This window comes from Bacillus sp. FSL R5-0512 (genome assembly GCF_038593295.1).
Taxonomy (GTDB): Bacteria; Bacillota; Bacilli; order Bacillales; family Bacillaceae; genus Bacillus; species Bacillus safensis.
This window is the reverse complement of sequence record NZ_CP151982.1, coordinates 402,370-517,712: the sequence shown is the minus strand read 5'-3', so window position 1 is coordinate 517,712 and position 115,343 is coordinate 402,370. Positions and strand designations below refer to the sequence as shown.

Sequence of the window (115,343 nt, the reverse complement as noted above, 5' to 3'; positions counted from 1 at the left end):
ATCAAGGTCGCGCCAATAACAACAGCAAGCACCTGCAAAATAAACACGACGTTCGTGGAATAAGCAAAATAGTTCGCGACTGTGTCTTGTCCGCCAAAGCTTGATATGACTCGTTTTAAGGTTAGAGCCATGGCCAGTTGAAATACAACGATCAATAAAAGAGCAATGAGTGTGATCTTTTTCTTCATGATTTTCTTATGCTCATTCTTGATGAGGTTAAGCATCTGTCGTCCCGCCTTCCGTCCATTTCATAAATGCCTCTTCAATTGACTGCTTTTGAGGCATCATTTCAAGTACATCAAACCCCGCCAGCACAAGCTGTTTGTTCAGCTCTGGCACACGTTCTTTGTTCAGTTGAAGCAGTACACGCGCTCCATTTCGTTCATATGTATAGTCGTGTGCGTCAAGCCATGAGACCGCCTTTTCTACTGGCTGAATATTCATCAGCACCTGCTCTTTTCCCTCCATATCCCGGAGATGAGTACTAGCTTTGATCTGTCCCTTTTGAATGATAATCATGCGGTCACATAGCTCCTCTACCTCATGCAATAAATGCGTCGCAAATAACACCGAGGTTCCTTCTTCCTTTACAAGCATTTGTAAGTGCTCCCGGAATTCCTTCATTCCTGCAGGGTCCAGTCCATTTGTCGGTTCGTCTAAAATGAGCAGGTTCGGACGATGCAAAATAGCTTGTGCAATCCCAAGCCTTTGTTTCATCCCTAGTGAATACGTCTTGACCTTCTGATGAATGGCATCCTCCAGACGAACTCTTTCCACCACTTCCTGAATGCGTTCCTCCGTCACGCCATCGTGCATCGCTGCATACATTTCAAGGTTTTCAAAGCCTGTTAAATACGAATAAAATTCTGGGTTTTCTATGATCGCACCAACAGATGACATCGCTTTAAGAAAATCCTCATCTTGTGAATATCCATTGATCATGATGTTGCCATTGTTTTTTTTCATCAAGCCAACGATCAATCGAATCAAAGTTGTTTTTCCAGACCCATTGGGACCAAGTAATCCGACAATTTCTCCTTGCCCAATGTCTATAGAAATATCCTGCAAGATCATTTTTCGGCCAATTAGTTTATCGACTTTCTCTACTTTTAAAACAGCAGACTGCAAAGTGGTTCCTCCTTCTGATGTAAAGCCTGTGGCGGCAGTTATGACCGCTCATCCTGTAAAAAGTATATCACGCGAGACAAATCAATCCATGAAAAAAAGGACTGATCCAGTCAGCCCTTCTTGCTTATTACAGTGATAAGTTAGGTGTCGGTGCTTCTTTCTCGTGCTTCTTTTCAGTTTCAGAAACAATCACCGCACATGCTGCGTCACCTGTAATATTAACTACGGTTCTTGCCATATCTAATAAGCGGTCTATGCCAAGGATCAGCGCTATTCCCTCAACAGGAAGATTCACGGAATTTAACACCATGGCCAGCATGATGAGCCCTACCCCTGGGACACCCGCTGTACCGATACTTGCTAAAACAGCTGTTAAGACAACCGTCAGCATTTGAACAAGCGTCAGTTCAACCCCATACACTTGAGCGATAAAAATGGTCGCAACACCTTGCATAATGGCTGTGCCATCCATATTAATGGTTGCACCCAGCGGCTGCACAAAGCTTGAAATCGGCTCTGGCACCTTTAAACGCTTTTGCGCTGTTTCCATTGATACCGGCAGCACTGCGTTACTGCTTGATGTACTAAATGCAACAACCATCGCTGGGGAAAATCCCTTAAAGAATGCCATTGGATTTCGTTTAGCTAAGATAGCAATGGTTGATCCATATGTCAGGAAGAAATGCAGGATAAGCGCAATTAACACGACCGAGAAGTAAAGTCCCATCGCTTTCATGGCATCCAGCCCCTGACTGCCGATTGCCGTTGCAATCAAACCGAATGTCCCGTACGGTGCAAATTTCATCACAACACCGACAAGATACATCATTAATTCATTTCCTTGTTCAAACAGTTTCAGCAAGCCTTCCGTTTTTTTACCAAGCATGGCTATGCCAAGACCTAAAAATACACAGAAGACGATAATTTGAAGCATGTCTCCTTCAACTAACGATTGGACTGGATTGGTTGGAATGATGTTGAGTAGTGTGTCTGCCATTGATGGGGCTTCCTCTGCGGAATAATCAGCCGCTTTTGTATCAAAATTGCCGAAGGCTCCCGGCTTGATCAATAAGGCTAATGAGATGCCAATGATGATGGCAAAAGTCGTAGTGAGCAGGAAATAAGTAATGGTTTTTGCGCCGATTCTGCCTAGCTTCTTCGGATCACCAAGGCCTGCTACACCGAGCGTGATCGAAAAGAATACAATGGGCACAACCAGCATTTTAATCAGGTTTAAGAAGATTTGACCTAGTGGTGTAAATAAATAAGGGTCTAACACTTTGAATACATCTGGAGCAAAAAGGTTGAGCAGCAATCCTGTGATTGCACCTACAAACAAGGCAATAATAATTTTCGTCGCCAGCTTCAATAAAATCTCCCCTTCCTCGTCAAAAAGCCCACGAGAGAGTCTTCTCGTGGGCCTGCGTGTCCATACATGTACCACTGTCTACTCTCTTCACGCTGATGAGGTTAGCTGACGGGTTAGGACGAAGAGATGTCCTTTTTTCTCAGATAAGAAAAATTCACCCCAAAAACATGGGTCCCCCATTCCTTTAGAAGGATTAAGCGTGTGGTAATATGATATTTTCATACCATTTATACCTTATTTTTAGAAAATTGTAAACAGGTTCATATGAACTTTTTAATTACTTTCTTCCCTATTTGTCACTTCAAGAATATCTAAAATAAACACAAAGATTGGGATACCGATAATAAGTCCCCAAATGCCAATATAGTGTTCAGAGAAGATCAGCACAATAAACGTGAAGAAAATAGGGAGCTCTGTTTTAGCTGACATGAGCTTCGGATTCAAGAAGTATGCTTCAATGGCATGGATAATGACAATCACCAGCACAATATACAGGACATACATTCCGCCTCCGAGTGTATACGCAATGATGCTGAGTGGAATAAGAGAGATCACTACACCCGCTACTGGGATTAAGCCTAGCAAAAAGACCATGACCGCTAATCCAAATAACTGCGGGAAACCCATAATGCCTAACGCGATGGTCGTTAGCACACAATTAACGGTTGCAATAATAAACTGAGCTTCAAGTACTTTTCCAAACGTTCGGGAAAATTTACGTCCAAAGAAGGCAATTTCATGATAGAACACGGAGATTTTACTCGTTTTGAACTTGTTCATGAATTGAATGAGGCGTTCTTTTTCGAACAGGAAGAACATGCTTAATATTAAGGACATAATGACCTGGATACTGAATGTGCTGAAATCGGTTATGTATGTATAGAGGAAATTAAACCCTTTCTCAAAGAAAGCTGATATTTTGAAATCTCCGAATACGTTCGTGATGACGTCAAAGAAGGGTAAATCTTGTGGATGATCTGCAATTTTCTTTCCTAAATGAAATAGCTGCTCTACCTGTTTGGCGATGATTGGCACAAAAACGAATCCGCCAAATGTCAATCCGCCAGCCAGAAGAATATACAAAATGGTAATGACCGATTTCTGTCCTATTTTCAGGAAGCGATTTAAAAAGCCTCTAATGACCTCTTCCAACCGATTCATCAAAAAGGTGAAAATGAAGGTCAAAAGAATTAAATTCATCATTCCTCTTAATAGATATAATGCTGTGGCTAATACTACAAATACTGAAAACCGCTTAACACCGGGTTTTTCGAACAATTTTAAAAATGCCGTCATTACGTTACACACCTGCCAGGACTAAAGTCTATTTTTCATCGTATCTGATATACATTATATCGGATCTTTCTGTAAATTATATAATAAAAGGTCAAAGAGGTCTTACGATTTGTATTAATTTTATTGTTTTTTCTTTTTTACACAAAAAAACCGAACCCATGTAGAACATAAGGTTTCGGTTTTTGGTTGTTTTTATACTAAACAGCCTGCTTCATATTCCGCATTTCCTGAAGTGCTGTTTTGCTCTTCGCTTCGTCAAATTCACCTTCACTCTTCGCGACAACAATTGTTGCGATTCCATTTCCAATGAGGTTTGTAATCGCTCTTCCTTCACTCATGAAGCGATCAACCCCAAGCAGCAGTGCTAGACCCTCTAACGGAATGACCTGTAGTGCCGCAAGAGTAGATGCAAGCACGATAAATCCGCTTCCTGTCACCCCAGCTGCTCCCTTTGATGTAAGCATCAGAACAAGGATAATAGTGATCTGCTGACCGATCGACAAGTCTACACCAAACACTTGTGCCAAGAAGACGACGGCCATTGATAAATAGATTGAAGTTCCGTCTAGGTTAAAGGAATAACCTGTTGGAATGACAAGACCAACAACAGACTTAGAGCACCCGTAGCGTTCCATTTTATCCATCATTCTTGGCAGCACGGATTCTGAAGAACTTGTGCCAAGAACAATCAAAATTTCATCCTTGATAAACCTTAAATAACCTAGAAGACTGAAGCCATACATTTTACAAATGATGTTCAGCACAACGAAGATGAACAGGAACATCGTCATATAAACGGAGAGCATCAGACTCGCCAGCGGTCTAATTGATGCTAAACCAAAGTGTCCGATCGTATAAGCCATTGCCCCAAACGCACCGAGCGGCGCAGCACGCATGATATATCCAATGATTTTAAAGAAAACAAGTGACAGCTTATCAAGCCATTCGATGATGCCTTTCCCCTTCTCGCCAAGAGCAGCGAGCGCAACACCGAATAAAATAGAGAAGAATAAGACCTGTAAAATATCACCCTTTGCGAAAGCATCAACCATGTTAGATGGCACGATGTGTGTAACAAATTCCATCCAGTCGATACCCTGTCCGCCATTTTGGGTATATTGTGAGACATCCCCTTTTTCAAGCTTGCTATAGTCAAGACCTGCACCTGGCTTCATGATATTCACAACAAAAAGACCGATGACCAGAGCAAGTGTCGTGACGACTTCAAAATAAATAAATGCTTTTCCCCCAACTTTTCCAACCTTTTTCATATCCCCCATCTTGGCAATACCAAGAACAATGGTTAAGAAAATAATTGGTGCAATGACCATTTTAACGGCATTGATAAAGGTGTCACCAAGCGGCTTCATTTCTTTTCCGACGTTTGGCCAAACCATCCCGACAATGATCCCGATGATGACAGCTGCAATCACCTGAAATGTCAGGTTCTTCAAAAGCCTTTTCATAAAAAATCAACTCCCTCACCCTTTGATGTAAACGCTTAACTGTTATCTGTAGATAAATGATAGCGATTTCACCAAAGGCTGTGAAGCTTATGGACATATCGTACATTTTGGTCTTTTTGGTCTCTTAGTCAGAATGTACGATATATTTATTCACAGGCCGTCCAATCCCCCCATATTGCATATCTAATTTCAGCTCGCCTTCTTTGACGAGGAAGTCTAAATACCGGCGTGCCGTGACACGGGCTATGCCAAGTGCATTAGCAACTTCCTCTGCAGACTGGGCGCCTTCCTGCAAGCCCATATAAGCTTTAATTTCGTTCATCGTATGCACATTCAGCCCTTTAGGAAGCCAAGTATCTTCCTGCTTAACAGCAGGCTTTCGTATGATATCATCGAGCATCTCCTGAGAAAATTCTGCTGCGGTTTGGATTTTTGATTTAAACGCCTTATAGCTTTCAAGTGATTCTTTCATTCGTTCAAATTTGAATGGTTTAATAATATAATCCCGCGCACCATTTTGAAGCATGATGCCGATGGTCTCTTTGTCCTTCGCTGCTGAAATGACAATCACATCCACTTTCATCTTCTGTTTTCTGATGTCTTGCAGCGTTTTGACGCCATCCTTTTTTGGCATATATACATCAAGTACCACGAGGTCTGGACGAATCTCTTTGATCAGCTGGATGCCCTGCTCCCCATTTCCAGCGACAGCTGCTACTTGAAAGCCAGGAACACTCATAATGAACTCTTTATTCACTTCTTGCACCATCGGGTCATCTTCAATTAACAGCACCTTAATCTGAGTCATCTGTCTCTCTCCTCTATGGTCATTGGGAATTCGATTGAGAAGGTGGTACCAATGCCGATGCTTGATGTGACCTCTACACTTCCCATCCCTTTGTCGATAATCGTTTTTACAATATACAGGCCATAGCCTGTTCCGCCCTCTTTGCCATGTGTGAAGCCTTTATCGAAAATAGAAGGAATCATTTCTTCTTCGATCCCGGAGCCATTGTCTTCAATTAAAATCGCGAGGACATCCTCCGTTTGATCGATACTAATGGAAATGACTTTTGTGTCTCTTTCTACAGTATCATACGAAGCAAAGGCGTTCTCAATGAGATTTCCGAGCAGCTTCGTCATATCATGCTGATCAAGCCGTTCAGGGAAATCACGCAGACAGCTATGTTCATCTACTTCGACCATGATGCCAAGCTCCTTGCCCCTTCTGATTTTGCTCATCAATAACCCTGAGACAGCATCATGCTCTATGACGCGGTGAAGAAAGTCCGTCACATGTTCCTGCTCCTCTGTCGTTTGAAAGGCCAGATCGAGCGCCTGATCGGCTTTACCCAGCTGAATCAGACCGGCAATCGTATGAAGCTTATTCATATGCTCATGGTTTTGCACCCGCAAACCGTCCACAAAGTTCTTAACCCCTGTGAGCTCCTCCGCCAATTTTGCCGCTTCCGTCCGGTCCTGAAAAATGGCAACTGCTCCGATGATCTTCTTTTTCATCACAATCGGAATCCGGCTGCTCATGATCCGCTTTCCGCTCATATGAATTTCTTCATTGTAGACGGGTTCTGCGCGATCGATAATTTCAGGAAGTCTTGTATCAGACAGCACATCCCAAATATTCCGGCCCACGACATCACCCGTCACGCCAAAAATCTGCTTCGCCTTCTCATTAAAAATGGTAATCATGTGCTGATTATCAATGGCGATAACCCCTTCATTAATAGAGTGAAAGGTTGCAGTGCGTTCCTCTAGCATTCTGACAATCTCATGCGGCTCCAGCTTAAACATTTGCTGTTTAATATGACGGGCGAGTAAAAATGAACCCACAAGCCCAAAGCTGAGCGTCAAGAGGAGGATCATGAGGATATCGCGCTTCATTTCTCCTAATATATCTGCCATACTTGGCAGAGTTCTTCCTACAAGCACAACCCCTGTTTGATTAAATTGATCATCCTTGACTGGATAAAAAGCTCTGATGGCTGTTCCAAGCTCTCCCTCTGCTTCTGAGAAATAAATATGCTCTGCAAAAGCCGGCTCTTCATCAGTTCCTTCTGAGCGCTGGCCAATCCTCGTTTTCACTGGATGCGTTAATCTCACATGATCCATATCCATCACGACAATGTAGTCAGCGTCTTGAATAATCCGAATCTCTTCGATCGCATGCTGTAATCGATCACGTTCCTTTGTCTGATCAGCTAACGCCTGCTTCACCTCATTCATTTCAGCCACAGTTCTCGCCGTGTTCATGAGTCTTTTTCGAAGCTCCCGTTCCTCTGTTTGCTGAATTCCCCCAACAAGGACAATTCCTCCGATTAAAAGGGCGAAAATGACAACGAAATATGTGAGGATGGTAAGCTTCCATCTAATAGATAATTGTTGTAATTTCAATCGATTTCTCATCATTTTTTCACCTGTATCTTTACGAATTCTTCCTCTGTCAAGTATGCTTGACATAAGGGGGATCTGACGCATGAAGAATTTACTCGCTTATACACTTTTGCTCATGATCGGTTTTGTAACCGCTTTATACTTTGGTTTTTATCATATGATGCCAAAATCAGCGACAACCTTTGATGATGAACAGACAGGACTGAAGGACCAGCTTGTGTTCAAATTCAGCCATGTCGTGGCAGACAATACACCCAAAGGACTTGCCGCAAAGAAATTTGCTGAGCTCGTGCACGAAAAATCCGATGGAAAGATCAGCATTCAAATTTTCTCCAACGGAAGCCTTTATTCTGATATTGAAGAAATTAATGCACTCAAAGAGAATCAAGTTCAATTTATCGCTCCGTCTACCTCGAAGCTCGGCATGCTGTCTCCTGAGTGGCTGGCACTTGATCTTCCCTTTGCTTTTTCAAATTACAGTGCGGTTCAAGAAGGCCTGCACGGTGCAATTGGACAAAGGTTGTTTGGCACGCTGCAAAAAGATGGATTAAAGGGAATGGCTTATTGGACAAATGGCTTTAAGCAAATTACCTCTAATAAAGGGCCCATCAAACAGCCGGCTGATTTAAAAAACCAGTCTCTCCGCATTATGCAAAGCGACATGATTGAAAAACAATTCAAACTCCTTGGCGCAAAGCCCTATCAGGAATCATTTAATTCAACGTTTCAGCTATTAGAAACCAAAAAAGTAGACGGTGAAGAAAATACCATTTCAAATATTTATTCAAAAAAATTCTATCATATACAAGACTATATGACGATCAGCAATCACGGGTATTTAGGCTATGTGGTCTTAACAGATCAATCCTTCTTTGACCGCCAGACACCCGAAACGAAACGAATTTTACTTGAAGCCATGGAAGAAACAACGGCTTGGAATGAAAAGCATGCAGAACAGATGAACAAAGATCAGCTGGAGGACATTAAACGTGAATCGCCGATTGCCATTCATGAATTGACGCCAGCAGAAAGACAAAAATGGATGAAAGCCCTTGATCCTTTGTATGATGAAGCCGAAAAAACGATCGGATCCACCCTCATCAAACAGATCCGCGAACTGCGTGCACGTTATGAACACTCACCTATTCATGCTTTTCAGGAAGAGGATGAGAGCAAATAAAAAATCCCTTTGATAAGGGATTTTTTTATGCGCCGGACTCACTCTGTTCTTGCTGCGTGAGCTCTTCTAATCTTGTTAAAATTCTTCGTTTTCGGTATTGCATCATGCCTGTTTCGGCAATTCCTTTTAATTGTGAGCGGTTCGAAACGGCACCAAACAAAATCCCAGCAATGGGCACAAGCTGAAACAGTTTCTTCCAGCCAAACGAATCCCGGTAATTATAGACGACCTCACGCCACCCTTGGATTTGAGAAATCATGTTTTCATGCTTCCCTTCGGATGCATGATAGCTTTTCAGCTCTTTTAGAATCGATTTCTTTCCAACGACATCAGCAGAGTTCAGCTGCAAGCATTTAATGATGAAGACCCGCTCCTCTTTGTTTTTAGGATCATAGCCATAGGTGACGGCAATATCCTGCAATGTTTTCAGAGAGAGGCCCAGTACCGCAGGAATATCAGCAGCTAGCGTAAACATTCCGCCGACACCAGTTGTCGCACCTTGTACCGTCGCGAGATTCGTTCTGTTTTTCCCCATATGTTCACTAATGGCATCCATCAATTCGATTGGGGCCTTTCCAATATCCTCTATACGCTGGATGGATTCGCCCTCACACTTCTTTTGAAATTGACGAATGATGCCTTTTTCCGACGTCAAATAGGCACCGCCAGACTGAATGTAATGACCCATTTCATCTAGCAGCACACCGATTTTTTCCTGAATAAAAGCAGGCGTCAGCTTGTCCAGCATTTGAAATGGAAGGCGGCTGAGTTTCTCCCAAAACCATACCTTTTGCTGGTCTTTCTCCCATTTTTCAATCTCCTTTAATTGTGCTTTTAGCCACTCTCTTTCCTCCATGCATATGCCTCCTTAGATGTCGCTGAAGTATTTGTCTGTTATTATACACAATCCTTGTCCATCATACGTATAGAACATTGAAGCGGTTCCGAAAGGTTTTAATTTTTTTCAAAACGGTTATTGCTTAATAAACAAACAAAAGAGGAGTGGTCAACATGTTAGGATTTCTAATTTCATTAGTTGTGGCGATTGTCATCGGTCTCATTGGGAGTGCACTCGCTGGGGGCAGTGTACCAGGAGGATGGATCGGTTCAATGATTGCCGGGTTTGTAGGCGCTTGGATTGGTCATGGATTACTTGGAACGTGGGGTCCTAGTCTGGCAGGCTTTGCGATCATTCCAGCAATCTTAGGAGCAGCGATCTTTGTCATTATTTTAAGCCTGATCTTCCGCAGTGTGGGATCAAGGGTATCTTAAAAAACAAATAACAGAGGAAGCAGTAGGGACACCGTCTAAGAGGCGGTGTTTTTTATGTTGCTCGTTGACAAGGTATCTATTTTTTTCACTTACATATGATAAACAAACCTATTAGTTCAGATAGTTGACTTTTCATGAATATGGGCATATGATGATGATTAAAAATTGCATCAAGGAAACTTTTTGTGCCCAAGCAAAACTTTGTAGAATCTAGGTGATGACATATGACAAACAAATACATCGAGGCACAGGCACACATGTCAGCGGCAGCTGAGCGTGCACTTGAAGGTAAGGTCAAAGGATTTAGAAGGCTTCTTCCTTTTCTAGGCCCTGCTTTTATCGCTGCCATTGCATATATTGACCCAGGAAATTTTGCCACCAACATTGCGGCTGGCTCTAAATATGGATATCTCCTTTTATGGGTCATTCTCATATCAAATCTCATGGCTTTGCTCATTCAATCATTGTCCGCAAAGCTTGGAATAGCGACAGGTAAAAACTTACCTGAAATCGCACGTGAAGAGTTTCCAAAACCCGTCTCCATCGGTTTATGGATTCAGGGCGAACTCGTCATTATTGCCACAGATTTAGCCGAGTTTATCGGGGCTGCACTTGGTTTATACTTGCTTTTTCGGATCCCGCTGCTTGAAGCATCCATTATTGCAGCTATCGGATCATTTGCGATTTTAGAATTGCAAAGACGGGGATATCGCGCATTAGAAGCCGGCATCACTGGCATGCTGTTCGTTGTCGTGATCGCTTTCGCTGTGCAAACCTTTGTCGCCAAGCCTGATATGGCAAGTGTCGCAGGCGGGCTTTTCATTCCAAAATTTGATGGCGCAGATAGTGTACTGCTTGCAGCTGGAATTTTAGGTGCCACTGTGATGCCGCACGCGATCTATTTACATTCAGCATTAACCCAAAGGAGAGTCGTCGGCAGAACGGAAAAGGAGAAAAAACAGATTTTCCGCTTTGAGTTTTTAGATATCCTTATTGCGATGCTAGTCGCTGGAGCCATCAATGCCAGTATGTTGATTGTGGCAGCCGCTTTATTTTATAAAAATGGTCTCTTTGTTGAAGATCTGGATGTTGCGTTCCAGCATTTTAGCACACTCGCAGGTCCTGTATCAGCTATCTTATTTGGTGTAGGACTGCTTGTAGCCGGACTATCAAGCTCTTCTGTCGGTACATTGTCAGGCGATATCATTATGCAGGGTTTTATTCAATACCGGATTCCGCTGTATGTCCGCCGGCTGATTACTATGATTCCCCCTATTGTGATCATTGCATCTGGGGTGAATCCGACATCTGCACTTGTGATGAGCCAGGTGGTCTTATCCTTTGGTATTGCCTTTGCTTTAATTCCGCTCATCTTATTTACAAGTAAAAAACGAATTATGGGCGAATTAACGAATGCCCGCTGGGTAACAGGAATATCTTGGGTGATAGCAGCTCTTGTTGTCGCACTCAATCTCTTTTTAATTGTGGATACGTTTATGTAAAAGACAGTAGTGATGCTGTCTTTTTCTTTTCATATGGTTATGGTAAAATTCCCCTGAGAGGATGTGGGCACATGTTTTTTTATCAGGATCAAGAGATAGCTATGCGGCTGCTTGAGCCAAGAGACGCAAGAAGTCTATATTTGCTCATCCAGCGGTCAAGAGAGCATTTACGTGAATGGATGCTTTGGGTGGATTCAACGAAAACAGAGGAAGACAGCATGGCGTTCATTCAAGGTGCAATGCAGCAAGCCTTGCAGAACAACGGTTTTCAAGCGGGCATCTGGTCACATGGAGAGCTTGTCGGGATCATCGGCACCCACCAAATTCATTGGATCGACAGGACTGTTTCAATTGGCTATTGGCTCGGAGAAGGCTATCAAGGAAAAGGCATCATGACAAGAGCGTGCAAAGCAGTCATTCATTATTTATTTGAAGATTGTGGACTGCACCGCATTGAAATCAGGGCTGCTGTCGATAACCTGAAGAGCAGACGCATCGCAGAGCGTTTATCCTTTTCGCTTGAAGGCATTTTGAGACAATGTGAATGGCTGGGCGACCGCTTTACGGATCATTGTGTATATGCCCTTTTGCAGCCTGAATATATGAAAGAAAAAACGCATTCTATGAATCAGCCCACGTAATTGTGTCGATTGCATGAATTATTTTACAAAGTGAAGCTTTGTAGTATCGGTTGCGATCAGCATCTGATAAAATAGAAGGAAAAATCGAGGTATGAAGTATGTCTCTTATTATTTTATTTTACTTATGGATTGTCCCTTTATTATTTGGCATTTTCTTCTCATTCTTAACAAAGAAAGCCACCTACAAACGCCGCTTTGTCCCATCATATAGCATGGCAGGACTCAGCATCGTTTTTCTCATTCTGGCACTTGTCTTTTCAGCCAGCCATTTTCTATTCATTTGCGGTATGTTCCTATTTGCCACAACCCTTGTCGGCACAGGCATTCCTTTATTTTTAGCCTTTACAAAAACACCATCATAAACAAAAACCACCTTTTCGCAATGGAAAGGTGGTTTCTTTTTTATTGATTTGGCATTCTGTAAGTCACAGTGGCATCTTGATTGGCTTCAATTACTTTCACAATGTCTTGAAGGATCTCTGCTGCACGATCGTTTGAGTCATACTTACCGAGCGTCTTGACCCAAGTATCGCTTCCTGCGATCATCCCTTCAATCTTTTTGCCGGCTACAGTGACTTCGTGGACATGAACGAAACTTTGCTGGTTTTGTGTGAAAATCCATAGCATGGTTTTAGCTCCTTTTTATTGGTTTATTTTAACATATTAATTTCTGACTGGAATGAAATGGCTTTTGCAGGTAAAAATCAAGGTGACTGTTTCATTCAGGTTTGTTGTATTTTTTAGCATCTTTTTAATTTACCGTCTATCATAATCGTAATTCCTTCTACGAGTTCACCAGTATTTTCATTTTCAAACTTCTCAGACAGGATGCTTATTTTATGGTCACTCATTGTTTTCTCCTCAATTGCTTTCTAACAAATCTACTTTATTTTTTATCATACCAATCTCTTTACCAGCAATGAATGAAAGAAAACGATGGACCATTAGTCCATCGTTCTATTAAACTCTCTAGTTATAAAATCAATTCCTTTTCATCTTCTAAAAACTCTTCTACAAGTTCTTTAATTGTATTTTGTGAATCGTGAGGGTAATAAAATGCGTCTGAAACTTTTCTAAAAAAATCATACATATTTTCGGGCGTATGAAAGATTGAAAAAATATTTTCAATTTCTTCAAATATGTTTTCATCAGTTGAATTAGTATAAACCTCTTTCATAGTGCTATATAGCCACTTATGATACTCTCTCTTCATGTCTTCCGATGATTTGTCAGAGACTATGCTCTCAAGTATATGATCTACTTTAACTTCTTCTTGTTCCCAAGCTAATTCAAGGATTAATTCATTGTTAACATTAGGGTTGTTTTCTAGATATTTAACAGCATAGTTTGTTACTTCTATTGCCGAAATTAAATTAAACTGTCTACCAACAAACAGTGTAGACCAGTTACAATCAAAACCATTTTTCGTGATTATATCCGTTTTATACAATTTTCTATTTCCCCCATTGATTTATTTTTCCTGTCACTTTGCCACCAGGTATAAAAGTTCTATGGGTTACTGTATTCGTTGTTGGATCTACCACCCATTCAAACACGCCATTCCTTATTTCTTTCGACTGTAACATTTCAGGGGCGTTGTTCTTTACTTTTACATATTTGGTTTCGTACTTAACCACCGAGCCCTCTATTTGATACAACGAATCCATATGGCCTTTTCTATTTGGTAAATCAAATCTCTTAGAATGAACTGCGTAGTTGTCAATTATATCATTAAAGCTATGATAAAAATCATCTTTTAATGCACTACCTACTCGTGGATTATCTAAAACTGGATGCTTAAGTTCTCTCGTACTCTTAATGCCCATCTTCCCATGAAACCCTTTTGCCCCGAACGGCAAAAGCATCCCCAGAGCCGCATTCATACTCGCTTCCTGCTGTTCTTTTGAGATCTTGTTTCCAAACATGTCTCGGCCTGTGATCGCTTCGCTGAAGCCGTTGGTGGCGGTGAGACCATATAAACCTTTTTGAGATGTTTTCAGAGCGTCAAAGGATTTTTGTGATGTCTTGTAAATATCGACTGCCCTGACTGCAGCTGATGTGGCTTGGGTGGTTTTATAGACAGCTTTTCCGCCTTTGAAAATGCGGCCTGCCCAGCCGACGATTGGAATGTAGCCGGCTGCTGCCATGCCGCCTGCCGCGACTCGCTGTCCTGCCGTGAGTTCCTCACCTGTGATTGGATCAACGCCTGTTGCGGCACGTTTTGCATCGTTCACGCCAGTCAGTTCATTCACGATGTTTCCACCATAATCGAGGGCTTTTTCATACCAAGGACGGTTGGCGAGTGCTTCTTGTTCCTTTGCGATCTTGCGGGCTTCTTCTTGTTCTTTTTTGATTTTCAGATATTCAGCAGTTTGCTTCTCAATATCGCTCTTTGCCTTGTAGATTTCGCTATTTTGATACGCTTTCTTGTCAAAATTCATAGGCGAAATCGCTTTTCCGTCATTTGTCGCATTCATCATTTCAGCATACAATGCCATTGTAGCTTGCTGTTCCGTCTCTGACAAAGCATATTCATCTTTTAAATTTTGATCAAGCTCTCTTAGTTCTTTGACCGTCTTTTTTCGTTCATCTTCTGCATCTTCTATTTTTTCATCAAAGGTTTGGCTATCAAATACTTCTAGGGAAATGAGGTCATCAATGTCTTGAAAAATGGTTTTGAGTGCCTTTTTTTGATCCTTTACAATGCTTTTGGCGTTTTTGATGCCCATATGTACTGCGTTGTCTAAAAAGTGTTCCTCTATAAAGGTATCGCCGCCAAAGCTCGTATCATCCAGTGTCCCAGAAACACCTTCATGAAAGGCTTTTTGTTTATCAATGAAGCTGATAAACATGTCTACATTTCCAGCGAGCTCTTTATAGAAACTTTTAATATTATCGGCACCTTTCCCAGTGAAATCATCACCGAGGTTGGCAACACCTTGTAATGCCTTTTTTAAATCTACCATTTGTTCGCGGAGTTCTTGATAGTGTTTTGCCCTTGTGTCCATGGCACTGGTTAGTGCTTTTGCATCAAGTATCTTGCCCAGAAGAAGTCACTCCCTCCATTATTGATCATAAAGTCTATTTTACCTTTCTCAGCGAATTGGAAAAATAGGCTTTAAGTTACAAAAATAATTTCCATATATTTTTAGAGGAAATAAAACAAGTGATAATTGAAATGTTTTTTCCTTTCATTAAAAAAAGTCAGTCCTCTTTTGAGAGGACCGACTACATTTTGTTTAGAAAAAGCGTTTTAAACTTTTCTTGAGTGGAGGGATATCCAGCTCGCCTTTTTCGAAGAATTTTTTCAGTAAGTATTTACTAAAACCAGCTGCTTGTGTGTACGTAATTTTCCCAGGTAACGGCGGTTCATTGGTGACAGCAACATCAATAATGACGGGTTTATCTGATTGAAGGGCTGCACTAAAGGCTGGAGCTAGTTCTTCATGTGATGACACGGAAATTCCTTTGCCGCCGCATGCTTCTGCGAACTTAGCAAAATCAATATCTTCCAGCTCTATACCATAATTGATGTTTCCTTTTACCTGTTGTTCATATTCGATCATTCCAAGGTTGTTGTTGTTTAAGATCACAACAACGATCGGCAGTTTATATTTTACCGCTGTCACAAAGTCTTGCATGACCATTGTGAAGCCACCATCGCCACAGACAGCAACCGCTTGACGATTCGGTTCATTTAACTTAGCAGAGATCGCTCCAGGCAAACCACAGCCCATTGTGGCAAGCCAGCTGGATATGATGAAATCCTGCTGTTTCATTTCAAAATGGCGTGCCATCCATACGGTCACATTCCCTACATCAACAGAAAGAATGGCGTCGTCTTCAACTGCTTCTTCTAGTCTAGCAATGACTTGCTGCGGTTTAAGCGGTGATGTGGCAACGGATTTTTCCTTATCCATTTCTTCTCGCCATTTCATCATATGCTCTGTACAAGCTTCAAGGAAACCACGCTGCTCTTTATATTCAATGTAGGAGGTCAGTTCCTGCAAACCACTCTTGCTGTCACTCACGATTCCTACGTCTACTGGATATCTTTTACCGATTTGATCTGGTTTAATATCCAGTTGAATGGCAGGTGTGTCCTCTGGTAAGTAGTCTCTATATGGAAAGGAAGTTCCAAGCATAATTAAGAGATCACACTCTTCCATTGCTTCATAAGCTGGCTTCGTTCCAATTTGACCTAGGTTTCCTAAAAAGTATGGATGCCTGTCTGGCACAACCCCTTTTGCAGGAAGTGTGATGACGATAGGTGCAGCAGCCTTTTCTGCAAATGAAAGAAGCTCTTCTTTTGCATTTCGTAATCCTTTACCTGCTAAGATGACCGGCTTCTTCGCATTGTTAATTAGCTCTGCTGCCTTTAGCAGTTGATCTTTCTTTGGCCGTACCTCTCCCTCAACATAAAGAGGAGATGTATAAACTGGCTTACGCTTAATTTTTTGAGAAAATAAGTCATCTGATACGGTGAGAACAGCCACCCCTTTATGGGTATAAGCTGCTTTAATGGCTTGATTCAATAAATCAGGCAAAGCTTCTGCTGTTTGTACCTGCTGATTAAAGACAGCGACGTCGTCAAACATCCGCTCTAATTTGATTTCTTGGAATGTGTCTCTTCCTACTTCATTCGACGCAACCTGCCCTGCAATTGCTAAAACGGGTGCGCCATCTGCTTTTGCATCGTATAGTCCATTTAATAAGTGGACAGCACCCGGTCCAGCGATGGATAAGCAGACACCGAGCTTACCTGTTAGTTTGGCATCAGCCGCCGCTGAGAGTGCCGCCACTTCTTCATGTCTCGTTTGTATAAATTGTATTTGGCTTGATTCATGCCTAAGCTCTTCAATCAATTCGTTTATGCTGTCGCCGGGCATTCCATAAATATGTTTTACGCCCCACTCTTCCAGTAGCGCTGTTACTTCTTTTCCTGCGGTTCTTTGCGGCATGTGAGAAAACTCCTTTTTTCTTACTCCATACCACCGCACCCTTTTGATCAAACGTTTCAACTTGCTGCTACTTTTTAAAATGATATGGAAGGGTGGCGACCACAATATCCCGTTTCCATAATAGACGGAACCTTAATAAAAAGGCAGATTGGTTATGCAAGATCGTATGCCATCTTTTTTTCGGGATAAATTGAGGCACGAGCACCATCACTTTATATTGATGCGCATTTGCTTTTGCCTCAACCGTTTCAAGAAATTTATCAAGCGGATGAATTAGACTTCGATAAGACGAATGCAATATCACAAGCCGCACACCGCTGTTCAGTTTTTCCCAATCCGCTTCAATTTTCTTATCTTTTTCTTTATCAAAGGATACATGAACTGCTATGACTTGATCTGATAAGGATTTTGCATATTGAACAGATTGCTCGACGACACGTGTTACACCGGCAATTGGCACGATGACCACATTTCCTTTAATCTCAACAGGCTCTGTTTCATTCATTAAACGCAGTTGTTCTCCAACAGACAGATAATGCTTTTTAATGGAATGAAAGATCAATAGCACAATAGGCATGAAAACAAATACTGGCCATACAAGATGGAACTTGGTCAAAATGAGAATCATGAGAACGGTGAAAGAAATCAGTGCTCCGACTATATTGATAGGCATTTTCGTTTTCCAGCCCTGCGGTTTTTCACGAATCCACTTCACACACATACCGGTCTGTGACAACGTAAATGGAATAAATACACCTACAGCATATAGCGGGATGAGGTGTTCCGTTTTCCCATCAAACAACCAAATGAGCAGCATGGAAGCTACACCTAAAAAGATAATGCCATTAGAATAACCAAGTCGATCCCCTCTTACTGTAAACATGCGCGGCATATATTTATCCTTTGCTAAGTTGACCGCCAATAAAGGAAAGGCTGAAAAGCCTGTGTTTGCCGCTAATATCAAGATTAAAGCTGTGACAGCTTGAATGACATAATAGAAAAATGTACGTCCAAATGTATCTGATGCAATTTGTGATACAACCGTTTCTTCTGGCTTTGGTGAAATGCCAAAACCAAACGCAAGCAATGTCACGCCAACAAATAATACGGCTAGTAATCCACCCATCATCAATAATGTTCTCGCTGCATTTTGTGCAGCTGGTTTTTTAAAGGATGGAATGGTATTTGAAATGGCTTCTACCCCAGTCAGTGCAGAACAGCCAGACGAAAATGCTTTTAATAAAAGAAACAATGTAATGCCAGGTACATGCGTGCCTATCGCTGTATGCTCAGGTGCTGGAGGAACGCCTCCTGTTAATAATTTAAAACCGCCGACTCCAATTAATATAAGGAGTGATATGACAAACAAGTATACGGGATAAGCCAAAATAGATGCCGATTCTGTCAATCCACGAAGGTTAAGCACCATGATCAAAATGACCAATACAATTGAAATCAGCACATGATATGGATATAGTGCCGGAAAAGCCGATGTGACGGCATCGGTACCCGCTGATATGCTCACTGCTACAGTCAAAATATAATCTACAAGCAATGATCCGCCAGCGACTAGTCCTGGCTTTTCACCTAAGTTTCTGCTAGAAACGACATAAGCCCCTCCGCCTTCTGGATAAGCATAAATAATCTGGCGGTAAGATAGAATTAACGCCATTAAAAGAATTAATACACAACCTGCAATCGGGAGTGAGTACCAAAATGCTGCTGCACTAACGACTGAAAGAACTATCAAGATTTGTTCTGTACCGTATGCAACGGATGACAATGCGTCTGATGACAATAATGCCAACGCTTTGATTTTTGATAGTTTTTGTTCTCCTGCTGCCTGTGATTTTAATGGTTTCCCAATTAAAATACGCTTCATCAAACTGTACATGTGATGCCCGCTCCTTTAGTGTCAAACGATTTAAGTTACAAAAGATGGATCGCCAAAAAGACACAGAGGCAATAGAATGCCCCTGCGTCTATTGTTTAGATCACAGGTTGGTCTTTGCTCTCTTTAACGCTTACGAGGTTAGCTGACGGATTCGGGCGCATGAGACTTTGCCCTACCTAAAAAGGATTCACCCCACGTGGTGTCCTGCACCACCAATGGTTCCCCCGCTCATCGAAATGATTCAGCGATTGGTCTTTTATAAAAGAGATCATACTCCCGTTTAACACCAAAGTAAAGACATTTTTTCAAGGTCTTTTGATCGTTTAATCAATCAGTCTTTTTGCGGTTTTTTCGCACGAAATAAATAATCATCACGACCACAAAAATAATCAGTGCAGCGATACATGCAAAGTAAATCCAAGAATCATTGATGCCTTGCTTTTCATCTTTTGGGAGATCATTTGTTGTGCTGCTGACCGTTTGATGATTAGAGAACATGTCTTTGTTTTTGCTCTCGATTGCAACTGTTGCCGTTTCCGTATTTGTTTGCAGGAAATGAATCACTTCATGTGAAAGATCAGCGTCAGCTGCATTCATTCCGGAAAAGACGGTCATTGTCTGTTCTTTATTCCATACAGATGGCTGCGTCCATACAATACGAGCAGTCGTTTCATTGATCATGCCAAAGGAGGATACATCATACTGATCCTTTTTCACTGGAACGATGAGATCGTCTGCCTTTTCTTTTAAAAAAGAGAACGTTTGAATGCCCCCGATGAAAATGAGAGAGTGATCTTTCAATTGATCATTTGTCACATTTGAAGCTTTGATCAAATGATATTGGGCAGCTTCCGGCTGACTAAATGATTCTGTCAGCATCGCCATTTGATTGATCGTTTCTTGCTTGATTTGATCTGGCATGATGATCAATGTTTTTCCTTGCTGCGTTTTTGAGGTGAAAGGAAGCGGCCATGCGGCTAAATCCGGTGTATCACTAGTCGTACCTTCTGGTATTTGAAGAGAGCTGTTCTTATCAATGTAAATCCAGCCTTCTTCATCCGTATGTCTGCAGGCTTCCATGTTTTTAAAGCCTGTAGTAACAAATTGCAAATCAATATATTCGTTCTTTTGGAGTACTTGTGAATCTACTGGAATTGACACATGATAGAATCCATTCTCATCTTTGTTTCCTAGTTTTGTTAACGGTACGTCGTGCGGTTCGTTATTGATCATGACTGTTAAGCGTTCCGCTTTGTTCGCTGTATCAGATTTTTTAAATGATAGATTTAGTTTAGCTCCTGATTTTTGATGAGCGATCAATGCCTTTGGATAATAGTAATGATCAGATGCCGTCTTTTTGGTTCCAACCGTGACATCATCACCACCAAAATCTTTTAAACGAATTTGATGAGATGGTTTTGATGTTTTAACAGTAACCTTTTGAAGGAGTAAATCTGTCCCAGTGAGCTGACCTGTCAGTTCTGGTTGAGTCAGGACATTGATTTTTTCAGCAATTGTTTTTGGCTGCTTAGCAGTGACAAATAAAATGGGCTGTTCTTTTTTCTTTCCTGTCAAGGTTCTCACCGCTAACGTGAGCTGATCGCTTGCTGTTTTCATCTTTGCAGCTTGCTCGATCGATTTCACTCGTCCATCCCAGTTTCCTTTTGCTCCCACAGCAATGGTTGGATGAGCGATTTGTTTGAGGTCCTTTTCTTGGACGAGTTTGAGGTCTGCTTGGCGGTCTTTGTTTTTCAACGTCCGGTATACTTTCATAGCCGCTTCTAATTCAGCTGCTTCCGGTGAATTTGGAATCACAATATCTGTTTGTTCTTTCTGATCACCTGTTTGAATGAAAAATGAAGGGAAGCTGTCTAACGTCACGTCTTTCGTTTGAGTTCCTTTGAAATCCAGCTCACTTTCAGGATATACTTTCAGCCAATTGGCAGGTGTCTCTTGGTTGATACACACACCTTCTTTTAACACGCCATAAAATGTGAGCTGAATTTGATGAGAACCTTTTTTCAATTGCGCTTTGTTCAATTTGATTTGAATTGATTTCTTTTGATTTTTCCCTGATACGGGAATGGTCTTTTCAATCTCTCCATCAATCATGACTGTGAACGAAGATGGCGAAATAAGTAATGGTGAAGCCTCTATATTTAATGTAAGGGTGCTAGACTCAACTTTTCCTCTCTCTATTTGATAGGAAAATTCAGTGCGGTCTTCTTGTCCATACAAGGTTACTACATCTTCTGATAATGCTTGCGTTTCCGTTTGACTTCCTTTAGATGAGCGAATCCAGTCATCTTTCACTTGTACTCGATTTGATTGCGCCATTGCTTGACCCGCCATGAAAAAAGGCTGAATGGCAAGGGATATCATCAATATAAAAATCATCCATTTTACCGATTTCAATTTGTCACCCGCTTTTCTTTTGTTGTTGATCGTAACGCTCAGTTTTGTACCATTTCACTTCTTGTTTGAATAAACGGCTCTTTGCCTCTACACATAAGGAGTACACGACTAGCGCAATCCATACTTGAGAATAAGTGAAGTACATGAGCGCCACAATGAGCATATTTTGTTTGGTGAGCTCTGTTTTCTCAATACTTAGTGTAATCATCACTTCTGTTAGAAAGAGGAAGAAGGCCAATCCCCACAGGATCAGCGCAACAGCCCCTACAGATAAGTGAAGGTCAACAAATAGGTTCACGATAAAGATGCCATTTGAGAGCAGGACACCGAAGAAAAATAAGAAATACGTAAAGAAGAAATAAAACAAATCAAAAATCATTCGTTTTCGTTTCAGCTTCATAAACTGTTTCAAAAATTTGAGGACAACATATTGATTGCCTCGAGCCCAGCGCGTTCTTTGCCGCCACCAGACCTTCCATGTCTCAGGCTCTTGTTCCCATGTAATCGCAGCTGGGAAAAATCGAATGACATAGCCAAGGTTATAGACACGGATCGTTAATTCGGTGTCTTCAGCCAACGCATGAACATCCCAGCCGCCAAGCTCTTCTAAAATGTGCCGGCGGATGGCGAAGTTGGTGCCCGGTATTGTCGCAATGCCAAACCACTTCCATCTTCCGCCTTGCGCCATCCATTGAAAGCAGATGGTCTCAATATTAATAAATTTGGTCAGCAGATTTTTGGCTGCATTGATGACCCTGAATTTCCCGACAACAGCGCCTGCCTTTGGGTCATTCAATAAACCAAGAACCAAATGATAGACGGCCTTTTGTTCAGGCATGTTATCTGCATCGTATACGCAGATGACTTCTCCTGTTGAAGCCTTTAAGCCTTCATTCAGTGCAGTTGATTTTCCCTTTCCTGCAAATGGCGGTTTCGTTTCAATCATATGGACATGATCATATTGCTCACTGAATGACTGCACGATGTCCCCTGTGCCATCGGAGGAATTGTCATTAATCACAATGATTTCAAGGAGATGTTTAGGATAGGATAGCTGGACCATTGCTTTTAGCGTTTGCCGAATGACAACTTCTTCATTATGAGCAGGAATCAGAATGCTGACGGTCGGCAGTTCTTTCCCTTGTTTCGTCCATTCAGGCAGCACTTTTTCGTAGGTCAGGTAGTGCTGAAAGCCGCCCTGCATGAGAAACATGTGGTATAGGAGCATGATCCAAATCAGTATTAATGAAAGATAAAATAAGACATCAGCCACCTAATTTTCTCTCCTTAAAAATACGTTTTTTCATTGTCAGTCTTAAATACAATGTGTAAAAAGCAAATGCCGCAATAAACAGCATCACCACGACGGTGAGAATTCGCAGCATATTTTCCATGCCGCTTCGTTTAACTGTTGTGGTTTCCGCTCTATTGGATTGTTCTACATGAATATGTCCATCCCCTGATGTTTTGATCTGTACATGTGGTGTTTGGACTGTCTGTTTTGTTTTCTTTAAATCCAGCCATTCACTAGAAGGAATTGCATCCATCTGCGTCATCAGATTCTGCAATCCAGCTATTCCGGATTCCACATCATAGGACAGCCCGATTGCGGCTGATTGAAGATGCTGGATGGATTGAATCTTTTGTTCTGTTAAAATATTTGAACCTTCTTCGTCAGACGCTGGCTCTACTGATTGCTGAGGATATAAAGTCATGCCATGAAGCATGTCGGGTTTCGTCACGAGCGGCGGAGCACCGGCTGTTTTCCAAGTATGATCCGACAGCTGTACCTGTCCAAACAGACTGGACACATGCCTTGATATCACTTCGTAGCCTTGTTGAGATATGGCATCATGCGGCACCTCGAATGCCAGTGGATAGAGACCTTGCTGCGCAAGAAACTCAATGCCTTTTGTCAGTTTTTCTTCTGTATAGATGGTTTCTTGCTGCTGATTCGATCTCGTATAAGTATGGAAGTCTTTTTCATTCGAAAAATGGCTTTCACGTTGCTTCTTCTCAGCTTTTTTAGGGTCATTTGACGTAATGGACTGATCATTCTTTGCATCCCAGAACTCAAAGTCCTGACCAGAATCCTCCGTGCGATACGTACGGCTAAATCCATGGAGAATGATGCTGGCTCCATCGCTTTGCAATTGTTTTAACACTTTTACAAGCTTCGGGCGGTCACTCAGTGTCACTTCATCGCCTGTTGTTCGATCCACCCAAACAGGGGTTACCGCTATTAGAAACGGAATATGCTGAGTGGATACGTATTGTCCAAGCTCAAGCAGCTTCTTTTCGTCAGTGACAGGACTGATGTTCCCAAGCCTTAAGTATTTTGTGGTCAGCTGATTAGAAGAAGGAAGGCGTTTTTCTAGCACTTCTGCAAGAAGCTCGCTGTGCTGCACGACATTTAGGATTCCAATATAGGCGGCACCTTCCTTTGTTTGAATCACAAATGGAAGATCAGCTTTATGTTTTTTCAAAAGAAATTCCCTTTGCAAGTCTGCCCCTTGAACCGTTAACGCACTGATCCTTTTCTCTAGCTGACGGTATGCTTTATCATCTGTATATTTGATTTGACTCGTGTGATCTTGTTTGTGAAAAGTAAGCGCGGAAAATGGGCGCAGCTGTTCCGCATTGTATCCAATGGCTATGATCTTCTGTGCTTCGTTCATTACACGAATGGTCTGTTTTGGTAAGGTTCTCTTTATTTCCCCTAGATAGATGACTTGCTGAAATTCGCTGATCTTCTTTTCAGCCAAATGTTCATCAGATACAATCGTCGTCTGTTTGGAAAAATGTCCGGCGAGTAGATCCAGCATATGCACTGCTGGAGTCGTTTCTCCTGATTCTGTTGAATAAACGATCAGGGTATCTGGCTTGGCAAGAGCGTCGGCTGAAGCCATGTATTGAAACGAAAGAATCAAAAAGAGAGCAATCATCAAACAGCATTTCATCAAAGAATTAAAGTTCATTCATCATCATCTCTTTTTCTAGTTCTTCTAAAAATTGTTCTGGCGTGCGATACTCCGAACTGCTTGTTAAATGACAGACATGAAATGTCAAGGTGACTTCACGGCCGTTTAACAGCACATGCTTTTTCAATTTATCCTTTAGCTTCTCAAGGACGACAGAGACATTTTCTTCTGGTGTGTGAGTAAGCAGCAGGCCTATTCGTTCTTCAGATAATCGAAATTTCTTATCGGTTTCTCTGACACTTTCGCGAATCTTGTTACTTAATTGCTGAAATAGGTGCTGCATTTCTTTTTCTCCATATAACGATTTGAATTCTGCTGCATAATGAATGTGAAGAAGGATAAAAACGAATGGCTGTTTGTAGCGTTCTGCCCGTTTCATTTCCTCAGACAATTCCAGCCTCATCCGTTCTGCATTGTCAAATCCAGTGGTCGAGTCAATCGCCACAAATTGTTTCATCGCCTGCTTTTGTTGTTCAATGGTTTGCCGCATCGTCTTAATCCGCTCATGCAAGCTTCCTGCTGAAATCGCGAAAAAGAGGAGGGCTGCGCCCCAAATCACCACATCTTGCAATGTTTGATTGGTAAAGAAGGGGGTTGTGTGGCCAAGCTCTGTAAAGAACATAGCACTTCCTATAAAGAACAACATCAGCAAAGTAAAAATTAATGCTGGTAAGATGCCAAATAAAATCCCGCATCCTAACACGACAAAAGTCAGTGTGATCATCAAAAAGCTCTCTGCATCATGTACGCCAAGGTAGCCCATAAACAAAATAAGACCTGCAAACGTGAGGAGCAGAGAATAATATAAACGATACGTATTACTGAATAACCGATTCATTAAAAAGCTCCCTTTCTGCAATGAGAGGCAATAAATTGTCAAATGAGTGTGTGTCTTTTTCGTTCATGTACCCTCCATAATAATCCTTGAGAGGATCTTGAATTTGTAATTCTTTCATGCGGTCATACACCTCTTTTGCGAATTCCGGTTCGTTTCGTTTAAGAGCATACAAGATGACCAGCGCATATACAGAAGGCGATTCATACGTCACTGCTGGCTGCAATGTGCTCAGTTTATATCTACCGTACAATTTTCCTTCTTTTGTAAAAGTCGTTTTAAGCCATTTCATGATCGCGGACGTATTCACCTTTGCACGATCGGCATGTAGAGCCGTATAGAGTTGATCAATCATATTGATTTCTCGATCAAATGAATAGGCTTTTTTCTTTATGTCATAGGATTTAGGAAAGAATCCTTTTTTTCTCGGTGCTTGTTTTAGAATGGCCAATTGGTTACTCGTCATTTGTTTCGTGAATATTTTGAGGGATTCCAATTCTTTGATTGCTTTTGGGTCTAAATATGAGAGTGTGATTGTGTGTGAAGTTCGATTTGTTGATGCATCATAATAATCGGACAAGATGCCTCTATACATATTTTTGTCTTTTAACGCTTGTGCGATTTCTTTTGCTGTTGTTTGATATGCTGCATTCTTCCATAAACGATCTGCCTTTTGAAGTGCCGCCACTACCCGTAAATCATCAACCAAGGCATTGGCTTTACTTTTTTGATCAGATTCGATTTGCCAGCTGAGAAGATGATGGTCTAGTAAAAATTCATCTTGCAGGACACCCAATTGTTGGTCAAACGAATTTTGGTCTTTTTTTCGAACAAGATAATCCATCCAAAGCCCCAGCGATTCGGATAAGTAGATGTGCTGCTCTGCAAATGAAGTGCGGATCAAGCCTTGATCTGTCATGAGGTGATGAGTAATAAAATATTCTCCCGGCAATACTGGCTGTGGTGATACTGGATAAGCTGATTCCGTCTGCTGCTTCCAGGTACATCCACCTAGTAGAATGACAATGAGTAAAACAATACCTATGCGATGTATGGGTGTATCCATTCGTGTCCCCTTTCAACTCCCGTTCTCTTAGCATTCCAACGATTTATTATAGATTGTTTCTGTTTAAATTTAAATAAATATTTTATACCAAATTACGAGTCTTTTCGCATAGATATTCCCATTTTCAGAAAAACAATATGTCGATATGCTTGATTACATTGGAAAACCCATGCGTTTCCGCATGGGTTTTTATAATACTATTGATCTAATTTTAATTTCTTTAATTGCTCAGCCAGTGCGTTATTGATTGGTTCTTCCACTTTCTTTTGTTTCTTCATATATTTAGACACATCGTGCTTACTGGCTTTCTTTTGATTGGATTGTGATTTGCGTTTTTCGAAAACAGACAGTTTTTCTCTATGGCCGCACACACAAGCAAAGATTTTGCCATCGCCTTCTCCGCGCAGCTCGAGCTTTTTATGACAGTTCGGGCAGCGTGCGTTTGTTTTCTTCGCCACATTTTTACGGTGGCCGCATTCTCGGTCTTGGCACACGAGCATTGTGCCATGTTTTCCGTTCACTTTCAGCATCAGTTTTCCGCAGTCCGGACAATGGGTGCCAGTGACATTGTCATGCTTAAAGGTTTGGTTCGTTTGTTTGATTTCAGATACGGCTTGTTTTGCATAGGACTTCATTTCACTCATGAATTGAGAAGCCTTCAGCTGTCCTTTTGCGATTTTAGAAAGCTTTTGTTCCCATTCCGCTGTTAACGCAGGAGATTTTAAGTCTTCAGGCACTAAGGAGAGCAGCTGCTTCCCTTTCGATGTGATGAAAATGTCTTTGCCCTTTTTCTCGATTAAGAAACTGTTAAACAGTTTTTCAATGATATCGGCTCTTGTGGCCACTGTCCCTAGTCCGCCTGTTTCACCAAGGGTTTTCACTAAATCCTTTTCCTGATTCTGCATAAATGCCGCTGGGTTCTCCATAGCAGATAGCAGGGTTGCTTCATTAAAACGAGCAGGAGGTTTCGTTTCTCCTTTTGTTTCTTTCAGCTGGCGTACTTCAAGTGATTGCCCTTCGGAAAGTACCGGCAGATGCTGATCTGCTTCGGCTGATTCCTCGTCTTCATAGGAATCATCGTACACAGCTTTCCAGCCGGCTGATTGCACAGTTTTTCCTTTTGCTGTGAATGTTTCACTGCCTATTTTGGCGATCACCGTTGTTTCCTCATATTCAAAAGGATTCATGAGTACAGCAAGGAATCGTTTGGCAATCAGATCATATAATTTACGCTCTTTATCACTTAATGCACCAGGATACAGCTCTTCCTCGGTTGGAATAATCGCATGGTGATCTGACACTTTTGCATCGTTGACAAAGCCTTTGTGTGCTTTCACACCTGATTGTAAAATGCGGTTCACATGCTGAGCGTACGGTCTGACATTCATTCCTTTTAATCGATCTTTTAATGTAGGAACGATATCCGCTGAAATAAATCGTGAATCTGTACGCGGATATGTTACAAGCTTATGCTGCTCATACAACCGTTGAAGCGTAGATAATGTTTCTTTTGCTGAGAAGCCGTAGCGTTTATGCGCATCACGCTGCAATTCAGTGAGGTCGTACAGCCCTGGAGCAAAAGCTTTTTTCGCTGTTTTTTTCAATGCATCGATCACTGCTGGTTTTCCTTTGCAGCCTGCCAAGCGCTCTTTTATGACATTCTCTTGGAATGTGCGGTTTTGCTTTGTTTTGGCATCCTGCCACGTTAAGGTAAGTCCATCTACTTGTGCAGTCATTCCATAAAACGGCTTCGGCTGGAATTGCTGAATGTCTTCTTCTCGTTTGGCGATCATGGCTATCGTTGGTGTTTGTACCCGTCCGCAGGAAAGCTGCGCATTGAACTTGGTCGTCAGCGCTCTTGTTGCGTTGATCCCTACAATCCAGTCTGCCTCAGCACGTGCAACCGCTGAGCGGTACAGATTATCATATTCTCTGCCGTCTTTTAGTCGTTTGAAGCCTTCTTGAATGGCTTTGTCCGTAACAGATGAGATCCATAGTCGTTTTAGCGGCTTTTTCACATGCGCTTTTTCAAGAATCCATCTTGCGACAAGCTCCCCTTCACGTCCAGCATCTGTTGCGATGACAATGTCTTTTACATCTTTTCTTGCAAGCTGTGCTTTTACTGCTTGGAATTGTTTTCCTGTCTTTTTCATGACGACAAGCTTGAGCGGCTCTGGAATGATCGGCAAATCCTCTAAACGCCAGGATTGAAATTCTTTTCCGTAGCCTTCTGGATCAGCCAGTGTGACTAAATGGCCAAGGGCCCACGTGACAATGTATTGATCTCCTTCTAAAAAACCATTTCCTTTTTTATGACACTTCAGTACACGCGCTAAGTCACGTCCTACTGAAGGTTTCTCTGCTAATACAACTGTTTTTGACACTAGATTTCACATCTCTTTCTTCTATCCATCCTTTTATTATAGCAGACGTGGAGATGCGGTTCTAATGACGGATTATTTCTTCAAACGCGTGATAATTTCGTTTGTGATTTCTTGTGTTTGATAAGCCCCGCCGATGTCTGCCGTTAAAAAGCCGTCTGCTGTGACTGACTCGATGATTTCGAGCAGGTGTGTACCTAGTTCTTCCTCTCCGAAATGATCAAGCATGAGTTTAGCGGTCCAAATTTGACCGATTGGGTTGGCAATTCCTTTCCCTGCAATATCTGGGGCTGATCCGTGTACAGGCTCAAACATGGATGGATATTTGCCATTTACATTGATGTTGGCGGCAGGCGCCACGCCAATACTACCCATAATCGCAGCCCCAAGATCAGTTAAAATATCGCCAAATAAATTGCTGGCAACAATCACATCGAATTTCTCTGGTCTTGTCACAAAGAAGGCTGAGAGCGCATCAATGTGCTGCGAGTCTGCTGTCACCTCTGGATAATCCTTTGCTACGTCTTGAAACACTTCATCCCAAAATGGCATTGTATGAACGATTCCATTCGATTTGGTTGCACTTGTCACATGCTTTCGTCTTTTTTCTGCTAATTGAAAAGCAAAGCGCATGGCTCTCTCTGTCCCTTTTCTGGAGAAAACAGCATTTTGAATGGCAAGCTGATCTTCCCCTTGATAGATGCGGCCTCCAATTTCACTATATTCGCCTTCACCGTTTTCTCTTACAACAAGAAGATCGAAATCCTTTGGCTGAGCAAGCGGAGAGCGAATACCGCTCAGCTGTTTTGCAGGTCTAACGTTAATCACCTGCTCAAATTCACGTCTAATTTTAATCAGCAATCCCCAAAGCGATACATGATCCGGCACTAAATTGGCATCTCCGACTGCCCCTAAGAAAATGCTGTCAAAGGCTTTCAGTTGTTCCAATCCATCCTTTGGCATCATTTCGCCATGCTCTAAATAATATTCACAGCTCCACGGAAAATCCTGAAAGGTGAAAGACAGACCGCCATGCACATCTGATATCGCTTTCAAAACTCGGATGGCTTCAGGCACAACTTCCTTTCCAACCCCGTCTCCTGGTATTGCTGCAATTGAAACATGCTTCATTGATTTTTCCCCCTTCATCATCGGTCGACCGTCGACCATTTAATTCGAGTTTACTAGAGAGTGTCTGTTCTTACAATGGACAAAAGACGCTTTTTTGATCAAAGCGCCTTTTTATCCTGCATCAGCACACCGGGCTTCTGTTTCTTTCTTCCCGCACTTTTTTTATCTGAAAGCAGCAAACCTCCTAAGGTCAGTACCGTTCCAAGCGCCGACATGAAGGTCAATCTCTCGTGAAGAACGATCATTGAAATGACCATCGTAATAATGGGCACTCCATAAATATACACACTCGATTTCACCACACCGAGCGTTTTCACAGAAAAGCTCCATGTCAGAAAACAAATCGCAGATGCGAAAAGGCCTAAAAACAGTAAGTGGAAGGCAAACGATGGATTCGTCAACCGTTCCCAGTCTAAACGAATTTTAAAATGCCAGATCAGTGGAATCATCCATAGCAGTCCGTAAAAGAAGACACGCCTTGTTACCTGAATGATATGGTAGCCATATTGGTTGATCATCTTCGATAAAATGGAATAGAATGACCAGACGATGGTAGCCGTTAAAGCTAACGCATCACCGAGTGGATTCAATTGAAACGTGGTCATTCCATTCATGCTGATCAGCACGATTCCCGTCATTGCGATGAAAAAGCCTATGAAAAATCGGCTGTGCAGCGGCTCATCTTTTAATAAAAAATAAGCCAATAAAAAAGAGAAGAATGGGACAACGGAGCTGATAACACCTGCATTCGAAGCGAACGTATAAGTAAGTGCGACATTTTCTAAAAAGTAATATAAGACCACACCGCATAAACCTGCCAGCGCAAACATCCCTTCATGCTTTTTATTTCGCACCTTCATGGTGACTGGATAGATGATCACCAGAGCCAAGTACCCTATAAAAAAACGGAAAAATAAAATCTCTGTTGGAGAAAAAGCCGTTAATAATATTTTGGTAGAGATAAAGGTGGATCCCCATAAAAAAATGGTGAACATGGCCGCTAAATGACCAAGCAGCTGTTTATTTTTCATCAGCTGTTACCTGCTTTACAAAAATTTGCTGATACTGCCCTGGCGTGAGCCCAATAAATTCTGAAAAGAAATGACTGAAATGACTTTGATCAGAAAATCCAGCGGCAGCAGCCGCATCTACAGGCTTCACTCCTTGGGCGAGAAGTTCCTTCGCATAGTTCACTCTGACTGTCTGTAAATAACGGTACGGTGTAATCCCTCTGAACTTTGTAAAAGCACGCAGCAATGAATATTTGTTCATGGACACAAGCTCACCTAAGTCATCTAACGAGATATTTTCCGTGAGGTGTGTTTCGATATATTGCTGTACGTCTTGGACTTTTTGTTCGTTGGCACGTGCGGGTGATGCTTTTTCCTCTGATGTATCAGCATAGGCTTCAATCAATTGTTTCATAAAGAAATAGAAGGTTTCCTGTTTATTCAAAGCAGGCGCTTCTTCTGTGATCATTTGATGTAGATCATATAGCGGCTTTGTTCGTTCACTTTTTGAAAACACAGGGGCTTTAAAATGCGGCTTGTGCTGAAAGATTTTTTCCAGCACTTCAGCTTCAATATTTAAGCAGCGATAATCGAGTGTCCTATGATCAATTTGTTCACATGCGTGATTATCATACGGATTGAAAAGAAGGATATCACCCTTTTTAATGATGTATTCTTGATTTTGGCAGATCAAACGTCTTTGACCGTCTTCAATAAATCCAATCACATAATATGTATGAAAATGATTCGGGAACTTTTGCATGATGCCATGAAAGCGATACGCCTCTATTTGCAAGTCTTGATCAAAATGTACAGTTCGTTCCTCTTGTGTGTTCATGTCGATCCCTCTTTTCACTGAACTGATCATTAGTGTAGCACACCCTTTTTCTCTTGGATTGTACGATATTGACTTTTCGATGCAGGCTTGCCTAGAGGGAAAAACTTGGATAACATGAGACAAAAGATGATGAATAAAAGAGGGAATGATGGGATGAATTCATTCGAGATGGAAAGACCAGCACCGTATCACATGCAATTTTATGAACAGCTGAAGCAAATGATATTTGATGGCCAGTTTCAGCCAGGAGAGCGCATCAATGAAACGCAGCTTGCCAAGCAATTTGGTGTAAGCCGATCACCGGTAAGAGAGGCGATGAGGCTGTTAGAAAAAGACGAGCTTTTAATCGCGGATCATCGCTCAGGCTATTCCGTCTATACGTTAACAGAAAAAGATGTTGAGGAGCTTTATCAAATTCGGGCGGCCTTAGAAACACTTGCTGTTGAACTTGCCTGTAAGGAAGCCTCGCAAAGAGAAATGGATGAAATTGAGCAGGTTCTCACGCAGGCGGACGAAGCGATCAAGCAGCAGCTGCCATCTAAAGAGATCGTCCAGTTACATGAAGCCTTTCACCAAAAAATCATGTTGGCGAGTCACAATGACCGCTTATCCAAACAATTGAATCACGTGAATGCACTCATTCACTATTGCCGCATCTTCCATTTTAGCGGCGGGACTCGTGCTGAAACCATTCAAAGAGAGCATACAGCCATCTATTCTGAAATAAAAGAGCGCCGCTCCATAGAAGCGGTTCAAGCAATGACAGAGCACTTATTACATGATGTTATGCACTTAAAGCAAGTACTCTCTAAAACAAACAAAGAATAAAGGGCTTTTCCCATTTTTTAAGCATTCCATGAACATATTTTGAATTTTTCGTAGATTTTAGCATGTCCAGACGATCTTTCGTTTATATTAGAAGATGAGAAACTAGCTTTTATACAGGAGGATTTGTATATGCATACAAGTATTAGCCGTCTTCGACAGGCGGGTTTTATTGAGGGTATGTCTCTTTTAACCCTTCTTTTAATTGCCATGCCTCTAAAATATTTTGCGGATATTCCGATGGCAGTCACTATTGTAGGCTCTCTTCATGGCGCATTGTTTGTCATCTATATGCTCGTTTTGGCATATGTGACTTTTAAAGTTCGCTGGCATTTGAAATGGTCCATCGCCGGTTTTTTTGCGGCTTTCATTCCTTTCGGTAACTTCGCCTACGATAAGGTGCTCCGCCAATATGATACAAAAGCTTAATCAAAAAGGGCTAAAACGACATTCGTTTTAGCCCTTTTTTCCACGCTGGGGAACGCTTTTTTATATTGATGCATATTTCACAATGGCTGCTTGACGCGTCATGTCGTGATACGCCACCCATAATTCATCACCAGGCAAGACGCTAGTGATTGGATCGATTGGCTGTTTCACTTCATACATCATGCCATTTCTCTCAACCTGAATGATTGCTAACGGCAGATTGCCGATGACGCCAGCAAATTCAACATTGGTCACTTTTGCACTACCTTGTTTCTCTTGCATGAGACCCATTTCTCTATCCAGCTCTTCTTTTTTAGTCTGGATCGTGATTTGAGTGCCGGCTGTGACCTGCATATGATCAGGGATGAATTGGCTGACCGTTTTTGTGATGGACTCATCGCCGTTTGAAACCGACACATCAAGCTGAATAGGCTTTTGTTCATGGATGGCCACTGGATATTGCCTCACACGCTGAATCGTTCCTGTTAACGTCACATCTTTCCCCGATCGATTCCGCACTTCATGGCCATAGGCTGCCATTTTGAGCTGGCCGTTGATATCGACAAGATCGGCTTTTTCTCCTGTTCTAAATTCAAAACCGGCGGCTTGAATCATCGGAATGATATACGTTTTCTGATCTAATTCAAATGTGAGTGATAAGACGGTGCCTCGTCCTACAGTTCCATATGATTCTATGTTTCTTAAAACAGCGCCTTTGATAAACTTTGGCTCGCTTGGCTGCGAGAAGTCACCCTCTTTTAAGAGCATCGCTTTTTTCTTCTTTGGATCATAGTGAATGACAATACGCTGTCCCGGCTGTGGTATCTGGGTGTAGGATACAACCGTTTTAACCGTCTTTTCTATGCGCTGCCCTTCATATTCAAATTGAAGCCGCATGCTGACAACTGGCTGTTCGTTAATGTAGGTGCCCGTTTCTTTAACAGACACAATATTGGCTTCTAATGTGACACTGTCCTTTATCTTGTTTCTCCTCACCAGTCTCAAAATCGGCGGCAGGAAGATCGCTAGCACAAATAATAATAGCGGGATCAAGATCCATATCGCCCAGTTAAGAATGAGCGGTCCGCCCTTCATAACATATTGCGTAAAGGTATTAACAGACGTTTGGTGGGCCGGACTGGCGTTTTCAATTGAGATGACCTTTTGCAAAGGAAATTCCTTTAGTTCTTTGCTTTTCGTCTCAAATGCACCCGTTAATTGATTGTCAAATGAATAATAGAGCCAGTCGCTCTTCACATTTTTATTGAAAGAGAGCCCTTCTCTTTGTAAAGATTCATATGAAAACGACTGCAAAAGCTTGCTGGCAGACGTCGCCTTATTCGTGCGATGGTTATAAATATAACCTGTCAGTTTGCCTTTTGCTTCGTCCTTTGCTGTAGAGCCTGCAAGAAAAACTTCTTCTTCATTAAGCTGGTAAATAAAGGTTTGATAAATCGGCTTTGGTGTTGGAATGACTTCCCCAAGCCTTCCCTCTGCATTCACTTTCCTTGCCCTTTTTGGATAGTTAGATTCGACAGCGACTGCAAAGTTTTGTGATGTCCCGATTGTTTTCTCCAGCTGCTGCTCCACTTTATCTTCAATGAGACTGAACGGTTCAACGTTTTTGGAGACATAAACCCCAAGCTGTTGCTTCTCGTTTGAGATTCCGCTGACATACGCCTTCTGGTCATTTTTCAAAGCCAATTCAAACATAGGAATTGGCGTCTGCCCTCTAAAGGAATTCATGACGACATCGATAGAAACGGGTCTTGCTGGCAGCTTTAGATCGTTCAGATTGTGCACATGAAACTGACCATCCTTCAGCTCACCGATGACTGCAGCGGCACCATCCATTTCTCCTGTAAATACGAGCCGTCCATTCCACTGGTATGTATTCGTTTTTAGAAATGAGGGAATCTGCAGGTTATTTTGAACGAGCTCTTTCCTTTCTCCGCTAGGCGTTAGTTTCTCGATCAAAAGCTGCCCCTCTTTATTTTTTAAAGCAAGTAAGAGATTGTTTCCTTGAATGGATGGCAGCATTTCATGAAACGTATCACTTTCTGTGGTCCATTCACTAATTCTTTTTCCTGATTGAGGATCATACATTGCAAAATGGAGCTGCTGGTCTTTTGATACAGCACTCACCACTCGTTTTCCTTCATCAAATGTAAACATTCCTTTGACGTCATACTCTGTTACTTTCCCATCTGACAAATCATCTTGGTAATGATTCCACACCAAGACACTGAGAATGATGGCTGGAATAAAGAAGACAATATATCTGAGGAAGATGATTGGTATTCTTTTCACTTGATCGCTTCCTTTCATGAGGTTCCTTAAACTTATACGTCAGTACAGCGAAAATGTTTCATGCGAGAAGAATACCATCAAAGCCTCTGAAATCCATATTTTACAAACTTTGTTGTTTACGATAAAATCCAATCAGATTCAAAAAAGGAGTTATCTCATTGGATAAGCTATCATCTATCATTCTAGCGGCTTGGCTGCGTGTCCCTCGCTGGTTCAAGCAATGGGTACTCGTGTCCATTTCTATTTTCTTTTTTTATATTTGTTTTGTAAAGGGGCTGACTAGCTGGCACACCTTGCCGCCTGTCACATTGCTCTCATGTGTGATTGGTTCCTTCATCATTTGGCTGATGTGGCTTAAGAGGCAAAAAAATAAGTGAGAAGAGGAAAATGATGAAAAAATTGATTCTATATTTTGCGATCTCTTTTGTTCTTCAATTCATTTGGTTTGGTCTTGTGCATCCAAATAGAGGCGTGACACTGCTGGATATGTTCATGTTTTCTATTTTGTTTGCGGTCATGTTCTTTTTTATTGAGCGGATTTGGCGGTATCAGAAAAAAGGACAAAGTAAATGATCATGAAGCTCGCTTTATTCACTCTGATTATTTGTGCATTTATCGGTCTGCTGTTAGTGTCAAACCCTTTTGGGGCGGACGCTATGCGATTGGTTTGTATCTTCATCTTCCCTTTTCTTGGGCTTATTGGTTTCTGTTTCCTATTGTTTGACCCAATGAAAAAGGCTGCCAAATAGATGGCAGCCTGTTCCTTACTCTTTTCATGCAAATAAATAATCAATGTTTAATCTCCGTTACGGAGTGTATGAATTAAGATTCGATCATATCAGTGTGTCATATGTGTTCCGAGTGAACCTACGTTTGAAAGTAAACGCCATGGAAGTTCTGGATAACAAGACAACGAAAGCCCTACCTCTCATTCGTCCTTACGGCTCCGAAGCCGTGCCAGTGTGAATTGTAAATCAAAACGTCTTTTTTCCATTCTTCCGCTCTTATAGGGGGGCGGTGGCAGAAGGAAAAGAATAAGTTTGTTCGCTTTGACAGCGTCTCGTTCTTATCAAGTAGAAGCTCTATTGCTTCTCATTATGTCATAGAAAAAAGAAAGTTTACTTTCTTTATTTATTTGCTTATTTCAACACTTAATATCAAACTATAACACATTCCCCCTGCTTGCGCAAGTGTTAAAGTGATAATTCTGCTGGTGTACGGCTTCCTTCATTCATATAACGAATGGAGGCTGGGTCAATCTTCAGGATCACTAGATTTGGGTCATCTTTTCCTTTAAACCATTTCTCCATCTCATCAGACCAAAGACGGTCAATCAGTTCCGGATCGTCGGTTAATGCTGCGGTGCCTGCAATCTCTGCATACGTATCACCGAATCCTTCGCCTGAATATCCAATAAGAATATGAACATTCGGGTTTTTTTCAATTTCTTCTGCTTTATGTGTTTCTTTACTCGTGGGTGTATATAACGTCAGCCCTTCATGGAAAAAAGTCATATAGCGGGTATGCGGCTTATCCTGTTCAACAGTCGCTAGTGTTCCGACCATTTGTTCATCTAACAGGTTTAATACCTTTTGTTTTAATTCTTCTTGAGACATATCGTTTCACTCCTTCAAAATTTCATCCATATACGTAGGTTTCCACGACAGTCCATTCATTAAACAAAGAAATGTGTTTTCATAAAAAGAGACCTTCTGGCTGATGCTATAAAAAACAGGTTCAATGAAGGGAGAAATTGAACATGCATCATGAAACGATGTTTCATTTGAGCTCACTTGTCATTGCGGCAGTTGTTGTAGGCATTATCGTATGGTCTGTCATATCTGTGCAGAAAAATCGCAAGAAATACTAAAAACACCGCCCAATCAAAGCTGGGCGGTGCCGCGGTAGATCATGTATTCATAAAGGAACCGCCATTGACATGAAGTGTCTGTCCTGTCATATAAGACGATTCGTCAGAAGCCAGCAGTACAAAGCAGCCGACATGCTCAACAGGCTGTCCTGGTCTTCCCATCGGAGTTTCTGCTCCGAAGCTTTCCACACTGTCTTCATCAAATGTAGATGGAATGAGCGGCGTCCAAATTGGACCTGGCGCTACACCGTTCACTCGAATCCCATCTTTCACAAGCGATTGTGCCATAGAACGCGTAAAGCCGTTAATGGCTCCTTTTGTTGCCGTATAATCAATCAGCACTGGGTTACCTCTATATGGGTTAATGGATGTTGTGTTAATAATGGAGCTTCCCGGTTTTAAATAATCCAATGCCTTTTTCGTAAAATAGAAATAGGAATAGAAGTTGGTTCTAAAGGTTTGGTGAAGCTGTTCACTGGAAATATCTTGAATACGTTCTTGCGGATGCTGTTCAGCCGCATTATTTACTAAAATGTCTAATTGACCAAAGGCTTCAACTGTTTTTTCTACTGCTTTCTCACAGAAGGCTTCGTCACCGACATCTCCTGCAATCGTTAAGCATTTGACGCCTTCCTGTTCTACACGTTTTTGCGTATCCTCTGCATCCTCATGTTCATTTAAATACACAATGGCAACATGTGCACCTTCCTTTGCATAGGCAACAGATACTGCCCGTCCAATTCCACTATCTCCACCTGTAATCAGGGCCACTTTTCCTTTTAGCTTGCCAGAACCTTGATATGATTCATCCTCAAAGATCGGCGCTGGATTCATTTCTCTTTCACTGCCTGGCTGCTGATCCTGCGTTTGGCGCGGAATGCCATTTGTTAAATAATCACGTAAATCCATGTGTAAGCTCCTCCTTGATTTGTTGATGTATCCTTTCATTACCACCTCATTTTTTCTCTCAAACATCATGAAGCTGTACTGATGTGTTCCTGAAAATCAGCATGTTTGAACAGGGGGAAAATCGGTTACATGATCATCAAAAAGGAGCGTTCTCACATGCTGTCTATTTCGAAAACCTTTAGCAGACCAAAAGGCTGGCTCGGAAGCATTGCTGGACTCATTATGGCAAATGAAAATAAAGCATTGAATCAATGGGCCATCCGCCACTTAGATTTGACAGATGGTGAAAACATTTTGGAAATTGGCTATGGACCCGGCTACAGCATTAAACATATGCTCAAGCATTATCAAGACCTTCACATTGATGGGCTTGATGCTTCTTCCACCATGCAGGAGCAAGCACAGTCCCGCGTCAGCAAACGGGCAAAAGAAAAACAGGTTCGTCTGTATGTCGGCAAAATCGAGAAAACACGTCTTCCCGGAGAGCAGTATGACAAAGTACTGTCTGTTAACAATTTTACGATTTGGGATGATCCAAAAACGGGCTTACTCAATCTTTATCACACCTTAAAACCAGGCGGGACACTCGTTATTGTGATGCAGCCAAGAGAAAAAGGAGCTGACGCCAATCGGACAAAAGAGATGGGTGAAAACATATTAAATGACTTGCAGTTTGCAGGGTTTGATGAATTTTCTATTGAGTATGAAGAGATTCGACCTACCCTTGCCGTCTGTGTCACAGCAAAAAAGCCGAGAAGCGAATAAGCTCTCGGCCTTTTTCTTACCACTTTGCCTCTTTGACAAATTGATAGAAAAGCTGATGTAATTTCTGTTCAATGTTTTCCTTTGTTCCTTGTCCATAAAGCGCCATGCTTTCTTCACTTTCAATGATGGATGAACTGATCAGACTAAACATTTCTGACCCTTCCTTGCCAAGCTCTTGCGGCGCCAGCATCATGAGCATTCGTGACATCTGCTGCTGCCCGCCATCCATGCTTTTAACCTCGTATGCCTGATCAAGATCATAAATATGAAAGATTGGTTCCTTGATGAATGCATGCTTTAAATGATAAAGAGCAAATTCAGTGCCAGGTATGCCTAAGCCGCCTTGCTGTTCACGTTCCAAAAGGCCGCCCGCCACATCATCTGCATGTATGATAAATCCTTCCTCTTCAAGCTGACGAAGCAGCTGCCTAATGGTTTCATCATGCTGCGGCATCGTCTCTCTTTTTTCGATGGTAAAATGGGACAGGATGCTGCGAATCACAAACATATAATTCGTCACCTGCTCTGCAACCGCCATCATATCAACGGTTTCTTGCGCCAATTCTTCGGGAGGTTCTTTTATTCTTTTTTTCTCGATGATATAAGGAATCTTCCGTTTAATATGAGCCTTCACACGCATAGCATCATCCTCGTTTAAAAGCGGGCTGACCATGATGTAATCGATATGCTCATATGGGATTGGAACGGTCGAGACAATCATGTCATAGCTCGATGCATCGATTTCCTTTAGCTCCATCAAAGAGGATAGATCGAATTTGGCGATCTCCGGCAATTCTTTTTTCAACCGGGAGGCGAGCATTTTCGAGGAACCAATCCCGCTTGAGCAAACAACGAGCGCATGAATTTTTGTTTCTTCTTTTTTGATTTCAAGCACTGAACCAAAGTGAAGCACAAGAAAGGCAATTTCATCCTCTGGAAATTCAATCTCTGGAAAGAAACGCTCGACTCCTTCTTCAATCGCCATAAACAGCAAAAAGTAGTCTTTTTTAATTTGTTGTGTGAGCGGATTATAGATTCTCATCTTTTCCTTTAGACGGTTCATGGCAGGCTCAAGATGAGACACGAGCCCCTCATACAATGAATCATTTTCATTGAGATGATAGCCGGTTTTATTTGAAATAAAATCAATGAGCTTTTTCGTTCTCAGCGCTATATCCAGCTCAATTTCATCAATACGGTATTCAGTCTGAAAGCTGCGATTTGCGCTGCGAAGGTGGATGGTCATATATCCGACCTCCGCTTCAGGGATCTCCACATTAAACATGCGTTCAAGCGCTCTTGCCATTCGAAGTGATGATTCAAATTCCTTCGTCCGCTTTAATTCCAGCAGCTCCTCCTCTTCCATTCGAATGGTTTCCCCAAGCTGAATACGTTCGATAGCATAGGTTAAGTGAACAACAAGTGCAATATAGGCACTATCAGATAAGGAGAGTGACAGTCGATCTTTCAAATGAAAGAGCAGCCTTTCTACCTTAAGCAGCTGTCCTCTGCTGACAACGCCAAACACCTTTTCCGTTGCTTTCGTTCGATGTTTGATATTCATTTCAATCGTTTCTAAAAACAATTGAATGTCGAGCCGGTCAACAATGAGATTGCCGACAATTTTTCGTTTTGCTTCCTCCGGCCCTTTTAATTCAATGCCGTACCCGCGCTTGCGGATAAGCTGCAAACCGTATGGAGCAATCCACTCCGTCAGTTCATCTAAATCATAGCTGATCGTCGCATTTGTTACCTGCAAGTCAGCTGCGAGTGTGTATAATTTCACCGGTTCCTTCGCTTCAAGCAGCGCACATAGAATTAAGAGCTTTCGTTCATCTGAGCTATATTCGATTTGATCCTCATTTGACATATGAGCAAGAAGCCGCTGTTTATCCTCCTGTTCGCCGACTGCCTTCAAGCCTTTCCCCGGCTGTTTATCTAATGAAAGTTGATAATCTTTCAATATTGGTTTAATGGATTTTAGTTCTCTATGGATCGTTCTAGTACTTACCTGAACAGAATCGGCTATCTCACGAATGGTGACATAACGATTTTGCTGAATGATGTATTTAATGACTTTCTGTTCTCGTGCCGTTATGTACATGAAATGCCTCCTTCTGTATAAATAGGTCTATTGTCACACCTTAATATAAAACGCTTTCAACGAGCGTTGCAATCTTAAGTTGATCTGAATTTGGCACAGCGGCTGTGACAAAATATAAACAAGGGATCATCAGACACTTCTCCAAAATGAAGGTCCATAATCCTTTTGATGAAATTGAACCTTTTGTTCTTGAAAAGGCAGTGACCCCCCCGCTTTTAAAGAATAAGTCGGATTGTATACTGGAGAGCCAAAGCAATAATCGATTGTGCCTTCTTCCGGACGGAACATGACGGTTCGCATCGTTCCAAACAGCTCCTCATAATTGTGCACAGCCAGACCATCAGGATATTCTGTCTGGAACAGTTTCGCAAGAGAATCACTTGATCGTTGTTCTTTTAACGCTTCCATTAACATATCGTATCTGACAACAGAATGATGTTTGGTCATCCCTTTTGCTGTTTGATCAGCTACCGGATGATTCGTTGCAGCAATATAACCTCTCTCCGGTCTTCTCACCATTTTTTGACCATCAATGATTTCAATCACAGCGGCCTCTCCTTTTCGATCCGCAAGCATGATGTGAACATTTGAGGCAACGGGCATTTCCTCGATAGAGCGAATGGCTTCCTCGACCGTTTGACAGGTTTCCAGAACAGAGCGAATCACATGATACACCTGCAAACCGGCGACTGCTGGGGGCTTTAAACCGGGTTCATTGCCAACCGGCGGACCGCAAGCAGAGAAAGTCACAGCAAGACCATGCTCATTCATCCCATCAGATCTGCCAAACAAGAGCAGCGACGAGCCTGTATGATATGCCGAGCCTTTTACATGTGTCGTCACAAGACGCATATCATCAAAAATCGGGGAGAAATCATAGTTACGAAGCATGACCGTTTGTTGGCCTGCCGCCATATTCCCCTGCCTCACACAGTGGGAACAGCCTGGCTGAAGATGAGATGAATAGAAAAAGGTCAAATAACGCTCATCTAATTGCATTTCATCACAAAACCCAGCAAACTCTTCATCTAATTGAGGAAGAAAGGGACGGATCAGCTGCTTCGTTTCTTTCACAGCCTGTTGTGTTACCGGTTCTGTCCGAATATATTGTGTCTTTAGCAGCGGGTTCTCCTTAAGCCAGACAGCCTGCTGTTTTCCCACTTCATAAGCCGTTCCAGTCATCTCTTGAAAATATGCACTAATCTCCTCCATGCCTCCACACCTCTTTCGCCTTCGTTTCTTTTATCATATCGAAACCCTCCTTCATTTAAAAGTATTGGAAATATGTATAATCCAAAAGAATTCTTAGCCTTGCTTTGTTTTCCAAATTTCAATTAAATAATGTATTTTCGAATGAACATGATTTAACTTATAAACGTGAAATCACTTAAGTTCCTTCATTTGTAAAAATCATGTTATAATATCCCTATACCAAACTCAGGAATTTCGGAGGTTTCTTATGAATATAAATCTCAAGCATGAAGAAAATATTCAATATTTTTATTCTGGTTTTCTATTTGAAGAATATATAGATTTTAATCATTTTAAAGAAACAGTAAAAAAAGCTGGATTTAGTGTAGATGACAAAGAAAATATGAATGATGTATATAATTACTTTGTTAATAACTTGGATTGGAGTCACAAAAAAACTCTTGATAAGATTTACTTTGAGTCTATACTTTATAGCCAACTAAAAAATGTATATGTTCATACATTTAACAGCGATTTATCAATAGATACTTTCAAACAGAACATTAATAAGATTTTAAAGAGACTTAAAAGTGACTCGAAAATTCCAACAAACTTCAAAAGAAAAATGAATGAAGATGGTTTTTATTTAATGGATGGTTTAAATATTACTGTACCAGGATCAACATTTATTAGCGGTTTAGATTACGTAGAGAATAATGGAACGATACAAAAAGCAAGGCTTTTATTAGTTCAAACAGTAAAAGATGAAACAGACAAAACTAAGTACTTCATTGCTGGTATAGAGATTAACTTTATAGAGAGAACCTGTCTAATATTGATTCGAAATATTCCAAATATTAAAGAGCCAGATGAGAATATAAGTGGTGATTATAATAGATCTATCGGAAAACTTTATAATTATGTAAAGGAACAAATTTTAAATAAGTTAATTGGTAATGTTACCTCCATAGAAAGAGACAGTGATCGAGAATCAATATATAAAGTCTGTAAGAAACTTGATGAAGATTTACTTAAAGATGTTAGACAAGAAGTAGCTGACAAAGCTTCCACAGCAATCAAGAATAGTGTTAAAAATTATATGAGAAAATTATATGAAGTAAACGAACGTCCAAATAAACAAGAGCGGGAAGAATTAGAGAAAAATATTCAATCTTTATTATTATCCAACTATATCAAAAACACATATGATACTAAACAATTAGTGAAAAAGGCTAAAAAGCTAAATTTGATTGGATATACGACTAAATTAAAATTCAAAGGAAATAACTCTAATACAGGCTCCACTCGCTCATCAAGTTCAAAACACCCTGTATCACAAAGTGATATGTTCCACAGTTTATATATCAACTTTGAAGGAGCAAAGGAACTAGAAAATTGGGGTATTTCATGGTTTACAGATACAAAATTTTCTGACGAAAAAAATATTGAGGTTATACAAACTACTATATATAGCACCTCGACATATTTCAAGATAGTATTCTTACCTAGGAAACCACTAAATGAGGAGATAATAAACTATGTCGTTAGACAACTTAATAAACAGCGTTCACTTAAACCTTTCAATGAGTGAAGAAGAAGCAGTAACTCTATTAACCAAAATATCAAACACTTTTAAAGATAGCTTTTTTAGAAAAAATCAATTAAAGAATATACAGGATGATATTGAAATTCTCTTTTCTATATTAAAAAGTGGTGGTTATATTGATGAATACATACAATGTGATTGTGGAGAAGAAACAGAAATCTATCCTCTAAAGACTACACATTGTGAGTATTGCAATCAGTTGTTAAAAAACACCTTTGTACATGAAATAACAGATCTATTTAAACTAAAAAATGAATTAAGTCAGGAACTTAATTTGAGAAATGAAGAAATATTAAAATCAGTAATTGATGACCATTTCTTAGATATCTTTTATGAATTAAAAGATAATATAGACACTATTATACCTTTTCTGGGGGCTGGAACTTCACTTCCTTTGGGTTTAAATAATTGGCCGAATTTATTGAGTGGAATGAGTGGTTCTTTAAAACAACAAGATAAAGATCTTTTTGACAAACGTATTAACAAAGGAGACTATTTAGGAGCAATCGATGTTCTTAAAAATAACACCTTGAACCTTTCAACTGATGAAGATATAAAAAAACATATAGTACGTCAAATCGAGGCTAAGTATAAAAGTGGGTTGGCTGAAAATTATCATAATATAAATGATATTATTAACTTAGAACCTGCATTTTTCATAACAACTAATTATGATTATTCTTTAATAGACTATAAAGAGGGAGATACATATCCTTATACACTAGATCAAATCGAAGACGCTCATGAATTCCTTAACAAAGGAAAACAAATTGTTCTACATTTACATGGTCATATAAGATTCCCTAAATCTATGATAATCACTAAAGAAGACTATGAGAATCTATATAAGAATGACAGAATAAAGTCTTATCTTAATGCTATAATGGGAACGAAAAACCTTTTATTCATTGGTTTTTCGTTTGATGACGAATATTTCAAAGATATCTATGATAACTCTTTTAAAAACTTAGGAGGACAACATTTTATTATACAAGATAATCTTCATCCTGATGAAGCAAGAGATATGATTAGAGCAGGTTTACGTCCTATAAGTATAAAAGTGGATACTAATAATTATAGCGAAAATTATGTAAGGGCATTAAAAATTGTCCTTACAAATTTATTATAACCCCCAAAAAAACTATAGATAAATACAATATATACATTTTCATGATTAATCTCAAAGGGCTTGATTTTCTTAGCTTTTATTTAGGTTACAACTCATAAAGGCCCATTAAACTCTAAAACAGAATTAATGGGCCTTTTAATAAATATTATTTTTAAATCCCGATCACAGCTGTTTACAGTATTGTTGAAACAATGCTTCTGCCATCGCTTCATACCCCTTAGGATTCGGATGAAATTGATCAATCGATAAGTAGGCTCTTTCATGCCCTTCAAACGCTCGGTACACATCCACAACTTCTACATGCGGATTCGCAGCAAGCAAACGAAGTTGTTGATTATATTGCTGAAGCCACCGCCCGGCTATTGGTATTTGCGGAAATGGATTATATAAATTCATGAAATATACGTAGTAAGGCTGATGCTGCCCTTTTTTGATCTGAGCAATTTCTTGAATCATCTTGATAAAATTCGCCTGACAATGTATGACTGCTTGCAGCAGTTTCTTTTCATCTTCACCTTCTTCATACTGCTGAACAGCTTGAACAAGATCATTCCCACAGCCTGTGATGGTGATGATGTCTGCTGTTGCAATCGCACGTCTCACCTCTGACCGTTTGAAAAGCTGTAAAATCTGATCAGTCGTTAACCCTGATTTTGCAAATACGGACAGCTCGACCGGTGCATGTGTCTTTTTTTCAAGCATCCACCAAAACCGCTGAACAAAACCTCCGCCAAATAAACGTGCCCCCACCCCAACTGTTAAGGAATCTCCAATCGCAACATAGGATCGTCCCACTCTTATCCCTCACTCTCTCCTGCCTTCTCTTATATATACGAATTCGGAGAACAGTTGCTTGTAGCAGATGACTTAGGGGCATCCATCTATTTTTGAGATGCAGTGCCTTTACAAACTCTTTACTTGCGATATCGAACGATTTTTTGTTCAATAAGAGTAGGCTTTTTACGCTGAAAACTGCGTGTTTACACGTTCCAGAAAAATTTACAAACTTTTTATCTTGATTTCGAGACTTTATACCTTGACTTCAAACTACATTGTGATTACAATGAAAATATCAGTTTTCATGTAACTGTGCTTGTTACATCTTTTTCATAGCATTCCAATATGATTAAAGATGCCACATATTCAGTGTATCATTGGGATACGCTAAAAAAATAACCGAAACAGAAAGGATTGAATGAACATGGCAAAAGTTTTATACATCACTGCACATCCGCATGATGAAACAGTTTCTTACAGTATGGCTACTGCTAAGGCATTTATCGAATCTTATAAGGAAGCAAATCCAAGTGACGAGGTTGTACATATCGATTTGTACAAAGAAAACATCCCTCACATTGATGCAGATGTATTCGCTGGCTGGGGCAAACTTCAATCTGGCGCTGGTTTCGATACACTTTCAGCTGAAGAGCAAGCGAAAGTTGCTCGTCTAAACGAATTAAGTGATCAATTCGTTTCTGCTGACAAATATGTATTTGTTTCACCACTTTGGAACTTCTCATTCCCACCAGTTCTTAAAGCATACATCGACTCTGTTGCTGTAGCTGGTAAAACATTCAAATACACTGAGCAAGGTCCTGTTGGATTATTAACAGACAAAAAAGCTCTTCACATCCAAGCACGTGGCGGATACTACTCTGAAGGTCCTGCTGCTGAACTTGAAGCAGGTCACCGTTACCTTGGTACAATCGCTAACTTCTTCGGAATTCCTTCTTTCGAAGGTCTTATCGTTGAAGGTCACAATGCTGAGCCTGCGAAAGCAGAGCAAATTAAAGCAGATGCAATCGAACGTGCGAAAGCTTTAGGAAAAACTTTCTAATAACTGCACGCAAAAAGCCAATGATCTTTACGGTCATTGGCTTTTTATTTGTTCAGATGAAAATCCTAATTCCCTCGAAATATCACTGGCGGCTTTTTTCACCTGTTTAATTAAGTAAGGTAAGCGTTCTTTTTGATATCCTGCTTCAAATCCTGCTATGCTAATACCTGCTACCACTTCCCCCAGATGATTGAAAATTGGGGCTCCAATCGCAGCTGTATAGTTTTCAAGCTCAGAATAGCTTAGCGTATATCCCCGTGCATTTGATTCTTCCAGCATGTTTCTTAGGACCTCTTTATCTGTGATGGTCCCAATTCCGATCTTCCCCAGCTCAATTGAGTCAATATAGGCAAGTCTCTCGCTCTCTGGTAAAAAAGAGAGAATACTTCTCGCACAGGCACCCGCATATAGGGGGGACCGTCTGCCGACGGCGGTGTAGAGACGAACAGGCTGCGTACCTTCAATCTTTTCCACGTAAATGGCTTCGTCGCCTTCACGAACAATGAGCTGTACAGCTTCTCCTACTTCATCCCGTAAGCTTTCCATAAATGGTCTTGCAATCCTTCGAATATCAAGGCGGTCCGCCACAAGCTGACCGTATTCAAGGAACATCAAGCCTAATCGATAAACACCCGTTTCTTGCTTTTCTAACAGCCCCATATCAGCTAAAGAGCTCGCCATACGATGAACAGATGTTTTCGGCATACCGGAAAGCTCGATCATTTCATTTAATGTTAATTGATCGTGAGCGATAAACAGCCGCAAAATCTCCATTGATTTCACAACCGTTTTATTTGTGTTTTGCATCTTCTTCACCTTTTCTAAACGAGAATGCTTCCAGCTTGATTCTTGCGGCCAGCTCCCTCAGTTCGGCTTCTTGCTTAAATAACGCCTGCTCTGCATCCCGGTGATCTATTTGTTCAAAATACAGCTTTGCCCCAGGCATCGCCTGTGCAATAAGCGGCAGATCAACAGTTGCTACTTCTCCAATACGCGGGTATCCGCCTGTCGTCTGCCGATCTGCCAGCAGAATAATCGGCTGGCCATCGGGTGGAATTTGAATAGATCCAAAGGCGACAGCTTCTGAGATCAATTCCAGCTTTTCTTTTAAATGAACCGGCTCCCCCTTCAGCCGGCAGCCCATACGATCTGATTGGGGTGTGACCTGATAAGGCTGCTCAAAAAAAGCGGTTTGAGATGTTTCTTGAAAAAAAGAAAGATGCCTGCCTGCCAGCACGCGAATCACTGGCGATTTCAGCAGCGGCAAAAAATGATCATGACTCACTGTCCAATCGGGTGCGCCGTATCCCGCCTGTTTCACTTTATTTTTCAGCCTATCAAACAAATGATCCGCTACGATAGACGGCTCTCCAACAGGCAGAATGTCGCCTTTTTCAAGCGGTCGTCCTTTCAGTCCACCGATTCCTGCTCTGACATAAGTGCTTTTGCTCTGCATGACTGGTTCCACATCAAATCCACCTGCCACAGCAAGATAAACGCGGCAGCCTCTCTTACAAAGACCAAAGGTGATCGTGCTTCCTGATCGGACAAAAAGCGGCTTCCATAACGGTGCCCGCTCTCCATCAATATCAATCTCAACATCAGCACCAGTGACGGCAATGAGCTGATCTTTTTCACATGTCAATACAGGCCCCGGCCCCATCAACGTGACTTCCAGCACGGCTTCGTTTTCTTGGTTACCGGTGAGAATGTTGGCGATTCTAAGTGAGAGCGGGTCCATGCCGCCGCTCGTTAAGACACCATACTTTTGATAGCCTTGCCGCCCTTTATCTTGAATGGTTGTGTAGATTCCTGGCTTGATGACATGAATACTCAACGTTCTGCCTCCTTCATGCTGAAAAATTCCTTTTCAGACATTTGGACAAATCTGACCTCGTCCCCTGCTTTCAATAGACTCGGAATTTCATCGTCTGGGCGAAAAAGCGGCAGCGGGGTTTGTCCAATGAGCTGCCAGCCCCCGGGTGTAGAAATTGGATAAACGCCTGTCTGCTTTCCTGCAATACCAACAGAGCCTTTTGGAATGGACATTCTTGGTGTTTCTCTGCGTGGTGCTGCGATCTTTTCAGACAGCCCGCCTAAAAACGGAAACCCTGGGGCAAATCCAATCATATAGACAAGGTACGTGCCCGCAGTGTGAATACGCACGACTTCCTCTGGCGTTAAACCATTGATACGGGCAACCTCTTCTAAATCAGGGCCCAGCGCTCCTCCGTAACAGACTGGAATGTCAACGATGCGGCGCTTTACCTGAACTCCCTCCTGCCATTTGTCTTCAAGAAGTTGTTCAATGTAGCCTTTGACCCATTCATATGGAGACAGGTCATGTGTTTGAAGCTGGGCCGATTGATGAACGGTATAAGGCTCGTAGAAAACAGTCACATTTGTAAAGGCTTGAACCGCTTCTACATATCCTTCAAATGGGTGCTGTTCAATACATGCAAACAGCTGCTCAACACGTGCATGAATCTCCTCACGTATGTCAGCTCCAGCTTGGATGACGATCGCTGCATCTCCCAGCGGGTGGTAGGTGATGGAATCTTTTATCGTTGAAAAAGCCACTTGAGAAACCTCTCTTTCTACAGTACACCTAGCTTTTGATCTCTTCGATCTGTGATGAACATATGACCGGGTGCATGAGTGATCGCAATATCGGGTTTTGTATGCATGACAATGGCTTGCGGCGTCACACCACATGCCCAAAACACCGGGACTTCTCCTTCTTTGATCACAGATGGTTCTCCAAAGTCAGGCTGACCTATATCGGAAATGCCAATCACCGCTGGGTCCCCTATATGGATCGGTCCGCCATGGACTGATGGAAATCGAGATGTCACTTGAACACTTCTTGTGACTTGATGCGCCGGAATGGGTCTCATGCTGACCACCATCGGGCCATGAAAGACTCCTGCTTTTTCACAAGCTATATTCGTTTGATACATGGGTACGTTATGACCGTCTTCGATATGGCGGACAGGAATGTCATTTAGCATAAGCGCGTGCTCAAACGTAAAACTGCATCCAATGAGAAAGGCAACCATATCATCCTCCCAATAAGCAGTGATATCTGTCACCTCTTCTTCAAGAATCCCTTTTCGGTAAATACGGTACTTAGGAAAGTCCGTACGAATATCCGCTTGAGGCGCAGACCGTCTTGGCACTGGATCACCTGGGTCCAGTACATCAAGCAAGGGACATGCAGCCGGATTCCGCTGACAAAATAATAGAAAATCAAAGGCAAGTTCCTTTTTGACAATCATTAAATTGGCTTGAGCAAACCCCTCTGCAAAGCCAGCCGTTGGTCCTGTGATCTTTTTTTCGCGAATCAATTCTCTCATCTGTGATGGCTCATATGTTTGATAAGTATTCATCTGAATCAACTCCATAGTTTCGGGATTTCATTAATGATGGTATAGCCGCCCATCATCGCCATAATGACCACAACAAATGCACCAGTCACTGTCAAAAAGAATGGATGCCGATAATCTCCGACAATGTCTTTCTTATACGCCGCAACGAGTAATGTGCCAAGGGCGAGCGGCAAAATCAATGCATTGATCGCTCCAACTAATATCAAGATGTTCACTGGTCTTCCGATCGTAATAAAACAAAGGGTCGAGAGGGCAATAAAGCCAATGATGATACCACGCTGGTTTTGCTCAATTTTTGGTGAGAAGGTTTTGAAGAAAGAAACAGATGTGTATGCTGCTCCAATGACGGATGTAATCGCCGCAGCCCACATAATAATCCCGAACATTTTATATCCGATATTTCCTGAAGCTAATTGAAAAACAGAGGCAGGCGGGTTGGATGGATCTATCTGCAAGCCTTTTGAGACAACTCCTAATGTGGCAAGAAAGAGTGCCACACGCATGACAGATGTAATTAACACACCGAAAATAGAGCTTTTCGTCACTTGCGGCAGTGCTTCCTTCCCCTTAATACCTGCATCCAGCAAGCGATGCCCGCCAGCAAAGACGATATAGCCGCCTACCGTTCCGCCCACAAGTGTCACAATGGATAAAATATCAATCGTCTCTGGGACAAATGTTCTCACGGCTGCTTCTCCAACTGGCGGCGCTGTTGAAATCGCCACGTACAGCATCAGGCCAATCATGACAAAGCCTGCTGCCTGCGTAAAACGGTCCATCGCTTTCCCAGCCTCTTTGATCACAAAGATGAGAATGGCAATCACAGCACTGATCCCTGCGCCGATTCGCGGATCGACACCGAAGATCACCTGAAAACCGAGACCAGCTCCAGCGATATTTCCGATGTTAAAGGCAAGTCCTCCAATGACAATCAAAAAGGCCAGCACATACCCGAGACCCGGGAGCACCATATTCGCTATATCCTGACCTCGTTTTTCTGAAACGGCAATGATGCGCCATACATTTGTTTGTGCAAAAATATCTAATAAAATTGAGATCAAAATGACAAACCCAAAGCTAGCCGCAAGCTGCTGTGTGAAGACGGTTGTTTGTGTTAAAAATCCCGGTCCGATCGCGGACGTCGCCATTAAAAAGGCAGCGCCCATCAGCATAGACCGATTCCCCTTTGGTGCCTTCATGTGTTTGACTTTCTCTGTTTTCATGCTGTTTCCCCCTTTGATGACGATTTTTATTGAAAGGCCTTGAGATGAATCCCGGCTTCTTTTAGCTTCGCTGTAATGGTTTTTGCAAATTGAAGCGCATGGCTGCCGTCTCCGTGAATGCAGACCGTATCTGCTTTGAGCTCGATATCTTCTCCTTGAACTGTACGAACCCTGCTTTCTCGCACCATACGAACAACCTGCTGGACGGCCCGTTCATCCTCTTCAATGAGTGCATGTGGTTCGCGGCGGGATGTCAGCGTCCCATCTGTTTGATACGTCCGATCAGAAAACACTTCATGTGCCACTTGCAGACCTATTCGTTCACCTGCTAACGCAAGTTCACTGCCTGAGAGACCAAATAACACAAGGTTTGGATCCACATCATACACAGCCTGCGCAATTGATTCAGATAATTCAGTATTTTCAGCTGCCATGTTGTAGAGGGCGCCGTGTGGTTTGACATGCTGCATCGTGCCGCCCTCGGCCTTGAGAAAGGCTGATAGAGCGCCAATTTGATAGATGACAAGATCATAGGCTTCCTCTGCGGAGATAGCCATTGGACGTCTGCCAAAGCCGGCCAAATCTTGCAAACCCGGATGCGCACCAATTTTAACCCCTTTATCCAGTGCCATTCTAACTGTCTTTCTCATGACCGTTGGATCTCCTGCATGAAAACCGCAAGCAATGTTGGCTGAGGTGACATATTCTAAGATTTGTTCGTCTGCACCGATTGTGTATTGACCAAAGCTTTCTCCCAAATCACAGTTGATATCCACTTGATACATAGAATCCCTCCTTGTTGTTCCGAAATACGGAATATAAAGTCCGAATATTCGAATTTATATTGATTATACCAACTTTGGATAGACTGCACATGAAATTGGCAGAAAACATAACATTCGAACTAGGAGAAAACAAAAAAAGCGAGAGGCAAAGTCCTCTCACTTTTTCTTGTAATGAAGTGCACCTTATTTAGACAGCACCCAATGTTGGATGGCTTTTGCAACACCGTGTTCTGTGTTAGGAGCCGTAATCCAATCAGCGGCCTCTTTCACCAATTCCTGGGCATTTCCCATCGCAATGCCTAATCCGGCTTCTTGAATCATGGCCATATCATTGAGGCTGTCGCCAAGTGACATGACGTTGTCCATCGTACAGCCAATGCGTTCTGCTACTTTTGCAAGAGCTGCCGCTTTGTTAATGCCGGCTGCATTCACTTCGATATTCGTTGGACTTGAGTTTGTGATCTCTAGGTGCTTATTTGTTTTCAATGTATTGAGTACTTCCTCACGAACGTCATCATCATGAATATCAAAGCCAAATTTCAGCCATTCATGGTCATGAATCCGTTCAGGGAATTCACCTCTCCACACCTTATCCACAGTCGAAGCCCAGTAATCGGTTTCGTACCTATTTTTTAAATCCCACATCATTTGGACGTGATCAGGATGCAGCAGATCTCGTTCGATCAGCTGAAAATTTGAATCCCAGATTTCACTTCCGTTTGCTGTCACGAGGTAAGACGATAACTTGAGCGGCTCAACCAGCTCTCGGCATGTCATCAGTGTCCGCCCTGTGCTAATGACCACATGGACCCCTTTTGCTTCAGCTTCTTTAATGGCTTGTTTATTTTCCTCTGGAATGATGTGCTCACTGTTTAACAGCGTGCCATCCATATCAATGGCAATCAATCGGATGTCTTTCTTATGAGCTTGTGTTGACAAATTGAGTACCCCACTTTGTATCGATTTTTGAAACTATCTTTATTTTAATATAAAGAGGAAGCTGGCACAAAGGGACGAGTTTGATCCCATAGAAAAAAGACCTTGTGACAGGTCTTTTTCACATGTGCTTAGCGTTCACACGCAATGCCGTCTTTATCGCGGTCAAGCCGCATATTTTTTTGATAAAGTGCTTTTGATACATAAGGCTTGTACTTTGTTTTTCCGCCTTTGTTTTTCGTGTTTTTGCTTTTTGCTACGCCGCCTTTATATACTTTGTTCAGCGCTTTGCAATTTTTGTAAGACTTGACCGTTTTTGCATCTGCTGTGTGGGTGTCGACTTGTGTAAAGCTTAGTAAAAGAACTAAAGACAAGACAGCCACCATGATTTTTTTCAACATATAAGATCCCCCTATTTTTTCTAATTTTACATTTTTATCATATGTCACCATTTTTTGTTTTTCAAGACTATTGAGCTAAATATTTTGATTTTTTGGCACGAAATACACCTTATATCCTATATGGTACAATGAGTGGGAAACCTTTCCGTTTTTGACACGTATATGAAGAGAGGAGTTTTTCACATGAAAATGAAATATACCATTTTATATGTAAACGATGTGGAGGCGAGTATTCATTTCTATCAACAAGTACTTGGTTTCCCAATAAAATTGAGGGTTGAATCCTATGTTGAGTTTGATACTGGAGACGTGACGTTATCGATTAATTCACGCCAGGATGTCAAAGAAGCACTCGGATTGCCTGTTCCTGATGCAAATCAAGCGTCTCAAACGTTTGAAATTGGCTTTGTTGTGGATGATGTGGAGCAAACGATTGCATCAATGAAGGAAAAAGGGGTTTCGATCATCAAAGAACCTGCAAAAAAACCATGGGGTCAAACGGTCGCTTATGTGTCTGATCCTGATGGCCATTTCATTGAAATATGTGATCCGGTCTCCTAATTGTCTTTGAAGGGAGTGAACCAGAATGAGAAAAAAACATGCTTTTTTCGCCGGTGTTTGCTCAATGATTGTGATTTGCAGCGCCGCTATCCTGTTGCAGCACCTTGAATGGATTAAGTTTGTCAGCGGCGGGATTTCTATTATTGGGGTCGTAATGTCTGGGGTGCTAATGGGTGCTTGGACAAGTGGAGAAGAGACACGAGCAGCCTATCATTCTGAAACAAAAGAACACCGCATGTGGAGCCTTGATACGGCTTTTCTTGTGATGATTTTTGCACTTCCGCACATGGCTGCTTCGGTCTTTTATGTTTTGATGTAAACACTTATTAAAAGGAGTTAGCAATATGGCTGTTTTTATTCTATTCATTATATTTGGCTTTCCTATTATCTCTGTGCTGATTGGCATTTTGGGCACGCTCTTTTTGAAGAATGTTTGGATGCCTACTTTGATTGTGCTGTTAGCAAGCTTGATCTTCATGTTCACCTCTATTGGCGGGAACGTATCTTTTCTCATTTGGGTCATCGTCTACACCGTCTTTACGTTCCTTGCTGGATGGATCACAAAGCGACTCAGCGTGTAGACAAACCCTCGCATTCGGTGTCAGGTCTGCGTGCCGGTGCTCACGAATGTCAAATTCGCTCCGAGCCGGTACTCGTCCTTCCTAGACTTCAAAGGTTTTCTATCACGCTGAAAAAAGAAGACAAAGGGCTAAAATCAAGATCATTTTAGCCCTTTGTCAACAATTTGAAAGAACAGTTTTCACTGTTCTTTTTTTGAATCATATATCCGCACACCATAATTCAATTTCAATTTTCAGCTCCGGCCATCCTAAAGCTGATACATAAGCAATCGTCATTGATGGGTAAGCTGTTTTGAAGATCGTATCCCACTGAGGATATAGATGGTCCCAGTCGATTTCTTCTGTTGCCCATATATTGACCTTGATCACATGTTCTTCATTCAATCCTTCTGATTCAAGGATTTTTTTAATGTTTTCAAACGTATTCGTTACTTGGTCGTTTAAGCTTGATGGGATCTGCCCATCTATATCTGTCCCTACCTGACCCGATGTAACAAATAATCCCGCACTACTCCACTGCTGTTTTCTTTTAGGATAGATAGAAATTGGTGAAGTCTGTCTACCAAACGAAGAAACAAGCAGAAAAATAAACGTGAGTGAGGGATATAACATGGAAAAAATCACGAGAAAAAACCCAGAAAGTATGCCGAAACCTGTTGGTCACTACAGTCATATCACAAGGGTGCCAAACCATAGCCACAAGGTAAGAATATCAATATCTTCTTTTTCATGACCGAAACACTCCTTTTGTTTGCGTGAGCAAGGTTTTGATTAACTTCATCGTACCTGACAGGTGATATATCGTCAAAATGATTTACAGACGATAACGCGCAATGTCCTGATTCAATCGCATGCTAAGCTCATTAAGTCTTTCTGCTGCTTTTGCCACATTAGAAATGGCTGTCACTTGTTCGTCTGTGGATGCAGTAATTTCTTCGATCGCCGCCGCATTTTCTTGAGAAACATGTGCTGCGCCGTGCATGGCTTTTGTGATGAGGTCGTTTTGCTCCAGCAGTGTATTCAGCTCTTTTGCCATCGCGTTTGTTTCAACGATGGTTTGTGAAATCAATGTAGAGATGGCATTGAATTCATGTTCTGTTTTATGCACTGCTTCATCCAGCTCGGCAAAACGATCCATTGTGCTCGACATGATGCCGGCTGTTGCCGTCGTTTCTTCTTTAATGCCTTGAATCATTTGCTGAATTTGAACGGCTGATTGTTTTGTCTGTTCAGCTAAATTCCGCACTTCACTCGCCACAACTGAGAAGCCTTTGCCATGCTCTCCTGCACGTGCTGCCTCAATACTTGCATTCAGTGCCAGTAAATTCGTCTCATTTGAAATGCTCTCAATCGTATCTGTGATTTGAGAGATATCCTGTACTTTTGTACTTAACTGCTCGATTCCTGCTCTAATGCCTTGAGAAGCCTGAATCGATTGTTCATTCGATTGTTTTAATTGCTGTACGATTTGCTGGCCCTGCTGTGATGATTGACTCGATTGGTCGGAAATCCGTTTAATTTGATCACTCTGTTCTTTGACATTCTCAATCGATTGATTAAACTGGGTCATTTGTTGATTGGCTTCTTCAAGATCAGATGCTTGATGAAGTGTTCCAGTCGAAATGTCTCCGATGGCTCGTCCAATTTCTTCACTGCTGGCTGAGGTTTCTTCAGATATCGCCGATAAATCTGTCGCTGATTCAACAAGCTGACTGCTCGTTTCCTGTAAACCGCTCACCAGCGTTCTGAGCTCTCCTGACATATGGTTAAAGCCTTTTGCCAGCTGTCCGATTTCATCCGTTGTTTCCTTTAAGCTGGTGCGTTCAATATTCCCCGCCGCAATTTCCTTTGAAGCAGCAGTGACTTGCTTCAGCAGTCTGACTTTTCCTCGAGCAGCTAAATAAAAGACGCCTAGACTCAGAAGGGCGACACCCGCTGTAATGAGAATAATATAGAGCTTCATCTGCTCTAATTCTTTATAAAATTCGTCCTGGAAAACAGCGATACCTACACTCCAATTCCACGGTGTAAACTGGCTCATATAGGCGAGCTTTTCTTTTTCTTCGCCCGTTGCATCGTCCTTATCCATATAGGTCACATAGTGTGCATCCTCACCTTTTGCATTGGCGCCAGCGACCATTTTTTGACGATTGGTCGTGTTATCTGGAATGACGCCGATGTCGTTGACCGGATGAACCTGGGTAGAATAGTCAGTGCCATAAGCGATCAGATAGCCTTTATTTTTATAGATAAAATCTGATTTTTGAGATTGGTATCCCTTCCCGTTGTCATTTTTGGGCCCGCTCAAGTAAAGCCGGGCTTGGTCTTGCGCCTGCTCAAGCGTCAGTTCTTTTTTCTCCACACGGTTATTCAACTGTTCAAGTGTGGCCATCGCTCCGCTGACGATGTGCTTTAAATCTGCTTTCCCTGCATCAATTAAGACATGTTTCGCTAACAAATACCCCGTTGTTCCAACTAGTCCGCCCGTTAAAATCGTGATCACGATAATGGCAGACATTAATTGAAAAAAGACACTTCTTGACGCAAACGCTTTCTTTTTCATGTACAAATTCCCCCTTACTTTATATATCGTCAAGCAGGGAAAAGTATTAAAAAAGTCATAGAAAAAATCCCTTTCGCACAATGGAAAGGGATTTTTTCTCATTATCGAGCTGTTTCTTTCAGAATGGCTTGATAAAGATCGTCTGATGGTGAGAGTCCACATACCTCTTCCAGCACACCTTCAATGCCTTTTTCTTTTCTTAATGCCTGCAGACGAACAGCTTCTTCGTCTTCAGTAAAGTCGTAAGCCAAAGCTGCCACAATGCCTTTAATTAAATACTGTGGCTGTCTGATTTTTTTCGCTGGACCGATTAAACGGTCATTTGCTCCAAGCTTTCTAAGCGGAGAACGTGCGACGCGCGTGACTTCATCAGAGATAAAGGCATTTTCAAATCGTTTGATGATTTTTTGAATATACGCATCATGTTCTTCTTTTTGAAAGCCATAGGTGTCGATTAAATAACTGCCCGTTTCGTGTAGTGCACCTTCGACCACTTGACGAATCTCTGGTGTATCGACAGCTTCTTTAATCGTTTGAACGCCTTTTTCGTACCCGACATAAGCAGCTAGTGCATGTCCTGTGTTGACAGTAAAGAGCTTACGCTCAATATAAGGCGTTAAATCTTGTACAAAGGTCGCTCCATCGATCTGAGGAACGTCTCCAATAAAGCCTGTCTCATCAATGACCCACTCGAAAAATGGCTCGACTGATACTTTCAAAATGTCCTCATGGTGCTGAATGGGGACAATGCGGTCAACCGCAGCGTTTGGAAAACCAACTGTGTGTGACAGCGCTTCTTGTTCATCAGCTGTTAGATGAGAGAAAACAGCTTCCTTTAAATGAGAGCTGCCGCCAATCATATTTTCACACGCCACAATGTTGATGATATGATCAGACTTTTTCTGTTTTAAACCTTCAGCAATCGATGAAGCAATGATGTTCAAAACAGCTGGTCCAACAGCTGTTGTAATGAGGTCAGCTGTTGCAACTGCCTCAGTTAATGCAGCTGGATCTTTTGCGGAATTGATAGCGGACACTGGACCGACTACTTCTTGCTGCTGCCCTGGTGCTGCGAGCTCAACCGTGTATTCTCCTTTTTCATTCAGCTCGTTGATCACCGCTTCATTTACATCGGTAAAAACGAGCTCAAAGCCTGATGCTTTTAACAAAGATCCGATAAATCCTCTGCCAATATTGCCTGCTCCAAAATGAAGTGCCTTCATGTTAGTTCACCTCGTTAAAGATGGCGATCAGTTCATCCTGATCCTTTGCATGAATGATACGCTCTACGTTTTCTTCCTCTGAACAGACAATCGCAATTTGAGAAAGAATATCGAGGTGCTCATTGTTTTTACCAGCGATACCAAATACAACTTTGGCAATATTCCCCTCGCCATATTCAACGCCATCAGGAATTTGGATAATGGAAATTCCTGAATGAAGGACAGCCGCTTTCGCATCCTCTGTTCCATGAGGAATGGCAATTCCGTTGCCCATAAATGTAGAAGAAATATTTTCTCTTTCAAACATTTTGTCCACATAATCACTTGTGACATAACCGTTTGCCACTAAGACTTCGCCTGCTTTTTTAATGGCTTCTTCTTTAGAGCCCGCTTGTTCGTTTAGAAAAATATTGTCTTTTGAAAGTACTTGTTTCATGAAAGATCACACACCTTTTTTAGAATGGAAAACCAGAAAACAACCAAAACGGGGAGTTCAATTAGGAAAAATTGGACTCAACCCGTTTCGTCATGTTATTTTTTCAATTTCTCAATCAGCTCATCGTATTTCGGGCTGTTTAAGAAATTATCAACTGAGATATGCACAGCTCCTGGCAGTTTTGCCTTGGCTCTATCTGTTAAATCTTTATGAGTAAAGACCACATCGGCATCATCTGGGATGTTGCTGATGGATGTATTTGTTACATCAATATCTAGCTCTGCCTTTTTGACTTTATTCTTTAAGACGGATGCGCCCATCGCACTTGAGCCCATTCCTGCATCACAGGCAAAGATGATTTTGTTCACGTTATCTGGATTGATTTCATCTGGAGATGCTGCTTGCTCGCTTGCTTCAGCACCTTCTTTTTGTGCTGTAAGAGCAGCTGCTGCTGCACTTTTCTTGCCTTTCATGTCTTGCATTTTTTCAGTTGCTGCTGTTAAGTCTTCGTCCACTGCTTTAGACGCTTTCAAAATGACAGAAGCGACAAGGAATGATACGACCGCTGCCACGACAACACCTGCTAGAACGGCAAGGTGGCCGCCTTTTGGTGACATGAGCATAAGAGCGATAATACTTCCTGGTGACGGCACAGCCTTTAAGCCTGCATTTAACAGTGTAAAGGTCAGAACGCCGCTTGCTCCCCCAGCAATAACCGCCAAAATGAGCTTTGGCTTCATTAAGATGTATGGGAAGTAAATCTCATGGATTCCCCCTAAGAATTGAATGACAATCGCACCCGGTGCAGACTGCTTTGCAGTCCCTCTCCCAAAGAACATGTAGGCTAGAAGAACACCTAGACCTGGTCCTGGGTTTGTTTCAAGCAAGAACAGAACGGACTGGCCTGTCTTCGCCGCTTGCTCCACCCCTAATGGACCTAAAATTCCTTGGTTAATTGCATTGTTTAAGAACAATACTTTCGCTGGTTCAATGAAAATACTTGCCAGCGGAAGTAAATGTGCATTGACAATGATATCTACACCTGCCGCAAGGGCCTTATTCAGGCCTAGTACCACTGGACCGATGGCGTAGAAAGCAATGGCGACTAAAATGGCACCTAGAATACCTGCACTAAAGTTATTAATCAGCATTTCAAAACCTGATTTGATTCGGTCTTTAAACAGCTGGTCGATTTTCTTAATGAGATAACCGCCAAGCGGTCCCATGATCATTGCGCCTAAAAACATTGGGATGTCCGAACCGACAATAACCCCAATCGTAGCGGTTGCACCTAGTACCCCGCCTCGATGGTCATATACGAGCTTCCCGCCTGTGTAACCGATTAAGAGCGGCAGCAAGTAGTTGATCATTGGACCAACAAGTGTATTTAATTGTTCATTTGGAAAATAACCACTTGGAATGAATAATGCGGTGATGAGTCCCCAAGCGATAAACGCTCCAATATTCGGCATGATCATACCGCTTAAATAGCTTCCAAAGCGCTGTACTTTTACTCGAAATCCGCTTTTTTCCTGCATCTATGAAAACTCCTTTCTTCTCTCCCTTTATTTAGGGCTTTATAGGTCAAAAGATATAAGAACAAGATTCAGTGAAGCCCTTATGCCTATCGTAAAACGCTTTCACTTTCTCTTCAATTGAAACTAAATGTCACTTTGTCACATAGTGTGTGACAAAATTGAAAAATGATGTGAAAATACCTTCAGATCCCAATACAAAAGGGGCGAAAAGGTTGATCTGCCGTTGTTTTGAAACAAAATTCATGGGAATTTCACAACTTTCAAATGGTCTCTTCTTGTTTCCTCTTCTTAAATCGAATAGGCTTATAATTGATCAAACCTATTCAATTAAGAAATGTCTGCGCAGACATGACACAGAAAAAGTGAACCATCTTGCTGTTTGTTTCGTTTACCTTTTAAAGAGGGCGGTACAATAGGAAGAGCGGTTTTTTCTGTGACTCACAGTTTACTGCCGCTTTCTTTCTGATACATGAGACATTTTCATAGGTAGAAAGGCGGTTATTCACCTTGTTTAAAAATAGTAAGTGGCTTCTGCTTCTTATGGTCATGTTCGCTTTTTTCATTCCAAAGGAAGCATTTGCTCACGCATACGTCGTGAGCTCGAACCCAGCGGCAAATGAAGAGCTGGATCAGCAGCCTCCTTCTGTCTCGATCACATTTAGTGAAGGAATTGAAAGCGGCTTTCATGCCATTAAGGTGCTAAATGCAAAAGGTGATCGTGTGGATAAAGGAGATACGGTCATTAAAGATCAAAAGATCATGGAAGCAGCTTTAAAAAAGAATTTACCAAAAGGGATTTACACCATTCAGTGGAATGCGGTATCAGCGGACGGACACTCTGTCTCTGGCATGATTCCGTTTAGTATTGGAAAAGCGGATGGCGGTTTTGACCAATTAGGGCAAGGCCAAACGGATGAATCCATAGATATGGCTTCAACTATTGATAAAGCCTTTCTTTATACGTCATTCAGCTTATTCCTTGGGACCATTTTGTTTGGACTGCTTTGGTTTAAGAATACGATTTCACCTGTATTGGAGAAACGAATGAAGCGGCTTTTGACCGTGTCATTGATCATGATGGGCGGAGCACTTGTGTTCCAGCTGCCGATTCAGACAAAATCAGCGGCAGACGTGTCCTTTTGGGGGGCATTTCAGCCTTCGCTTTTACAAGAAACGATTGCGTCCACTTCTGGCGGTAGTCTGTGGATGATGCTTATGGCGTCATTTGTTCTTCTCACCATCTGGACGATTGTGGCGGTGAGAAAAGGGGATTTCTCTTCTTTTCGAGTTTGGCTGTTTCCACTGCTTCTCTTCATAGTGCTTCTTTGGCTGAAGGCACAAATCGGACATCCAGCCGCAACAGACAATAAAATACTCACAACATCACTTGATTTCATCCATCTCGTCTCTGCTTCGATTTGGGTCGGTGGTTTAACAGCCATTGTCCTTCTATTGATAAAGAAACTGCCAAATGAAGATGAGCCGCTCATACGGAGTACGCTAGCAGCATTTCATCCTTGGGCACTGCTCTCCGTTGGACTCATTGTGTTTTCAGGATTTGTGAATGCGATCTTTATTTTGCAATCGTTTGACGCTCTTTTCCAATCAGCATACGGACGCACCTTTTTAATCAAGCTTGGTTTATTTATCATCATGGGCCTTCTTGGGCTTATGCATTACTTGATGCTGAGATGGGAAAAGAAGCAGAAACGCAGCATTTCCTTACGAGCTGAATGGATGATCGGGATCGCCATTTTGTTATTAACGGCTGTCTTTACCAATATTCCGAGCCCTCCTCCGCCTGCACCAGAGCCCTTCTTTGGCGCAAATCAGGTTGAGCATCGTGATATTGTGTCCTTGAGCATTACTCCGAATGCCCCGGGGAAAAACTCATTCGAAGTGGCATTTACAAAGAAGAATGGCGAAACGATCACTGATATTCAATCTGTAACAGCCAAGATCCATAAGGTGGCTTTATTCGGTGATGAGACACCGAGTGAATTTCAGCTGAAACGATTAAAAAATGGTCATTTCTCTGCTGAAAATCTCTTATTAAATGAAAAAGGCACATGGAAAATTGAAATCCATGCGTTAACTGGTTCTTTTAAGAATATCGATACCACATTTATTAGAAGAAACTAAAAGGAGTTATCACATATGAAAAAATACGTTAAAGCTTTATTACCAATGCTTCTCGCTTCATTTTTATTGGCGATTCCTGTGAGTGCGCACGTAACAGTCAAGCCTGATACATCTGCGACAAATGCTTGGGAGACCTATACATTAAAGGTTCCTTCTGAGAGTGACAGCCCGACGACTAAGGTTGTCGTGACAATTCCTAAAGGCGTAGAATTCCAGCAATATGAGCCAGTACCTGGCTGGAAAACATCAACTGAAGAGAAAGATGGCAAGGTAACAAGAGTGACTTGGGAAGCAACAGGTAAAGGTGTGCTTGCTGGACAATTCCAGCAATTCGTTTTTGTAGCGAAAAACCCTGAAAAAGCAGGTGAAGCTGCTTGGGATGCGTATCAATATTATAAGGATGGAACAGTCGTTGAATGGACTGGCGATAAAGATGCTGATAAACCTCATTCCATCACAAACATTGTGGCATCTAATACTGTAACGGATTCACATGGCCAGGAAAAACCAAAAGAAGAAAAGGCCTCTGAAACAGCCACTGCTTCTTCCTCACCACTTGTCCTTGGTCTGTCCATTGCTGCTCTAGTCGTGGCACTGATTGCACTTGGACTTGCTTTTAGAAAGAAATAAAAGTGTATGAGCGATCGTTTTCTTAGAAACGATCGCTTTTTCTTCCTTTACACATGTACAAATCGCACTGTTTACTTTTATGACGATCAATTTTTTCCATTTTCCCAACTTGTTATTACCAATATAGGATTGAATAGGATAAAGCCGCGTGACATAATGAGACAGATGACCACATAGGAGGCTATGAGATGAACCATGTAATCATATTTGCTCATCCCCAGCAAAGCTTAAATCAAACCTTATTAGATCTTGTTGTGAGCACTCTATTGAACAATGGTCATAAAGTGACTGTTCGTGATGTCTATGCCCTGGGTTTTTCGCCAGAGCTCACCATTACAGAAAAGGCTGCCATCAAATGCGGTGATGTCCCGATTGCCATTCAAAGAGAGCAGACGCTGATTCAGCAAGCGGATGTGCTGACGTTTATTTTTCCAATATGGTGGACAGGCTTGCCGGCTATGCTAAAAGGATATGTAGAACGCGTCTTTTCTGAAGGTTTTGCTTATCAGATCAGTGAGGATGGAGAGATTGAAAATCTGCTTCGGCACAAAAAAGGTGTCATTATCAACACCCACGATGCACCGAGGACTTTTCTTAATTCCAATAAGATTTCCACCTCCTCCCATCACATGACAACCGATACTGAAGTCTTCAATTTTATTGGCGTTCAGCCTGTCGAACGGCTTTTGTTCAGCAGCATGGAGCAGGCATCTGCAGATTACATACATGAAATTTTGAAAGAAACGAAAGAAACGGTGGATCAGCTTTTCCCGCCTGCTGTATAACATAAAAAAGACTGCCGAGATTCCTCTGACAGTCTTTTTCACGTTTATTCGTCTAAACCAATGGATACATATTTTGTTTCTAAATAAGGCTCGATCCCTTCGATGCCGCCTTCTCGGCCAATTCCGCTCTCTTTCATACCGCCAAAAGGTGCTTGGACAGCCGATGGACCGCCATCATTCCAGCCAATGATCCCATAATCGAGATGTTCTGAAATGTAGAGTCCGTTCCGATAATTTTCTGTAAAGAAATAAGCTGCAAGGCCAAAAGGTGTATCGTTGGCTAATTCAATTGCCTCGTCTAACGTTTTGAATGTCGTAATAGGTGCCACTGGACCAAAGGTCTCTTCATGCATAATGTTCATCGAAGGGTCCACATGTGTAAGAACCGTTGGCTGGACAAAATAATATGATTTGTCATCGTCGAAATGCGTATCGCCGCCGACAAGAACTTTCGCCCCTTTATCCACTGCATCTTGAATTTGACCGACAATTTTATCAAAGCCGCGCTTGTTGATAATTGGACCGATGGATGTGCCTTCTTCAAAGCCATTTCCTACTTTCAGCTTTTCTACTTCTTTGCTGAATCTTTGCGCAAATGCTTCATGAATGTCTTCATGCACAATTAAGCGGTTGGCACAGACACAGGTTTGCCCTGCGTTCCGAAACTTAGATGCCACTGCTTGTTTGACAGCTAGTTCAAGATTCGCATCCTTGTCTACGATGAGCGGAGCATGACCGCCAAGCTCCATTGATACGTGTTTGACTGTACTGGCACTGTTTTTGATCAGGTGCTTCCCGACGGGCGTTGAGCCTGTAAACGTGATTTTTCGAATCAATGGACTATCTGTGAAGATTTCACCCACTTCTTTGCCGTCTCCCACAACCCATTGCAGTGCATCCTCTGGAATGCCGGCTTCATGACCTAATTTTACTAGTTCTATAGCTGTCAGCGGTGTGTCTTCAGCAGGTTTTACAATAAACGTACAGCCTGCTGCAAGCGCAGGAGCTGCCTTTCTCGTAATCATCGCCGCAGGGAAATTCCACGGAGTAATGGCAGCAACAGGACCAACTGGCTGTTTTGTGACGAAAAGGCGTTTGTTCGTCGTATGTGACGGGATGGTTCTGCCGTAGATTCGCTTTGCTTCTTCTGCGTACCATTCAATATAACCAGCCGCATAGACGATTTCTCCTAATGCTTCTTGATACGGCTTTCCGTTTTCTTCTGTGATGATTTTCGCAAGCCTCTCTTTATGCTCAATCATCAGATCAAACCACTTGCGAATGATATTGGCACGTTCATGTGCTGACGTTTTTGCCCATGATTTAAATGCTTTGTGTGAACGGGAAATTGCATCTTCGATCTGTTCTTTTGTATGCTGAGCAACTGAAGCAATTTCTTCTCCTGTTGCAGGATTATACACTTTGAGTTCGTTTGTCATGCTCTACCGTCTCCTTCGTTCTTGGATTCATTACATATAGTATATACCCAATGAGTACCCAACCTAAAAGCAATATCCATTCAGCTGGCCAAGATAAGGAGGCCGGCATTCCTGGAAAGTAAAATGAAAGGAAAAGAAGACTCAGTCCGATGGCTAAAACACCTGTCGTCCGCCAATATTTAATGCTGTATGGACGCTCCAGCTCAGGTTCTGTTTTCCGAAGTCTCATAAAGGCAATGGACACGATTAAGTACCCGACGATGATTCCGACACCGCCCGCATTGACAATCCATACGAGGGCAGGGCGCCCTAATAATGGAGCGAAAAAAGCCAAAGCTCCAAGAAATAAAATGGCATTTGTCGGTGTTTTATACTTTGGATGAATATACGCAAACCATTTGGAAATCATACCTCTTTCCGCCATAGCATATAAAATACGGCTTGCACCGATAATAAAAGCATTCCAGCTCGTCACAATCCCTGCTACACCGCCAATAACCAGCACTGTTCCAAACGCTTGATGACCGAGAAGCTGAACCATCGCATCTGCTGTTGCTAATGAAGAGGCTTCAAGCTGTCCCTTTGACATTCCAGCAGCTACCCCAAAAACAATAAGCAGATAAAAAATGACCGCACTCACGATGGAAATAATCAAGATTCTCCCAATGATTTTTTTTTGTGCGTTAATCTCCGCCGCTACTTGCGGAATGACATCAAACCCAACGAATAAAAAGGGAATCATGACTAACACCGCCATAAGACCGCCAACCCCGCCTTGAAACATCGGCTCAAGGTTTGCAAAATCTCCATTAAATGTTGCGCCGCCTAAAAGGAGAAAACCTGTCAGAATAATCGCCACTGTGAACACGGACTGAAAAATGGCAGCAGGCTTCGCCCCAATATAATTCAGCGCTGTTAAAAACAATGCACCGCCAGATCCAATCAATACCCACGTGAAATAAACGTCCCATCCCCCTATATTCCATAAGAAGCCAGCATGCTGTGTTGGAATCGCATAATCAATGACGGTCGGCAAGGCGACAGCTTCAAACGTAATCACAGACACATAACCAAACAATACGCCCCATGCTGAGACGAACGCTGCTTTCATCCCAAATGCCCGCTGGACAAAAACGAGCCCTCCGCCTGTTTCTGGAATCGCAGACGAAAGCTCGGCATACGTGAGTCCAATAAAGATCACTAGAATGCCTCCTATCACAAAGGCAATCACACTGCCTAAAAATCCAGCTGTTAAAATCCAATCTCCCGAAAGTACAACCCAGCCCCAGCCAAGCATTGCACCAATGGACAAAAACAGTACCTCTGACTGCGACATCGTTTTGGCCATTTGTTGTTTTTGCATACAACCATCCCCCTTTGTTGTTTAGCGTGCTTTGAAGGCGTCCTCGATGATCCCTAGTCCTTCGTGAAGCAGCTCATCTGTGATGACAAGTGGTGTTAAGAAGCGAATGATATTCCCATTAATCCCTGCCGTTAAAAGAAGCAGCCCGTGCTCATTTGCATATGCTGCAATCGCTGCGGCTCTTTTCTTATCTGGTGTACGCGTTGTTTGATCTTCCACAATTTCAATTGCCGCCATTGCCCCTAACCGGCGAACTTCCCCAATGAATGGATACGCTGTTCTCCATTCATTGGCTTTGTCCTCAATGACTTGTCCAATATGTTCAGATCGTTGATTCAGTTGTTCTGTTTTAATGATATCAAGGACAGCCAGTGCAGCTACACAGCCTAACGGACTTCCTGCATATGTTCCCCCAAGCTCCCCTGGATCTGCCGCATCAAGCAGTTCTTTTCTGCCAACGACACCGCTCAGCGGTAAGCCAGCTGCAAGAGATTTTGACACAGTAATTAAGTCCGGTACCACATCAAAGTGCTCAATCGCAAAGTATTTCCCTGTTCTTGCAAAACCGGTTTGGATTTCATCTGCAACAAAGACAATCCCGTGCTGCTGACAGAAGGAAGCGACATGCTGAACGAAGCGCTTCGATGGCACAATGAATCCGCCCTCCCCTTGGACTGGTTCCATGACCACACAAGCAACGGTTCCTGGTGCAACGGCTGCGACGAAAAATTGATTGAATTGATCAATGATGTACTCGTCGTAAGCAGCATCGCTTAATCCTTCAGGTTTTTGATAGTAATAAGGGTACGGTGCTTGGTACACCTCAGATGCGAATGGCCCGAAGCCAAATTTATACGGCTTGACCTTGCTCGTCATGCTCATTGTCATATTCGTTCTGCCGTGAAAACCTCTTGTAAACGACACAACAGCCTGTCTTTTCGTATATTTACGTGCAATTTTCACCGCATTTTCAACAGCTTCTGCACCTGAATTAAGAAAAATGGCTTTCTTATCATGATCCCCTGGTGTGAGATGGCACAGCTTCTCTGCCAATTCGATATACGATTCGTACATCATCACGTTGAATCCTGGGTGAATCAGGCTCTCTGCCTGTGCTTTGACCGCTTCCACGACCTTTGGATGTGAATGTCCTACGTTTAATGTGCCAATGGCGCCTGCAAAATCGATAAATCGGTTCCCATCAATATCGAACAGCTCGGCTCCTTTCCCCTTCGCTGCAAGATGACGGTTGCCATTACTCACGCCTCTTGCGACGTATTGATCTCTTTTCCCCTGCCATTCTTCGGTTGAAAAACGGTTTGTTGTCGTTTGACTCATTGTCATCCATCCCCTTTATATCCTTTTTTATTATTCTGAATATTTTTTGGTATGATAGAAAGTACCAATATCATTTTTTTCATGGTACCAGAGAGGATGGAATGATGAGATGCTGACAATTCAACTAGATCAAACAGGGCAAAACGGATATATTTATCATCAAATTTATAAGAAGATTAAAGGGGAAATCTTAAACCGCAACCTGCAGCCGCACGATCAATTACCATCTAAACGAGAGTTAGCCGATACTTTAAACGTCAGCGTTAATTCAGTGAATGGCGCCTATCAGCAGCTGCTTGCCGAGGGATATTTATATTCGGTTGAACGCAAAGGGTTTTTCGTGGAATCACTAGAAACGTTTCATGAATCTGGTCAGCTAAAATCCTCTTCTCTTCCTGTAGATTTAAAGGAAGAACCGGTTGCACGAGACGACTGGTATTCCTTTTCACATATCTCCGTCGATACAGCGAACTTTCCATTTAAAAGCTGGCTGAAAAGTGAACAAAAGGCGATCCATCTCCACCAAGATGCCTTCGGTGAGCTTCCGCATCCACAAGGTGTGTATGAGCTGAGGGAAACGATTGCCCGGCTGATCGGACTTGCGCGAGGAGTCAAATGCTATCCGGAACAGCTCATTTTAAGTGCAGGCACACAGTCACTGATCCATTCGTTATCAAGCATTCTTCCAGCCGATCAAGTATATGGGTTAGAAAACCCCGGCTACCGCCGGCTCTATCAAATGCTGAAAAACAATCATCACCAAATTGAAACGATTGGCATTGACCAAAAAGGTGTGCGGATGAGCGACATTCATAAAAAACAGCCGAATGTGTTGATCATTACCCCTTCACATCAATTTCCAACAGGGGTGATTATGCCGATTTCCCGGCGCATTCAGCTGTTAAACTGGGCAGCCGATCAGCCAGATCGTTATATCATTGAGGATGATTATGACAGTGAATTTAAATATGGCACAGACAGCATTCCGGCGCTGCAAAGTCTTGACCGATATGACAAAGTCATTTATATGGGCACCTTTTCAAAATCATTGCTGCCCGGCTTGCGGCTAAGCTATATGGTGCTGCCTCAGCATTTATTGAGACGCTATAAGGAGGAACAGCATTTTTTCATTCAAACAGCTAATCTTTTTACACAATACACCCTTCTTCATTTTATAAAAGATGGGGCGTATCAACGGCATATTAAACGAATGAATGGTTTATATGAGGAAAAACGGAAGCAGCTTATTGAAGAGCTCAATACGATTTTTGCTGACAATGTGCGGATTCTTGGAGAAAATGCAGGGCTTCATTTTATTGCAGAGTTTCGCTCAAATCGAACGCAGCATGAGATTTTACAGCGAGCGAAAGAAAGAAAGCTGAAAATGTACGGAATGGATCGCTTTACCCTTGATGAGCAATTGCCGGGGCATCAGCCAGGCTTTGTTCCGCTCGTCCTCGGCTTCTCACATATGAAGCAAGAGGATATTCAGCCGGCAGTGAAACGGCTGTATGACGCCATTTTCGGGAAATAAAACAGCCAGCTGCCCTTCACAGACAGCTGGCTTACCACCGCTTTTTATCTATAGCTAGAATCGATGACATGAGTCCAGGAAAAGCGGTCTCGATGTCTTCTTTTCTTAAAGAATAGTAACGGTGCTTCCCGTCAATTCTCACTTTCACGACGCCTGCCTCCCTCAGCACTTTGAAGTGATGGGAAAGCGTGGATTTGGCAATATTCATCTCATACGTGCCGCATGTCCTCTCCCCCGCCTCTGCTAAGCAGCGGACAATTTCTAACCGGATTGGATCAGCCAATGCGTGCAGCACAGAAATCAGTCTCATATCTTCTTTGTTTGGATGGTTTGGATTCGTCATACAATAAATGTATCTTATTTTGTGCCAACATACAATCTCATTCACCTGAAGCTGACTAGTCAAGTAACGATATGGCTTCACAAACGTCCATTATTCATGAGACTGTCTGAAGGGAAGGAAACCATTTTGAAACATAATATATGGATTAGTTTATTGATGATGATTCTCGCGATCTTCCTCTGCGCCTGCCAGTCCGTCCAATATTCTCAGTCAAAACCACCTAGTGCGGAAGAGTTATTAGCTATGGATCAGCAGGCAGATTTATTTCAGTGGGAAGGAACGGTCTATGAAACAAATGTAGATTGGACGACATCCTTACACGTCACAAAACATCAGCAAGTAGGTGTCATTCAGAAAACAGCCGCCAAAAATTTTGAACATGGTACAGCTTCTAGGCTGCAAAAAGGGACCGCTATTTACTCTGTGAAAGAGAGAGAAGACATTTTGGTCATCGAACTTCACGGCAAAACAAAAATATATGTCGCACATGCGGAAGGATAAAATACCTGTCATATAGACGGGTATTTTTTTAAGTTCATTTTCTTGTCTTAGGGCATTGGTTTTGTTATCATAGCAAAAGTGACCACTCGGTTTCCATTGTGACCCTATGGTTTTGCCGATTCGGAAAGGACTTATGAAGATGAACGAAAAGCAAGAAGAGATTTTGCGGGTTTCAAAGAAATTATTTTCTCAAAAAGGCTATATGAGTGTCTCCATGCAGTCAATTGCCGATGCCTGTAAAATATCAAAAGCGTCTATTTATAAACTGTTTGATTCAAAGGAAGCTCTTCTACTAGAACTGATTAAATACAATCAGCGCAAAATGAGAGAGATTTCCCGCATCATTCATTCAGAAACGACGCTGTCCAAAAAGGAAAAATTCACAAAGAAGATCAAGCTTGAGCTTGAAGAGTTTAAAGAGAATCATAAATTTTTGAACATGCTGTCCTTTGAAGCTTTTTCTCAGCATTCGCCTATTGTCATTAAACACTTACGCGAGACACGCTCCATTATCATGCAGCGGCACAGAGACATTATTTTGAGCACATATGGTGAATCCGTCGCTCCTTATGTCTGGGATCTCGTGATTGTTCTCAATGGATTAATGAGAGAATTCATCTTAATGCTGGCGATTGAGCACAAGAACATCAAATTAGAAAATGCTGCCGAGATGATTATCGGTGTGATGGACCGTGTATCGAAAAAACCTTGCTCAATTGAGCCTGTGTTAACAGATCAGCTGATGGAATCTTATTTGTTTTCCTCACAGGACGGATATGATGAAGAAAAACTTGTCATCTCGTACTTAACGAAGATCAAACAAGAGCTTCACGCACTGTCAAACGGAGAAGAAAAAGACGATCTCCTCTCTGCGTATGAGCTGCTCAATCAAGAATTATCAAAGGATGAACCGAGAACCTTTTTAGTCAGCTCACTGCTCGATTATTTAGGCAAAAACAGCGTTTTATCACAAAACGTGTCACAGCTCAAAAACATCATTTTATAGATAAAGAAGGGATAACATGAACCAATCAACTACATCGTATAATCGATCTGTGATTGTTGGGATTTTCCTCGTTGGGGCATTCGTTGCGATTTTAAACCAAACGCTTCTCATTCCAGCGATCCCGCATATCATGGAAGATTTCAATATTGAGGTCAGCAAAGGACAGTGGCTTACAACAGCCTTTATGCTGACAAACGGGATTCTCATCCCTATTACGGCTTTCCTCATTGAGAAATTTTCAAGCCGTTCTTTAGTTTTAACGGCACTTAGCATCTTTACAGCCGGTACAATTCTTGCTTCATTTGCAACAAATTTCCCGGTGTTACTTGCTGCGCGTATCGTGCAGGCAGCCGGTGCAGGGATTTTAATGCCGCTGATGCAAACGATCTTTTTAACCATTTTCCCGAAAGAAAAACGCGGGCAGGCAATGGGCATGGTCGGACTTGTCATTTCGTTCGCACCTGCACTTGGGCCAACACTTGGCGGCTGGATTGTTGACTCCTTCAGCTGGAAGTTCTTGTTCTATATTGTTCTGCCAATCGGTATCATTGATCTCATTCTTGCTTTCTTCTTAATGAAAAATGTGACGCAGCAAAGAGAGACACGTATTGATGTCTTATCTGTCATCTTGTCATCGTTCGGTTTCGGCGGGCTGCTTTACGGATTTTCTAGTGTCGGCACATATGGATGGACGAGTGCGACTGTTCTCATTTCGCTGATTGTCGGCGCCGTGAGCTTGTTCTTCTTTATCCTGCGCCAGTCGAACTTAACAAGACCGATGCTTGAGTTTGGTGTATTTAAATTTGCGATCTTTAGCTTAACAACCTTCCTTGGGATGCTTGTCTTTGCTTTATTGATTGGTACAGAGACGATTCTGCCGCTTTATACTCAGAATGTCAGAGGGCTGTCTGCACTTGATACAGGGCTTATCTTATTGCCAGGTGCTCTCTTCATGGGACTCCTGTCACCGATTATTGGACGAATTTTTGATAAAGTCGGCGGAAAAGGGCTGGCATTAGGCGGATTTACGATACTCACCGTTACCACCCTGCCATTTATGCTGCTCACCCTTGATTCATCAATCGCCCTCATTACGGTCGCCTACACGCTTCGCTTAATTGGGGTTGGGATGATCATGATGCCGCTGACAACCGCAGGTATTAACTCTTTACCGCCTCATTTGATCCCTCATGGGACAGCGATGAATAACACGATGAGACAAATAGGCGGTTCCATTGGAACGGCTGTGCTTGTTTCCATCATGAGCACCTCTGCAGCAAATGCAGAATTGGCCAATCCATTAAAATCGGCCGTTCATGGAATGAATACATCATTCTTCATTTCTGGTCTGATTGCGGTCATTGGACTCGTCCTCTCCTTTTTCTTAAAGGAAAAAAAACGTGAGAATAAAGTGATGAAGCAGGAGCTATCTTCCTCCTCGTCTTCTTCATAAGAAAAAGAGCTCGGCATATGGCCGGCTCTTTTTTCATATACTCATACAATATCGTCCTCTCTGAAAACACATTTGTATTTCTAGTAAAGAAAAACCTTGATAATTTAAGGAAAAGAGTTGATAATAGGAACTATTCAATTTGTGAGAAAATTTTTACTATAGGAGATGTATGCATTGAAGGTCGTTAAATTTGGTGGCAGTTCACTTGCATCTGGCAAGCAGCTGCAAAAGGTATTTGACATTGTAACAGCAGATCCAGCTCGAAAAGCAGTCGTTGTTTCCGCACCAGGAAAACGGCATTCAACGGATATGAAGGTCACCGATCTATTAATTAGCTGCGGCGAACAATATTTACGTTTAGGCGAAGCACATGATTTAAAGGAAGCAGTCATCGAGAGGTATGCCTCAATAGCGGATGAACTCGGATTAGGTCAAGACATTATCGATACCATCAGGCAAGATCTAGACACATTATTACAGGCTGATTCATCCCGCCCTGAGTGCTATCTTGATGCCATTAAAGCAAGCGGTGAAGACAATAACGCTAAGCTCATTGCCGCCTATTTCCGCCACCAGGGTGTTGAAGCTCATTATGTGAATCCAAAGGAAGCTGGTTTGTTTGTGAGCGATGAGCCTGGCCAAGCGCAAGTTCTGCCGGAGTCTTATGATCATTTGTATAAATTAAGAGAGCGCTCTGGCATTATTATATTCCCTGGCTTTTTTGGCTTTAGTCTCGCGGGAGACATCGTCACCTTTTCGCGAAGCGGATCCGATATTACCGGCTCCATTTTGGCGAACGGTTTGAAGGCAGATGTATATGAAAACTTTACAGATGTCGATGCTGTCTATGCCGTCAATCCAACGATTGTTCATGAACCGAAAGAGATTACAGAGCTGACATACCGGGAAATGCGCGAGCTGTCCTATGCTGGTTTTTCTGTGTTCCATGATGAAGCACTTATTCCTGCCTTCCGTGCAGGTATTCCAGTTCAGATTAAAAACACCAACAACCCGTCGGCAAAAGGGACAAAAATCGTAAATCAGCGGGACCATACAAATGGACCTGTTGTTGGAATCGCCTCAGACAATGGATTTTGCAGCATTTACATTAGTAAATATTTGATGAACAGAGAAGTCGGTTTTGGACGTAAGGTGCTGCAAACATTAGAGGAATACGGGCTTACGTATGAGCACGTACCTTCTGGCATTGATGATATGACCATTATTTTACGGCAGGATCAGCTGGAGGAGCAGCATATTGAAGAGGAGCTGCTAGACCGCTTGAAGCTCGTGCTTGATGCAGATGAGGTCGTTTTAGAGCGAAATCTCTCGCTGATTATGGTTGTAGGAGAAGCGATGCGTCATAATGTTGGCACAACAGCAAGAGCGGCAAAGGCGCTGTCAAAAGCGAAGGTCAATATTGAAATGATCAATCAAGGCTCTTCAGAGGTCAGCATGATGTTTGGCGTCAAAGCGGCGCAAGAAAAAGAAGCTGTCCAAGCCTTGTATGAGGAATTTTTCTCTATGTCTACTGTCCCTGTCTCTCTTTAATCAGCAGGCTGCCAGATCTTTGGATCGGCAGTCTTTTTCATCTCGACGATCAGAGTGTTTTTGCGCATTAAAGTGTATCTATTTCTTGTTTGATTTTGTATGATAGAGACACATCAACTATACGTTCCGGCCTATGTTCGGAGCTACAAGGAGTCCTAAAACAATGCCTCGTCAACAACTATTAAAACAGTTTCGCAATTTTCATGATGCTTCTACTAGTATTTTAAACATGATGAGTCAATTCATTGATGTGAATACACTGTTTATTGCTAAAAATGATCAAAACACCAATCAGATTGTAAAGGTGCTAAATCATGACGAGCAGCTTCTTGAAGAAGGAGAAGAACTTCCTTATGAAAAAACATTTTGCAAGCTGGCGGTCGATCATCAGGATACACTTGTGATCCCTGACATTTCGAGGGATGACCGTTCTAAATACTTAGAGGTCACGAAACACCTTCAAAGCGGCTCGTTTATTGGGGTTCCCATTGATTTTACAGATGGGACGAACTACGGGACGATTTGCGGACTTGATTTGAGGCCGAAGCAGTTCACAGAAGAGCATGTATATATGTTTGAAACGATGGCTTCTTTATTAAGCTACGTTCTCGAACTAGACCGTGCTAACCGGCAGATTAAGCAATTGTCTGTACCGATCGTACCTGTTGTTGATGGTGTCGCCGTGCTTCCTCTGCTTGGTGATATCGAAGAGACACGTGCTCAGCATATTTTGGAAACCATTTTACAGGAAAGCTACAGGCTGTCGCTCTCTCATTTGGTCATTGATGTATCGGGAACTAAAAGCCTGAATGAACAAAGCATTCAATATTTGGTCAGCTATGCACAAACACTGAGACTTTTAGGAATTTCGGCAGTTTTAACGGGCATTAAGCAAGACCTTGCTTTAAGTGCGATTCAATCCAATATATCGTTTAAAGACATCACCATCCGGAAAGACTTACCGCAGGCACTTGCTCATATTGGATTGACGTTTACCAAGAATGAATAAGTTGTGATTTTGTGACTCCATAAAGAAAGGCTCATCTCAATGGATGAGCCTCAGATTAATGACAAAGAGCTAAAATGATCTCTATTTTAGCTCTTTGTCTTCTTTTCAGCGTGATAGAAAACCTTTGCAGTCTAGGAAGGACGAGTACCGGAGCGGAGCGAATGAAACATTCGTGAGCACCGGCACGCAGGACTGACAACGAATGCGAGGGTTTGTCTACACGCTGAGGCTCATCCCGATGGATGAGCCTCATTCGTGATCATACCAAAAGCTGCAAAAAGGAAGAATCGTTCCCCTCTTCTACTGCCTGCCGCATAAGCTGGGCATGAGAATCGTCTGTCACACTGTTTAATTTTTTCATGATATCATCTGTCGATAGCGCGTGTCCGGGTGCTCCCTGCGGAACATCAACACGTTTGCTGATGGTGGTTCCGTCAGATAAGGTGAGCTTCACAATCGTAAAGCGTCCTTTTGGAACAGCATCGGGATGAGGTTCTATCGTTTGATCATATCCTCTGCTCACCCGCTTCATCCATGTCCGCATGTCTGATGGAATGGTTTTTTTCGTAAAGGCATCCAGCGTAAGCGTCTGTCCAAACACCGCCAGTGCGATGACGTATTCGACACTGAATCGTCCTTCCTCTCCAGTCAAAGGTGTCTGCTCAATAAGCGCTGCATCTCCGCCTGGCGGGAATATGACATCGACCTGATTCACCTGCTCCGGCAAGAAAGCCCGCTCTTTCGTTAAGGATTGGATCGCCTCTGCTGCATGGTGGGCTGCTGAGCAGAATGGATATACTTTGAACCACAGCCCCGGTGAAACGATACGCCATGTAAAACCATAGCCCTCTAGTAAACGGCTTTCCGCAAGTTCCAGATCTCCATAGAGTGAAAAGAAACCAAGTGCGCCATCAAGAACCGAGTCATTCCCGCCAAAACCTGAACAAGCTAAGTCCATAGACCAAACGGCTGTTTTAGCAGCTAAGCCGGCTTGTAATGGTTTCATATCAGAGCCAAATTGCTTCCGCATTCCGGCTGATTGCGCTCCGGCAAAGCCGATTGCTTTCATCAGTTCTTCTCGTGTGACCTGCTTCAAATAACCAATCGCACATACTGCCGCAATGGCTCCGAGTGTTCCTGTATTATGCCAGCCCCGCTCATAATGCGCCTTGCCGATGGATTCGCCAAGTCTTGCCATCACTTCAACACCAGTGATATAGGCAGCTAAAAACCGCTCGCCATACCCTTTGCCGTCTGTCAGCTGTGATAGCAGCGCCGGAATGATGACCGCACTTGGATGTCCTCTCACATCTGAGTGCACATCATCATAATCAAGGGCATGGATGAGGTAGCCGTTCAGCATCGCTGCGGATTGGCGGCTCACCTTCTTTCCTTGTCCAATGACAGGAATCTGAGCGGTTCCGCCTTCCTGTTCAACAAGCTGCATCAGCTTCTGAATCCCTTCATCCTCTTTCGCAGCAAGCGCTGATGCCGCAGCGTCTAACAGTGCATTTCTCGCCATTTGAATGGCCCGTTCATCTTGAAGCGGATCAGCAGAAAGCACTGCTTCTGCCAGTTGTTTTGTTAATTCCATGATCGAGACTCCAATGCCCGAACGGCAAGCTCAGCAAAGAAGGCAGCGGAAACTGGAAGTGCGTCTTCATTTAATGTAAACGCAGGGTGATGCCACTCCCTTGTACCACTAGTCCCCATCCATACAAAAAAGCCTGGAATGCGTTCTTGATAAAGGGCAAAATCTTCTCCGCCCGGTGACTGCTCTGCCTGCACAACATGTAAGTCAAGCGAGCCAGCCGTTTCTTCAACCACCTTTGTCAGACGCTCATCATTCATGACAGAAGGCAAATAAGGATGCCATCTTACTTCAGCCTCTGCTCCAAATCCTTCTGCAATTCCGCTGACGATTTGTTTCATAAGCTCCGGAATCATCGCTCTTACTTCAGGCTCAAACGTCCGAACGGTTCCTTCCATCTCAACACGGTCGGGTATGACATTCCATGATGTACCGCCTTGGATGCGTGTGATACTGACAACCGCATGATGCAAGGAGCTGATGCGGCGGCTGACGATTTGCTGAAGGGCGCTTGTGATCTGCCCGCTGATGGCAATGGGGTCTACCGTGTGATTTGGAATACCGGCGTGGCCACCCGTTCCTTTAATATCGATTTCAAACCGGTCCACACTCGCCATCAATGCTTTTTCTCTAACGCCAATCGTGCCAACTGGCAGGTCAGGTTTGTTGTGCATACCGAAAATTGCATCGACTCCATCTAAAACGCCTGCCTCTATGACGTGTTTCGCCCCTTGAGCAACTTCCTCAGCCGGCTGGAACAAAATACGGACCGTTCCTTTGATCTCGTGTTTCCGCTCTTTTAATAAAAGAGCCGCACCAAAAATAGAAGCTGTATGGAAATCATGACCGCATGCATGCATTTTACCCGGTACCTTTGAAGAAAATGGTTCGCCAGATGCTTCTTCAATCGGAAGTGCATCAATATCGGCTCTCAGAGCAATCGTCGGTCCCTCTTGTTCTCCCTTGATTTCACAGACAGCACCTGTTTGAAGTGCCGGGATATCAAGCACAGTAATCCCTTCCTCTTCTAACCAGCGGCGCAGTTTCTTTGTCGTTTCATATTCTTCAAACGCCAGCTCTGGATGCTCATGAAGCGCTCGGCGAATATGAATCAAACGTTTGTTTAAATCTTCATTTCCTATTGATTTCACTAGACACTCACCCCTCTAAAGAATAAAAAGCAGCTTATGCTTCTTCAGCCGCTGCTTCTTTTTGGATAAATCGTTTCGTCCGTTCATTCTTCGTTTCATCAAATAGCTCAGTTGGCGTCCCCTGCTCGATAATATGACCATCCGCCATGAAAATCACATGGTCTGCCACTTCTCTTGCAAACGCCATTTCATGTGTGACGATGATCATCGTTGTTTCTTGGATCGCAATGGATTTAATGACTTGAAGCACACCTGAAACAAGCTCTGGATCAAGCGCTGACGTTGGTTCATCCAGCAAAATCGCATGTGGATCAACTGCTAACGCGCGGGCAATCCCAATCCGCTGCTGCTGTCCGCCAGATAACGTGACTGGATAGCTGTCAGCCTTTTGTTCTAACCCTACCTGCTTCAGCAGTTTCATACCGATTTCATTCGCCTGCTGCTTCGTCATTTTTTTCGTCACAAGCAATGATTCTGTTATGTTTTGCAGTGCTGTCTTGTTTTTAAATAAATTATAGTTTTGAAACACCATGGCCGTTTGTTGACGCAGGTGATGGGCTTCTTTACGTGAATATTTGGACGCATCGAGCCTCGCATCGCCAATTTCAATCGTGCCTTCATCAGGCGTTTCTAATAAATTTAAACAGCGCAACAAAGTGGATTTACCGGAGCCAGAAGGTCCGATAATGGCCACAACCTGCCCTTTTTTCACGTCGAGATTGATTCCGTCTAAGACGACAAGGTCGCCGAATGATTTCTTCAAATTGGTGAGCTTGATCATGTCCACACCTCCTTAATTCCGGTAAGGTTTGCTGATTTTTCGTTCAAACAGGTCCTGCAGGAAGCTATAAATGATCGTCATCACCCAATACACGATCCCTACGGCTAAATAGGTTTCAAAGTATTTATAGTTCGCCGATGCAATCATCTTCCCTTGTGCAAACATTTCTGCCACACCAATCGTAAAGGCAAGAGATGTTTCTTTTAAAAGACCGATAAAGGTATTCCCCGTCGCTGGAATTGCATTTCTGATGGCCTGCGGGAAAATAATTCTAACGTAAGACTGCCATCTTGTCATACCGACAGATAAGCATGCCTCCAGCTGCCCTTCATCCACTGAGTTCAGAGCTGCTCTGAAAATTTCTGCTAAGTATGCCGAGTTTTTAATACTTAATCCGATAATGACCGCTGTTAAAGCATCCATTGAGGTCATCGCAGGGAATAGCTGCGGGAGACCAAAATAAATGAGAAAGAGCTGAACCAAGGTTGGAACCGCTCTGAAGAAAGAAATATACAGCTTGGCAAATTGGTATAAAACAGGTATCCGGTTTTTCGTAATGAGAGCGAATACCACACCAATAATAATGGCAAATACCATGGAGACAATCGCCATGAAGATCGTTATCGGCAAGTATTGAAGCAATGTCGGAAACACCGTCACCATATACTGCCAATCAATTTTGTTCATGTCTGCTCTTCACCGCCGCTGTCTTTATTTTTTAATTGGCACTGTGACATCGTCTTTGAAGTATTTCTCAGACAATTTCTTAAGTGTCCCGTCTTCTCTTAATTCTTTGATGGCTTTGTTAAATTCTTCTCTTAGTTTGTCATGCTTTTTATCTTTCGCAAATGGGTAGCCTACTTCTTCATATACAATTGGGTTGCCTACGATTTTCAGCGGCAGACCTGTTTTTTCAATTTGAGCAAGTAATACACTTCGTCCGTTGACATAAGCATCTACGCGGCCATTTGCCACTTCATTTAATACGCCGTCTTGCGTTTCATATGTTTTAATCTTAATTTTCTTGTCCGGGTCTTTGCTCTCTAAGTTTTTAGCATGGTTAGAGCCAAGAACCGCCGCCACTGTTTTTCCTTTTAAATCGTCAAGACCTTTGATGTCGTTGTTGTCTTTTTTCACGATGATTTGTGTTCCTGCGTAAGCGTACGTATCTGTAAAGTTAAATGTTTGTTTACGCTCGTCTGTGATGGCAACTTGGTTTGACACTGTATCGAGCTTACCAGACGTCAGCTGTCCCATCAGTCCGCTGAATTCACTCAGCTGCCAGTCTAGTTTGTAGCCAAGCTTTTTCGCAATGGCTTCTGTTACTTCAACATCGAATCCGACAAGCTTGCCATTGTCTTTATAAGCAAACGGATAGCTTTGTCCTGTAGCGCCTACTTTTAACACTTTTTCGTCTTTGCCTTCACTCTGATTGCCGCCGCAAGCTGCTAAAACTGCCAGCATTGCTGCAAATAGAACGACTAGCCACTTTTTGTTTTTCATGTTTGTAAACCCTTCTTCCTCTTATGGTTGTGTGATATCTGATCTTAATTGTTTTTTGAAATAAACCGTGATATGACCTTTGCCTAAATCTTTTTCTCCTGCTCTGACATAGCCTTTACGCTCATACATCTCTATCAGCCATGGATGCTTATCAGCTGTACCGAGCGACACGTACGGCACCTTCAGTGTATCCCTTAGCACTTCGGTTTCCACCCATTCCAGCAAGGCTGAGCCTGTGCCTTTTTTGGCGGCTGGTTCTGAGGCAAACCACCAGATATGAGGGACGCCGAACGGTCCTGGCTGCTCTCCCCAAGGCATACGGAGTGATAAGGTGGATAGAAGCTCTCCGTTTTCTTCCATCACATAGCAAAGATTCTTTTGTACATTTTTCTGAACGAGAGCGAAATCGGCATGTGCTGCTTGGAACTGGATGCCTAGCTCACGAATTGGCTCGTATGCTCTTGTTGTCAGTTCAAGCAGCGCCTCTATATCTGCCTCTGTTGCCAGACGAAACGTGTATCCCAACGTTAGTCACCTCACCCTTATGTCGTGTAGCGATTTTTTGGCTCTGTTAATCCAAGATTTTCTCGTAAGGTTTGTCCTGTGTAATCGGTTTTGAATAAGCCTCGCTCCTGAAGGATTGGGACGACGCGGTCTACGAACACATCCAGCCCTTCTGGCAAGAGCGGCGGCATGACATTAAAGCCGTCTGCTGCTTCTTCACGAAGCCATGTTTCCATCACATCTGCCAGCTGCTGCGGCGTTCCAATGAAAATATTATGACCGCGTGAGCCGGCAACCGATTGATAAAGCTGGCGAATGGTCAGGTTATCCTTTCTCGCCATATTCATCACGAGATCAAAACGGCTTTTCACCGCATTTGACGTGCTCGGATCAATCTCTGGAAGCGGTCCGTCTAAAGGATACTGAGACAGATCAATCCCGCCTAAGTAATTTTGCAGAATGCTCAGTCCAATCTCAGGAACAATCAGCTCCTGTAATTCTTCATATTTCGCTTGGGCTTCTTCCTCTGTATCAGCAATGATTGGAAAGATACCCGGCATGATGCTGACGTCCTCTCTAGCACGGCCAGCAGCCTCTACTTTCCCCTTCAAGCTTTGATAAAATTCCTTCGCTTTATCGAGATCGTTTTGTGCAGTGAAAATGAGCTCTGCTGTTTTTGCTGCAAGCTTTTGGCCATCTTCAGAAGATCCTGCTTGAATGATCACGGGCTGCCCTTGCGGCGTGCGTGATACGTTGAGAGGACCTCTTACTGAGAAGAACTCACCTTTGTGCTGGAGCTCATGAAGCTTACTAGATTCGAAGAATTCTCCCGTTTCCTTGTTTCTGACAAGGGCGTCTTCCTCCCAAGAATCCCAGAGACCTTTGACGACCTCGACGAACTCTTCTGCCCGCTCATATCGTTTATGGTGTGCTAAATGCTCTTCTCCGCTAAAATTTTTCGCTGTTTCTTCAATAGAAGATGTGACCACATTCCATGCCGCTCTTCCGCCTGATAAATGATCAAGGGAGGCAAACTGCCTTGCAATATGGAAAGGCTCACTGTATGTAGTGGAAGCTGTTGCTGCTAAACCAATGGTTGAAGTAGACTCAGCAATAGATGAAAGCAGCGTGAGCGGTTCAAATCTTGTTAATACGTTCGGATGAGAGGTTTGATTAATGGATAAACTGTCGGCTAAAAAGAGCAAATCCAGCTTTCCTTCCTCTGCCTTTTTCGCTAATTGTTTAAAATAATCTAGATTCATGGCTGCGTCTGGTACTGCATTCGGATGTCTCCAAGAGGCAACGTGATGTCCAGTTCCTGCGATGAATACGCCTAGCTTGAGCTTCCTTTTCGGCTGTGACACTTGTTCTTCATCCTTTCTATATCCTAAATGTATCAAACCGAAGTCCTTAGATACATTTTTCTGATTGAATTAATCGGTTTTATTAATAAAAAAAAGGGCAAATGTTGCGAAAAATGAAAAATAATTATTACTATATGCCCTTTTTACAGGATTGTCAACCGCCTTCTGAACCTCCAAAATAAGGGATTTCAAACACTCATGACGGTGTATCAATCTCAATATTTCCGATGAGCCTGTCTGTGGTATGTGTCACCAGTTGACTACGCTCCAGCATGTTGTGAGCGATGACAGAATGAGTGGAATTGGCGGTGCGGACGGCAATTGCTTTTTGAGGAGAAATATTGATGATGTTATTGCGCAGCACACGGGCTGAGGCGGCCTGGTCAATAAAGATCGCCGTCGGCTGTCCAATCGATCGATTTAAATAGAAACGGTTATCTCCAATTTGTGGTGAACCATTTTTAATATACATCACCACATATAAGGATGTTTCTTCAAAGGAATTATCTTTAATCTCTAATGCCCCCGTCGTGCTGCTGTATACAGCGTAGTTTTGATAGTGCTTAAAGCGATTATGCCAAATGAAAGCCTTTGCATTTCCAGTGACACTGATCGTATACGAAGACCCAAGCTCTGGATGTCCTTCTTGAATAAAGTGGTTGCCGTTGAGCCCAGCTTCCCCTTCCTGCACCCAGATTCCTCTGCTGAATTCTTTGAATTGATTGTGCTGGATCAGGATATTCGTTCCTCTCACCACGGCCGCATCGATAACAGAGTAGACCGTATTGTTTGAAAAGACGACACTATCCGATTGATAGATACGCAGCGAGGCGCTTCTTTTTCCGGTATTCGTTCCTGATTCAATATGGTTTCCTTCTATTAGAATACGATTCGCCATATAAACGGACACAGCCGCATCTTCAAAAAGACTAATCTTATTGCCTGTAATGTGAACGCTGTCTCCTCTCACATCAATTCCTTTTTCAAACCCCTCAATCATATTGCCAATAATCATTACATTGTTTTCCGTTTGGCCAAGTGAGACGCCTAAGCTCGTAATCCCTGCTTTTGTCACACCTCCTCCTACTGCACGAATCAAATTGTTGGCAATGATCGTTTCGGTGGAGAAGCCATAGGAGATACTGCTATCTGTATGATTGCCTTCAATGATCACACCATAGCCGTTAAAGTTATAGATGGAGCTTGCAGCACCTCCTCTGACGATGTTGTTGCGAATCTGAATATTCAGAGGCTCCTCCATATTAACGGCATTTTCTCCATAGCCTTCAATATCTATGCCCATTCTTGGCTCGACCCCATTTACTCCTGCTCTTTCCAAGAGACAATCCTCCACAATAACCCCATCACAGCCTGTAATCGAAATGTTGTTTCGTCTCGAATCTGTGATGGTGCAGCCAGAAATATCAATAGATGCAGCAGGCGAGTATGGTTCACCCTCTGTCAACAAACCGTGGGGACTGACAATGATGCCGTCTCCCGTACAATTTTTTATTTGGACATGATTGACCTCTACATGTGAGGCACCTTCAATACATATCCCAAAGCCCCATTCATGGGTTTTTCGTTCAGCGGGGAGCGGCTTGTATACATGCTCATGACGATCCCCTTCAATACGCCCGCCTCGGATGGTCACATGCTGAACCTTTCCTATATAAAAGGCTGCATACCCCCATGAATCATTTGGTTTTACCTTTATTACAGCGTCTGACGCCATCTCAATGCATATATGACTTGGCACCCGTATACCCGCACCTCGAAAAGGAAAAAATGAATCACCTCTGTACACCGCATCGATTAAATACGTGCCGCTCGGCAGCCAGACATGGGAATACCCCTGTGCTTTTGTCCATTCTAAACATTCATTAATCTTAGCTGTACAATCCGTTTTCCCATCAGCAATTACGCCAAAATCTAGTACATTGACAACAGGTTTTTTTAGATCAGCTTCATTCAATTCCCCCAACCTAAATCACTCCTTTTCACACATGTTCTCTCGTCATCCTATGCATGTGTCAAAGGTTTGCTTGTACATTACTTCAAATTTTAAATAAATTCTTTTGAAATAACTTTCAGATAATTTTCACTTCAATGAATTTTTCATTTTTTTGAGTCTTTACGCCTATTGAACTAACATTTTCCTGTTTTAGAATAGTTTTATATTGACACAAGAACTATACAAGAATATCATTTTTCTCATATCTCTTTTTTTAAGAAAGGATCTATGCCATGTCTACAATTGACCACGATAAAATTGTTAAAAGTGTTCCTCAAAAAGGGTTTTTTGGACATCCTAAAGGACTTTACACACTGTTTTTCACTGAATTTTGGGAGCGTTTCTCCTATTATGGCATGCGTGCACTGCTTATTTATTATATGTACACAGAGGTGACAAAAGGCGGTCTAGGCTTTGACCAGACGACAGCCAATTCGATCATGTCTGTCTACGGTGCGCTTGTCTATATGTCAGGAGTGATTGGCGGATGGCTCGCCGACCGGGTATTTGGATCATCCAGTACGGTCTTTTATGGCGGAGTTTTCATTATGCTTGGCCACGTGATTTTGGCTTTGCCAAGCGGAGCAACAGCGCTCTTTATTAGTATGGGACTGATTATTATCGGGACAGGTCTTCTCAAGCCAAACGTTTCAAACATTGTTGGCGACCTGTATACAAAAACAGACCCGCGCAGGGACTCTGGATTTAGTATTTTCTACATGGGGATCAATATGGGTGGCTTTATCTCCCCATTAATTGTCGGAACACTCGGTCAAAAAGTGAATTTCCACCTCGGGTTCTCACTTGCTGCCGTTGGGATGCTTGTTGGACTCATTACATTTGTGGTCACAAAAAAACCGAACCTTGGTCTTGCCGGCACGTATGTGACCAATCCATTATCAGCTGCCGAACGTAAGAACTTCAAAATTTACGGTTCATTGGTTGTGATTTTGCTTGCGATTTTTGCTGTCATTGGCATTCAAACAGGCGCACTCACAATTAATCTATTCACTTGGTTTGTCAGTGCCCTTGGTGTACTCATTCCAATTGTTTATTTCATTGTCATGTATTTCAGTAAAAAGACGAGCGCAGTGGAGCAATCCAGGGTTCTCGCTTATATTCCATTGTTCCTTGCTGCCGTGATGTTCTGGGCGATTCAAGAACAGGGCTCAAACATTTTAGCAACATATGCAGATCAACGAACAAACTTGAATTTCCTTGGGATGACACTAGCGTCTTCATGGTTCCAATCATTGAACCCAATCTTTATTGTGCTGCTGTCTCCAGTGTTTGCTTGGTTATGGGTCAGACTTGGGAAGAAACAGCCGTCTACCCCGATTAAATTCTCACTCGGTCTTTTGTTTGCAGGGTTATCCTTCATCATCATGATCATTCCTGCATACATGTCCGGTCCGAACACACTTGTGAGCCCATTATGGCTCGTTCTGAGCTTCTTCCTCGTCGTGATCGGAGAGCTCTGCTTATCACCAGTTGGACTGTCAGCGACAACAAAGCTGGCCCCTGCTGCCTTCTCAGCGCAAACGATGAGCCTTTGGTTCCTTTCAAATGCAATGGCACAGGCGATCAATGCGCAAGTAGTCAAACTGTTTGATAAAGTGCCGGAAACCGTCTATTTCGGTATCATCGGATTCCTTGCCATCGTTTTATGCGGTGTGATGCTATTACTGACACCAGTGATTAAGAAAGCGATGAAAGGCGTTCATTGAATTAAAAAAAGAAGCCTCCCGATTGGGTTGGCTTCTTTTTGATGGTTTAAAACCGGATCTCGTCATCTCCATGGATTTGCAGATTCAGCGGCTCACTTTGTGCCTGATGCTTTTTCACATAGCGGTGATAGACAACATATCCAATGATCATAAGCGGTACGCCGACATATAGCCCGATGCGCTGCTCTTGATCAAAGGCAAGACTGATCAATACGATGGTATTCAGTGTAATTGCAATGATCGGCAGCACCGGATAAAGAGGCGTTTTAAATTTTAAGTTTTCCAGCTTTCCGCCTGCTTTCAAGTATTTTCTACGGAAAAGCAGCTGTGATAATGTAATCGTGATCCAGCCTGTCTGGGCACTCATGCCGGCAATGGACACGATCCAGGCAAATACCGTTTTCTCAGCAAAGAACCCGGATAACAGCGAAATCCCTGTAAATAGGAAGGTGAGCAGTAAGGCATTCATCGGAATACCGCGCTGATTGACGCGTCTAAATGCTTTTCCTGCCATTCCTTCCTTCGATAAGGAATACAGCATTCTTGTTGATGCATACAAGCCAGAGTTCGCAACAGATAATAAAGCAATGATAATGACAAAGTTCATGATGTCTGCCGCAAAAGGAATGCCCGTTCTCTCAAACACAGTAACAAATGGGCTTTGCAGCACACTAGCTTCCTTCCAAGGCACCATACCCGCTAAAACAAAAATAGATAAGACGAAAAAGACAAGTGTACGCCATACGGTCTGATGGATCGAACGGGGAACGGTTTTCTCAGGGTTTTCACTTTCCCCTGCCGCAATCCCGATCAGCTCTGTTCCTTGAAATGAAAAATTCACTGTAATCATCGTAACCACAACAGCAAGCAGGCCATTTGGAAACAGCCCGTCATTCACAAAATGGCTGAAGTAAGGGGCGGGTTCACCGCTCGTTGTATCAATAAACCCAAACATCGCCGCTCCGCCTACACCAATAAAGAGTAAAATTGCAATAATCTTAATGGTAGAAAAGAAAAATTCCGACTCCCCGAACGCTTTTGCTGACCGGGCATTTAATAAGAAAAGACAGAGTCCGAATACGAGACACCAAATCCACACATCCACTTGCGGGAGCCAGCGCCTCATCAGCTGCCCTGCTGATAAGAACTCAAGGGCAACCGTTGCTGCCCAGCCGAGCCAATAAATCCAGCCGACAGCAAAACCCGCTGCCGGGCTGACAAATTTCGTCGCATACGTATGAAACGACCCCGACACAGGAAGTGCAACAGACAGCTCCCCAAGACACAGCATGGTTAAATACATGATCAATCCGCCCACAATATATGAAAGAACGGCTCCGACCGGTCCTGCTTGTCCAATCGTATAGCCCGTTCCTAAGAAAAAGCCTGTCCCAATGACACCGCCAAGTGAAATCATAAATAAATGGCGGGAGGTCATCGCCCTTTTCAATTGTTCAGGCTGATTTTGTCCAACATCCACAATGATGCCCTCCTTCTTCTAAGATGCTCTGTTATCAAAACATGTCTCCATGTGATTCATTCCATTTTCAAAACAACCTACTAATTATACATCTTTTATAATAAATATGCTTCCTTCTATGGTCACTGTCTCAAAGTCTTTATTTTAGTAATGTTCGCACAACTATGTGGTGGATAGGATGCCATATATCTAAAATATTGCACAAAAAAACCAGCATGAAACTTTATCGTTGCACACTGGTTTCGTTTCATTCTTTTCGAGTCTCATTTTAGACAGTTCTTATGATCACTTTTGTCACAAGTCATTCTGCTTTTAGCAAACACACTTTGATAAATTCATTTATTTCCTGAAAGCAGCGATTTTTAGATTCAGCGTGAAAAGCCGCAGAATAAGGATTGGCGAATCCATGCTCTCCCTCTACTATTGTCACGCAAAGCTTTTTCTTTTTCTCCAAAACACTCGCAATCTCCCTGGGATGAAAGGATGCTTCGATCTCCGGGAAAAATAACAGCGTTTTGCAGGCGGGCGCAAGATCGACGTCATCTCTGATCCTTGAACCATAAAATCCAATAACTCCTCTAAACAGCTGATCATTTTGGCTGCATCGCCAGGCAATTGTTGCCCCCACACTAAAACCTAGCAGAAATATATCTATCGCGGCATTCTTCGTCTTTAACTCTTTTGCCAGATTCAGTACACTCTTTACCGGCTTATCAAAACCAACTTTATTCATAAAGTAGTCGTAAGCCTCATTTTCACTGACATAAGGGAAGTGCTTCGCCTGTCCCAATAAATGAGGACAATAAACCTCAAATCCAGCTTTGTCGAAATAATGGATCATACTCTTCATATGATCATTTATTCCGTATATTTCGTGTATTAAGATCATGACAGGTTTTTGTTTCGATGTATGCAAATGTTCACACTTCCCTTTTGTTTCTTAGAAGTCAATTGAATCGATTGGAAAATTTCGTTGGGATGATCATAGCATATTTTACCCGAATCGTTTATCTAACTTTCCACCAATCAAATCATCTTAATCATCTTGAACTTGTGTATGGTTTTATTCACCTTTTAACTTGGGTATAGTTCTATCGTTTGTCCGTTCGACCGTTTGAGGGCATAAAGTTGGTGAGATTCGCTCAAGCTAGTTTCAAATGCTTTACTTTTAGGTTGCTTCTCTGTAAGATCATATGTTGTAAATACCAACAAGAAAAGTGGGGAATAAAATGAAAAAAATGTTCTTTGCCATTATGTTAGGCGTTTGTGTTGCATTGATCACGGCATGTGGATCTGGTGCAAGCGACAACGCGAATAAACAATCTGGGTCTAAGGAATCAGGCGACCTTTGGAAATCCATTCAGGATAAAGGTGTATTAACCATCGGAACTGAGGGTACTTATGCTCCTTTCACCTTCCATGACAAAAAGACAGATAAATTAACTGGCTATGATGTAGAAGTCATCACAGAAGTAGCAAAACGTCTTGACTTAAAACCTGAATTCAAAGAAACACAATGGGACAGTATGTTTGCTGGACTGAATGCAAAACGTTTTGACGTGGTAGCGAACCAAGTTGGGAAAACTGGACGTGAAAATCAATACGATTTCTCTGATAAATATACGACATCTCAAGCTATTGTTGTGACAAAATCAGATAACAACGACATCAAGAAACTATCTGATGTCAAAGGCAAAAAAGCAGCACAATCATTAACAAGTAACTACAATAAACTAGCAACAGATGCTGGCGCTAAGATTGAAGGCGTTGAAGGTCTTGCACAATCCATTCAATTGATTCAGCAAGGACGTGCTGATCTGACGTTCAATGACAAATTGGCTGTATTGAATTACTTGAAAACAAGCGGTAACAAAAACCTAAAAGTTGCATTTGAAACAGGAGATCCTCAAGAAACGTATTTCGCATTCAGAAAAGGCAGCGGCGAAGTCGTTGACAAAGTGAATGGCGCATTAAAAGAAATGAAAAAAGACGGTACACTCGCTAAGATTTCTAAGAAATGGTTTGGTGAAGATGTTACAAAATAACATCCTAGGAGTCGTCATTCCTTGGGATCTTCTTCAGCAATCTTTTTGGCCAATGGTGATGCAGGGGATTTATTATACAATTCCCCTCGCCATCATTGCCTTTATTATTGGTATTTTTATCGCGCTTGTGACAGCTCTTGCTAGAATGTCTAAAATGAAAGCCCTCAGATGGATTTTCTCCATCTATGTGTCGGCCGTTCGCGGAACGCCGCTTTTTGTGCAATTGTTTATTATTTTCTATTTCTTTCCGACATTTAATATCACACTGGATCCATATCCAAGTGCCATTATTGCTTTTTCATTAAACGTAGGTGCGTATGCGTCGGAAATTATCCGTGCATCCGTCCTGTCTGTTCCAAAAGGGCAATGGGAAGCAGGTTATTCCATTGGGATGACACATCGCAAAACGCTCGTCCGCGTGATTTTACCGCAGGCTGTGCGTGTATCGATTCCACCGCTCTCTAATTCATTTATTAGTTTGGTGAAGGATACATCCCTTGCCTCCCAAATTCTCGTGGCAGAGATGTTCCGTAAATCACAGGAGATTGCTGCGGCGAACTTGGATCAGATCTTGTTTATTTATATGGAAGCAGCCCTCATCTATTGGGTATTCTGCTTCATTCTATCGCTCGTTCAGCATCAAATTGAAAAACGACTTGATCGATATGTCGCAAGGTAAGGAGGGAACGACATGCTAACAGTCAAAGGCTTAAAGAAATCCTTTGGTGAAAATGAGATTTTAAAGTCGATTGATTTTTCGATCAACAAAGGGCAGGTTGTGGCCATCCTCGGTCCATCTGGTTCAGGAAAAACAACGATGCTTCGCTGTTTAAATGCACTTGAAATACCAAATGGCGGCTCCTTTACCTTCGATGATTTCTCGATTGATTTTACGAAAAAAAATAAATCAGCTGATCTGCTGAAGCTACGCCGGAAATCAGGAATGGTGTTTCAGGATTATCACCTGTTTCCTCACCGTACAGTGCTTGAAAATGTGATGGAAGGCCCTGTACAAGTGCAGCGCCGTCCAAAGGAAACGGTTCGAAAAGAAGCCATTCAGCTCTTGCAAAAGGTCGGTCTGGAAGATAAAAAGGATCTGTATCCATTCCAGCTCTCAGGCGGTCAAAAGCAGCGTGTCGGGATTGCCCGTGCACTTGCCATTCAGCCAGAGCTCATGCTTTTTGATGAACCTACCTCTGCGCTTGACCCTGAGCTAGTCGGAGAAGTCTTAAAGGTCATGAAGGATCTAGCGAAGGAAGGCTGGACCATGGCGGTTGTCACACATGAAATCAAGTTTGCCCAAGAAGTAGCAGACGAAGTGATTTTTATTGATGGCGGCGTCATCGTCGAACAAGGTCCTCCAGAGGAAATCTTCAAACGACCAAAGGAAGAACGAACAAAACAATTCTTAAACCGGATTTTGAATCCAGTATGATGAAAAAAGGCTGTTCTCACGTGGTGAGGACAGCCTTTTTTTATATCTCTTTTTGCAGGCGAAGCGCCAGTAAATCCTGCAGGAGCAGTCTCGCTCCCTCTGGACTGATGACCACCCCGCCGGATAGCACCTTATTGGAGTTTGTCACTTCCCCTGTGACGATACAAGGTTTGTCCTGCCAATATGGCTTCATCACAATTTGGTCTTCTTCTCGATAAATCTCCATAAAATCTTGCGGAAGAATTTTTAGCCGTTTTCTTATATCTGTCGGAAGAACAATTCTTCCAAAGTTATCTATATATCTTACATAGTCTTGATTTAACAAATTGACCCCCCTCCTGCATCTCTAGATATAGGCAATTCCCTCTTTATCAAGGAATGAAGTACTTTAATCGGTTAGTGAAAGGATAAGTTGCAGGCTGATCCAGTGGTTAAACACGCTTTCCATATATGATATATCTGTTTGGTGCAGGACCAATGAAAGAAAAAGGATAGCATGTTGTCAGGACAAGTTCTTCCTTTTCCTGTTGTAGTGTAATAATACTTTGATCATCTTTTTTTACAATCTTTGTTTTCTCAATTTCATAGGTAAACCGACCGTATGAAAGCTCAATGACGAGTTGATCCCCTTTCACAAGTTCTCCTGTTCGTCTAAACACAGTATCACGATGCCCAGATAAAACGATTTGTCCCTGTTCATTTGGTAAATTGCTCTCATGATAATGACCAACACCCTTTGCCAAGTCCTCTGCTTCTGTTCCTTCTACAATTGGTAACTCAGCGTTTAACTTTGGAATGTGTAAGAGTCCAATGGTTTCACCAGCCTTTGGAACAAAAGGGGAATCCGTTTCCCCCTTTTGCTGAATAGCTGCTTGTGCAGACTGGAAAGATTGATCTACTTGCCTTTGTCCATCAACGATCCTTATATATCCTATGATCACAAGACAAATACCTGCTGTAATCAATAGAGTTGAGATGATTTTTTGAACCATGGACGATTATCCGTTTCTTTTTCTTCTTTTCCATACAATAAGGGATGCACCTATTAATACAAGGGCAAATCCTGCTAGTAAAAGGTTGTACATTGCTGTTGCAGTATTTGGAAGATGATGACCAGGTGTATCCTGTTGTGGCTCAGAAGGTTGATCTGGATTTGCTGGGACTTCTGGCACATTTGGTGGTTCTACTGTCGTTGAGTTTTCAGGTTTGTCAGGCTCATCTACATTCTCACCCTTCACGACTCCGATATTTTGAATGGTTTTCCCTTCAGATCCTTTGGCAGCCTTCGCTTCAAAGGTCACGGTATGCCAGTCGGTATCTTTGATATCGCCGAATTGAGCGGTGACTGTGCCTTTTGTGTAATCTCCGTTATCGTCATCTTTTGCATCTGTGACGGCTTGTCCATCTACTTTTAGTGAACCTTCGACATATTCAAGACCTTCTGGCAGTTTATCTGCGATCACTAAGTCTTTGATGACACTGTCTTCTACACTATTTTTTGTTTTGATCGTGTAAAGCAGGGTGTCGCCTACTTGTACTTCTTTTTCATCGGTATTGCCTTCTGCTTTTTGAGAGATTTCTGATGTTTTTTCTGATTCAAGCTTTGGATCTCTTGGATCAATGTTTGTTTCGGTTGTTGGTTCGTCTGGCGGCGTGTTTTCACCTGTTACTTTCGCTGTGTTTTGAATGCTTTTACCTGATTGGCCTTTAGCGACCTTCGCTTCAAAGGTCACTGTATGCCAGTCCGTATCTTTGATATCGCCAAATTGACCGGTCACCGTACCTTTTGTGTAGTCTCCCTTGTCGTCATCTTTTGCATCTGTGACAGCTTGATCATCTACTTTTAGTGAACCTTCAACATATTGAAGACCTTCTGGCAGTTCATCAGAAATCACGAGATTGTTGACGATGCTGTCTTCTTCAAGATTCTTTGTTTTGATTGTATAAAGAAGGGTATCGCCTACCTGTGGTGTCTTTTTATCTTTGTTGCCTTCTGCCTTTTTCTGAATACTTGCAGCCTTTTCAGATGCTAGTTTTGGTTCACGAGGATAAATTTCTGTTTTCGTTGTTGGATCATCTGGCGGCGTGTTTTCGCCAGTTACTTCAGCTGTGTTTTGAATGTCTTGACCAGCCTGTCCCTTTTCAACTGTCACTTCAAACGTCACAGTATGCCAGTCCGTGTCCTTCACATCACCAAAAGAACCTGTAACCTTTCCATCTGTGTAGTCACCGCTATCGTCGTCTTTCACATCTGTGACAGATTCCCCATCAATTTGAAGGGACCCGGTGACATACTTCAACCCTTTTGGTAATTGATCTGAAATCACTAGATTTTCAACAAGACTGTCTTCTACCGTGTTTTTTGTTTTAATTGTATAAAGCAGGGTATCGCCTACTTCTGGGTGTTTCTCATCTTTGTTACCTTCTGCTTTTTTCTGCAAAACCGCTGATTTTTCTGATTCAAGCTTTGGATCACGCGGATAGATTTCTGTTTTTGTTGTTGGCTTATCTGGCGGTGTGTTGCCGCCTGTGACATTGGCTGTATTTTGAATGTCTTTGCCTGATTGTCCTTTTTCAACCGTCACTTCAAACGTCACGGTATGCCAATCTGTATCCTTAATGTCGCCAAATTGTCCTGAGATGGTTCCGTTTGTAAAGTCTCCGTTATCGTCATCCTTTGCGTCTGTGACTGCATCTCCATTCACCTGAAGTGAATTCGGTACATATGCCAATCCTTCCGGCAGTTCATCTGAGATCACTAAGTTTTCAACGAGACTGTCTTCTATCGTATTCTTTGTTTTAATTGTATAAAGCAGGGTATCGCCTACTTCTGGATGCTTCTCATCTGTGTTACCTTCTGCTTTTTTCTGTAAAACTGCTGATTTTTCAGAAGTCAGCTTTGGGTTACGCGGATAGATTTCTGTTTTTGTTGTCGGCTCGTCTGGCGGTGTGTTGCCGCTTGTGACATTAGCTATATTTTGAATATCTTTGCCTGCCTGACCTTTGTCAACCGACACTTCAAACGTCACTGTATGCCATTTCGCATCTTTCACTTCACCGAACGTCCCAGTGACAGTTCCGTCTGTCATATCCCCGTTGTCATCATCTTTTACATCTGTGACTGGATTTCCATCTACCTGAAGTGAATTTGGTACAAATGATAACCCTTGAGGTAACTTGTCAGAAATCACAAGATCTTCAATGACGCTGTCTTCAATCGCATTACGGGCTTGAATGGTATACAGTAATGTGTCGCCTACTTCTGGATGCTTCTCATCTGTGTTACTTTCTGCTTTTTTCTGTAAGACCGCTGATTTTTTTGATTCAAGCTTTGGGTCACGCGGGTAAATTTCTATGTTTGTTGTTGGTTCATCCGGAGGTGCGTTTTCCCCTTTGACATTCGCGGTATTTTGAATATCTTTGCCTGCCTGACCTTTGCCTACCGTCGCTTCAAATGTCACTGTGTGCCAATCGGTATCTTTCACGTCACCTATTTGACCTGAAACAGTGCCGTTTGTATAATCACCTTTGTCTTGATCTTTTGCATCTGTTACGCTCGTTCCATCCACCTTAAGAGACCCTGAAACATACGTTAAGCTGCTTGGCAGCTTATCTGATATAATCAGATTTTTGACAATACCATATTGCACAGTATTTTTTGCTTTAATAGTATAAAGTAACGTGTCGCCTACTTCTGGATGCTTCTCATCTGTGTTGCCCTCTGCTTTTTTCTGTAAGACAACTGATTTTTCTGATTCAAGCTCTGGAGGATATGGATCAAATTCTGGCTTTACTCGTGAAGCTAAGTCGTAAGATAATGAATCACCTACAGTGCCCATATATGTTGTACTTAAAGTTTTCGCATCAAGTGTAAAAAGAGTTGAATGGCCAATGGAGTCATTTAACCCTGACTGTAATAGCATTTGTCCATTGGGCAAAAAGCTAATCCCCCGAACGCCTCCGTCAATCGTTTTACCATCTGCATTTTTAATCGGAATGACACGAATGACTTCTGCTGTATCAGGGTTCATTTGCGCAATGGCCCCACTGCCATTTGATGCGAACCAAAGATAGCCGTCCTTATCAACGACAAGATCTCCGCCAACGCCAGACCCGATGTCATATCCGACAATTTTTTTAGACGATTTTTGACCCGTAGCTAAATCGTATGTTCCAAGGAAATACTCACCATTAGAAGCATAAGAATAGATATATTTATCTTGATACACAACGGCATTAGAAGCACCTTCTGGTAATTGGGTTACGCTCTCTGCTTGCCCTGATGTCGCATTTATTTTATATAGAGTAGGGGTCGTGCTATTTGCAGTTGCATACACAACATTTTCTCGATCACTTACAGCAACACCATTCACTGCACCCATATCGATTCCTTTCACCTCTACACTAGCTTTTACATTTGTTGGATTATTTCCATCGAGCTGCTGAAGAACCAGTGGCCTACTCCCAATAATATAAGAATCCGTGTTATTGACAACAACCGTCCCAGCGGCTTTCGTAACAGCTGGTGAGACCGTTAATAGATTTCCAACGATCAGCACCAATATAAGAAATAATTGACTCGTTCTTTTTAATAAGTTCATTCTTTGACCTCCCCTTTTTCTCGCTTCATATCGTAATGGTATGTACCAGTTCACCTCCCACACTTTGGTAAAGAATATCAGTAACATTTCAAATGCCTCAACATGACTAAATGACTATTTTCGACAAAAATAGTCATTTAGTAACATACACTTCTCGACGTTTGATTCTCCTATGTTTTTTCCAATAAAATAACCTTTTTTATCGTATACCTCCGCATTTCCCTTTTCCTCCAAACAGGTCTAATGACATGATTTATATACAATCTCTTCTATTTAAAGATAATTATTCTTTAATTGGTGCAGATTATTTTTTTGGGAAAATATATTGAATTATTTTCTTTTTCTCTTAAAATGCGGAAATTAATGGCTTCTTTTGCTAAAAAAAACAATCCGAAAGTCTTGCTGCCTGTTTTGATGTTTTGACCCTTACAATTCGACAAAATTCTTTTTTTGAAGTAAGCGATTACAATTGAGCAAAGCCATTTAAAGGGGAGTGAGAGTATGTTACGATGGAAATCGAGTGTTTAAGAAAGAAGGGAAAGCTTTTGAAGCGGGAACATCTTTTACGTTGGTTTTTTTATTTTGTTGGATTGATCGTATTAGCTTTTGGACTATCGCTGACAGTGAAAGGAAAGATTCTTGGGATTGGTCCTTGGGACGCTTTCCACTACGGACTGTTTCAGCATTTTGGACTCACGATTGGACAGTGGTCCATCATTATTGGTGCACTCATTGTGACACTGACTTCTGTTTTTACGAAATCATTTCCAAAGGTCGGCGCATTACTGAACATGGTGCTGATTGGTATGTTTATAGATTTCTTTAATGCGGTATTGCCTGCACCACACGGGTATTTACCCGCTTTATATGTGTTTATTACGGGCGTTGTGGTTTCAGGGTATGGTGTTGGCATTTATGTCTCAGCGAATCTTGGCGCCGGGCCAAGGGATTCATTAATGCTGCTCATCTCAGCGAAAACAGGATTGAACGTGCAGTGGGTGCGAAATGGCATTGAGTTAACAGTGCTTTTATTTGCATGGATGCTCGGTGGACCGATTGGCGTTGGAACGATTTTGACTGCGATCTTCACAGGTCTTGTCCTTCGTTTCTCCTTGCCGCAATCAACACGGCTCCTGCAGCTGCTCATTACAAAAACAGCAGAAAAACCTGTTCAAACCCTTACAAGATGAAAGCAAGCCATTCTATAATTAGAATGGCTTTTCTTGTGCTAAAATAAATAAACAGAATATTCACATACTGGAGATGAGACCTATGCAGCTTTTCCACTATCATTACTGGACACCATTTGTTGAAGAGACAGAACAAACATATCGTTCGCTAGGCTTTGAGGTTAAAGGCCGTTTCACAAAGGATGGCTCCTATCATCCCCCGCTGACATGGGATGATTTTAGAGAAGAGCAGCCGACTTTTCGAATCATCGAAATGAGAAAAGGACAGATCAATATCACATTTGGCTATAGCAAAAAAGTCCTTTTTGATCACATCGGCTTTCTTGTCTCAGACGAAAAATATGATCAACTGCTTGCACAAGCTAAAGAACTAAACTGGCCAATCCAAGCTGGGGAACGGAGAACGTTTCTTTCGACACCTCTTCGTTTAAGGCTTGAATTACAGCGCCGTACAGATGTCATTGAAACTGGAACCAATGCGCTGCATGCTATGACAATTGCTGTTCCTGATTTGTCACAGACACCTAAAGTCGATCAGCTGCTATCACCTTTGCATCAGCCCATTCACTGGCAAAAAGGAGAACGGCTTTCCCTGCTTGACGTGATCATGACGGATGTTGATGCAGTTGATACAACTGATCCGAATGGTGTTCACATCGTAAATCGTTAATGGACCCTTTTGCACGCCGCTCTCCAATGGTACAATCAATGTAAAAAATTAGAGGTTTGTTATGAAGATATTTGCTATCCAATTACAACACTTAGATGAAATCAATGAACGACAACAAATAGATCGTCTGAAACCCTTTGTTTCAGCTGAAAAGCGTGCTGCCGCTGAACGCTTTCGTTTTTTGATCGACGCAAGAAGGACCTTGTTAGGTGAAGTGCTGGTTCGTCAAACGATCCATGATATGTACGAGCTGCCTATGGACGAGATCGTTTTTGAAACAGAGGGCAATGGCAAACCTGTCGTCCGGCAGCTTTCTTCTTTTCATTTTAATCTTTCTCACTCTGGCGATTGGGTCGTTTGCGCAGTAGATGATTCACCTGTGGGCATTGATATTGAGGAAATCAAGCCTATTGATCTGGCGATTGCCAAACGATTTTTTTCAGCGGATGAGTATCAGGATTTACTCTCACAGCCGGCAGAACGGCAGGAAGCCTATTTCTTTCATCTTTGGTCAATGAAGGAGGCCTTTATCAAGCTGACTGGAAAAGGATTATCCTATGGGCTTTCGTCCTTTACAGCCCGTCTGTCAGAGGATGGACAGGCTGCGTTAACATTACCTGATCATGAAGCGCCTTGCTTTGTTCAAACATACTCACTTGACCCTGCCTACCAAATGGCGGTATGCACACGAAAACCTGCTGCGGCTGAAAGCGTTGAGAGACTCACTTGCAGCGATGTACTGTCCCGCCTTTAATAACGCGTGCTTTGCTGAAATACCGTCTTTAATAGATCGACTCCGCGTGTGATCTGCTCTTCTTTCACCTGCCAAATGTTCAGCTGAAGAATGGGGTCCTTTTGATAGGCCGACAGGTAATAACGGTCAATTGGCTGAATGGAAACAGATGCCTTTTTCAGCTGCTGAATAACCTGGTTCATGGGAATCGACCGGTCGACACGTAAATGTGTATGGGTAGCCGGCTCCTGTTCTCCCAGCTGATAAGCGCTCTGATCATTTTTTAAACTTGCCACAAGCTGCATGGAGCGGTTTCGATAGGTCGCCCGCATCCTGTCTCTATGCCGCTCAAACATCCCGCTTTTTAAATATATTTCTAAGGCTGCCTGGGACAGCATGGAACTGTCGATATCAATCAGCCGTTTGTGTTCGCTAAAAGGCCGAATCAGTTCTTCAGGTAAGACGACCGCTCCTGTTCGCAGCCCCGGAAAAATGATTTTAGAAAAGCTTTTCAAATAAATGACCTTTCCTGCCTGATCGTACGAGTAGATCGGGTCTCTTTTTGTGTCGAATTCTAAATCTGCTATATAATCATCCTCAACAATGTAGACATCATATTTCTCAGCAAGGGCTGCAATCGCTCTTTTTTCTCGTTTTGATAAACTCGTTCCAAGCGGGTTTTGAAATCTTGGCATCGTATAGAAAAAACGAATCTCCTCTTCTCGAAAGATATGCTCTAATTCGATAAGATCGATCCCTTTTTCCGTCCGCTGAATTCCGCGCACAGGCAATTGGTTTTTCTCTAAATATTGGAGGTATAAGTGATAACCCGGCTGTTCGACTAGTATGGTTTGTTTTCCATTCGGAAAAGGAATGGTGCTTAAAATGGATAAAGCGAGCTGAATACCAGAGGTCATGACGATCTGTTCTGGATGAGCAAACACTTGATAATCCATTAATCGCTTTGAAATGACTGGCAGCAGTGATGGTAAGCCGTTGGCTGTGCCGTAAATAAATAAGTCATTTTGATATAAATCGATCGCTTGGTTGATGCAGTGTTGGAAATCGACATATGGAAACACAACGGGATCAGGTGCAGATGAAGCAAAATCAATCCATGTGCCGTCCTGCTTGCCTGCTCGCTGCTTCGTTTTCACGACATAATAACCGCTTCTTTCTACAGAATACAGCAGATGTTCACGCTCCAATGTATCCAGCGCCTTGATGACAGTGCTTTTACTCACTGCATATTGAGCCGCTAAGTGGCGAATGGATGGAATTTTCATCCCAGCACTGTACTCACCAGAATCCATTTTTTCTTTTAAGCTCAAGACAAGCTGATCATATTTCCTCACACCTTTTCCTCCTTGTACCGGTACAGATATCACGTTCTCTTATTGTACACGTTAGATGATCCGATTACGATAGAAGAACAGAACCGGTCAATTCATTTGAAGCATGCATGCTCATGTAAGGAGTCACGTTGTGAATATGTCAAAACAAAAAGCGTATGCTGCTGCGATCGCATACGCCTCTATCATTGGTTTTTCCTTTTTGTTTGTCAAAATAGCATTAGAATCAGCAAACCCAATCGATTTATTGGCACACCGCTTTACCGTTTCTTTTGCTGCCGCTCTATTGCTGTATCCGTTTCTACGAAAAAAGTATCGCATATCCATTCAATGGCGTGATCTCATTTATATCGTACCGTTTTCCTTGCTTTATCCTGTTTTGTTCTTTGCTTTTCAAGTGTGGGGATTGATGTATACATCTTCTTCAGAGGCTGGCATCATTCAAGCGACGATTCCCATTCTGACAATGCTGCTGGCAGCCTGGTTTTTAAAGGAACGTGCGACATGGATACAAGTGCTGTTTACCTTTCTTTCTGTGTGCGGGGTGATGCTTCTCTTTGTCATGAAGGGAATTGATGTCAAGCATTCTCACTTCATCGGCTATGTGCTGATTTTACTTTCAGCCCTGTCATCCAGTGCATATAGTGTGTTTGCCAGAGTGATTACAAAACGATTCCATGTGATTGAACTCACCTTTGTGATGACCTTCTTTGGCTTTGTCTTTTTCAATGCCGCCGCGCTTACCCGGCATTCGATCAATGGGTCATTGCCGGAGTTTTTCAGTCCATTTACAGAAGCATCCTTTGTATGGTCGATGCTCTTTTTAGGTATTCTTTCATCTCTTCTTACCGCATATTTATCAAACTATGCACTCTCGCAGCTTGAAGCGGCAAAGGTCAGCATCTTTAACAATTTATCCGCGTTTATCACGGTCGCCGCCGGGGTTCTCATTTTACACGAAACGATTGATTGGTATCATCTCATCGGAGGGGTGCTGGTCATTGGCGGGGTGATTGGCGGGAATGTGGTGAAGAAACAGCATTCATAAGTAAAAGCGGCCTCTATAAAGAGGGCCGCTTTTCTTATGTCTTATTAATTGTTGATTGTCTTGTATAAGCATCTTTTTTCGTCCAAATTAAATATCATATTTAATATAATAAGTGATTTCACCTTGTATTTCATAGCTAGTTACTCAAGTAATGTCATTATCAATATAAAAAATACGATTTAGGAGCTATTAATTCTCGAGTAATTTTACTACCCTTTCTCATCCCATCAAAATACTACTAAACCTTTCGTTACAGAGAAATAAAATACAGTATAAAAAACCCATTTATTAAATATCCTTTTTTTGTATAATATGGGCATATAAGCAAGGGAGGGGGTGTTCATTATGGAATTGAGTTTAAAAAATAGATTTTTTGCAATTGTAGGCTTGAGTCTTATTTTCACTCTAACTCTAACAACTATGATTTTATTGACTCTTGAACCAGTTACACCTTTTGCAAATCTAGTAGCAAACTATCCTCAAATACCTGGCTGGGCTATAACTTCTGTTAGTGCAATTCTAAATGCAGCAGGTACAGTGGGTGCTGTTGCTGCTGTCTTAGGTACTTTTGGACTTGGTGCTATTGCTTCATTGGTCATTAGTTATGCTAGAAAATACGGAGTGAAATACGCTATTTCTTTCTAAAAAAGATTTAATAGAGAAGGTGTAACAGCCTTCTCTATACACCTTTAAAATGGAAGTGTTGTAAATGCATAAATATTTAACATATACAAAAATCTTGTTAATCAATGATTTAAGAAGACATCATCGGAAAGATGCTCTCATTTTTGTATTTTTTGCTTTTTTATACATAATAACACCACTATTACTAGGTATATTAACTCCTTTTTTCTTTAAGGATTTATCAATAATTTATTTATCGCTGTTTATATTTATGTTTACAGTTAATATTGATAAGAGTTTGATGAGAATACTTTTCTCCTCTGATAAAAAACAGATGGCTATTTTAAAAGTTCATCTAGATCAATATATTTTCGGCAAAGATATGAGTAAGTTTTTCAGCACTATTGTGGGTGTATTATTCTTCATTTTAGGGTCTTACTTAGCAAATTTAATTATAAATGGGTACGAGGGAGCTTTTACAATAGCAGCTCTGGCCGCCACTTCTTTTATTTTTGGTTACTTACTTAGATTACACGTCTTGTTGCTACTTTCTAATCCAAAGTTTTTCTCAATTTCATCGAGCATTGGTTATATAACTACAGGCCTCATTGCTCTATGGGTATTCACTGTATTTAGATTCAATTTATTAACAAATTCTTTATCTAGTTATTCAATATATTTTATTTTAATCTTCACATTCATTAGTTTATTGTTATTGATGAATTGGAAGAGAAATGTTCGTAATGTACCAATTTTTAATTCCCAAAAAGAATTAAAAGAAAAACGAAAAAGAACATCTAGAGAGTTTAATCATATTTTGTTTTATGAAATTACACTTCTCATGAGAAATCCTCCTATTCAATGGTCAGTATTATTATTTATATTAACAATATCTGGGGGGTTATTTGGTCTCATTCTTTATGGTGTTAATACAAATCAACTTGAAACATTGAATATAGAAAATGATTTTTTATTTATTTTTAGTGTGATTTTTCCAATGATTATTATATCGAACGCAATACAACCATATGTCTCTTTTGATATTGATGGCCCCATTCTTCCTTTAAAACAGAATCTACCTAACTTAGTGAAAAATAAAATTAAAAATAAGATTATTTTATCTATTATATTACACTTGTTTTTTTGTATTTTATATATCATTTTTTCAAGCTTTGTATTAAAACTAGATCAGCCTTTTTACGTGATGATTACTTTAATAAACACTTGCATTCTCGTCGGTATTTGTACTGTCGGTTCTACTGTTGTATTTCCTTATTTTAATTGGGAATTTGTTTATCAAGTTCCAAGTTCTCTTAGTAAATTGACTTTAAATATTTGTTATGGTTTCATTCTAGCTTTATCAGTGATTTCCTCATACAGCACAGTATATTTCATTTTAACAAATTCTGTTATGGCTGCTTGTTCATTCATCATTTTATTTTTAATGATTAAATTTTGGGATAGAACAATCAATAAAAACTACAAATCATTTAAAACATTATTTGAGTGAGGGATTGTATGTTATCAATTCATGGTCTAATTAAAGAATACAAAGAGTCTAACTTTAAAGTTATGATCCCTGAGATGCATTTCCAAGAGGGTAGAATAATCGGACTATTAGGTAAAAATGGTGCTGGAAAAACGACTATTTTAGAAATGGTAGCTGGATTAATAAATCCTGATGAAGGTCAAATATTAATAAATCATAAAAAGCAAAATTTTTCTTCTGTCGGATATATGGAAGACGATCCAACTCTATTTGAAAACTTAACCTGTTTTGAACTTGTAAAATATCAATCTATGCTTGTAGAAGAACCTTTAGAAAATGGACAAATCAAGGATTTATTGAGCAAATATGGATTAGAAGAGCAAATTCACCGCCGTTCCTCTGCTCTTTCAAGAGGCATGAGACAAAGAATGTCTTTTATTTTAACAATATTACATCATCCAAACATTATTTTATTAGATGAGCCATTTACAGGTCTTGATCCTACAAACATGGCTGACATGAAAAAACATTTAAGAAATTTCAGAGATGCCAACAAAATCATTTTGCTCTCCACACATATCATTCAATTTGCTGCAGACTTATGTGATGAAATCCTTTTTATTGATAATGGTAGTATTATTCACTCAGAAAAAAAATCTTCAGGAGTGACTTTTCATGAAGATCAACTCGAAAAGAAATTTTTTGAAAAATTATCTTAAAAATTTTTCAGTTTTTATCATACTATTTTTAGGAGGTTTTAGTTTAAGTATTTTTGCTTCAACATTTATAGATAGTATAGATTTTAAAAACAACATTGAGATTCATAGCTATCTAGAAATTTTTTTAAATAACCTTTTTGTGTCACTCCTAATATTAATATCTGGAATAGTTAGTTTAGGTTTGTTATCTAGCATGATTATTTTTCTAAATGGTTTTTTCCTAGGTGCATTTTTTATATCGTATACCTATATATATGGAATTGATATAGCATTATACTATATTATTTTCCACGCTCCGATGGAGATTGTCGGTTTGTTCCTTTTTTATTTTGTCTCTTTTGATATATCAAGACAGATTATAGGATATATCATATCTAAAAACAAAATTTCATTTAAAACAAAAGGGAAAATCTATGCTAGTCAGCTTATAACCGGCGTTTTCTTATTATTTATTGCTTCGATGATTGAATTTTATTTTATAAAAATTTGATATTGTTAAAGGGTGCTATTATGAAAAAACACATTTTATTAGTATGTATGCTTTCTGGTATAATAGCTTTCATCCTTTCTATAATAAAAATGGATGAAATAAACAAAAACCTACTGGAACTACAACTTGATGGGAATCAAGATGTAATTGAAGTTAGTAAGTGGATAGGTATTTCACTTGCTGTGATTGGAGAAATATTCAAGCCAATGGTTGAGGTTTTATTTTTTTCATTAGTCATTTTTTTAAGTTTTATCATTTTCGGAATAAAAGATTCCTATAAAAATATTTTTAAAAAAGGGATATTAGCTTACTATTACATTTTGCTAGGCAACTTGATTGTTATTATTTTATACCTACTAAAAGTATCTAATGCTGAACGAACGATTACACTTCCATTATTATGGAACATCAATATTTTCGTCATAGTATCATTTAGTGTGTGGTGCTATTCTTACGTAAAAAATCAAGAAAATAGAAGCTATAAATTTTTCATTCCTTTCGTTTTATTATTCTTATTTTCATTAGCCATATCAGCGTTTTCAAGTATGATTCCTCAGTAAAAAACGACCCTATTGATGGGTCGTTTTTTCTTAATTGTTGATCAATTGCTGCTTGGCTGTAAGCTCAATGACATGTCTCATCTCTTCTGCAAATTGCTCAAGGTGTGTGTTGATATACATGTGGCCTCCATCGAAATTAGTGCGCTCGATGGTTTTTGCCCATTTTAGCCAGCCGCTTGCATCCTGCATGCATTTCTCATCTTGCTTCCCATTGAATAAATAAACAGGTGTGTCGATGATCGATTGATCTGTGTGCTGGAAGGTTTCCAGTGCCCGGTAGTCTGCACGTAAGGACGGTGTAAAGTAATCCATCATTGGTTTGTTCTCTAGTAATTCCTTTGGAATCCCGCCCATTTCGGCAATATGCTGTACAAATGCTTCGTTGGATAAATGCGTCAGCATCTGCCGTTTTGTTTGCGGGGGCTGAATGGCTGAGATCACCACTGCTGCAGGATAAATTCCTTCCTTTTCTAGCAGCTGGGTTAGTCTGTATACCACAAGCCCACCCATTGAATGTCCGAACAGAATAAATGGGCGGTTCAATTTGTTCGTGAGTCCTTCTTTGTACAGCTCTGCCAGCCGGTCAATGCTTGATTCAAGCGGCATGAGATTGGTGCCGTGCCCTGGGGGCTCTGCTGCTGTGATTTCGGCCACGTCTTTTAGCTGTTCAAAGAGCGGACGGTATGAGGCGGAATATCCGCCGGCAAAAGGAAAACAAATAAGCTGAATGAGATCTGATTTTTTTTCAAAGGTTTTCAATAACTGATTCATACGTCTTTACCCCTTTATAATCGTTTGAAGAATCCGTGCCAGTTCATCTGCCTGCGGTCTTTTCATCATGGTGACATGGTCGCCTTTGATGTGGTAATACGAGCACGACTCTTTCGTATAAGCCTCCCAGTCTGCGAACTTCTTCTGGAAATCGCTTGCGTGATCACTGCTTTGGACAATATAAAATGGCACAGGGAATGGTTCTTTTTCTAATTCAATGGCTTGTGACATGATCGTATTATGCGTTTGCATTTGCAAATATTTATCTAAATATTGATCATTCATGAATTGATGAACAACTTCATCCTTTTCTGCCTCTTTGAGAATTTTCTGCTTCACTTCTTGGAAGGTCAATCCTTGTAAAGCTTCTGGCTGAATGCCGACCAGATTCCCCATTCCAAGGACAAGCGCGAGCATTTTCACTTCTTCTTCGTTCATATCGGCATGAAGTGCCTGATCTGCCTCATCTCTTAGCACTGGCACCGTATCTAAAATGATGAGCCCTTTCGGTGCTTTCCCTGCATGGCAGAGCCGCTGATTCATTCCGTAGGCAAGATGCCCGCCCATTGAATGCCCTGCGAGATAGTCAATGCCCGGACGGTAGAACGTCTCAATAGCTTCAATAAAAAGGGTCACAAGCTCCGTATAATGGAGGAATTGCGGCTCTTCATCCTCATATAGGCCAGGAGACTGCAAGGCGTACACAGCGCCTTGATGTGTCATGAGCTTAGCAACATCAATATAGCCCATCACCGTTCCACCAGCAGGCGGTGCAAAGAATATTCTCGGTTCGGCTGGATCGCCTTTTTTCAGCTCGATCACGTAGTCCTTCGGAGACCTTTCGACGTTCTCAGCGGCTTCTGGCACTGCGTCCAAATGTGCGGCTAATTGCGCAGGCGCCGGGTGCATGAAAATCCATTTTGGATCAACACGAACACCTTTTTCTTTTAATTTGGCCACAGCCTGAATACTCATAATGGAATCGCCGCCCAGATCAAAGAAGGAATCATGCATACCCACTTGCTTCACACCAAGCACTTCCTTGAAAGCGGCGACAATCCGCTCCTCCGTTTCGGTGACAGGTTTGTCGTCATCATGGGAAAGGGACATTGTTTCTGTTGGCTCTGGCAATGCTTTTTGATCAACCTTCCCGTTCGTTGTCACCGGCATTTCATCCAGTACGACAAAGTAACTTGGAATCATATAGCCTGGCAGGCTTTCCTGCAAAAAGGCTTTCCAGCCCGGAACAGGGTTTTCTCCGTTTGTTACAAGGTAGGCCGCCAGCCGTTTTGAGCTGCCATACGTTTTGGCGATGACTGTACATTCTTTGATTTGTGGATGCTTGAGCAGGGCTGTCTCAATTTCTCCGCATTCAATACGGTAGCCTCTAATTTTCACCAGGTGATCCTTTCGGCCGAGATATTCAATGGTGCCATCTGACCGCCATGTACCAAGGTCGCCTGAACGATACAGCTTGTCTCCCTTTAGTTCAGGAAAAGGATTGTCAATAAACCGCTCCTTTGTCTGCTTTGGATCATGAAGGTAGCCTTTAGCAAGGCCGGTTCCGCCGATATAAATTTCTCCTTTGACGCCTGCTGGTACTGGATTGAGCGCTTCGTCCAGTATGACAACAGTTGAGTTCGACACCGGCACACCAATTGGAACTGATTTTGCGCCTGCTGGCACGTGTGTGACTTGATGTGTTGTGGCTAATGTCGTGTTTTCTGTTGGACCGTAAGCATTGACAAGCACACCTTCCATATGCGGCAGTGCCTTTCGTGCATGCTCACTAGACATGGCTTCCCCGCCAACGAGTAATGTGCGGTAGCCTGCCACACTTTTTGGATCGTGCTCCACCAGTCGATTAAATAAAGCGGTTGGCAGACAGTTGGCTGTCACTTGATACGTTTTGATGAATTGCGTTAATTCTTCCATATTCAGTGCTGCATATTTTGGGAGCAGAATCAGCTGACCGCCATTCAGCAGCATTCCCCATAATTCAAATGTAAAGGCATCAAAAGCATAGTTTGAGAGCTGTAGCATTTTGTCATCTGGACCGAGCTTGATATAGTTTGTTTCTCTAACCAAGCGGACAACTCCTGCATGAGGGAGCATCACGCCTTTTGGTGTACCTGTTGAGCCTGATGTGTAGTTGACATAGGCTATCTGGTCTTCACCTATGATGGATGCTTCTCTTTGATACACTGCATTTGTTTCTGGTATTGGCTTGTCCATGTCAATCTTTGTACCTGTAAAGTCTACTAGACGATCTGCAAGATGAGACTGAGTGATGATCACATCGCTTTGCGTATCACGAACGATGAGACGGATGCGTGCATCAGGATATTCAGGTGACATCGGAACATATGCAGCACCAGATTTGATGATTCCTAGTACCGACACAATCATGTCAAAGGAGCGATCAAATAGCATCGGTACAAGGGATCCTGGTCCAATTCCTTTTGACTGCAAGTAAGCAGCAAGCTTTGTCGCCTTCTTATCCAAGGCTTCATACGTCATGTGTTCATCCATATAGGACAAGGCAATACGATAAGGATCACGCTTCACCTGTTCTTCAAACAATTCTTGAAGCGTCCGCTTTGGATATGGCGTATCTGTTTGATTTTTTCCTAGAATCATGGCCGCCTGTTCTACTTTGTCCATTAAGCAATAATCAGCAAATGTTCGCTCAGGCTGTGCCGTCATGCCATCTAGCACATGGAGATAATAGTTCATATAACGATGAATGGTCTCTTGATCAAATAAATCCGTATTGTATTCCACATGAATCGACAGCTGCTCTTCCTGTTCAAATATATGAAGGGTGAGATCAAATTTAGATACTGTATGATGGACCATCACATGTTCACTTGTCAGCCCTTTAAGGTTTACATCGAGCGAATCGGTGACATACCCCATAGCCGCCTGAAAAATAGGTGACCGGCTTAAATCTCGATCTAACGAAAGGTCATCGACAAGCTTGTCAAATGGATAATGCTGATGTTCAAAGGCTTTTAACGTCATCTCTTTCACGTTTTCCAAGAGATCAGCGAACGTCTCTGCTGTTGAGACGTCCTGTCTCAGCGCAAGTGTATTCACAAACATCCCAACAAGCTTCTCTGATTGCTTGGCATCCCGGCCCGCGATAGGCGATCCAATGATGATATCCGTCTGTCCGGACAGCTTGTGAAGCAGGACGTAGTACGCGGACAGCATCGTCATGAACAAGGTCGTGCCCTGCTTTTTGGACAAAGCCTGCAAGCGTCGGATAAGCGGTTCATCCAGTACAATTTGCTCTGTAGCACCGTTAAATGTTTGAACCGGCGGACGAGGACGGTCAAACGGCAGCTCCAGCACTGGAAGTTCACCTTGTAACGTATTGAGCCAATAGGTTTGGTCTTTTTGATGATGCTTTAATTGTTCATTCTCCCAATGTACATAGTCTGTCCATTCGATTTCTAAGGCTGGGAGCTGCGGCGTTTCATCTGCAAGCAGTGCGTCATATGCCACTTCTAATTCCTGAATGAGCAGGCTGAGTGACCATGCATCTGAAATGATGTGGTGCTGCGCGCAAAGGAGATAATACTCCTCCTTGCCCATATCTACTATCGTCCACTGCGCAAGAGGCCCTCTTTCTAAATCATAGACACGTTCTGCCTCTTGCTGAATGAGCTGCTTGAGTCTTCTCGCTCTTGTTTTTTCATTAAATAACGAGAAATTTGCCACTGTCACAGATGGCGGAAGGTCTTCACGAATGAGTTGAACCGGCTTGCCGCCAAGTGATTTAAATACTGCCCGAAGTGCTTCATGCCGTTTTGTTAAAAGACCAATCGCTTTTGTTAATGCTTGAATGTGTAATGGTCCTGTCAGCTTCCAAGCACCTAATATATTGTAATGATGGCTCTTTTCTAATGTGGATAAGAACCAAATACGCTTCTGGGCATGAGACAATTCATAGCTTGTTTGCTTTTCAAGCTTTGGAATTTCAGCCTCCTGAACGGCTGGCGCCCCTTTGATGTCATCAACCATTTGCGCCAGATGTGCCAGATGTTTGCTTTCAAATAATATTTTTAAAGGCGCCTTCATTGAAAATTCATGATTGATCCGGGAAATGGTTTGAGTCGCTTTTAGTGAATGTCCGCCAAGGTCGAAGAATTGATCCTCTTTGTACACGCGATCTACATCTAAAATGTCCTGCCATATGGCGGCAAGAACCTGCTCTGTCTTCGTTTCTGGTAATTGCTTTTCAAGACTTTGTCCATTTTTGTGATGATTCAGTTTGAGGGCTTCATGATCAATAAAGCCATCTTGTTTTTTCGGTATTTCCTGTACTTGCTGAATGTCCCATTTGCCTGCTGCGGCGCTCGTGATCTCTTCAACATGCACTTCTTTGCCAGGCTGAACGGTGTAAAAAAGCTTTTTCTCAAAGACCGGTATTGGAGCTGGCTGAAGATACCCGGCGATGTCTGGGTTTGCTCCGTCCAGACCAATAAATAGATGCGCTTCATTGAGCCGGACACCTAAACATAATGAATGGAGACCTTGTTTCTTTCCAATCAATTGAAATCCCTTGCGAACGGTGAGAGCTGCTCCGGTATGCCCCTTAGACAAACCGAGATTATCCCACATACTGAAGTTCAAGGAGATTGCTCGTCTTCCTTCTTGAAAGGTGAGAGCGTGCGCGAGTCCATCTAAAAAGCTGTTGGCCGCAGAGTATGCCCCAAATGTTGTGCCGCCAAAAAAGCCATTGACCGATCCAAAAAAGACAAACGGTACTGTCGGATCATACTTAAAGGCTTCCTGCAGGACCCATGCCCCGTCTGCTTTCCCTGACATTTCTTTTGTGAAATCCTCTTCTGACGTATGAGCCAGTGTATACTTGTCCGCCTGCTGAAAATGCTCAGACACATTACCAGCACCGGCCAAATGCAGCACACCCCGGATCGATTGTCCAAAATGCTTTTCTGCTTCATAAATCGCTTGTTCAACGTCACATAAGTTGGTCACATCCGCTTGGATATAAATGACGTCACCAACATCTTTTAGCTGTGAGAAGGCTTCTTTCTTTTCCAAGCTGTCTTCCAGAGATGTCCGTCCAATCAATACGAGCTTTGAGCCAAATTGGAGCATCTGCTTAGAAAGCTCAAACCCAATTCCGCCAAGTCCTCCAGTCAATAAATAAAGACCTTCATATTCTAAAAATCCTTCTGTTTGAGGCGCTTCAATCATATTGACTTTTTCCAGCTTTGGTACAAATCTGTCCCCATTTCGGTAAGAAACCTCTGCTTTTATATGAATCGCAGACAATTCTTCCGCAATATGCTTGGCATCCTGTTCTACCTTCTCCGCTTCAATATCAAGATGAGACACCTCTGCTCCTTCCCATTCTTGCGGAATGGTTTTTAGTAGACCGACAAGCGGCGTTTTCTCCACATGAAGATCGTCTCCAGGCTTCACAAATTGACCGCCTTTTGTCACAACGACAAGACGGATGGGCTCTTTATTTGCTTGTCTCAATGCTTGATACAAGTACAAAATGGATTGACCCGTGCTGGCATGCAGCTCTTTGAACTGCGCAGGATCCACGATGTCTTCTTTGTCTGACACATTCCACAGATGGAGCATGCGCCCGGTCTTTAGTTCATCTGCTTCAAGTGCGGCAACGAGCCTGACGTAATCCCCCTTGATTCTCGGATTTATCTGGTACATCCCTTTGGACAGACGCAAAAATTCATGCCCTTTTCTCACAGAAATATATGGCTGTTTCTTTTGCTCAAATTGTGCGTAAAGCGATTGATAAAGTCCTTTTTCATCCTCGAAAACGAGAACATGGTCAGCAAAAGGCTGAGTTGGACCGATATGCTCCTTAGCCCAAATGCGTTTGAAAAACCAGTCTGGGAGTGTTTGTTCATTTTCAGAAGCAAGATCCAGTGCCTGTTCAATGTCACGGAATGCTCCATCTTTTAGTGCTGCGCCTAACTGGGCACGCTGGATTTTCCCACTCTCCGTTTTTGGAAATTGGTCTTTTTTCACCGGAATGATGTGATCGGGCTCTATTCCGATTTTTCGAATGATGGCCTCTCTCATCTGTTGAATTATCGTGATTTGTTCCTCTATTGAATCCCTTTGTGAGACAAAAAAGACGGCAAGCGTGTCATTGCTTGATTCGGGATTATAAATGCCGTACGCAGCGGCAAAGGTGACTTCAACCCCGTCCACCTCTTCAACAACCGCTTCAATTTCGTAATTCAAATAGTTAGCGCCGTTGATAACAATGATGTCTTTTTCTCGACCTGTCAGAACGAGACGCCCTTCATGAATAAAACCTAAATCCCCTGTGTGAAACCAGCCGTTTTCCGCAAAAACTTCTTGATTGGCTTCTTCATTTTGATAGTAGCCCATCATAATTGTTGGACTCTTCACTTGCAAGCGCCCAACCTGATCTTCTGGCAGCACCTCGTGATGCTCATCTACAATTCGAATCCATACAGAAGGAATCGGCGTGCCGACTTCTGTAAACGTCATCTTGTTCGGATGATCGTGCGTCACATATTCGATCTCACTTGTTAACGAGGTCTGATCGATCGTCAGCTGTCCATCCTGTTCACTGTTCCGCATAAATTTCTTTGACTGAACAATGGCTGAGGATGTTTCTGACATGCCGTAAGCAGGTACCATCGCATGACGGCTTAATCCGTGCTGACTCATGATATGCATGAAGCGCTGCGTGACTTTCGGAACAACCGCTTCGGCTGCATTCATGATATAAGTCAGAGTAGACAGGTCCCAGCACCCCTTACGAATGTCGTCCTCATATTCATTCATCATGGCAAAAGCAAAGTTTGGTGCCCATGTTCTTGTGACACTGTAGGTTTCTACCCAATCCAGCCACACCATCGGCCGCTCGATAAATTGATCGATGGATGGACTAATCTGCTGGCAGCCAAGGTAGACGTCATGTACATGAAACATGACAATTCCACCAACATGATCAAGCGGCATCCAGTTAAGCGACACATCCTCATGTGTAAAGCCGTTTACCTGCTCAAAAGCAATAATTCTAGATAAAATGCTTTGATGATGATGACGGATACACTTTGGAACACCCGTACTTCCTGAAGACAGGAGCTGCAGCACAGGCTCATCCGGCTCCGGCTCATAATGCTGTTCATCTGGTTCATACGCCAGCAATGCTTCAATTGTTAAGATAGGCATGATCTTTGCTTCAAATGTCTCGCGCAGCCCAGCAATGTCCTCAGCACTTGCTTCATTCGTAATAATGAAAGGTTCATTTTGCAGCTGAAACACGCCCTTCAGCTTATTCACACCTTGATTCATTTCATCATAAACAGGAGGCACAGAGACCGGGGTCGGAATGATTCCTCCGAGAATACAGCCCCAGAATACCGTGATAAAATCTTGATGATCTTTCAATTGAAGTAACACTTGATCACCGTTTGTCAGTCCTGCTGCCCTTAAACCGCACAGAACCCGTTCAGCGCTTGTTAGTAATTCAGGATAGGTTTGGGTCAACGTACGCCCGTCTTCTTTCATATAGGTCACCCCGCGGTCTGGTGACATAAAGGCTGATCGAATCAGCACCTCTGTCAGTGTGACAGGTGTGCCTGGTTTTTTGATCACATCTCCGCCATACACAAGTGCGGGCGGCTTCTCATGGACAGATGATGGTTTTGTTTCGCTCGCTTCACTTTTCGAAAGCGGTACATTCCCTTGGGTACGCTGTCGATCAGGAAACAGATCATCTAAGTGATAGGGCGTTCGTTTTTCTGGCTGACTTTCAATGAAAGCAGCCGCTTCCTCTACACCATCTATAGCTTTGGTGCGCTCTTCTATCTTTCTTAATTCCTCTTGATCTATGATTTCAATTGAAAGCAGTGCCTCTTTGTCGACTGCTCCACTTTCTGTCTTTGGCAAAGAAGGTAATAAGACGAGAGCGGCTGGCACTTCATGAGGATGAAGCGGACCTTTCATCAGATCCTCTCTTGTCAGCGAAGGGTCCTTCGCCTGTGCAAATAGCACAAGCGATAGACTGCCTTCTTGATTTTTCTTCGGAATGATTGCACATTCCTTAAGCGGAAAATGAAGCATCATGACTTGCTCTAATGCTTTGAGATCCATTCGTTTTCCGTTGATTCTGACGATATGATTTGCTGCATGTCCTTTTCGTCTACTTACTAACATCGTTTCTTCTCCTCCTACATCCAATCCAAAATCTGAATCTTGTTTTCTTCAGTCCAAACGCCGACATCCCCTGTCGGATAGAGGTATTCGCCAGTTTGATGTTTGAATGGGTGCAGAATTTTATGCGTCTCCATCCAATCGGCAAGCTCCCCGCAAAGTGCTTTGATGTCCTTTGCACCGATAAAAATATCTCCAGGAAATCCTACCGGCATGAGCTGATGCGCTTCGCTCAGGACATATATTTCCGTTTCACAGGAAGGATCATGCACACCTGAATAGACCTCTTCTTGATCTGGGTACAGCACGCTGACTTGTGCATTTTTCGCCCAATCGGTGATCATCCGCTCTTTTTCTTCATTCGTGACGATCGTGAAGGAAGAGAGGGGTGTCTCCATTTGTTCTGTCATCGCTTCAAGTGTGTGGATCAGCTGCTGCATCAGCGATTGTATTTGCTTTTCTGTATATTGATTGAAGCGGTATGTGACCCGCAGCTCCAGCGTCTCTCCCGGAACTGCCACAAGGGTCAGGTCATAGTTCGTTTCTTCATGACTCTCAATGTCTAAAATGCGTACACCGTATGGCTCAATAGATTCAATCGGATAGTTTTCAAACACGACAATACTGTTAAACAATGAATCTCCATTCGGAATGTGGGTCAGCTGCTGAATATCCGGCAGTACGGTATATTCGAATTCCCGCATCTGAAAAACTGTGTCCTGTGTATGTGCCAGCAACTTGGAAATGCTCCACTCTGGCGTGATCGGCAAACGGAGCGGCAATGTGTTTATAAAGAGCCCTGTCATGCTTTCAACCTGTGGTAAATCCGCCGGCCGTCCTGATACTGTCACTCCGAACACGACATCCTCAGATCCTGAATGAAGATGCAAAAGCAGCCCCCATGCTGTCTGAATCAGGGTGCTCATTGTCACCTTCTGCGTGCCTGTCATCTCTTCGAGTTTCTGCTGCATCTCGGGCGTTAGTTTGATACTTAGCTGATCAACACCTGCTTCTTGATCCGAAGCATGCCCGCCGTCTCCTGGAAGCGGTGTAGCCTCCTCTACTCCTGACATATAACCTTTCCAGAACTCTAGCGCCTTCTCTTGATCCTGCTTTTGCAGCCACTCGATAAAATCTTTATATGGACGTACAGCAGGAAGATCCACCTCCCGTTCATCCACAAGAGAGCGATACAAAGAAAAGGATTCTTCAATAAAGCTGAACAAGCTCCAGCCATCGATTAAAATATGATGAAAGCTAAAAACAAACGTGCATGTGTTTTTATCACGATGGAATAAAGCAATACGAATCAGCGGTTCATCCGTATCTTCTAGTTTGAAATCCTTTGACCGATCTGTTTGCAAATATTGCTGAATGGCTTCCTTCTGATCCGTTTCACTCAGGTGGCGCACATCGTGCTGAGTGAGCTGAATACTTCCTTCTAATTGAATCAACTGAACAGGCTCCTTTAGCCCTTCCCAAGCAAATGTTGTCCGCAAAATCGAATGACGCTCCACAAGCAGATTCCAGGCCTTTTCATAGGCTGCGCCGTCCGTTAAGCCTTCGAGTGTCATATGCACTTGACCAAAATACGCCTGTGACGCTTGATCTAATAATGCATGAAACAGCATCCCTTGCTGCATTGGAGATAGTGGATACACATCCACTACACCATCTGGAAGCTCATCGATTTGCTTTTGCGTCAGCTGAACCATTGGAAAATCAGATGGCGTAAAGCCGCCTTTTGTCTCTACACAATGCGTCAGAATATCCTCCATTTTTTCTTTGAACCGTTCAGGTAACAAGCGCACCTCTTCATACT

The 115,343-nt window shown here is 42.3% G+C and carries 100 protein-coding genes and 2 riboswitches (2 of these 102 only partly in view); of the genes, 38 read left to right on the top strand and 62 right to left on the bottom strand.

Translation table 11 applies throughout. The features are described from left to right. The 7 genes from NSQ25_RS02465 to NSQ25_RS02435 form a co-directional block, all read right to left on the bottom strand. A protein-coding gene (locus NSQ25_RS02465) for an ABC transporter permease (protein ID WP_326136032.1) crosses the window boundary here: on the bottom strand, nucleotides 1-224 show its 5' portion. The gene continues 544 nt to the left of window position 1, outside the view; 224 of the gene's 768 nt are visible here — the first part of the coding sequence; the start codon lies at nucleotides 222-224; the stop codon falls past the left edge of the window. Continuing rightward, complete coding sequence (locus tag NSQ25_RS02460) at nucleotides 217-1,128, bottom strand: ABC transporter ATP-binding protein (protein WP_024427364.1); 912 nt, start codon at nucleotides 1,126-1,128, stop codon at nucleotides 217-219. Before NSQ25_RS02460 ends, NSQ25_RS02465 begins: the two co-directional genes overlap by 8 nt. A 127-nt stretch (nucleotides 1,129-1,255) precedes the next feature. Next, nucleotides 1,256-2,497: a dicarboxylate/amino acid:cation symporter gene (locus NSQ25_RS02455; RefSeq protein ID WP_034283966.1), complete on the bottom strand. Its 1,242-nt coding sequence runs from the start codon at nucleotides 2,495-2,497 to the stop codon at nucleotides 1,256-1,258. A gap of 76 nt (nucleotides 2,498-2,573) precedes the next feature. Beyond that, a riboswitch (cyclic di-AMP (ydaO/yuaA leader) is annotated at nucleotides 2,574-2,707 on the bottom strand. 63 nt (nucleotides 2,708-2,770) lie between these two features. After that, nucleotides 2,771-3,793: an AI-2E family transporter gene (locus NSQ25_RS02450; RefSeq protein ID WP_024425375.1), complete on the bottom strand. Its 1,023-nt coding sequence runs from the start codon at nucleotides 3,791-3,793 to the stop codon at nucleotides 2,771-2,773. A 197-nt stretch (nucleotides 3,794-3,990) separates the two neighbouring features. After that, a complete protein-coding gene (gene dctP / locus NSQ25_RS02445; protein WP_034283967.1) occupies nucleotides 3,991-5,259 on the bottom strand; it encodes a C4-dicarboxylate transporter DctP in 1,269 nt (422 codons plus the stop codon). Nucleotides 5,260-5,383: 124 nt separating this feature from the next. Further along, nucleotides 5,384-6,067, bottom strand: a complete 684-nt coding sequence (locus NSQ25_RS02440) for a response regulator (RefSeq protein ID WP_034283970.1) — start codon at nucleotides 6,065-6,067, stop codon at nucleotides 5,384-5,386. Next, a complete protein-coding gene (locus NSQ25_RS02435) occupies nucleotides 6,064-7,668 on the bottom strand; it encodes a sensor histidine kinase (RefSeq protein ID WP_169737561.1) in 1,605 nt (534 codons plus the stop codon). The genes NSQ25_RS02440 and NSQ25_RS02435 overlap by 4 nt, the downstream gene beginning before the upstream one ends. 82 nt (nucleotides 7,669-7,750) lie before the next feature. Here NSQ25_RS02435 and NSQ25_RS02430 point away from each other — a divergent pair, with 82 nt between their 5' ends. Next, entirely contained in the window at nucleotides 7,751-8,848 is a 1,098-nt protein-coding gene (locus NSQ25_RS02430) for a DctP family TRAP transporter solute-binding subunit (protein ID WP_041116739.1), read from the top strand. A gap of 25 nt (nucleotides 8,849-8,873) precedes the next feature. On the opposite strand, the gene NSQ25_RS02425 is transcribed toward NSQ25_RS02430, so the two are convergent. Continuing rightward, the gene (locus NSQ25_RS02425; protein WP_144496848.1) at nucleotides 8,874-9,704 is read right to left on the bottom strand and encodes an EcsC family protein; all 831 of its coding nucleotides are present in this window, start codon (nucleotides 9,702-9,704) and stop codon (nucleotides 8,874-8,876) included. A gap of 155 nt (nucleotides 9,705-9,859) precedes the next feature. On the opposite strand from NSQ25_RS02425, the gene NSQ25_RS02420 reads away from it, so the two are divergent. The 4 genes from NSQ25_RS02420 to NSQ25_RS02405 all read left to right on the top strand — a co-directional run bounded on the left by NSQ25_RS02420 (nucleotide 9,860) and on the right by NSQ25_RS02405 (nucleotide 12,625). Then, nucleotides 9,860-10,120, top strand: coding sequence for a GlsB/YeaQ/YmgE family stress response membrane protein (locus NSQ25_RS02420; RefSeq protein ID WP_024427360.1), 261 nt, complete (start codon nucleotides 9,860-9,862; stop codon nucleotides 10,118-10,120). Nucleotides 10,121-10,344: 224 nt separating this feature from the next. Then, nucleotides 10,345-11,622, top strand: a complete 1,278-nt coding sequence (locus NSQ25_RS02415) for an Nramp family divalent metal transporter (protein WP_034283976.1) — start codon at nucleotides 10,345-10,347, stop codon at nucleotides 11,620-11,622. A gap of 71 nt (nucleotides 11,623-11,693) precedes the next feature. After that, the gene (locus NSQ25_RS02410; RefSeq protein WP_034283978.1) at nucleotides 11,694-12,263 is read left to right on the top strand and encodes a GNAT family protein; all 570 of its coding nucleotides are present in this window, start codon (nucleotides 11,694-11,696) and stop codon (nucleotides 12,261-12,263) included. A gap of 98 nt (nucleotides 12,264-12,361) precedes the next feature. After that, the gene (locus tag NSQ25_RS02405; protein WP_008346966.1) at nucleotides 12,362-12,625 is read left to right on the top strand and encodes a hypothetical protein; all 264 of its coding nucleotides are present in this window, start codon (nucleotides 12,362-12,364) and stop codon (nucleotides 12,623-12,625) included. A gap of 40 nt (nucleotides 12,626-12,665) precedes the next feature. Here NSQ25_RS02405 and NSQ25_RS02400 read toward each other — a convergent pair whose 3' ends face one another. The 14 genes from NSQ25_RS02400 to NSQ25_RS02335 all read right to left on the bottom strand — a co-directional run bounded on the left by NSQ25_RS02400 (nucleotide 12,666) and on the right by NSQ25_RS02335 (nucleotide 31,775). Beyond that, nucleotides 12,666-12,890 (bottom strand): hypothetical protein, encoded by a 225-nt coding sequence (locus NSQ25_RS02400; protein WP_081124009.1) that lies wholly within the window; start codon nucleotides 12,888-12,890, stop codon nucleotides 12,666-12,668. A gap of 346 nt (nucleotides 12,891-13,236) precedes the next feature. Further along, the gene (locus NSQ25_RS02395; RefSeq protein ID WP_034284336.1) at nucleotides 13,237-13,713 is read right to left on the bottom strand and encodes a DUF2247 family protein; all 477 of its coding nucleotides are present in this window, start codon (nucleotides 13,711-13,713) and stop codon (nucleotides 13,237-13,239) included. A gap of 4 nt (nucleotides 13,714-13,717) precedes the next feature. Then, on the bottom strand, nucleotides 13,718-15,310 hold the full coding sequence (locus NSQ25_RS02390; protein WP_269199625.1) for a T7SS effector LXG polymorphic toxin: 1,593 nt from the start codon (nucleotides 15,308-15,310) through the stop codon (nucleotides 13,718-13,720). 192 nt (nucleotides 15,311-15,502) lie between these two features. Continuing rightward, entirely contained in the window at nucleotides 15,503-17,224 is a 1,722-nt protein-coding gene (locus tag NSQ25_RS02385) for a pyruvate oxidase (protein ID WP_326136033.1), read from the bottom strand. Between the two features lie 67 nt (nucleotides 17,225-17,291). Next, nucleotides 17,292-19,118, bottom strand: coding sequence for an APC family permease (locus NSQ25_RS02380; protein ID WP_034283853.1), 1,827 nt, complete (start codon nucleotides 19,116-19,118; stop codon nucleotides 17,292-17,294). Between the two features lie 112 nt (nucleotides 19,119-19,230). Next, nucleotides 19,231-19,375, bottom strand: a riboswitch (cyclic di-AMP (ydaO/yuaA leader). A gap of 70 nt (nucleotides 19,376-19,445) precedes the next feature. Continuing rightward, the gene (locus tag NSQ25_RS02375) at nucleotides 19,446-21,533 is read right to left on the bottom strand and encodes a cellulose biosynthesis cyclic di-GMP-binding regulatory protein BcsB (protein WP_144496828.1); all 2,088 of its coding nucleotides are present in this window, start codon (nucleotides 21,531-21,533) and stop codon (nucleotides 19,446-19,448) included. Nucleotides 21,534-21,537: 4 nt separating this feature from the next. Next, nucleotides 21,538-22,806, bottom strand: coding sequence for a glycosyltransferase (locus NSQ25_RS02370; RefSeq protein ID WP_070326707.1), 1,269 nt, complete (start codon nucleotides 22,804-22,806; stop codon nucleotides 21,538-21,540). Then, nucleotides 22,799-24,511 carry a DUF2334 domain-containing protein gene (locus NSQ25_RS02365; protein ID WP_326136034.1) on the bottom strand — a complete coding sequence of 571 codons (1,713 nt, stop codon included), beginning with the start codon at nucleotides 24,509-24,511 and terminating at the stop codon, nucleotides 22,799-22,801. The genes NSQ25_RS02370 and NSQ25_RS02365 overlap by 8 nt, the downstream gene beginning before the upstream one ends. Next, nucleotides 24,501-25,352, bottom strand: a complete 852-nt coding sequence (locus tag NSQ25_RS02360; protein ID WP_041116730.1) for a diguanylate cyclase — start codon at nucleotides 25,350-25,352, stop codon at nucleotides 24,501-24,503. Before NSQ25_RS02360 ends, NSQ25_RS02365 begins: the two co-directional genes overlap by 11 nt. Next, nucleotides 25,333-26,415: a glycosyl hydrolase family 8 gene (locus tag NSQ25_RS02355; protein WP_034283849.1), complete on the bottom strand. Its 1,083-nt coding sequence runs from the start codon at nucleotides 26,413-26,415 to the stop codon at nucleotides 25,333-25,335. The genes NSQ25_RS02360 and NSQ25_RS02355 overlap by 20 nt, the downstream gene beginning before the upstream one ends. 197 nt (nucleotides 26,416-26,612) lie before the next feature. Further along, entirely contained in the window at nucleotides 26,613-28,799 is a 2,187-nt protein-coding gene (locus tag NSQ25_RS02350; RefSeq protein ID WP_251232504.1) for a DNA topoisomerase III, read from the bottom strand. A 72-nt stretch (nucleotides 28,800-28,871) separates the two neighbouring features. After that, a complete protein-coding gene (locus NSQ25_RS02345; RefSeq protein WP_024427347.1) occupies nucleotides 28,872-29,927 on the bottom strand; it encodes a tartrate dehydrogenase in 1,056 nt (351 codons plus the stop codon). A gap of 98 nt (nucleotides 29,928-30,025) precedes the next feature. Next, nucleotides 30,026-30,958 (bottom strand): DMT family transporter, encoded by a 933-nt coding sequence (locus NSQ25_RS02340; protein WP_326136035.1) that lies wholly within the window; start codon nucleotides 30,956-30,958, stop codon nucleotides 30,026-30,028. Further along, the gene (locus tag NSQ25_RS02335; protein ID WP_326136036.1) at nucleotides 30,948-31,775 is read right to left on the bottom strand and encodes an AraC family transcriptional regulator; all 828 of its coding nucleotides are present in this window, start codon (nucleotides 31,773-31,775) and stop codon (nucleotides 30,948-30,950) included. Before NSQ25_RS02335 ends, NSQ25_RS02340 begins: the two co-directional genes overlap by 11 nt. A gap of 153 nt (nucleotides 31,776-31,928) precedes the next feature. Here NSQ25_RS02335 and NSQ25_RS02330 point away from each other — a divergent pair, with 153 nt between their 5' ends. Together NSQ25_RS02330 and NSQ25_RS02325 are read left to right on the top strand one after the other, a co-directional pair. Further along, nucleotides 31,929-32,603 (top strand): GntR family transcriptional regulator, encoded by a 675-nt coding sequence (locus tag NSQ25_RS02330; RefSeq protein WP_065215296.1) that lies wholly within the window; start codon nucleotides 31,929-31,931, stop codon nucleotides 32,601-32,603. 129 nt (nucleotides 32,604-32,732) lie between these two features. Continuing rightward, nucleotides 32,733-33,029: a DUF3817 domain-containing protein gene (locus tag NSQ25_RS02325; RefSeq protein ID WP_034664017.1), complete on the top strand. Its 297-nt coding sequence runs from the start codon at nucleotides 32,733-32,735 to the stop codon at nucleotides 33,027-33,029. Nucleotides 33,030-33,089: 60 nt separating this feature from the next. On the opposite strand, the gene NSQ25_RS02320 is transcribed toward NSQ25_RS02325, so the two are convergent. Beyond that, nucleotides 33,090-35,339: a hypothetical protein gene (locus NSQ25_RS02320; protein WP_326136037.1), complete on the bottom strand. Its 2,250-nt coding sequence runs from the start codon at nucleotides 35,337-35,339 to the stop codon at nucleotides 33,090-33,092. A 158-nt stretch (nucleotides 35,340-35,497) separates the two neighbouring features. Here NSQ25_RS02320 and NSQ25_RS02315 point away from each other — a divergent pair, with 158 nt between their 5' ends. Both NSQ25_RS02315 and NSQ25_RS02310 read left to right on the top strand, forming a co-directional pair. Beyond that, nucleotides 35,498-35,716 carry a hypothetical protein gene (locus NSQ25_RS02315; protein WP_326136038.1) on the top strand — a complete coding sequence of 73 codons (219 nt, stop codon included), beginning with the start codon at nucleotides 35,498-35,500 and terminating at the stop codon, nucleotides 35,714-35,716. 13 nt (nucleotides 35,717-35,729) lie between these two features. After that, nucleotides 35,730-35,912, top strand: a complete 183-nt coding sequence (locus NSQ25_RS02310) for a hypothetical protein (protein ID WP_046313932.1) — start codon at nucleotides 35,730-35,732, stop codon at nucleotides 35,910-35,912. 620 nt (nucleotides 35,913-36,532) lie between these two features. On the opposite strand, the gene NSQ25_RS02305 is transcribed toward NSQ25_RS02310, so the two are convergent. Beyond that, nucleotides 36,533-36,955, bottom strand: a complete 423-nt coding sequence (locus NSQ25_RS02305) for a pyridoxamine 5'-phosphate oxidase family protein (protein ID WP_326136039.1) — start codon at nucleotides 36,953-36,955, stop codon at nucleotides 36,533-36,535. A 293-nt stretch (nucleotides 36,956-37,248) separates the two neighbouring features. Next, nucleotides 37,249-38,118 (bottom strand): SDR family oxidoreductase, encoded by an 870-nt coding sequence (locus NSQ25_RS02300; RefSeq protein WP_034283829.1) that lies wholly within the window; start codon nucleotides 38,116-38,118, stop codon nucleotides 37,249-37,251. Nucleotides 38,119-38,247: 129 nt separating this feature from the next. On the opposite strand from NSQ25_RS02300, the gene NSQ25_RS02295 reads away from it, so the two are divergent. Beyond that, the gene (locus NSQ25_RS02295; protein ID WP_280806509.1) at nucleotides 38,248-38,883 is read left to right on the top strand and encodes a class I SAM-dependent methyltransferase; all 636 of its coding nucleotides are present in this window, start codon (nucleotides 38,248-38,250) and stop codon (nucleotides 38,881-38,883) included. A gap of 16 nt (nucleotides 38,884-38,899) precedes the next feature. On the opposite strand, the gene NSQ25_RS02290 is transcribed toward NSQ25_RS02295, so the two are convergent. Then, nucleotides 38,900-40,987, bottom strand: a complete 2,088-nt coding sequence (locus NSQ25_RS02290; protein ID WP_326136041.1) for a BglG family transcription antiterminator — start codon at nucleotides 40,985-40,987, stop codon at nucleotides 38,900-38,902. Nucleotides 40,988-41,116: 129 nt separating this feature from the next. After that, on the bottom strand, nucleotides 41,117-42,199 hold the full coding sequence (locus NSQ25_RS02285) for a C45 family peptidase (RefSeq protein ID WP_041116711.1): 1,083 nt from the start codon (nucleotides 42,197-42,199) through the stop codon (nucleotides 41,117-41,119). Between the two features lie 247 nt (nucleotides 42,200-42,446). Between NSQ25_RS02285 and NSQ25_RS02280 the strand changes: the two genes are divergently transcribed. Then, nucleotides 42,447-43,769: a hypothetical protein gene (locus NSQ25_RS02280; protein WP_041116709.1), complete on the top strand. Its 1,323-nt coding sequence runs from the start codon at nucleotides 42,447-42,449 to the stop codon at nucleotides 43,767-43,769. Then, nucleotides 43,717-44,913 carry an SIR2 family protein gene (locus tag NSQ25_RS02275; RefSeq protein WP_052470341.1) on the top strand — a complete coding sequence of 399 codons (1,197 nt, stop codon included), beginning with the start codon at nucleotides 43,717-43,719 and terminating at the stop codon, nucleotides 44,911-44,913. Before NSQ25_RS02280 ends, NSQ25_RS02275 begins: the two co-directional genes overlap by 53 nt. A 162-nt stretch (nucleotides 44,914-45,075) precedes the next feature. Here NSQ25_RS02275 and NSQ25_RS02270 read toward each other — a convergent pair whose 3' ends face one another. Further along, nucleotides 45,076-45,708 (bottom strand): GDSL-type esterase/lipase family protein, encoded by a 633-nt coding sequence (locus NSQ25_RS02270; RefSeq protein ID WP_081123995.1) that lies wholly within the window; start codon nucleotides 45,706-45,708, stop codon nucleotides 45,076-45,078. Between the two features lie 406 nt (nucleotides 45,709-46,114). Here NSQ25_RS02270 and NSQ25_RS02265 point away from each other — a divergent pair, with 406 nt between their 5' ends. Next, a complete protein-coding gene (locus tag NSQ25_RS02265; protein WP_024425558.1) occupies nucleotides 46,115-46,750 on the top strand; it encodes an FMN-dependent NADH-azoreductase in 636 nt (211 codons plus the stop codon). A 33-nt stretch (nucleotides 46,751-46,783) separates the two neighbouring features. Here NSQ25_RS02265 and NSQ25_RS02260 read toward each other — a convergent pair whose 3' ends face one another. The 8 genes from NSQ25_RS02260 to NSQ25_RS02225 form a co-directional block, all read right to left on the bottom strand. Then, nucleotides 46,784-47,557, bottom strand: coding sequence for an IclR family transcriptional regulator (locus tag NSQ25_RS02260; protein WP_041116704.1), 774 nt, complete (start codon nucleotides 47,555-47,557; stop codon nucleotides 46,784-46,786). Continuing rightward, complete coding sequence (locus tag NSQ25_RS02255; RefSeq protein WP_144496822.1) at nucleotides 47,541-48,587, bottom strand: biotin-dependent carboxyltransferase family protein; 1,047 nt, start codon at nucleotides 48,585-48,587, stop codon at nucleotides 47,541-47,543. The genes NSQ25_RS02260 and NSQ25_RS02255 overlap by 17 nt, the downstream gene beginning before the upstream one ends. Then, on the bottom strand, nucleotides 48,584-49,330 hold the full coding sequence (gene pxpB / locus NSQ25_RS02250; RefSeq protein ID WP_144496821.1) for a 5-oxoprolinase subunit PxpB: 747 nt from the start codon (nucleotides 49,328-49,330) through the stop codon (nucleotides 48,584-48,586). The genes NSQ25_RS02255 and pxpB overlap by 4 nt, the downstream gene beginning before the upstream one ends. A 17-nt stretch (nucleotides 49,331-49,347) precedes the next feature. Continuing rightward, nucleotides 49,348-50,139 (bottom strand): putative hydro-lyase, encoded by a 792-nt coding sequence (locus NSQ25_RS02245; protein ID WP_041116698.1) that lies wholly within the window; start codon nucleotides 50,137-50,139, stop codon nucleotides 49,348-49,350. 5 nt (nucleotides 50,140-50,144) lie between these two features. Further along, nucleotides 50,145-51,362, bottom strand: coding sequence for an NRAMP family divalent metal transporter (locus NSQ25_RS02240; protein WP_041116696.1), 1,218 nt, complete (start codon nucleotides 51,360-51,362; stop codon nucleotides 50,145-50,147). Nucleotides 51,363-51,388: 26 nt separating this feature from the next. Continuing rightward, on the bottom strand, nucleotides 51,389-52,147 hold the full coding sequence (locus NSQ25_RS02235) for a 5-oxoprolinase subunit PxpA (RefSeq protein ID WP_046313918.1): 759 nt from the start codon (nucleotides 52,145-52,147) through the stop codon (nucleotides 51,389-51,391). A 183-nt stretch (nucleotides 52,148-52,330) separates the two neighbouring features. Beyond that, nucleotides 52,331-53,086, bottom strand: coding sequence for a Cof-type HAD-IIB family hydrolase (locus NSQ25_RS02230; RefSeq protein WP_326136042.1), 756 nt, complete (start codon nucleotides 53,084-53,086; stop codon nucleotides 52,331-52,333). 128 nt (nucleotides 53,087-53,214) lie between these two features. Then, nucleotides 53,215-53,484: an excalibur calcium-binding domain-containing protein gene (locus tag NSQ25_RS02225; protein ID WP_034283806.1), complete on the bottom strand. Its 270-nt coding sequence runs from the start codon at nucleotides 53,482-53,484 to the stop codon at nucleotides 53,215-53,217. Between the two features lie 183 nt (nucleotides 53,485-53,667). Here NSQ25_RS02225 and NSQ25_RS02220 point away from each other — a divergent pair, with 183 nt between their 5' ends. From NSQ25_RS02220 to NSQ25_RS02210, 3 genes are read left to right on the top strand one after another with little or no spacing between them, the layout of a single operon-like run. Further along, nucleotides 53,668-54,045 carry a VOC family protein gene (locus NSQ25_RS02220; protein ID WP_326136043.1) on the top strand — a complete coding sequence of 126 codons (378 nt, stop codon included), beginning with the start codon at nucleotides 53,668-53,670 and terminating at the stop codon, nucleotides 54,043-54,045. Nucleotides 54,046-54,070: 25 nt separating this feature from the next. Then, complete coding sequence (locus NSQ25_RS02215) at nucleotides 54,071-54,364, top strand: DUF5316 family protein (protein WP_326136044.1); 294 nt, start codon at nucleotides 54,071-54,073, stop codon at nucleotides 54,362-54,364. A 25-nt stretch (nucleotides 54,365-54,389) separates the two neighbouring features. Continuing rightward, a complete protein-coding gene (locus NSQ25_RS02210) occupies nucleotides 54,390-54,626 on the top strand; it encodes a DUF2651 family protein (RefSeq protein ID WP_326136045.1) in 237 nt (78 codons plus the stop codon). Between the two features lie 198 nt (nucleotides 54,627-54,824). On the opposite strand, the gene NSQ25_RS02205 is transcribed toward NSQ25_RS02210, so the two are convergent. The 5 genes from NSQ25_RS02205 to NSQ25_RS02185 form a co-directional block, all read right to left on the bottom strand. Next, nucleotides 54,825-55,250, bottom strand: coding sequence for a RidA family protein (locus NSQ25_RS02205; protein WP_326136046.1), 426 nt, complete (start codon nucleotides 55,248-55,250; stop codon nucleotides 54,825-54,827). Nucleotides 55,251-55,440: 190 nt separating this feature from the next. Next, entirely contained in the window at nucleotides 55,441-57,189 is a 1,749-nt protein-coding gene (locus NSQ25_RS02200) for a methyl-accepting chemotaxis protein (RefSeq protein ID WP_284384673.1), read from the bottom strand. A gap of 101 nt (nucleotides 57,190-57,290) precedes the next feature. Further along, nucleotides 57,291-58,412, bottom strand: coding sequence for a mannitol-1-phosphate 5-dehydrogenase (locus NSQ25_RS02195; RefSeq protein WP_065215308.1), 1,122 nt, complete (start codon nucleotides 58,410-58,412; stop codon nucleotides 57,291-57,293). A 1-nt stretch (nucleotide 58,413) separates the two neighbouring features. Further along, a complete protein-coding gene (locus tag NSQ25_RS02190; protein ID WP_012008933.1) occupies nucleotides 58,414-58,848 on the bottom strand; it encodes a PTS sugar transporter subunit IIA in 435 nt (144 codons plus the stop codon). Nucleotides 58,849-58,943: 95 nt separating this feature from the next. Next, nucleotides 58,944-60,386 carry a PTS mannitol transporter subunit IICB gene (locus NSQ25_RS02185; protein ID WP_034283798.1) on the bottom strand — a complete coding sequence of 481 codons (1,443 nt, stop codon included), beginning with the start codon at nucleotides 60,384-60,386 and terminating at the stop codon, nucleotides 58,944-58,946. A gap of 507 nt (nucleotides 60,387-60,893) precedes the next feature. On the opposite strand from NSQ25_RS02185, the gene NSQ25_RS02180 reads away from it, so the two are divergent. The 3 genes from NSQ25_RS02180 to NSQ25_RS02170 all read left to right on the top strand — a co-directional run bounded on the left by NSQ25_RS02180 (nucleotide 60,894) and on the right by NSQ25_RS02170 (nucleotide 63,943). Continuing rightward, nucleotides 60,894-62,528 carry a copper resistance CopC/CopD family protein gene (locus NSQ25_RS02180; RefSeq protein WP_326136047.1) on the top strand — a complete coding sequence of 545 codons (1,635 nt, stop codon included), beginning with the start codon at nucleotides 60,894-60,896 and terminating at the stop codon, nucleotides 62,526-62,528. Between the two features lie 15 nt (nucleotides 62,529-62,543). Beyond that, nucleotides 62,544-63,158: a DUF1775 domain-containing protein gene (locus tag NSQ25_RS02175; RefSeq protein WP_041106532.1), complete on the top strand. Its 615-nt coding sequence runs from the start codon at nucleotides 62,544-62,546 to the stop codon at nucleotides 63,156-63,158. A gap of 188 nt (nucleotides 63,159-63,346) precedes the next feature. After that, nucleotides 63,347-63,943: an NAD(P)H-dependent oxidoreductase gene (locus NSQ25_RS02170; RefSeq protein WP_326136048.1), complete on the top strand. Its 597-nt coding sequence runs from the start codon at nucleotides 63,347-63,349 to the stop codon at nucleotides 63,941-63,943. Between the two features lie 44 nt (nucleotides 63,944-63,987). Here the strand turns inward: NSQ25_RS02170 and NSQ25_RS02165 are convergent, their stop codons facing one another. Genes NSQ25_RS02165 through gabT form a run of 3 tightly spaced genes read right to left on the bottom strand, consistent with a single transcriptional unit; the run spans nucleotide 63,988 to nucleotide 68,083 of the window. Next, entirely contained in the window at nucleotides 63,988-65,382 is a 1,395-nt protein-coding gene (locus NSQ25_RS02165) for an NAD-dependent succinate-semialdehyde dehydrogenase (RefSeq protein ID WP_098677289.1), read from the bottom strand. Beyond that, entirely contained in the window at nucleotides 65,357-66,745 is a 1,389-nt protein-coding gene (locus tag NSQ25_RS02160; protein WP_326136049.1) for an APC family permease, read from the bottom strand. Before NSQ25_RS02160 ends, NSQ25_RS02165 begins: the two co-directional genes overlap by 26 nt. Before the next feature lie 21 nt (nucleotides 66,746-66,766). Beyond that, nucleotides 66,767-68,083 carry a 4-aminobutyrate--2-oxoglutarate transaminase gene (gabT, locus tag NSQ25_RS02155; protein WP_326136050.1) on the bottom strand — a complete coding sequence of 439 codons (1,317 nt, stop codon included), beginning with the start codon at nucleotides 68,081-68,083 and terminating at the stop codon, nucleotides 66,767-66,769. A 109-nt stretch (nucleotides 68,084-68,192) separates the two neighbouring features. Between gabT and NSQ25_RS02150 the strand changes: the two genes are divergently transcribed. Next, nucleotides 68,193-69,617: a PLP-dependent aminotransferase family protein gene (locus NSQ25_RS02150; protein WP_326136052.1), complete on the top strand. Its 1,425-nt coding sequence runs from the start codon at nucleotides 68,193-68,195 to the stop codon at nucleotides 69,615-69,617. A 31-nt stretch (nucleotides 69,618-69,648) separates the two neighbouring features. Here NSQ25_RS02150 and NSQ25_RS02145 read toward each other — a convergent pair whose 3' ends face one another. Next, the gene (locus NSQ25_RS02145) at nucleotides 69,649-69,960 is read right to left on the bottom strand and encodes a metalloregulator ArsR/SmtB family transcription factor (protein WP_034283858.1); all 312 of its coding nucleotides are present in this window, start codon (nucleotides 69,958-69,960) and stop codon (nucleotides 69,649-69,651) included. A 126-nt stretch (nucleotides 69,961-70,086) separates the two neighbouring features. Here NSQ25_RS02145 and NSQ25_RS02140 point away from each other — a divergent pair, with 126 nt between their 5' ends. The 5 genes from NSQ25_RS02140 to NSQ25_RS02120 all read left to right on the top strand — a co-directional run bounded on the left by NSQ25_RS02140 (nucleotide 70,087) and on the right by NSQ25_RS02120 (nucleotide 75,480). Then, a complete protein-coding gene (locus NSQ25_RS02140) occupies nucleotides 70,087-70,461 on the top strand; it encodes a hypothetical protein (RefSeq protein ID WP_326136053.1) in 375 nt (124 codons plus the stop codon). 139 nt (nucleotides 70,462-70,600) lie between these two features. Continuing rightward, complete coding sequence (locus tag NSQ25_RS02135; protein WP_231293950.1) at nucleotides 70,601-71,467, top strand: TetR/AcrR family transcriptional regulator; 867 nt, start codon at nucleotides 70,601-70,603, stop codon at nucleotides 71,465-71,467. 16 nt (nucleotides 71,468-71,483) lie between these two features. Beyond that, nucleotides 71,484-72,920, top strand: coding sequence for an MDR family MFS transporter (locus NSQ25_RS02130; RefSeq protein WP_046313897.1), 1,437 nt, complete (start codon nucleotides 71,484-71,486; stop codon nucleotides 72,918-72,920). Nucleotides 72,921-73,094: 174 nt separating this feature from the next. Further along, a complete protein-coding gene (locus tag NSQ25_RS02125) occupies nucleotides 73,095-74,471 on the top strand; it encodes an aspartate kinase (RefSeq protein WP_326136055.1) in 1,377 nt (458 codons plus the stop codon). A gap of 163 nt (nucleotides 74,472-74,634) precedes the next feature. Next, nucleotides 74,635-75,480, top strand: coding sequence for a GAF domain-containing protein (locus NSQ25_RS02120; protein WP_034283782.1), 846 nt, complete (start codon nucleotides 74,635-74,637; stop codon nucleotides 75,478-75,480). A 259-nt stretch (nucleotides 75,481-75,739) separates the two neighbouring features. Here NSQ25_RS02120 and NSQ25_RS02115 read toward each other — a convergent pair whose 3' ends face one another. From NSQ25_RS02115 to NSQ25_RS02080, 8 genes are all read right to left on the bottom strand, one after another. Further along, nucleotides 75,740-77,074 (bottom strand): MmgE/PrpD family protein, encoded by a 1,335-nt coding sequence (locus NSQ25_RS02115; protein WP_326136057.1) that lies wholly within the window; start codon nucleotides 77,072-77,074, stop codon nucleotides 75,740-75,742. Beyond that, nucleotides 77,065-78,222, bottom strand: coding sequence for an amidohydrolase (locus NSQ25_RS02110; RefSeq protein ID WP_061110645.1), 1,158 nt, complete (start codon nucleotides 78,220-78,222; stop codon nucleotides 77,065-77,067). Before NSQ25_RS02110 ends, NSQ25_RS02115 begins: the two co-directional genes overlap by 10 nt. A gap of 34 nt (nucleotides 78,223-78,256) precedes the next feature. Further along, nucleotides 78,257-79,003, bottom strand: coding sequence for an amino acid ABC transporter ATP-binding protein (locus tag NSQ25_RS02105; RefSeq protein WP_025093644.1), 747 nt, complete (start codon nucleotides 79,001-79,003; stop codon nucleotides 78,257-78,259). 12 nt (nucleotides 79,004-79,015) lie between these two features. Further along, nucleotides 79,016-79,690: an amino acid ABC transporter permease gene (locus NSQ25_RS02100; protein WP_024427305.1), complete on the bottom strand. Its 675-nt coding sequence runs from the start codon at nucleotides 79,688-79,690 to the stop codon at nucleotides 79,016-79,018. Between the two features lie 24 nt (nucleotides 79,691-79,714). Continuing rightward, the gene (locus NSQ25_RS02095) at nucleotides 79,715-80,506 is read right to left on the bottom strand and encodes an amino acid ABC transporter substrate-binding protein (RefSeq protein ID WP_034283775.1); all 792 of its coding nucleotides are present in this window, start codon (nucleotides 80,504-80,506) and stop codon (nucleotides 79,715-79,717) included. 21 nt (nucleotides 80,507-80,527) lie between these two features. Further along, nucleotides 80,528-81,031, bottom strand: a complete 504-nt coding sequence (locus NSQ25_RS02090) for a GNAT family N-acetyltransferase (protein ID WP_024427303.1) — start codon at nucleotides 81,029-81,031, stop codon at nucleotides 80,528-80,530. A 17-nt stretch (nucleotides 81,032-81,048) separates the two neighbouring features. After that, nucleotides 81,049-82,374, bottom strand: coding sequence for an LLM class flavin-dependent oxidoreductase (locus NSQ25_RS02085; RefSeq protein WP_034283773.1), 1,326 nt, complete (start codon nucleotides 82,372-82,374; stop codon nucleotides 81,049-81,051). 196 nt (nucleotides 82,375-82,570) lie between these two features. Then, entirely contained in the window at nucleotides 82,571-84,358 is a 1,788-nt protein-coding gene (locus NSQ25_RS02080; RefSeq protein WP_326136059.1) for a right-handed parallel beta-helix repeat-containing protein, read from the bottom strand. Nucleotides 84,359-84,621: 263 nt separating this feature from the next. On the opposite strand from NSQ25_RS02080, the gene NSQ25_RS02075 reads away from it, so the two are divergent. After that, complete coding sequence (locus NSQ25_RS02075; RefSeq protein WP_034283771.1) at nucleotides 84,622-86,115, top strand: peptide MFS transporter; 1,494 nt, start codon at nucleotides 84,622-84,624, stop codon at nucleotides 86,113-86,115. Between the two features lie 46 nt (nucleotides 86,116-86,161). On the opposite strand, the gene NSQ25_RS02070 is transcribed toward NSQ25_RS02075, so the two are convergent. Both NSQ25_RS02070 and NSQ25_RS02065 read right to left on the bottom strand, forming a co-directional pair. Continuing rightward, complete coding sequence (locus tag NSQ25_RS02070) at nucleotides 86,162-87,553, bottom strand: amino acid permease (RefSeq protein ID WP_252050496.1); 1,392 nt, start codon at nucleotides 87,551-87,553, stop codon at nucleotides 86,162-86,164. Between the two features lie 343 nt (nucleotides 87,554-87,896). Further along, the gene (locus NSQ25_RS02065) at nucleotides 87,897-88,511 is read right to left on the bottom strand and encodes a dienelactone hydrolase family protein (RefSeq protein WP_326136061.1); all 615 of its coding nucleotides are present in this window, start codon (nucleotides 88,509-88,511) and stop codon (nucleotides 87,897-87,899) included. 313 nt (nucleotides 88,512-88,824) lie between these two features. On the opposite strand from NSQ25_RS02065, the gene tcyA reads away from it, so the two are divergent. The 3 genes from tcyA to NSQ25_RS02050 are packed head-to-tail and all read left to right on the top strand — an operon-like array spanning nucleotide 88,825 to nucleotide 91,075. Continuing rightward, nucleotides 88,825-89,640 carry a cystine ABC transporter substrate-binding lipoprotein TcyA gene (tcyA, locus tag NSQ25_RS02060; RefSeq protein ID WP_142946756.1) on the top strand — a complete coding sequence of 272 codons (816 nt, stop codon included), beginning with the start codon at nucleotides 88,825-88,827 and terminating at the stop codon, nucleotides 89,638-89,640. Then, nucleotides 89,627-90,319 (top strand): amino acid ABC transporter permease, encoded by a 693-nt coding sequence (locus NSQ25_RS02055; RefSeq protein WP_024427294.1) that lies wholly within the window; start codon nucleotides 89,627-89,629, stop codon nucleotides 90,317-90,319. The genes tcyA and NSQ25_RS02055 overlap by 14 nt, the downstream gene beginning before the upstream one ends. 12 nt (nucleotides 90,320-90,331) lie before the next feature. After that, entirely contained in the window at nucleotides 90,332-91,075 is a 744-nt protein-coding gene (locus tag NSQ25_RS02050; protein WP_101677046.1) for an amino acid ABC transporter ATP-binding protein, read from the top strand. A 40-nt stretch (nucleotides 91,076-91,115) separates the two neighbouring features. Here NSQ25_RS02050 and NSQ25_RS02045 read toward each other — a convergent pair whose 3' ends face one another. The 3 genes from NSQ25_RS02045 to NSQ25_RS02035 all read right to left on the bottom strand — a co-directional run bounded on the left by NSQ25_RS02045 (nucleotide 91,116) and on the right by NSQ25_RS02035 (nucleotide 95,676). After that, nucleotides 91,116-91,400 carry an AbrB/MazE/SpoVT family DNA-binding domain-containing protein gene (locus NSQ25_RS02045; RefSeq protein ID WP_034283768.1) on the bottom strand — a complete coding sequence of 95 codons (285 nt, stop codon included), beginning with the start codon at nucleotides 91,398-91,400 and terminating at the stop codon, nucleotides 91,116-91,118. Nucleotides 91,401-91,506: 106 nt separating this feature from the next. Then, complete coding sequence (locus NSQ25_RS02040; protein ID WP_034283766.1) at nucleotides 91,507-92,067, bottom strand: class D sortase; 561 nt, start codon at nucleotides 92,065-92,067, stop codon at nucleotides 91,507-91,509. Nucleotides 92,068-92,073: 6 nt separating this feature from the next. After that, the gene (locus NSQ25_RS02035; protein WP_326136064.1) at nucleotides 92,074-95,676 is read right to left on the bottom strand and encodes an isopeptide-forming domain-containing fimbrial protein; all 3,603 of its coding nucleotides are present in this window, start codon (nucleotides 95,674-95,676) and stop codon (nucleotides 92,074-92,076) included. Between the two features lie 545 nt (nucleotides 95,677-96,221). Here NSQ25_RS02035 and NSQ25_RS02030 point away from each other — a divergent pair. From NSQ25_RS02030 to NSQ25_RS02020, 3 genes are all read left to right on the top strand, one after another. After that, nucleotides 96,222-96,866 carry a YitT family protein gene (locus NSQ25_RS02030; RefSeq protein ID WP_061110376.1) on the top strand — a complete coding sequence of 215 codons (645 nt, stop codon included), beginning with the start codon at nucleotides 96,222-96,224 and terminating at the stop codon, nucleotides 96,864-96,866. Nucleotides 96,867-96,948: 82 nt separating this feature from the next. After that, nucleotides 96,949-97,536 (top strand): hypothetical protein, encoded by a 588-nt coding sequence (locus tag NSQ25_RS02025; RefSeq protein WP_342497913.1) that lies wholly within the window; start codon nucleotides 96,949-96,951, stop codon nucleotides 97,534-97,536. Between the two features lie 61 nt (nucleotides 97,537-97,597). Then, on the top strand, nucleotides 97,598-98,290 hold the full coding sequence (locus NSQ25_RS02020; RefSeq protein ID WP_214755605.1) for a 4'-phosphopantetheinyl transferase superfamily protein: 693 nt from the start codon (nucleotides 97,598-97,600) through the stop codon (nucleotides 98,288-98,290). Here the strand turns inward: NSQ25_RS02020 and NSQ25_RS02015 are convergent. After that, entirely contained in the window at nucleotides 98,287-99,624 is a 1,338-nt protein-coding gene (locus NSQ25_RS02015) for a PLP-dependent aminotransferase family protein (protein ID WP_214755604.1), read from the bottom strand. The genes NSQ25_RS02020 and NSQ25_RS02015 overlap by 4 nt on opposite strands. A 136-nt stretch (nucleotides 99,625-99,760) precedes the next feature. Between NSQ25_RS02015 and NSQ25_RS02010 the strand changes: the two genes are divergently transcribed. From NSQ25_RS02010 to NSQ25_RS01985, 6 genes are all read left to right on the top strand, one after another. Next, entirely contained in the window at nucleotides 99,761-100,669 is a 909-nt protein-coding gene (locus tag NSQ25_RS02010; protein ID WP_251027263.1) for a DMT family transporter, read from the top strand. A gap of 345 nt (nucleotides 100,670-101,014) precedes the next feature. Further along, nucleotides 101,015-101,314 (top strand): hypothetical protein, encoded by a 300-nt coding sequence (locus NSQ25_RS02005; protein ID WP_024427284.1) that lies wholly within the window; start codon nucleotides 101,015-101,017, stop codon nucleotides 101,312-101,314. A 64-nt stretch (nucleotides 101,315-101,378) separates the two neighbouring features. Further along, nucleotides 101,379-102,803, top strand: a complete 1,425-nt coding sequence (locus tag NSQ25_RS02000; protein WP_065215326.1) for a hypothetical protein — start codon at nucleotides 101,379-101,381, stop codon at nucleotides 102,801-102,803. Between the two features lie 8 nt (nucleotides 102,804-102,811). Continuing rightward, entirely contained in the window at nucleotides 102,812-103,501 is a 690-nt protein-coding gene (locus tag NSQ25_RS01995; protein WP_065215327.1) for an ABC transporter ATP-binding protein, read from the top strand. After that, a complete protein-coding gene (locus tag NSQ25_RS01990) occupies nucleotides 103,458-103,991 on the top strand; it encodes a stage II sporulation protein M (protein ID WP_061110382.1) in 534 nt (177 codons plus the stop codon). Before NSQ25_RS01995 ends, NSQ25_RS01990 begins: the two co-directional genes overlap by 44 nt. Before the next feature lie 20 nt (nucleotides 103,992-104,011). Further along, the gene (locus NSQ25_RS01985; protein WP_065215328.1) at nucleotides 104,012-104,551 is read left to right on the top strand and encodes a hypothetical protein; all 540 of its coding nucleotides are present in this window, start codon (nucleotides 104,012-104,014) and stop codon (nucleotides 104,549-104,551) included. A 30-nt stretch (nucleotides 104,552-104,581) separates the two neighbouring features. On the opposite strand, the gene NSQ25_RS01980 is transcribed toward NSQ25_RS01985, so the two are convergent. The 3 genes in view from NSQ25_RS01980 to NSQ25_RS01970 are tightly spaced (at most 14 nt apart) and all read right to left on the bottom strand, a layout consistent with a single transcriptional unit that may run on beyond the window. Next, complete coding sequence (locus NSQ25_RS01980) at nucleotides 104,582-105,322, bottom strand: alpha/beta fold hydrolase (protein ID WP_065215329.1); 741 nt, start codon at nucleotides 105,320-105,322, stop codon at nucleotides 104,582-104,584. A 6-nt stretch (nucleotides 105,323-105,328) separates the two neighbouring features. Further along, complete coding sequence (locus NSQ25_RS01975; RefSeq protein ID WP_326136066.1) at nucleotides 105,329-113,524, bottom strand: non-ribosomal peptide synthetase; 8,196 nt, start codon at nucleotides 113,522-113,524, stop codon at nucleotides 105,329-105,331. A gap of 14 nt (nucleotides 113,525-113,538) precedes the next feature. Continuing rightward, on the bottom strand, nucleotides 113,539-115,343 hold the final stretch of the coding sequence (locus NSQ25_RS01970) for a non-ribosomal peptide synthetase (protein ID WP_326136067.1). Its footprint extends 8,329 nt past the window's final position; the window shows 1,805 of its 10,134 coding nt (coding positions 8,330-10,134); its start codon lies off the right edge, out of view — the gene reads right to left on this strand; it ends in the stop codon at nucleotides 113,539-113,541.

Excerpts from the sequence above, each read along its gene's own strand:
- NSQ25_RS02240 (WP_041116696.1), bottom strand. The coding sequence starts at position 51,362 with ATGAAAACAGAGAAAGTCAAACACATGAAGGCACCAAAGGGGAATCGG.
- NSQ25_RS02300 (WP_034283829.1), bottom strand. The coding sequence starts at position 38,118 with ATGGATTTACGTGATTATTTAACAAATGGCATTCCGCGCCAAACGCAG.
- NSQ25_RS02225 (WP_034283806.1), bottom strand. The coding sequence starts at position 53,484 with ATGTTGAAAAAAATCATGGTGGCTGTCTTGTCTTTAGTTCTTTTACTA.
- gabT (WP_326136050.1), bottom strand. The coding sequence starts at position 68,083 with ATGAGTCAAACGACAACAAACCGTTTTTCAACCGAAGAATGGCAGGGG.
- NSQ25_RS02010 (WP_251027263.1), top strand. The coding sequence starts at position 99,761 with ATGTCAAAACAAAAAGCGTATGCTGCTGCGATCGCATACGCCTCTATC.
- NSQ25_RS02165 (WP_098677289.1), bottom strand. The coding sequence starts at position 65,382 with ATGACAAACGAACTCAAAGTGTATAATCCTGCAACAGGAGAAGAAATT.
- NSQ25_RS02275 (WP_052470341.1), top strand. The coding sequence starts at position 43,717 with ATGTCGTTAGACAACTTAATAAACAGCGTTCACTTAAACCTTTCAATG.
- NSQ25_RS02160 (WP_326136049.1), bottom strand. The coding sequence starts at position 66,745 with ATGCAAAAACAACAAATGGCCAAAACGATGTCGCAGTCAGAGGTACTG.
- NSQ25_RS02175 (WP_041106532.1), top strand. The coding sequence starts at position 62,544 with ATGAAAAAATACGTTAAAGCTTTATTACCAATGCTTCTCGCTTCATTT.
- NSQ25_RS02035 (WP_326136064.1), bottom strand. The coding sequence starts at position 95,676 with ATGAACTTATTAAAAAGAACGAGTCAATTATTTCTTATATTGGTGCTG.
- NSQ25_RS02185 (WP_034283798.1), bottom strand. The coding sequence starts at position 60,386 with ATGCAGGAAAAAAGCGGATTTCGAGTAAAAGTACAGCGCTTTGGAAGC.
- NSQ25_RS01995 (WP_065215327.1), top strand. The coding sequence starts at position 102,812 with ATGTTATCAATTCATGGTCTAATTAAAGAATACAAAGAGTCTAACTTT.
- NSQ25_RS02095 (WP_034283775.1), bottom strand. The coding sequence starts at position 80,506 with ATGAAAAACAAAAAGTGGCTAGTCGTTCTATTTGCAGCAATGCTGGCA.
- NSQ25_RS02105 (WP_025093644.1), bottom strand. The coding sequence starts at position 79,003 with ATGATCAAGCTCACCAATTTGAAGAAATCATTCGGCGACCTTGTCGTC.
- NSQ25_RS02245 (WP_041116698.1), bottom strand. The coding sequence starts at position 50,139 with ATGAATACTTATCAAACATATGAGCCATCACAGATGAGAGAATTGATT.
- NSQ25_RS02440 (WP_034283970.1), bottom strand. The coding sequence starts at position 6,067 with ATGACTCAGATTAAGGTGCTGTTAATTGAAGATGACCCGATGGTGCAA.
- NSQ25_RS02135 (WP_231293950.1), top strand. The coding sequence starts at position 70,601 with ATGAACGAAAAGCAAGAAGAGATTTTGCGGGTTTCAAAGAAATTATTT.
- NSQ25_RS02310 (WP_046313932.1), top strand. The coding sequence starts at position 35,730 with ATGAAAAAATTGATTCTATATTTTGCGATCTCTTTTGTTCTTCAATTC.
- NSQ25_RS02365 (WP_326136034.1), bottom strand. The coding sequence starts at position 24,511 with ATGAACTTTAATTCTTTGATGAAATGCTGTTTGATGATTGCTCTCTTT.
- NSQ25_RS02265 (WP_024425558.1), top strand. The coding sequence starts at position 46,115 with ATGGCAAAAGTTTTATACATCACTGCACATCCGCATGATGAAACAGTT.
- NSQ25_RS02195 (WP_065215308.1), bottom strand. The coding sequence starts at position 58,412 with ATGAAGGCACTTCATTTTGGAGCAGGCAATATTGGCAGAGGATTTATC.
- NSQ25_RS02290 (WP_326136041.1), bottom strand. The coding sequence starts at position 40,987 with ATGTACATAACGGCACGAGAACAGAAAGTCATTAAATACATCATTCAG.
- NSQ25_RS02130 (WP_046313897.1), top strand. The coding sequence starts at position 71,484 with ATGAACCAATCAACTACATCGTATAATCGATCTGTGATTGTTGGGATT.
- NSQ25_RS02415 (WP_034283976.1), top strand. The coding sequence starts at position 10,345 with ATGACAAACAAATACATCGAGGCACAGGCACACATGTCAGCGGCAGCT.
- NSQ25_RS02005 (WP_024427284.1), top strand. The coding sequence starts at position 101,015 with ATGGAATTGAGTTTAAAAAATAGATTTTTTGCAATTGTAGGCTTGAGT.
- NSQ25_RS02170 (WP_326136048.1), top strand. The coding sequence starts at position 63,347 with ATGAACCATGTAATCATATTTGCTCATCCCCAGCAAAGCTTAAATCAA.
- NSQ25_RS02235 (WP_046313918.1), bottom strand. The coding sequence starts at position 52,147 with ATGTATCAAGTGGATATCAACTGTGATTTGGGAGAAAGCTTTGGTCAA.
- NSQ25_RS02075 (WP_034283771.1), top strand. The coding sequence starts at position 84,622 with ATGTCTACAATTGACCACGATAAAATTGTTAAAAGTGTTCCTCAAAAA.
- NSQ25_RS01980 (WP_065215329.1), bottom strand. The coding sequence starts at position 105,322 with ATGAATCAGTTATTGAAAACCTTTGAAAAAAAATCAGATCTCATTCAG.
- NSQ25_RS02405 (WP_008346966.1), top strand. The coding sequence starts at position 12,362 with ATGTCTCTTATTATTTTATTTTACTTATGGATTGTCCCTTTATTATTT.
- NSQ25_RS02260 (WP_041116704.1), bottom strand. The coding sequence starts at position 47,557 with ATGCAAAACACAAATAAAACGGTTGTGAAATCAATGGAGATTTTGCGG.
- tcyA (WP_142946756.1), top strand. The coding sequence starts at position 88,825 with ATGAAAAAAATGTTCTTTGCCATTATGTTAGGCGTTTGTGTTGCATTG.
- NSQ25_RS01975 (WP_326136066.1), bottom strand. The coding sequence starts at position 113,524 with ATGTTAGTAAGTAGACGAAAAGGACATGCAGCAAATCATATCGTCAGA.
- NSQ25_RS02000 (WP_065215326.1), top strand. The coding sequence starts at position 101,379 with ATGCATAAATATTTAACATATACAAAAATCTTGTTAATCAATGATTTA.
- NSQ25_RS02330 (WP_065215296.1), top strand. The coding sequence starts at position 31,929 with ATGAATTCATTCGAGATGGAAAGACCAGCACCGTATCACATGCAATTT.
- NSQ25_RS02430 (WP_041116739.1), top strand. The coding sequence starts at position 7,751 with ATGAAGAATTTACTCGCTTATACACTTTTGCTCATGATCGGTTTTGTA.
- NSQ25_RS02410 (WP_034283978.1), top strand. The coding sequence starts at position 11,694 with ATGTTTTTTTATCAGGATCAAGAGATAGCTATGCGGCTGCTTGAGCCA.
- NSQ25_RS01985 (WP_065215328.1), top strand. The coding sequence starts at position 104,012 with ATGAAAAAACACATTTTATTAGTATGTATGCTTTCTGGTATAATAGCT.
- NSQ25_RS02345 (WP_024427347.1), bottom strand. The coding sequence starts at position 29,927 with ATGAAGCATGTTTCAATTGCAGCAATACCAGGAGACGGGGTTGGAAAG.
- NSQ25_RS02305 (WP_326136039.1), bottom strand. The coding sequence starts at position 36,955 with ATGTCTCAAGAAGAATTAAAACAAAAGGTATTAAACCTGTTAGATGAA.
- NSQ25_RS02400 (WP_081124009.1), bottom strand. The coding sequence starts at position 12,890 with ATGCTATGGATTTTCACACAAAACCAGCAAAGTTTCGTTCATGTCCAC.
- NSQ25_RS02215 (WP_326136044.1), top strand. The coding sequence starts at position 54,071 with ATGAGAAAAAAACATGCTTTTTTCGCCGGTGTTTGCTCAATGATTGTG.
- NSQ25_RS02115 (WP_326136057.1), bottom strand. The coding sequence starts at position 77,074 with ATGGAATTAACAAAACAACTGGCAGAAGCAGTGCTTTCTGCTGATCCG.
- NSQ25_RS02190 (WP_012008933.1), bottom strand. The coding sequence starts at position 58,848 with ATGAAACAAGTACTTTCAAAAGACAATATTTTTCTAAACGAACAAGCG.
- NSQ25_RS02325 (WP_034664017.1), top strand. The coding sequence starts at position 32,733 with ATGCATACAAGTATTAGCCGTCTTCGACAGGCGGGTTTTATTGAGGGT.
- NSQ25_RS02450 (WP_024425375.1), bottom strand. The coding sequence starts at position 3,793 with ATGACGGCATTTTTAAAATTGTTCGAAAAACCCGGTGTTAAGCGGTTT.
- NSQ25_RS02280 (WP_041116709.1), top strand. The coding sequence starts at position 42,447 with ATGAATATAAATCTCAAGCATGAAGAAAATATTCAATATTTTTATTCT.
- NSQ25_RS02355 (WP_034283849.1), bottom strand. The coding sequence starts at position 26,415 with ATGGATACACCCATACATCGCATAGGTATTGTTTTACTCATTGTCATT.
- NSQ25_RS02210 (WP_326136045.1), top strand. The coding sequence starts at position 54,390 with ATGGCTGTTTTTATTCTATTCATTATATTTGGCTTTCCTATTATCTCT.
- NSQ25_RS02145 (WP_034283858.1), bottom strand. The coding sequence starts at position 69,960 with ATGACGAATCCAAACCATCCAAACAAAGAAGATATGAGACTGATTTCT.
- NSQ25_RS02360 (WP_041116730.1), bottom strand. The coding sequence starts at position 25,352 with ATGAATCGGTTATTCAGTAATACGTATCGTTTATATTATTCTCTGCTC.
- NSQ25_RS02420 (WP_024427360.1), top strand. The coding sequence starts at position 9,860 with ATGTTAGGATTTCTAATTTCATTAGTTGTGGCGATTGTCATCGGTCTC.
- NSQ25_RS02200 (WP_284384673.1), bottom strand. The coding sequence starts at position 57,189 with ATGAAAAAGAAAGCGTTTGCGTCAAGAAGTGTCTTTTTTCAATTAATG.
- NSQ25_RS02285 (WP_041116711.1), bottom strand. The coding sequence starts at position 42,199 with ATGGAGGAGATTAGTGCATATTTTCAAGAGATGACTGGAACGGCTTAT.
- NSQ25_RS02220 (WP_326136043.1), top strand. The coding sequence starts at position 53,668 with ATGAAAATGAAATATACCATTTTATATGTAAACGATGTGGAGGCGAGT.
- NSQ25_RS02050 (WP_101677046.1), top strand. The coding sequence starts at position 90,332 with ATGCTAACAGTCAAAGGCTTAAAGAAATCCTTTGGTGAAAATGAGATT.
- NSQ25_RS02340 (WP_326136035.1), bottom strand. The coding sequence starts at position 30,958 with ATGAAAAATAAACAGCTGCTTGGTCATTTAGCGGCCATGTTCACCATT.
- NSQ25_RS02385 (WP_326136033.1), bottom strand. The coding sequence starts at position 17,224 with ATGCCGCAAAGAACCGCAGGAAAAGAAGTAACAGCGCTACTGGAAGAG.
- dctP (WP_034283967.1), bottom strand. The coding sequence starts at position 5,259 with ATGAAAAGGCTTTTGAAGAACCTGACATTTCAGGTGATTGCAGCTGTC.
- NSQ25_RS02055 (WP_024427294.1), top strand. The coding sequence starts at position 89,627 with ATGTTACAAAATAACATCCTAGGAGTCGTCATTCCTTGGGATCTTCTT.
- NSQ25_RS02025 (WP_342497913.1), top strand. The coding sequence starts at position 96,949 with ATGCAGCTTTTCCACTATCATTACTGGACACCATTTGTTGAAGAGACA.
- NSQ25_RS02295 (WP_280806509.1), top strand. The coding sequence starts at position 38,248 with ATGATCATCAAAAAGGAGCGTTCTCACATGCTGTCTATTTCGAAAACC.
- NSQ25_RS02150 (WP_326136052.1), top strand. The coding sequence starts at position 68,193 with ATGCTGACAATTCAACTAGATCAAACAGGGCAAAACGGATATATTTAT.
- NSQ25_RS02425 (WP_144496848.1), bottom strand. The coding sequence starts at position 9,704 with ATGGAGGAAAGAGAGTGGCTAAAAGCACAATTAAAGGAGATTGAAAAA.
- NSQ25_RS02040 (WP_034283766.1), bottom strand. The coding sequence starts at position 92,067 with ATGGTTCAAAAAATCATCTCAACTCTATTGATTACAGCAGGTATTTGT.
- NSQ25_RS02335 (WP_326136036.1), bottom strand. The coding sequence starts at position 31,775 with ATGAACACACAAGAGGAACGAACTGTACATTTTGATCAAGACTTGCAA.
- NSQ25_RS01990 (WP_061110382.1), top strand. The coding sequence starts at position 103,458 with ATGAAGATCAACTCGAAAAGAAATTTTTTGAAAAATTATCTTAAAAAT.
- NSQ25_RS02020 (WP_214755605.1), top strand. The coding sequence starts at position 97,598 with ATGAAGATATTTGCTATCCAATTACAACACTTAGATGAAATCAATGAA.
- NSQ25_RS02100 (WP_024427305.1), bottom strand. The coding sequence starts at position 79,690 with ATGAACAAAATTGATTGGCAGTATATGGTGACGGTGTTTCCGACATTG.
- NSQ25_RS02120 (WP_034283782.1), top strand. The coding sequence starts at position 74,635 with ATGCCTCGTCAACAACTATTAAAACAGTTTCGCAATTTTCATGATGCT.
- NSQ25_RS02070 (WP_252050496.1), bottom strand. The coding sequence starts at position 87,553 with ATGACCTCCCGCCATTTATTTATGATTTCACTTGGCGGTGTCATTGGG.
- NSQ25_RS02380 (WP_034283853.1), bottom strand. The coding sequence starts at position 19,118 with ATGTACAGTTTGATGAAGCGTATTTTAATTGGGAAACCATTAAAATCA.